This window comes from Pontibacter pamirensis, from assembly GCF_010015475.1.
Taxonomy (GTDB): domain Bacteria; phylum Bacteroidota; class Bacteroidia; order Cytophagales; family Hymenobacteraceae; genus Pontibacter; species Pontibacter pamirensis.
In genome coordinates this window covers 172,794-287,357 of sequence record NZ_SSNI01000001.1, presented here as the reverse complement: position 1 = coordinate 287,357, position 114,564 = coordinate 172,794, and the positions used below count along the sequence as shown (strand labels likewise).

Genomic DNA, 114,564 nt, shown 5'->3' with positions numbered 1-114,564 from the left:
GCTTACCGGCTCAAATGTAGCACCATCGAACGTAATCGGCTCTGCATTACTACGCTTTACAAGCTCCGTGCTGTTGTTCAGGTTCTTCAGCGTTACGCTGGCAGATCTCTCTTTACCGGCACGCAGATAATCTACCTTTACTTTATCGCCAGGGCGGTAACGGGCAATCTGCTCCAGTAACTCAGAAGACTTGGCTACTCTGGCTCCGTTGATGGCAACAATTACGTCTCCACCTTTCAGACCAGCTTCTTTGGCACCACTGCTCTCGGTTACATCATTGATGTATACACCATTCAATGTTTTCAGATTCTGCTCTTTCGCGAAGGAGGCATCAATCTCACGGATAGAGGCACCTAACAAGGCGCGCTGCACTTCACCATACTTCAGCAGGTCGTCTACTACCTTGCTCACGATGGCAGATGGCACTGCAAAAGAATAACCGGCAAAAGAACCTGTTTGTGAGGCAATAGCTGTGTTGATTCCCACCAAGTCACCGTTCAGGTTTACAAGGGCACCACCAGAGTTACCAGGGTTCACGGCAGCATCCGTCTGTATAAAAGACTCAATTGCCATATCGTTACCCCTGCGCAGGATATCGATGTTACGGCCTTTGGCACTCACAATACCAGCTGTAACAGTAGAAGTCAGGTTCATGGGGTTACCAACGGCAAGCACCCATTCTCCAATCTGCAAATCATCAGAGTTGCCGTAACGTACGGTTGGGAGTTTATCTGCGTCAACCTTCAATAAGGCAATGTCAGTAGTAGGGTCAGTACCGACAAGTGTAGCCGTAAGACGGCGCTTGTCATCCATTACTACTTCAATTTTATCGGCCTTATCAATCACGTGGTTATTTGTTACGATGTATCCGTTTGAGGCAATGATAACGCCTGAACCGGAACCCATTTGTGGACCACGCGGTGCGCGCTCACCGAAGCCATCACCAAAGAACTCGCGTAGGAACGGGTCCATCGGGCTGTTGCCACGGGCTGTAGCTCCTCCTCTGCCGCTATACTCTGTCATCACGTGTACCACGGCTGGCGTAGATACCTGTGCTGCTTTTATGAAATTAAGGCCTTCCGGCACAATTGCATTGCTGCTACGCATATCACTGGTATAGCGTACGATAGGATTCTGCTGCTGCTGTTCGATTGAAACGATGCTTCCATCTTCTAACAGCTTGTAGCTACCCACCGCTACACTGCCGCCCAGAACAGCTGAAAGTGCAACGCCAAGAATAAACTGCTTTGTCTTCATGTACTTAATTTTAGTCTTTATATGTATAATTTTTATATTCGCTCTAGTCTATATTGTAGATTGATAACGTTGCTATAGTATACGGTAGTATATGCAAATGTGGTAGTTATCTTATCTACATCTTACAAATAACAAAAAGGAGGCCAAACTTTTGGGCCTCCTTTTCTTTTTAGCAACCTTTTAATTTTTAAGCCGTTTTAGACTTTCCTTTCTCTGTATTTCCGTTATCGGAGGTAGCTGTGGCTTTTCGTTCTACCTCTTTGATTTTGCTACTATTACCGGAATCAGAAGAAATGTTAATCTGTCGCTTCATAGTTTTGTGCTCATCCTTCGGTACGCTTACCAGCAACACGCCATCCTGGAAATTGGCCGTAATCTTATCAGGGTTCACTTTATCAGGCAGATAAAAGGTTCTGCTGAAGGAGCCATACTGAGTTTCCAGCATATGGTAGCGTCGGCCATCTTCCTTTTTCTCCAGTTTTCGCTCACCTGTAATCGTTAGTTTACCTTCCTGAAAATCAATACTGATATCCTCCGCTTTCACACCTGGTAATGCCAGCTCCAGTTCAAAACCTTTCTCTGTTTCGCAGGCATCTACATGTGGTGTAAAGTCAGAAAAATTTCTTGTGTTTACAGACTCATTAAAGAATCTGTCTAACATCGAACTAAACGAATTCGGCATACCTTCCTGCATGCCATTGTATCTGCTCAGTGCCATTTTATACCTCCTTTTTTAGTTTAACATGGTTACAATTATGGTATAGTAAAAACTATACCAGCCATATTATCCTTCTAAATCATGTAAAAATGTCATTTTAAAAGAGTAAAATAAGCTAAGTAACTGACTAATTAGCAGTTAACCTACTATCAGTAAGTAATACTGGCAGTCTTCGTGGTTTTGTTGATGGTGTACTTTAGTTCCAGCCCCACAACCGGAGATATCCGGTTGCGCTTTGTGGTATAGCCTTCTTCTATTAATTGCTCTTCCTCATCATAAACCGGTGACACTAAAGCATAGTAATAGTTCGTCTGCCGCATGAAGTATGGCGTAAGGCGCAGCTTATTTGTTAGCTCGTAAGTTACATTAGCACGCAAACGTGTACGGTCAATGCCTCGCTCTTGAGCTTCTATGTTTTCATCTCTTCCTATACCCGACAGTAGCAGGGCTTCATAGGAAATGCTTGGGGTAATAAATTTACTTCTGAATGGAAAACGCTTTCCCAATTCACCAGTCAAGCGAAAACGGACAGAGGCACCCAGGTTTTCCTGTTTCACATATTCCGCCATCACCTGCTTATTAAAGTACAGGCTCTTGATGCTTCCGTTATGGCGCAGGAATAAGGCACCGAAGGTAGTTTGAGGAAAATCTTCGGCGGCATAACGTAGCATAAGCCCGCCCCGCCAATGGTCAGTAAAGGTGTGCTCATACCCTAGCGCCAGTTCTACCCGCTCAAAAATGCTTAGTGGTCCCGTCTCCTGAAGGTCGTTGTAGCGGGAATCAGTATTGATGCGGTACTGGTTCCGGAAGAACAGCAGGCCTTCTTCGCCAACACCATAATTTACCTGCAGTTCAGGCCAGATAGCGGCAGGAGCCGATACTTTGTCCTGAGCCTGGGTAAAGAGCGGAAGCAAAACCAGCAGCAGGAATGGGTAAAGTTTCTTCATTTATTTTCGTTATAGTGCTTTTCCTTCAGGGCTTCAATCATACCAAGCAGAATCTCACTTTCCCATTCATTAAACAAAATCCTTTCATTCAGCTCCGGATAACTTTGATTGAAGATAGCAAAATAATCCTCATACTCCTTTACTCCCACTTCCTCCCAATAAGCCAGATGGTCCTGGTTTATGAAATAAACGCCTTCGTCTGTCATTCGCACCTGCCTTATCTGAAGCTCATGCGTCTGATAAAACTCCTGAAGGTACGTGTCGATAATGCCGCGGAGGTAGTGCTCCCACATCCAGTTGACGATGCTGTTATAGGCCCTTATGTAGGCATTGTTCTTTTCGAAGTAGCTGACGAATTTAATTTGAAAGATGCTTTTTTCACTCGTTTTAACATCTATCCTGAAATCGCAGCCTACAAAAAACCGGTACCAGATTATCCAGTTCATGTTGAACTTGATGTCTAGGATATCCTCCCTATAAATTCTGGTTAACTGTCCTGGATTGAAATAATTGACCTCATACTCAAAATAGTCAGGAGCAAGCCGGAGTGTCCGCTTTCTGTCGAACATACCTGCTGATAAATTAAAACTTAAGTTTTCAGCGTCCTCCATGGCCATGTCTTTAAGCCTTTAACTCCTGCAGTGCCACATAGGCCATCAGCCCGATACTTGTTTCGAGGGCAGCCTCATCTATGTCGAAAGTAGGGGTATGCACCCCTGACACAATACCGCGTGCATCGTTGCGGGTGCCGAGGCGGTAGAAGCAGGCAGGCACTTCCTGGGAATAGTAGGCAAAGTCCTCTGCTCCCATCCATAAATCTAAATCTACCACATTGTCTGCGCCCAGGTATGATTCGGCGGCGGCGCGGGCTCTCTCCGTTAGCTCAGGGTCGTTCTGCAGGAAAGGGTATCCGTTCTTGATGTCGATGACGCAACTGCCGCCCATGCTCTCGCAGAGGCCTTCGGCCAGTTTCTTAATGCGCTTGTGCGCCTCTTTCCGCCATACCTCATTCATCGTCCGGAAGGTGCCTTCTATTTTCACCTCATCCGGGATAACGTTGGTTGCTCCCTTTGCCTCTACTTTACCAAAGGAAAGCACCGTAGGGACTTTCGGGCTGGCATGGCGGCTCACAATCTGCTGCAGCGCCACAATAAGGTGCGAGGCTATCAGTACGGTATCCACGTTCTGCTCCGGCATGGCCGCGTGGCCGCCTTTGCCTTTCACTGTAATATAAATTTCGTCGGCACTCGCCATATACATGCCGGAGCGGAAGCCTACTTTGCCGGCCGGCAGCATCGGGAACACGTGCTGGCCTATTATCTTTTCAGGATCCGGGTTCTGCAGCACGCCTTCTTTGATCATGATGGAGGCTCCGCCTGGAAACTTTTCCTCGCCCGGCTGGAAAATAAGCTTTACAGTGCCTTCATACTCCTCCCGCAGTTCCTGCAGGATACGGGCCGCGCCCAGAAGTGAGGCCGTGTGCACATCATGTCCACAGGCATGCATCACTCCTTCGTTTTTAGATTTATAAGCTACCTCATTTGCCTCTACGATAGGCAGGGCATCTAAATCTGCGCGCAGGGCAATGGTTCTTTTCTCCGGGTTCTTTCCTTCGATCAGCGCTACCAAACCTGTTTCAGCCATTGAAGTGGGATTTAGTCCATAACTCTCCAGTACCCGCTTTACATAAGCAGCGGTGTTGTGCTCTTCAAACGACAGCTCAGGATTGGCATGTATGTGTCGGCGCACCTGCACGGTGTCGGGGGCATAGGTTTGTGCCAGTTCTTTTACTTTATCTACAGTGCTCATAAATTAATATGCTGATACGGGTATATGCTGTGGTATCAAAAATAAAAAAGCGCTGCGACTATATCAGGCCGCAACGCTTTTAATAAAGTCCATTGTCTTTTGTTCAACGTCTATCGTCTGATTTCTCAATATGACTTGTTAATATTAATCTGTTCCTGCACTATCTGTGCGTTCGGAATAAGATCAGATAGCTGGTTAAGGACTTGTTGCGCTTCTACACGGCTAAAGAAGTCTCCTACCTTCAGGCGGAAATTAGGCTGCTGGTAGGTCAGGTAATCTTTCTCTTCCGGCACCCGTGCAATAATAGATTTCCGCAGGTTCATGACGGTCTGGCGCTCGGAGCCATTGTAAGCTAAAATACGATAGCCTTGTGCATACTTGATGTTTTTGTTCACACTTGCCACCGTATCCATCAGCACAGCCACTTTCTGATTTACGTGGTTGGTGGGCTCTATACGTGCCACAGGCGCAGCTGCATCGTCCACCGGGTACCTGGGCCGGTACTGGCTCAGGTCTTCTGCTACTTTCACTCTTGTAGTTTCCCTGCCCGTATCTCCCTTGGCCCTGGCCGATGGGGAGGAACAGGCAGCGCTGATTACGAAGGCCAGCAAAAGGAAAAGGCTAATTGTTCTGTTCATGGGTAACTATTTTAACGCTGGCAGAACAGCCTAACCTGTCGGCGCCAGCCTTGATAAACGCTTCGGCATCGGCAAATGTTTTAATGCCTCCTGATGCTTTAATCTTTACCTGATTCGGCAGTACGCGGCGCATCAGTTTCACATCTTCCAAAGACGCACCGCGCGAGGCAAAGCCCGTAGAGGTTTTTACGTAATCCGCTTCTGCAGCAACGCAAATCTCACAGGCTTTCTCAATTTCCTCCGGAGATAGCAGGGCTGTTTCGATGATTACTTTCAGCTCCGCTTTCTTCAGGTGGCAAAACTGCGCCAGTTCACCTAGCTCTTTTTCCACGGCTGCATACTTTCCTGATTTGAAGGCAGAGATATTCATCACTACATCAATTTCAGTAGCGCCGTCTTCTATTGCCTGGTGCGTCTCCAGCAGCTTTACTTTTTCGTGGTGGTAGCCCAGCGGAAAACCAATTACTGTCGCCACCTTCACCAGCGCGCCGGGGCCAAGGCTTTCTTTGGCCAGGGCTACATAGCATGGAGCCACACAAACAGCGGCGAAGCCGTAGTTGCGAGCCTCATTACAGAGCTGCACCACCTGGTTGGCAGTTGCCTCAGGGCGCAGCTGGGTATGATCGATATAAGTAGCCAGTTCGTCTGCTTCCATAAAATAAGCTAAAAGAGAAAGGACATAAGTGGAAGAATTCCTTCCCTTATATCCTTTTCTTTTTTGTGTGTATTCTTGTATTAGGCGTTTCTCTATCTTAATTCAAGACAATGATTCACCCTATTTTTCGTCAATCAGCATGCAGCGGTTGTTCAGCAGGTCTTCCTCCACGTTCTTGAACTTCACATCTTTCAGCACACGGCCATCGCTGTACTGCACGCTTACACGGTCGTTACGACCTGCTACCTTCTGTGAGTGCGCAGGCATAATCCTTTCTGGTTCCGGAGCTGGCGGGGCCGTTGTGCGGCCTTGCTGATCCTCCAGCGATGAATGCACTTCCTGCTTCTGCTCCTGCAGCACCGGTGGCTTAGGTGCCATTGGTGGCCTTATAGGCTGCTGCACCTGCTGCGGTGCCTGCACCGGAATATAGGCATGGAACAGGAACTGGATCGTCTGCTCATTCACTTTTCCGATCATGCGCTTAAACAGCTCAAACGACTCGAACTTGTAAATCAACAGCGGGTCTTTTTGTTCGTACACCGCGTTCTGCACACTTTGCTTCAGGTCATCCATCTGGCGCAGGTGCTCTGTCCAGGCCTGGTCGATGGTGCCCAGCGTGATAATTTTCTCCATGGCTCGGATCAGCTCCATACCATGCGACTCGTACGCTTTGGTCAGGTTGGCTACGGCAGCCAGCTGGCGCTTACCATCTGTAAACGGCACCGCTACATTCTCAATCATCGGCCCACGGTTCTGATGGATGTCGGAGATAATTGGATAGGCCTGCTCACCTGTTTTCTTATTCTTCTCCAGATAATGATTCAGTGCCTCGTTATAAAGGCGCTCTGCCAGTTGGTTGGCCGGCGTTGATTTGAAATCATCTTCTGTTATATGGGTATCTATACCAAACACACGGATGTTGTGCAGCTGGAAGTTTTCGTAGTCGTTGATGTTCTTGTAGCTCACCACCACGTCTTCGCTGATATCGTAGATCATGTTCCAGATATCCAGCTCCAGGCGCTCGCCGTACAGAGCGTTGCGGCGGCGCTTGTACACCACTTCACGCTGTGCGTTCATCACGTCATCGTACTCCAGCAGGCGCTTACGCTGCCCGAAGTTGTTTTCCTCCACTTTCTTCTGCGCACGCTCAATCGAGTTCGTGATCATGGAGTGCTGAATCACCTCGCCTTCTTCCAGACCCATACGGTCCATCAGGCGGGCAATCCGGTCCGATCCGAACAAACGCATCAGGTTGTCTTCCAAACTCACGAAGAACTGTGAAGAACCCGGGTCTCCCTGGCGGCCGGCACGACCACGCAACTGACGGTCTACACGGCGGGACTCGTGGCGTTCTGTACCTACAATGGCCAGGCCACCGGCAGCCTTTGATTCCGGTGCCAGCTTAATGTCGGTACCGCGACCAGCCATGTTCGTCGCGATTGTTACCGTACCTGGCTTACCAGCCTCGGCTACAATTTCTGCTTCTTTCTGGTGCATCTTAGCGTTAAGTACCTGGTGCCTGATCTTGCGCATGGTCAGCATGCGGCTCAGGAGCTCCGATATCTCTACCGAAGTTGTACCTACCAGCACCGGACGGCCCTTCTCTGTCAACTCTACAATCTCGTCGGCTACGGCATTATACTTCTCACGGGTAGTTTTAAATACCTTGTCGTGCTCGTCTTTTCTTTGAATCGGACGGTTAGTCGGAATAACCACCACATCCAGCTTATATATATCCCAGAACTCGCCTGCTTCTGTTTCGGCAGTACCAGTCATACCACAAAGCTTGTGGTACATACGGAAGTAGTTCTGCAGTGTAACCGTTGCGTAAGTTTGTGTGGCATCTTCTACCTTCACGTTCTCTTTCGCCTCAATTGCCTGGTGCAAGCCGTCAGAATAGCGTCGGCCTTCCATTACGCGGCCTGTCTGCTCATCCACAATTTTTACTTTGTGGTCTGCTGTTACAATATATTCTGTGTCTTTCTCAAATAGGGTGTACGCCTTCAGCAGCTGGTTGATCGTATGCACGCGCTTCGTTTTATCCTGATAATCTGCTATCAGTTTTTCTTTTGCGTGCAGCTGGTCTTCTTCAGAGAGCGATTTGTCGTTCTCGATGTTCGCGATTTCTGTACCGATGTCCGGCAGAATAAACAAGTGAGGATCTTCGCCTTGTCCGGTTATCAGGTCAATACCTTTCTCCGTCAGTTCAATCTGGTTGTGCTTTTCGTCAATAGTGAAGTACAGCGGCTCATCTGCTTCTGGCATCTGACGTGAGTTATCCTGCAGGTAAAAGTTCTCTGTCTTCTGTAGCACGGCACGGTTACCTGTTTCGCTCAAGTACTTAATCAGCGGCTTGCTCTTTGGCAGACCACGGTACGCACGGAACAGGGAAAGACCGCCGTCCTCTGTTTTTCCTTCCTTAATTAAGCGTTTTGCCTCTGTCAGGTAATTGTTCACAATTTTACGCTGCGCCTCTACCAGCATAGCAATGCGTGGCTTCAGTTGGTAAAACTCGTGCTCATCGCCACGAGGCACCGGACCGGATATAATCAAAGGAGTACGCGCATCGTCAATTAACACGGAGTCCACCTCATCAATCATAGCATAATGGTGCTTGCGTTGTACAAGGTCCTGCGGCTCCCTGGACATATTGTCGCGCAGGTAGTCGAAGCCGAATTCGTTGTTGGTACCGTAGGTGATGTCAGCCTTGTAGGCATTGCGCCGGGCTTCTGAGTTTGGCTGGTGCTTGTCGATGCAGTCGATGGAGATGCCATGAAACTCAAACAAAGGCGCCATCCATTCAGAGTCACGCTTAGCCAGGTAGTCGTTTACCGTTACCACGTGCACACCACGTTTCGCCAGTGCATTCAGATAAGCAGGCAAAGTGGCCACTAAGGTTTTACCCTCACCCGTCGCCATCTCCGCAATCTTACCCTGGTGCAGCACCACGCCACCTATCAGCTGTACATCATAGTGCAGCATGTCCCAGGTCACCTCACTGCCTGCGGCTAACCATCTGTTTGCCCAGATAGCCTTGTCGCCGTCAATCTGCACATTCGGCTTGCGGGCAGCCAGCGTACGGTCCAGGTCGGTAGCAGATACTACCATCTGGCCGTTTTCTTTCCAGCGTCGGGCTGTTTCCTTCACAACAGCAAAACCAGCAGGCAGCACTTCCAATAGCACCACCTCCAGCTCTTTGTTACGCGACTTCTCCAGCTCATCAATCTCAGCGAAGATATTCTCTTTCTGGACAATGTTCAGTTCCGGCTCATCGACAATACGCTTGTGTAGCGCAGCAATCTTATCGTCTGTGGGCTTCAGCCGCTCGTCAATAATGCCCTTGATCTCCTCCGTTCTCTGGCGAAGCTGGTCATCGGTGATATCCGCAAGCTTAAGGTATTCATCGTTTATTTTAGATACGTAAGGTACAACCTCTTTAATATCCCTGTCGGATTTGGTTCCGAATAGTTTCGCAACGGTTTTACCGAAAAAATCAAACATGTGTATGTATCTTCTTTATTTAAATCTTCTGTTCGTAATGTCGTCAAAAATAAGCTGTTTTTCCGACATTCTTGGTGTCTTGTACTAAAACAGTACCAGAATAACAGTTGTATAGCTTTTCTGCCAAATTTACCGCTAAAGCATATAGCTTTCAATATGCTTAAACCAGCAGCATAATAAGCTATGCCATACTAGGTAACGTGTGGCAATGTGGCAGAAGTTCGATTTTGATCGCTACTATTTTCCTGCTGTTGGTTCTTTCTGATGGAGACGTTGAGCGGCTTGAACTATAATTAGTGTATCGTGGAATTAGGTTTGTTTAACTCAAACCTGATTTCTCCGTTCTGTTCTATACCCGTTTCCACCCAACCGACCTTTCTGTAGAATGCTTCTGCCCGGGTACCGGGGTCCGTAGAAAGCCATAGTTTAGATTGCCCGGCAGCAAAGCTCCAGGTTACCATCAGGTTATGCAGTTGCCTGCCAATCCCTTTATTCTCGAAAAGAGGGTCCACAAACAACGCCCAGACATTTGATAGCGAAATGTCTACTATCGCGAAGCCGACCACTTCACCCGCTGCCTCACATACCCAGCCAGCTCCTTTTTCCTGCAGCATCTCACTGTACATAGCAGGAGTAACCAGCGCAGGATCTGACAACCTGTTTTCCAGGACGGCCATTCGCACTCTGGACATGCCTTCGATATCTCCTACTGTTGCGCGGCGAAAAGTAATTCCTACCATATCAGCACAAAGATTACTTGAAACATTTCTCATGAAAGCACCTTCTGAAACTCCACCACGTCCTGCCAGCCAGTGGGTGTTTGCAGCCAGTCTTTCCGGATACCAACTCTTTCGAAACCGGCTATCTGAAAAAGATTGATGCTGGCCAGATTTGTAGCCGTAACAGTGCAGTATACCTGGTGTAGCAGCAGCGTGTTTTGGCAGTAGTCCAGCAATAATTGAAGTGCCTCTGGCGCATGTCCCTTCCCCCTATGCGGAGCAGCCACTACAATACCCACTCCTGCCCGCCTGTGCAAGGGGTCAAAATCGAAAAGATCAACAGCTCCGGCAGCTTGGTCCTCCTGGTTGCAGATAACCAGCCGCAGCTGTTTTACAGTGTAAATGTCGAGGGTGGCATTTTCGAGGTACGCTTGCAGGACAAACCTCGAGTAGGGGGTGAGGGTATTGCCTACATGCCAGACAGACGTGTCGTTTTCGAGGGTATACAGGAAATCCAGATCAGAGGATTCCAAAGCTCTGAGGTATGTTTTTTCTGAACGTAGCAACACGCTGATCCGAATTGGGTTTACAGTTGCTGTTGTGGCTGTGCCTGCTGCAGCGGCACTGAACCTGTGAAGACCTGCTTCGCCGGCCCTACCAAGTTAATATGTTTAAAGGTATCTTCCTCTTGTTTGAAGGTTACCTTTAACTCACCTCCTAAGGTTTTTACCTTCACAGGGTTCTTTAGCCCTTTTAAGCCTGCCACCAAAGCACAGGCGGTTACACCTGTTCCGCACGAAAGTGTTTCGTCTTCCACACCTCGCTCATAGGTGCGCACAAATATTTCATTATCTGAAATCCGCTCAACAAAGTTCACGTTCGTGCCCTCTGCTGCAAAGCGGTCGTTGTAGCGGATGGCGCGGCCTTCTGCATACACGTCCAGGTCCTGCACATTATCTACAAATCGCACATAGTGCGGAGAACCGGTGTTCAGGTAAAAATCTTCTCCAATCTTCTCTGTATCATGCACGTCATTCATCTTGAGCTGGATAAGGTCGCGCTCCACGCTGGCCTGATGCTCTCCATCGGCGGCCAGAAAACAAGCTACGTCTTCTATCACACCCAATTGTCTTGCAAATCGCACGGTGCAGCGCGCGCCATTCCCACACATGGAGCCTAAGCGGCCATCAGCGTTGTAGTACACCATCTCAAAGTCATAGTCCGGATGGTCCTGCAGCAGAATCAAGCCATCTGCCCCAACGCCGGTGCGTCTGTCACAAATTTGCTTTACCAACATCTCATCGTCGGTAGGGAAAGAATGTTTACGATTATCGACCATCACGAAGTCATTCCCCGTGCCCTGGTACTTATAAAAGGTTATTGCCATATCGTTGTAACAAATAAAAAGTCGGCTGCGTGCACTTTTTAAGGTTTGGTGGATATTAAGTACTTTTGCCTCTACCTCCAACCGGCACCAGCCAGAAATTAACGACAAAGATATGTATTCCTTTCTTACAACAGAAAACTGGGATGATTATGAATTAATAGATTCCGGAAATTTTGAGAAACTGGAGCGCTTTGGCCAATATTATGTGGCGCGTCCTGAGCCTCAGGCTATTTGGGACAAGCACCTTCCGGAGCAGGAGTGGCAGCGTATGGCCAATGCCGTGTTCACCCGCGACAAAAACAGCACCGAGAAAGGCCAGTGGCAACTGAAGAAAGGAATGCCTGAGCAGTGGTACATCAACTACAACTATAACGACCTGAAATTGCGTTTCCGTTTAGGGTTATCATCCTTTAAGCATGTGGGCTTGTTTCCGGAGCAGGACAGCAACTGGAAATTTATTTACGATACTACCCGCAAATTAAAAACGCCACAGCCAAAGGTATTAAACATGTTCGCCTATACGGGAGCCGCCACACTGGCTGCCAAAGCCGCCGGCGCCGACGTGACACACCTTGACTCAGTGAAGCAGGTGAACTTCTGGGCCCGTGATAACATGGAAGCCAGCAACCTCGACAACGTGCGCTGGATTGTAGAAGACGCCATGAAATATGCCCGCCGTGAGGTAAAGCGCGGCAACACCTACAATGGCATCATCCTAGACCCACCTTCTTATGGCCGCGGCCCGAACGGCGAAAAGTGGCAACTGGAAAACGAGCTGAACGAGATGGTGAAGCTGTGCCGCGAGCTGCTCGACAAGACAGATTATTTCCTGCTCATCAACCTCTACTCCATCGGCTTCTCCGCTATGATTCTGGATAACCTGATGCGGGGAACATTTGGGGAGCAGGTGCAGAATGAAGAACTGGGGGAGTTGTACCTGCATGATAGCGGCAACAGGAGATTGCCTTTAGGGACTTTATTTAGGTTTACTTCGGCGGGAAAATAGGTGTTAAATTTTTAATATATAATTAATGTCATTTACTTGCCTTCGATAGATTTATAGTCCCACAGGGTTATATCTGGCATATGTTTAGTCTTATAGATACACATAAAAAAGATGAGCAAAATGACAGGATTAGTATTAATGATAATTGGTTTCATCAGCTTTATTGCTGGTTTATTTGTTTATTCTTCTTCAAAGACATCAGCAGAGCCAGTTGCACGTGCCGTTGAATCAGCTGCACCAATCGCAGAGTCTGCTGTTGCGTTAACTGCAGGGCCAGTTGAGCAAATTCCTGATAATGATGAATTAGAAAAAGCAATTAATATGGCTATTGTTGATGGCGTTTTTACACCTAAGGAACAAACTATTATTAAACAAATAGTCGACAATAAGGGGCTGGATTATGATAGTGTTATCAAAGACATTGAAAGCAGAATTTCCCAGTCAGGTGAAACAGCAGAAACAGAAACAATCGACATCAATAAGAAGAATGGTTATGATTTTGAAAAATTTATAGTTAAGAAGTTCAATAAGAAGTATTTCAAAATCAAAGAATGGGCAGGGGATAAATATGTTGAAGGAGTGTATGCTGAAACAACACAACAACCTGACCTAATTTTAGAATTCGAATTAAAAGAGCAAACTTCAGAATTTGCTGTAGAATGCAAATGGAAGAGCAACTTTTATAAAGGAGGAGTTGAGGTTGCCAATCCTGAACAGTTTAAAAGATATCAGAATTTTGAGGCAAAGCGAAATGTACCTGTTTTCATTGCAATAGGAATTGGAGGAAAAGGAGCGAGCCCCGAACAACTCTATATTGTACCTCTGAAGGAGCTTAAATCTAATTTTGTTTCCTTTAAAGCATTAAAAAAGTTTCATAAAGAAGAGGACAAGAACTTCTTTTTTGCCCCTCAAACTCAAACACTCAAATAAAAAGGCTGTCTTCTAATACTCTTAAATTAACAATTATTGCAACCATGAAAAACCGCTTCGCACTCATCGACATGGGCACTAACACTTTTCACCTGCTTATTACAGAAGTAGATAAAAATGGGAACCAACAGGACTTCGTTAAAACGAAGGTGCCGGTTCGTTTGGGGCAGGGCGGTATCAGCAATGGAGCCATTGCGCCGGAAGCCTATGAGCGCGCCATTCGGACACTCAAGGATTTCAGAAAGCAGATCGATGAGTATGAGGTGGAGACGGTAAGGGCGATGGCGACGAGCATGGTGCGAAATGCCTCCAACGGCGATGACTTCATCAAAGACATCTTTAAGTGGACGGATATACAGGTGGAGGTAATTGACGGAGACAAGGAAGCGGAATTCATCTACTATGGTGTGCGATCAGCCGGCGTACTGGATGAGCAGACATCGCTGGTGATGGACATTGGCGGTGGCAGCGTGGAGTTTATCATCTGCAATAAGCAGGAGATTTTCTGGAAACGCAGCTTCGAAATCGGGGCGCAGCGCCTGATGGATCAGTTTTTCAAGCAAGACCCCATTGCACCGGAGAATGCCGAAGCTGAAAAATCATACTTAAAAGAGAAACTACAGCCACTCACTGAGGCGGTGGAACAGTATAAACCAACTGTGTTAGTAGGTTCTTCCGGTACCTTCGACACCCTCTGTGACATTGATGCCCAAAGCAAAGGCGACTTCAGCCGGCAGCAGAACCAACCTGCCGCCTCTGTGCTGCCTATAGGCGACTTTTACCAGATACACCACGACCTGCTCCGCAAAAATCATGAAGAACGCCTTGCTATACCGGGTATGCTGGAGATGCGCGTGGACATGATTGTGCTGGCAAGCATTGCTGTTGCCTTTGTATTGGAAACTTACAACCTGCAGGAAATACGTGTTTCTGCTTATGCGCTGAAGGAGGGTGTTTTGCAGAAGGTGCTGGAGGAAGAACGAGTATAGACCCATGCATGAAGTATAGCCTTTCTCCCTTACAGTACCATTCAGGAGGTAAGGCATTCATTCTATAATTTGTTAATTTGCAGCCTCTATCAGAGAACAATCTTTTATGCATTCATACAGACAACTTTTCGATTTTACACAAGAAGTTTTCCTGCACATGGGCTGCCCGCCCAAAGACGCCAAGCTAGCTGCCGAGGTACTTTTAGAAGCTGATTTACGTGGTGTGGATTCTCATGGCGTAGCCCGCTTAAGTGGCTATGTACGCCTGTGGGAGGCTGGCCGCATCAACCCAAAGCCAAACATGCGCATTGTGCACGAAACACCCAGCACCGCTACTGTAGACGGTGATGGCGGCTTAGGCCTGGTGATTGCCCCAAAGGCCATGGACATCGCCATCGACAAGGCAGCCAAGGTAGGCACCGGCTGGGTATCAGTGAAAAATTCGAACCATTTTGGTATTGCAGGCTATCATGCCATGGAAGCATTATCATCCGACATGATTGGTATTGCCATGACGAATGCTTCGCCACTGGTGGCCCCGACTTTCTCTACTGACCGTATGCTGGGCACAAACCCGATTGCGGTAGCTATACCTACTAAAAACCAGCCCCCGTTTGTAGCAGACTTTGCCACTGCCTCTGCTGCCAATGGCAAACTGGAGATTCTGCAGCGGAAAGAGAAAAAGGCACCCGTAGGCTGGATTCAGACAAAAGCAGGAGACCGGTCTACCAATGCCAATGAACTGAAGGACGGTGGTGCCCTGCTGCCATTGGGTAGCGACAAAGTGCACGGAAGCCATAAAGGCTATGCCCTTGCTTCTATTGTCGATATTTTCTCTGCTGTGCTTTCAGGTGCTAATTATGGCCCGTGGGTGCCTCCATTTGTAAGCTTTCTGCCAGTAGCTGAGAACCTGGTTGGGGAGGGCATCGGTCATTTCCTGGGTGCCATGCGTGTGGATGCTTTCCGTCCGGCCGACGAGTTTAAAGCGCATATGGACAACTGGATTGAAACTTTCCGTAAAGCAAAAGTAAAGAAAGGCCAGAAGGCGGTGCTAATTCCGGGAGACCCGGAGCGTGAGATGACAGAGAAGCGCCTGAAGAAAGGAATTCCGCTGCTGCCACCTGTTGCGCGCGACCTGGAGGAACTGGGCAAGCGCTTCGGCATTAAACTATAAAAGATATGGCAGAAACCTCTACAGCAAGGTTTTTCAAAGGCATTGGCGTAGGCTCCGGAAGCAGAAGTATCCTGATGATGGTGATCGCCTGGGCGCTGAACGTGCTGTGGCTTGGCCTGAACTACTTCTGGCGGTTTGCATCTGTAGAGGTTTTGCTGGCTATCCCTATTCTGCTGCTGCTTTATGCACTAGTAGCATTGCTGGCTTATACCTACTGGGGCGTGCGGGAAGTACGGGAACAGGATGCGCCGTATGCCAATGTGATGGTGGGGGTGATTGTGGCGGTCACGCTGCTTTATTTTAATTATAATTTGCTGGAGTTTGTGTTGGGCGTGTTGAATTAATTTGGTAACTGGTTTTGTCTAAGCTGCCGTAGTGGTGGTTCCTCCAGCGACTCATGAGCGGCCTCTTGCATGGATGTAACTTAGCGCTCCACTCCCGCGAGGGTGCGTTTTCCCGTTCGGCGCTGTGTACATTTCCTGCCTACCGGCTGCCACTAGCGTGGCACCAGAAATCTACAAGGCGCCTCTCAGAAAAACTGGAATCACTTTTCCTTCGAGCTGACAAAATGGGTGTTATATGGAGTGTCCATGTATATATCTCCTTACCCTTCTACACAACCTTACTCATCCGCCAGCACGGAGTGAAGGTGTTTCCAGTCTTTGGGTTGAGCGTCTTTGGAGATTTTTGGTGCCGCTCGCGCGGCAGCGCCCTGGCGCAAAAAACTCCCAGCGCGATGCCCAAAGACGAGGCCTCTCGGCCTTGAGAGCTCAGAGAGAAACAATGCAACTGTAGGTGAGATGCCGCTGGATGAACAGCTACCACGCGAGCTTAGGCAAAATTATTTATATATGACATCAGCTTAACCTCTCTTCAACCAAGATTCTTACAGGATGACAACTGCTTCTACTATAAAATCAAAAAGCGCTGACAGAAACCTGCCAGCGCTTTTTATTCTTAGCTATATGTATCATTAATCAATCTTTTTCCCAGACATGGCCTTCTTGATAGATATCTGCATCACGCGCTCTGCAAAAGGGCTCGTCTGCGCTTCCAGCACGTCCACAGCACCATAAATAGCATCTTTGTCACCACCGGAGGCTAATACATTTTTCAAGTTTTGTACATTCTTACGGGTTAGGGCCACCTCCTCCTCTGTCAGGTGCTCTGCATTTTTATCTACAAAGCGCTCTACCTGGTACAGCATCTGCTCGGCTGTGCTGCGAGCTTCTATCTGCATACGCGCCGATACATCGTCTTTGGCGTGGGTGATGGAGTCCATTAGCATCTGCTCTACCTGCTCATCAGTCAAGCCATATTGTGGCTTCACTTCTACCTCCTGCCGTGTGCCGGAACGAACCTCAATCGCCTCTACCTTCAGGATACCGTCCGCATTCAGGATGAAGTTCACATCCACCTTAGGGAAACCCGCAGGCATGGCCGGTATGCCTTTCAGGTCGAACTCTGCCAACTTGCGGTTTTCCTTCACAATGTCGCGCTCGCCCTGGAAAACGGAGATCTTCATGTTCACCTGTCCGTCCACAGAAGTGGTGTACTGCCGGCCGGCTTTCGTTGGTATTTTGGAGTTTCTGGAAATGATAGGGTCCATTAGTCCGCCCATGGTTTCGATTCCCAGCGTGAGCGGCGTTACGTCCAGCAGCAGGATATCTTTGCGGTTTCCGGCCAGAATATCGGCCTGGATGGCAGCGCCCAGCGCTACTACCTCATCCGGATTATGCGAATTGTTTGCCGGCTTTCCGAAGAACTCTGACACAGCATCGTATACCATCGGCACGCGGGTAGAACCTCCCACCATAATCACGGCGTCAATCTGCTCCGGCTTCAGCTTCGCATCGGCCATTGCCTGGCGGCAGTTCTCCATTGTTCTCGCCACAATCGGCGCTACTAGTCTCTCAAAGGTATGTCGCTCCAGGTGGCACTCTATTTCTCCGTTGATGTTGCTGGTATATACTTCCTGCGAACTTAGCACTTTCTTTGCCTCCTCAGCCTTCAGGCGCAGCTCCTGCGACAGGTTCTTATCCTGGTTGATGGTATCCGCAACAAGCTGATTTTCGCTTATCCAGTGGTTGATGATGGCGCGGTCGAAGTCATCACCACCCAGGTAAGTATCACCATTGGTAGAAAGCACTTCGAATATGCCCTGGTGTAGGCTCAGAATAGAGATATCGAATGTACCGCCACCTAAATCATATACCGCCACCGTCTTCTCCTCATTCGGGTCTATACCGATACCGTAAGCCAGTGCCGCTGCGGTTGGCTCATTCACGATGCGCAGCACCTCCAGCCCTGCCAGCTTACCGGCATCGCGGGTAGCCTGCCGCTGTGAGTCGTTAAAATAGGCAGGTACGGTAATAACGGCACGGTTAACCGGCGTTTTAAGCGAATGCTCTGCCCGTTCGCGCAGCTCTTTTAATATCTCTGCTGATAACTCTATAGGTGAATAGAACTTATCCTTCACCCGGACCTTTACCAAGCCTTCGCTATCATCATCTATAATCTTATACCCAAAGTAGTCTTTATGCTCGCCAAGGTCCCTGTAGGATTTACCAAGCAAGCGCTTTATTGAATAGATGGTATTCGCAGGATCTGTAATGAGGTAATCTTTTGCTTCTGTACCCACCAGCGTTTCGCCGTTTTGCGCGAAATGCACCACCGAGGGCACAATGGTGCCACGGCCCTGGTCGTTGATTGCGATGGGTTTCTTATCTTCAGGATGGATGTAGGCCACCAAGCTGTTGGTCGTTCCTAAATCTATGCCTACTATTACTTCTGCCTGCTGAAGCGCACCAGTAGAAAGGTTTATTGCAACTTTTGCCATAGTATCTGTTATTACGTGAGGTCACCACTATTTAGCGGTGACACATGGGCACAAAGTTACAAATAATTTGGGGAGAGATTTGTTTGTGGGATAAGCGGTATAGGTATAGCTCCTGATTGGGCTACAGGTCGCCATTGATTACTTAATTGCCTGTGGGTGCTCATCCTCTTAGGCACCTCTACTGATAGTGCAGAACCTTGCGCTAAAGATTCCTAATCTTCTTTTTCCACGATGATGAATACGTCTTCGTTCGGGCGCTTCATCAGGTATTTCTCGCGGGCAAACTTCTCCAGCAGCTCCGCATTACTCATCAGTTCCTTGCGGTCCTGCTGTACTTCGTCCATCTTTTCCAGGTAATGCTCCTTTTCCTCCTCTAAATTGCTGAGGGTTTTGCTCATCTGGTACTGCGTAATAAAGTCGTTGGAGTCGAAAAAGAGCATCCAGACTAAAAAAAGGAAAGAGGTGATGAAATAGAAGTTGCGGAAGATTCTGGGAATGCGTCTGTACATAGCGGTAGAGATAAAAGTGCTTATACAAAAATAAGGCTGTGAGTCAGATAACCCACAGCCTTACCATATTTATTTTATGTTCTGTGTTACTAGAACTTTCTTCCCGGGAAGTAAGCTACCTCACCCAGCTCCTCTTCAATGCGAAGCAGTTGGTTGTATTTTGCCATACGGTCTGAGCGCGAAGCTGAACCAGTCTTGATCTGGCCTGTGTTCAGGGCAACAGCAAGGTCAGCAATGGTGTTGTCCTCTGTCTCACCTGAACGGTGGCTCATCACGCTCTTATAGCCATGGCGACGGCCAAGGTTAATCGCATCGATAGTCTCCGTTAGCGTACCAATCTGGTTTACTTTAATCAGGATAGAGTTGGCAACGCCCTGGTCTATACCTTGCTGCAGACGGTCCACGTTTGTTACGAACAGGTCATCGCCTACTAACTGTACTTTGTCACCGATTTTGTCAGTCAACTCTTTCCAGCCTTTCCAGTCATCCTCGGCCATGCTGTCTTCCAGTGAAATGATAGGGTACTTATTCACCCACTCACTCCAGTAGCTCACCATTTCAGAAGAAGAAAGCTTTTCGCCGGTAGACTTCTTAAAGTGGTATTTTCCCGAAGAAGCATCGTAGAACTCAGAGGAGGCAGCATCCATGGCAATCATCATGTCGTCTCCTGGCTTATAACCGGCAGTTTCAATTGCCTGAAGTACTACTTCTATTGCCTCTACGTTAGAAGCGATGTTTGGGGCAAAGCCACCTTCGTCTCCTACGTTTGTAGAAAGTCCTTTTTTCTTCAGTACGTTCTTCAGGTGGTGGAACACCTCAGAGCCCATACGCAGGGCCTCAGAGAAAGACTCAGCACCTATAGGCATAATCATGAACTCCTGGAAGTCGATGGCATTGTCTGCGTGGCTACCGCCATTCAGGATGTTCATCATCGGCACTGGCAATGTGTTGGCGTTTACACCACCCACATAGCGGTAAAGCGGCATGTTCAGCTCCTGTGCAGCTGCACGGGCAATAGCCAGTGACACACCTAAAATAGCGTTGGCACCTAAGTTACCTTTGTTGCCGGAGCCATCCAGTTCGATCATTATCTTGTCAAGCAGGTTCTGCTCATACACCTGGAAACCGATAAGTTCTTCGGCAATTTTCTCGTTCACGTTCTGCACAGCCTGCAGTACGCCTTTGCCCATGTATTTGCTCTTATCGTTGTCGCGCAGTTCTACTGCTTCGTGCACGCCCGTAGATGCCCCTGAAGGCACTGCGGCACGGCCAAATGCACCATATTCTGTCGTTACATCTACTTCAACAGTAGGATTTCCTCTTGAATCGAAGATTTGTCTCGCTTTGATGTCTGTGATTAAGCTCATGTTTTGTTTCTAAAATAGTTTTACTTGATTTTACTTTGTTCTAACAGTTCGATGAAATCATCAAACAGGTATTCTGAGTCGTGTGGTCCTGGAGATGATTCGGGGTGATATTGCACAGAAAAGGCAGGCTTTGATTTCATGCGGATACCTTCAATAGTATTATCGTTAAGGTTGATGTGTGTAACCTCTACTTCCGGATGATTTTGCAATTGCTCGGCATCTACTACGAAGCCATGGTTCTGGCTTGTAATTTCAGAACGGCCTGTGCGCAGGTTCTTCACAGGGTGGTTTAAACCGCGGTGACCGTTATGCATTTTATAGGTAGCTATTCCATTAGCCTGTGCCAGCATCTGGTGTCCCATACAGATACCAAATAGTGGCTTCTGTTTCTCCAGCATCTGCTTCACACTGTTTACTGCTACTGTCGTGGCAGCAGGATCTCCGGGTCCATTGGATATAAAGTAACCATCTGGGTTCCACTGTTCCATTTCTTCGAAGGGTGTATTGTACGGGAACACCTTTACTTCACAGCCACGCGCTACCAGATTTTTGAGGCTATTTTGCTTTACACCAAGGTCAAGCACTGCTACTCTATACTTTACCTCCTCAGGTTTAAAGTGGTAGATTTCAGGTGTACTCACTTTCGAGGATAGCTCAAGGCCAGCCATCGATGGCACCTCTGCCAATTTTTTACGCAACTCATCCATGTCTGTTGTCTCAGAAGAGACAATTGCGTTCATGGCTCCCTTATCGCGGATATGGCGTACCAGCGCTCTGGTGTCTATCTCACAAATGCCCACCACTCCTGCTTGTTCAAAATAGTCCTGCAAAGAGCCTTCGGCAGTTTGTCGGGAAAAGTGACTGGAGAAATCTTTGCAAACCAGGCCGCTGATTTGGATTTTGTCTGACTCTACTTCCTGATGTTGTACGCCATAGTTACCAACATGAGATACAGTGGTCACAACCATCTGCCCATAATAGGAGGGGTCAGTAAAAATTTCCTGGTAACCTGTCATCCCGGTGTTGAAACATAACTCGCCACCTGATGTACCAATACGTCCCAGGCTTTTACCTTTAAAAACGGTGCCATCTTCTAAAAGAAGTATCGCTTCTGTTGAAATTTGCTTCTTCATAATAATGATTTGTTACAAAAATAAAAAAGGGACACGACTTACGTCATGTCCCTTTAAAATATTTACAAAAAAAGCTTACTTAGCATCTTTTGTCTCTTCATTAGAATCAGTAGACTCTGCAGGAGCATCCGTAGCCTTAGTGTCAACAGATGATGCAGGAGTTTCAGTTTCAGCCTGGGCTGCTGCTTCTACAGCCGGAGCTGCTGTTCCAGCATCAGTTGCTGGTGCAGTGGCTGTTGAAGCCTCTGTGTTAGCAGCATCACTGCCCTTCTTACCACCACGGCGACGCGTTCTCTTCGCACCACCAGTAGCAGTTGAAGCTGTTGTCAGCATATCCTCATTATAGTCTACCAGCTCGATAACACACATTTCTGCATTGTCACCCAGTCTGTAGCCAGTTTTCAGGATGCGGGTGTATCCGCCTGGTCTGTTTGCTACTTTTACAGATACTTCATCAAAAAGCTCCTTTACAGATTCTTTGTTCTGCAGGTAAGCAAAACAAGTTCTTCTGGAGTGAGTAGTATCGTTTTTAGATTTAGTTAACAAAGGCTCCACATACTTACGCAGTGCTTTCGCCTTGGCTACTGTAGTAGATACGCGCTTGTGCAGGATAAGGGAAGCTGCCATGTTCGACAGCATTGCCTTACGGTGTGACGCCGTTCTTCCTAAGTGATTGATTTTTTTACCGTGTCTCATTATTGTAATTTGTGCACGTGCATACCGTCGATCAACCTTTGAAGGGATCGGGAATTATGCCGTAGATTATTTAATCTTCTTCTAATTTGTACTTAGAAAGGTCCATTCCGAAAACCAGTCCTTTCTCCTGCACCAGGTTCTCTAACTCAGTCAGAGACTTCTTACCAAAGTTTCTGAACTTCATCATGTCTGAAATGTCCAGCTGCACCAGGTCGCCGAGTGTTTTAATGTCGGCAGCCTTAAGGCAATTGTACGCGCGCACAGATAAATCCATGTCCTGAAGAGAAGTCTTCAAAACTTTGCGCATATGCAGTAATTCTTCGTCTACAGCCTCTTCCTCTTCAGGCTTAGCTGTTTCAAAAGTCATGGTATTATCAGAAAACAGCATGAAATGCTGAATCAGGATGTTGGCAGCACCTTTCAATGCTTCCTCAGGATGAATTGAACCGTCTGTCTGGATGTCAAGAACAAGCTTCTCGTAGTCAGTTTTCTGCTCTACACGCGTGTTCTCCACACTAAACTTAACGTTTTTAATAGGTGTATAGATGGCATCAATCGAGATATGCCCAAACACTTGCTCCGCTGGCTTATTTTCGTCGGCAGGCACGTAACCGCGGCCTTTCTGAACTGTAAGCTCTACTTCGAAATTGATGCTTGGATCCAGGTGGCAAATCACCAGTTCCGGATTAAGCACTTCGAAGCTGGAAGTGAATTTGTTTATATCACCAGCAGTGAAAGTATCCTGACCACTGAGACTCACAGTGATCTTCTCGTCCTGCAATTCGCTGATTTTCTTCATGCGAACCATCTTCAAGTTAAGGATAATGTCAGAGACATCCTCAACCACCCCTTCAACAGACGAAAACTCATGCAATACACCACCTATACGGATGCTCGTGATGGCATATCCTTCTAAAGATGAAAGAAGAATTCTTCGCAGAGCATTTCCGATGGTTACACCGTAACCTTTTTCAAGCGGCTTGAATTCAAATGAACCATGAAAGTCGTCGGCTTTTTCCATCACAACTTTCTCCGGCATTTGAAATGCTAATATTGACATACTTGCAGTGTTAAAGGTTATAAATTGATTATGCTGCTTACTTAGAGTAAAGCTCGACGATGAGCTGCTCCTGAATTTTCTCAGGGATTTGCTCTCTGTCAGGAGTAGCTACGTACTTACCTGACATTTCGCTTGCATTCCACTCTAACCAGCTAAAGGCACGTGCGTTATGCACAGCAAGTGATGTTGTGATAGCCTCAAGAGACTTGGATTTCTCTCTTACCGCTACTAACTCACCTACCTTCAGGCTGTATGAAGGAATGTTCACGATTTCGCCATTAACTAGGATGTGCTTATGCAACACAAGCTGACGCGCAGCTCTCCTGGTTGGAGCTATACCTAAACGGTAAACAGTATTATCTAATCTAGACTCCAGCAACACTAACAGGTTCTCACCGGTGATACCACCTTTTCTGTGAGCTTTCTCAAATAAGTTAGCAAATTGTTTTTCCAGAATACCGTATATGTATTTTGCTTTCTGCTTTTCATTCAGCTGAACAGCGTATTCAGACTGCTTTTTGCGACGGCCACGGCCGTGCATCCCCGGAGGATAAGCTTTCTTTTTTAGTGCTTTGCTTGGGCCGAAAATCTCTTCGTTAAACTTTCTTGAGATTTTACTTTTTGGACCAGTATATCTTGCCATTTCTTAAATTAATTTGAAATTAAACTCTTCTGCGTTTTGGTGGACGACATCCGTTGTGTGGCAGAGGGGTAACATCTTTAATAGAAGTTACTTCTATACCAGTGTTTTGTACCGTACGGATAGCAGATTCTCTACCTGAACCCGGACCTTTTACAAACACCTCAGCCTTTCGCATTCCAAGGTCATAAGCAACTTTGGCGCAATCGCCAGCAGCCATCTGAGCCGCGTACGGAGTGTTCTTTTTAGAACCCTTAAAGCCCATTTTACCAGCAGAAGCCCAAGATATTACCTGACCTACGTTATTGGTTACTGATATAATGATGTTATTGAAAGAAGCCTTAATGTGTACCTGACCCACTGGTTCTACAATAACTACACGCTTTTTAGCTTTATCTTTTCTTTTCTGAGCCATAATCAATTATTATTTAGCAGCTTTCTTTTTGTTAGCAACTGTTTTACGCTTACCTTTTCGGGTACGTGAGTTGTTCTTGGTACGCTGTCCGCGTACTGGTAAACCCTTACGGTGTCTTAACCCACGGTAGCTTCCGATGTCCATCAAACGCTTGATGTGCAATTGCACCTCAGAACGAAGCACACCTTCAGTTTTATGATCAGCTGCAATAATTGATCTGATCTCACCGGCTTCATCTTCTGTCCAGTCTTTTACCTTTTTGTCAAGATCCACCCCGGCTTTTGTAAGGATTCTCTGCGAAAGGTTACGACCGATACCAAAGATATAGGTCAAAGCGATTTCGCCTCTTTTGTTATCCGGAATATCTACTCCTGCAATTCTAGCCATACTATTATTTAATTATCCTTGTCTTTGTTTATATCTTGGATTCTTTTTGTTGATTACATAAAGCTTCCCCTTACGGCGGATAACTTTACAATCAGCACTTCTCTTTTTTACTGATGCTTTAACTTTCATTTTATTTATTTATATCGGTAAACAATTCTGCCTTTTGTAAGGTCGTAAGGCGACATTTCTAATTTCACTCTATCACCGGGCAAAATTTTAATATAATGCATTCTCATTTTACCGGAAATATGAGCAACTACCTGATGACCATTTTCAAGCTCCACTCTAAACATGGCGTTAGACAAAGCTTCAACTATAGTTCCGTCTTGTTCTATGGACGACTGTTTTGCCATTTATGATTTTTTTGCTTCTTCTATATAATCAAATGTTGTTAAAATCTCAGCCTTATCCTTACGCACTACTACGGAATGCTCAAAATGGGCAGAAGGTTTTTTATCTTTTGTTCGAATCGTCCAACCATCGTCTTCCTGCACAATGTGCCGCGTTCCGAGATTAATCATGGGCTCGATAGCAATAACCAAACCATTCTGAAGTTTGATCCCTTGCCCACGACGGCCATAGTTTGGGACCTCAGGAGATTCGTGCAAATCCTGACCGATACCATGCCCGACAAGTTCTCTGACAACACCATAACCATGCGCTTCGGCATGTTCCTGTATCGTGTAACTAATATCGCCTAGCCTGGAACCAACTGTTGCTTTTTCAATACCTTTGTAAAGCGACTCTTTTGTCACTTTCAAGAGGTCTTTCACCTCTTCCGAAACGTTGCCCACAGCGTGAGTGTAAGCACAGTCGCTGTGAAACCCTTTGTAGTAAACACCTGCATCAACAGAAATTATATCTCCATCGTTCAAAGTGTACTTACTAGGAAAGCCATGTACAACAGTAGCGTTAACTGATATACACAGGCTATAAGGGAAACCGTTGTAATTTTTAAAGGACGGTTGACCACCACTATCTTTGATGAACTCTTCAGCCCGTTTATCTAACGTAAGCGTAGAAACACCTTCTTTTATAAGACGAGCAATTTCGCCATGTGCTTTGCTTAAAATCAAAGCACTCTGGCGAATCAGCTCTATTTCTTCTTCTGTTTTATAATTAATCATTTACTAAGATGCCATGGTAGGTATGGTCTCAGTTCTACCGCGAAGCTTTCCTGATTTCATCATACCATCATAGTGACGCATAAGCAGATAGCTTTCTACTTGCTGCAGTGTATCCAGCACAACACCAACCATGATGATGAGAGAGGTACCACCAAAGAACTGAGAAAACTCTCTTGTTACACCCAATAGCATAGCTATAGAAGGGAATATGGCCACCAGCGCAAGGTATATAGCACCCGGAAGCGTGATTCTTGTCAAGATAGTGTCAATGTATTCAGAGGTTGCTCTGCCAGGTTTAACACCCGGAACAAACCCACCACTTCGTTTCAGGTCATCCGCAATCTGGTTTGGGTTAACGCTGATAGCAGTGTAGAAATACGTGAACACTAAAATCAAAAGACCAAATACCAGGTTATACTGCCAGGAGGTAAAATCTGAGAATGTAGCTCCTATATAGTTTGCAGTTTCATTTGAATCAGCCCAGATAGACGCAACCATAGATGGTAAGAACATCAGGGACTGTGCAAAAATGATAGGCATCACACCTGCTGCATTTACTTTTAGCGGAATAAACTGACGTTGACCACTATATAAAGAACTACCCCCTACCTGCTTTGCGTACTGAACCGGAATTCTCCTGATAGCCTGTGTCAGCATTACAACCGACATCACTACGAAGAACAGAACAAACATTTCAAATAAGAACAACAAGGCTCCATTCAGCTGTTTTGATAATGCTTCAGCGAAAATGGCACCCGGAAACCGGGAGATAATACCGATCATAATCAGCATGGAGATACCGTTTCCGATACCTTTATCTGTGATCCTCTCACCTAACCACATACAAAAAATAGTACCTGATGTAAGCACAATCATGGAAGTGATGGTGAAGAGTGTTTGATTAATAACAATCGCCTCAGCATTAAGCGTGGCAACAAAGCCTACCGCCTGGGCTAAAGTGATGATAATGGTAAGTACACGGGTAATCTGGTTAATTTTCTTTCGACCACTTTCCCCCTCCTTCTGCATTTTTTGAAAATACGGAACAGCAATAGTCAATAGCTGCAATACAATCGAAGCTGATATATAAGGCATGATACCTAACGCAAAGATAGATGCATTGCTAAATGCTCCACCCAGGAATGTATCTAACAAACCAAACAGGCCACCAGTGTTGGCCTGTAGCTGATTAGGATCAACGCCAGGTAAAACAACAAAAGAACCAAGTCTAAATATTGCAATGAAGAAAAGGGTATTAAAGATCCTTACCCTAAGGTCTTCAATCGCAAAAATGTTCTTAATAGTTGTTATAAACTTCTTCATACCGATCGATTAGAGCGCTACTGTTTTGCCGCCTGCTTTTTCTATGGATGATGTTGCAGTTCCAGAGAATGCATGGGCATGTACTTCTACAGCTTTATTCAACTCTCCTCTGCCTAATATTTTTACTTTATCGTTTTTCTGAACCAGACCGTTTGCTTTGTAGAAATCAAAGTTGAAGACTGTTTCATTGCCTGATTCAGCCAAAGACTGTAACACATCTATGTTAATGGCTTTATACTCAACACGGTTAATGTTTTTGAAGCCAAACTTAGGCACACGTCTCTGAAGTGGCATCTGACCACCTTCAAATCCAGATTTCTGTGAATAACCAGAACGGGATTTAGCACCTTTATGACCACGTGTAGAAGTTCCACCTCTACCGGATCCAGTACCTCTACCTATTCTTTTTCTGTTCTTTACAGCACCTTCTGCAGGTTTTAAAGAATTTAAGTACATTATTGTAAGTCTTTTACTTCTACTAAACTATGAACCTTTTTTATCATACCAGCAATCTGTGGTGTATTCTCAACAGACACTGATTTGCTTATCTTACCAAGACCAAGTGCTTTAATGGTATCTTTTTGGTCTTTTGGACGGCCAATGATACTTTTGACCTGTGTGATTTGTACTTGAGCCATATCAATTATCCGTTGAATACTTTCTGTAAATTAACACCACGTTGCTGCGCAACAGCCAAAGGATCACGCATTTTAGAAAGGGCGTCGAAAGTTGCCTTCACCACGTTATGTGGGTTAGAAGATCCTTTAGATTTGCAAAGTACGTCTTTTATACCAGCACTCTCCAATACAGCACGCATTGCACCACCGGCAATTACACCAGTACCAGCCGCAGCTGGCTTAATGAGAACAAAACCACCAGAGTATTTACCCTCCATTGGGTGTGGTACTGTGCTATGGTAAATAGGAACTTTAACCAGGTTCTTTTTCGCGTCGTCGATTCCTTTTGCGATAGCGTCAGTTACTTCATTGGCTTTGCCAAGTCCGTATCCTACTACGCCGTTTCCGTCACCTACTACAACGATGGCAGCAAAACTGAATCTTCTACCACCTTTAACAACCTTGGCAACACGATTAATGGCTACTACTTTCTCTTTGAGTTCGATTTCGCTCGCCTTTACGCTTCGTATATTATTCTTCAACATAATTTTTAGAATTTAAGGCCAGCTTCACGAGCGCCTTCTGCCAATGATTTAACTTTACCGTGATACAGGTAGCCAGAACGGTCGAAAACTACTTCAGAGATACCTTTCTCTATAGCTTTCGCTGCAATCTCTTTACCTACTCTACCGGCAGTCTCCACATTTGCTTTTGCATCATCAAGTTTCAGCGAAGAGGCAGCTGCTAGTGTCACACCAGTAGTATCGTCTATTAGCTGTGCGTAAATTCCTTTGTTACTGCGAAACACAGACAATCTCGGCCTTGCAGAAGTACCAGAAATTTTGTTTCTGATACCTCTTTTAATTCTTAGTCTTCTTGTAATCTTATTAGTAGACATGATGATGATTATTTAGACGCTGTCTTACCAGCTTTTCTTCTGATTACTTCACCTACGAAGCGGATACCCTTACCTTTGTATGGTTCAACTTTACGCAGTGATCTGATTTTAGCAGCAACCTGTCCCAGTAATTGCTTGTCGTTACTGTCAAGCGTGATAACCGGAGACTTACCTTTTTCAGTTACAGCTGTTGCTGAAACTCCTTCTGGTAAGCTCAAGAAGATGTTGTGCGAGTATCCAAGGGAAAGTTCAAGAATTGTACCTACCATGGATGCCTTATAACCAACACCAACCAACTCTAGTTTTTCTGTGTAACCTTCGGTTACTCCTATCACCATGTTATTGATAAGTGACCTGTACAAGCCATGCATCGCCTTATGGCGCTTCTGCTCTGTCGGGCGCTCTACAACAATCTCATTGTCCTGCTGCTTCACGATGATATCTTTATCCACCGGAGTAGATAAAGAACCCTTTGGCCCCTTTACCGTAACAACATTGTTATCAGCAACGGATACTTCAATATTTCCTGGCAGGGTGATTGGCAATTTTCCTATACGTGACATTGTCTATCCTCCTAATTAATAAACGTAACATAACACCTCGCCACCGATTTTCAGTGTCTTGGCTTCTTTTTCTGTCATTACGCCTTGAGAAGTAGACAATATTGCAATGCCTAAACCATTCAGTACACGTGGCAGGTTTTCGCTTCCGGCGTATTTACGCAGCCCTGGCTTACTTACCCTATCAATTTTCACAATAGCAGATTGCTTGGTGTTAGGGTTGTACTTCAGAGCTATCTTGATTGTACCTTGTACTGCAGAGTCTTCAAACTTGTAGCTCTGGATGTACCCTTTGTCGTACAATACCTTAGTAATCTCTTTCTTTATATTGCTAGATGGTATTTCAACTATCCTATGGTTCGCTTTGACAGCGTTACGCACTCTAGTTAAATAATCTGCTATTGGATCTGTGTTCATTCTGATTTAATAAAATAACGTATGCTTTATCCAAGCGAGGGGCAAAGATACTAATATCTTTTGATGATTCTTAATATGTTAAGAAAAATTTACCAGCTCGACTTTGTTACACCAGGAATTTTACCCATAACTGCCAACTCTCTGAAAACCACACGGGAGATACCGAATTTTCTCATGTATCCTCTTGGTCGTCCAGATAATTTGCAACGGTTATGAAGCCGCACAGGGGATGCGTTACGAGGCAGCTTGTCTAAAGCCTCATAATCTCCGTTTGCTTTAAGTTCAGCTCTCTTTGTAGCATATTTCGCTACAGCCTTCTGTCTTTTAAGCTCTCTTGCTTTTACTGATTCTTTTGCCATTTTCTTATTTCTTAACGTTGATGAAAGGCATGCCGAATGCTTTCAGCAGTTCGTAGCTTTCTTCGTCTGTGCTAGCAGTCGTTACAAAAGTGATATCCATACCAGTGATGGCTTTCACTTTGTCGATGCTGATCTCAGGGAAGATGATCTGCTCTTTTACACCTAATGTATAGTTACCACGGCCATCGAAGCCTTTGTCGTTCACACCTCTGAAGTCACGTACACGTGGAAGTGCAATCGTCAGCAAACGGTCCAGGAACTCATACATTTTTTCACCTCTAAGCGTTACGCGGGCACCGATTGGCATTCCCTCACGCAATTTGAAGTTCGAAACCGACTTCTTTGCGATTGTTGCAACAGCTCTTTGCCCAGTTATGGTAGTAAGCTCATCCACACCAATATCAACCAGCTTTTTGTCAGACACGGCAGCACCGATACCTTTGTTGATTGAAATTTTTGTGAGTTTTGGTACCTGCATGATGTTCTTATACTGGAACTTCTCTCTTAAGGCAGGCACTACCTCATTCTGATATTTTTCTTTAAATCTTGTAGTAGCCATCTTAGATTACCTCTCCTGTCTTTTTAGAGTAACGCTCTGTTTTACCTTCGCTGTTTTTTCTGGTAGCAGCTTTTGTTGTTTCCCCTGACTTAGGGTCAACAAGCGCTACGTTGCTAGCATGCATCGGAGCTTCTACTTTGCTTATGCCACCCTGTGGGTTCTGTGCACTTGGCTTAGCGTGTTTAGTTACTAAGTTTAAGCCTTCAATAGTTACTCGCTGCTTCTCTAGGTTAACAGCAGTTATGCGGCCAGTCTTGCCGCGTTCATCACCAGCAATCACTTTAACTGTATCGCCAGTTTTTACATGAAGTTTTTTCTTATTCATTTTAATCTGAATTAATGGTTAAAGAACTTCAGGCGCTAACGAAACGATTTTCATGAATTGCTTTTCACGAAGCTCACGTGCAACCGGGCCAAATATACGCGTACCGCGTGGCTCGTTGTTTGCATTTAGAAGAACGGCAGCATTGTCGTCGAAACGAATATATGACCCATCTTTTCTTCTAATTTCCTTCTTTGTTCTTACAATAACTGCTTTAGAAACAGTTCCTTTTTTTATGTTACCAGAAGAAAGAGCTGACTTTACAGTTACTACAATCTTATCTCCAATTGAAGCGTATTTCTTACCGGTACCGCCTAGAACGCGGATGCAAAGAACTTCTTTGGCACCACTGTTGTCAGCTACAGATAGTCTTGATTCCTGCTGTATCATCTTATTTCGCTCTTTCTATTATTTCTACTAAACGCCAGTTCTTGTTCTTGCTAAGCGGACGTGTCTCCTGGATGCGTACAGTGTCTCCAATGTTGCATTCGTTTTTCTCGTCGTGCGCCATGAACTTGTTGGACTTCTTCAGAAACTTCCCGTAAATCGGGTGTTTCATTCTGCTTTCCACCTTTACCGTGATAGACTTGTCCATTTTATTGCTAACAACCGTACCACTTCTTTCTTTTCTTAGATTTCTCTCTTCCATGATTTAATAAGTCTTAAGAGTTAGCTAATTCACGACTGCGTTTCTCCGTGTTCAGACGAGCGATAGTACGCTTGGCTTCACGGATTTTCATGGGGTTCTCTAAAGGAGATATAGCATGTGCAAAACGAAGGTTCTGCATATTGGCGCGCTCAGTGTTTAGCCTTTCGTTCAGCTCTTCTGAAGACAAAGCTTTGATTTCTGAATTTTTCATTTTCTATTATCCAACGTAATCTCTACGTACTACAAATTTTGTTCTTACCGGCAGCTTCTGAGCAGCCAGTCTCAACGACTCTTGAGCTACTTCTAAAGAAACACCATCAGATTCAAACATGATGGTACCTGGTTTCACTACAGCTACCCAATATTCCGGGGAACCCTTACCCTTACCCATTCGAACCTCTGCAGGCTTCTTAGTAATAGGTTTGTCAGGGAAGATGCGAATCCATACCTGGCCTTCACGCTTCATTGCTCTTGTCATTGCGATACGAGCGGCCTCAATCTGGCGGCTTGTAATCCAAGTAGCTTCCAGCGACTTGATTGCGAAAGAACCAAATGAAATAGTACTGCCTCTATGAGCCAGACCTTTCACGCGGCCTTTTTGCATTTTTCTATATTTAGTCCTTTTAGGCTGTAACATTTTCTAAAACGTCTTAATGTTAACAATCAATTATTGACGACGCTTGGTGTTGCGCTTCGGCCCACCGGCACCATCCGTTTTTTTACGGTTGCCACCACGTCTATCACCACCACCAGCATTTCCACCAGGTCCACCTTTGCCGCTTTCTAAGCCTGCATTAGGAGTAAGATCTCTCTTGCCGTAAACTTCGCCTTTGAAGATCCAAACTTTGATACCCAGTTTACCATACACTGTCTGAGCTTCAGACAAAGCATAGTCGATGTCAGCACGAAGCGTATGAAGAGGAGTTCTTCCTTCTTTGTAATGCTCCGTTCTTGCCATTTCAGCTCCGCCTAAACGGCCTGATACCTGCACTTTGATGCCTTCAGCTCCTACACGAAGTGCAGAGGCAATCGCTTGCTTCATGGCACGGCGGAAAGAGATACGTGCCTGCAACTGCTGCGCGATAGATTCGCCTACCAGTTTAGCATCCAATTCAGGGCGCTTAATTTCAAAGATATTAATCTGTATATCTTTGTTTGTAAGTTTCTTAAGCTCCTCTTTAATCTTATCTACTTCTGCTCCGCCTTTACCAATCACAACACCTGGTCTGGCAGTGTTAACAGTAATAGTGATGCGCTTCAGCGTTCTCTCAATAATGATTTTAGAAATACCGCCTTTAGGAATACGTGCTAGTATATATTTTCTGATTTTCTCGTCTTCAATCAGCTTTTCAGCGAAGTCTTTGCCGCCATACCAGTTAGAATCCCAACCTTTGATAATGCCGAGTCGAAAACCTATTGGATTTACTTTCTGTCCCATTTCTTACTTGTTGGCTTTTTTAGATTTCTTTGATTGCTGTTGTTCCAGTTGCTCTTCCGTCATGCTGTCGATAATAACCGTTACATGGTTGGAACGCTTCCTGATGCGGTGTCCACGGCCTTGTGGCGCAGGGCGCAGGCGCTTCAGCATTCTTCCTTCGTCCACGAAGATTTCTCTGATATAAAGATTTGCATCTTCAATACGCTCATCTTCGTTCTTCTGCTGCCAGTTAGATAAAGCAGATAAAAGAAGCTTTTCAAGTTTCTCTGCACCAGAGTTTGCCTCAAACTTCAACAAATTCAGGGCTCTTGCTACGCTTTTGCCGCGTATCAAGCCAGCTACTAATCTCATTTTGCGAGGAGAAGTAGGCACATTATTCAATTTTGCTACTGCTTCCATGATTATCGCTTGCCTTTATCTTTTTTAGCTATATGACCTCTGAAGTTTCTGGTTGGGGCAAACTCACCGAGTTTATGACCTACCATGTTTTCCGTCACATATACCGGAATAAATTTATTACCATTATGTACTGCGAAGGTATGACCTACGAAATCCGGGGAAATCATAGAGCGGCGAGACCAGGTCTTAATAACCGTCTTCTTATTGCCTTCGTTCATTACATTCACTTTTCTTTCGAGCCTATAGTCAATGTAAGGCCCTTTTTTTAATGATCTAGCCATTTATTTCTTCTTTCCTCTATTAACTATAAGCTGTTCTGAATACTTGTTCTTGTTGCGGGTTTTCATACCTTTTGCATACAAGCCCTTACGTGAGCGTGGGTGACCGCCTGAAGACTTACCTTCACCACCACCCATAGGGTGATCGACAGGGTTCATGGCAACACCACGTACGCGAGGTCTCTTTCCTAACCATCTGTTACGCCCTGCTTTACCAAGGTTCACGTTCATGTGGTCGGAGTTAGAAACAGTACCTACAGTTGCTACACAATTTACTAACACCATTCTAAGCTCACCTGAAGGAAGCTTTATCGTTGCATAGCGAGCTTCACGCGCCACTAACTGGGCATATGAGCCAGCACTTCTTGCAAGTACCGCACCTGCACCAGGCTGCAATTCTATGTTGTGAATGATTGTACCTAGAGGAATATCAGTTAGAGGCAGGCAGTTTCCTACTTCCGGAGCTATACCAGGACCTGAAGTAACTACAGTACCAACCTGTATTCCGGCAGGAGCGATGATATAGGTCTTTTCTCCGTCAGCGTAGTGAAGCAGGGCGATACGTGCTGTTCTGTTCGGATCGTACTCGATCGTTTTAACAGTAGCAGGAACGCCATGTTTTGTACGCTTGAAATCGATAACCCGGTATTTCTTCTTATGACCACCGCCAGTATAGCGCATGGTCATTTTACCTGAGTCGTTGCGTCCACCAGATTTTTTGATAGGTGCCAACAAAGATTTTTCGGGAGTAGATGTTGTTATCTCCTCGAAAGAAGGAGCTACTCTAAATCTTTGACCTGGTGTTGTTGGTCTTAACTTTTTTAAAGCCATTTTAACTTAATTATATGCCGCTGTAAAAGTCTATTACTTCACCCTCTTTCAGGGTTACTATCGCTTTCTTGATCAAAGAAGTACGTCCGCTTACGGCGCCAGATTTGGTATACTTTGTTTTCGTTTTACCAAGGGTGCGCATAGTAGCTACTTTCACTACAGTAACTCCGTACATCTTCTCAATCGTTTTTCTGATTTCTACTTTATTGGCGTTTCTATGTACCTCAAAAGCATATTTGCCTACCTCGTTTAAGGCAGCAAACTTTTCAGTAATAATGGGTCTTTTCAGAACGTTCATAATTATTTCGCGCTAAAGAGGTTATCTAACACATTTAAAGAATCTTCCACCAATAACAACTTCTGTGTGTTCAACAGGTCGTAAGTATTGATATCGCTTGCTGTAGAAATCTTCAATTTCGGCAGGTTTCTACCAGAAAGAACAATGTTCTTATCAACAGCAGGTAACACCAATAAAGTTTTACCAGTTGACTGAAGGTTATTCAGGATTCCTTTGAATTCGCTTGTCTTTGGAGCATCTAAAGAGAATGCCTCCACTAAAGCCACCTGGTTATTGCGGGCCAGAAGCGAAAGAGCAGAAAGACGAGCAGTACGCTTTAGCTTTTTGTTCAGTTTGAAGGAGTAATCTCTTGGCTTGGGACCGAACACACGGCCACCACCTACAAAAAGAGGTGACTTAATGCTACCTGCACGGGCACCACCTGTACCTTTTTGCTTCTTTATCTTTTTTGTAGAACCTGCTACTTCGGCGCGCTCTTTTGACTTGTGCGTACCTTGTCTCTGATTTGCCAGGTACTGCTTTACGTCAAGATACATTGCATGCTCGTTTGGCTCTAAACCAAACACAGCCTCAGAAAGTGTTACCTTTCTGCCTGTATCTTCACCTTTTATATTTAATACAGAAAGCTCCATTATTTATTTCTCAATTAACACGTAAGAATTTTTGGCACCTGGTACAGAGCCACTAACAACCAAAAGGTTTTTGTCTGCAATAACACGCAACACAACTAAGTTTTCTATCTTAACTCTGTTTCCGCCTGTTCTACCAGCCATGCGCATACCTTTGAATACTCTTGAAGGCCATGAAGCAGCACCGATTGAACCTGGGTGCCTTGCCCTGTTGTGCTGACCGTGCGTTTGGCCACCAACACCAGCAAAACCGTGGCGCTTTACCACACCCTGGAACCCTTTACCTTTGGATGTTCCTACCACGTCGATGAATTCTCCTTCGATGAACAGGTTAACATCAACAGTCTCTCCCAGTGTATGAGAAGTACCTTCTTCGATAGTAAACTCTGCTACTCTTTTCTTTGGAGTTGTATTGGCTTTCTTGTAGTGTCCGGCTTCTGCCTTCGTTACTCTCTTAAGCTTCTTTTCGCCGTAGGCAAGCTGCACAGCTTCGTAGCCATCCGTCTCGACTGTCTTCACCTGAGTAACTACACATGGGCCTGCTTGAATAAGCGTAACGGGTGTGTATTTACCATCTGCTGTGAAGAGGCTTGTCATTCCGATTTTTTTACCGATAATTCCAGGCATTCAACTAATTTTTTAAAAGATGGATATAGAATATTGTTTCCCCTCAGTTTTCTAAGGGAGTGCAAAGTTAAGAAAATATTTTTTCTTTCAATAACTTTCACCTAAAATATTTATGAATCATGCAGTTATAAAAAAAGAGAACTGATTTCTCAGTTCTCTTTTTTTAATGGCTCCTGTATTTATCAAACTTTGATCTCTACATCAACCCCGCTAGGCAGCTCAAGTTTCATCAAAGCATCTACTGTTTTAGAGCTGGTGGAATAGATATCCACTAAACGCTTGTAAGTGCAAAGTTGGAACTGCTCACGAGATTTCTTGTTCACGTGTGGTGAACGTAGTACAGTGAATTTATCCTTCTCAGTTGGAAGTGGAATTGGTCCGCTTACAATAGCGCCAGTAGCCTTTACAGCTTTCACAATCTTCTCAGAAGATTTGTCTACCAGGTTGTGGTCGTAAGACTTCAGTTTAATTCTTATTTTCTGATTCATTATTTTACTACTATTTAGCTGCAGTTCCTTTTAATTTGGCAATGATGGCATCTGCTAATCCCTGCGGTACCTGCTCGTAATGCGAGAAAGTAAGTGATGCAGTAGCTCTACCAGAAGTAATGGTTCTAAGGTCTGTTACATAACCGAATAGTTCTGAAAGTGGAACATCGGCCTTCACTACTGAAGAAGTACCTTTTGTGTCCATACCTTTCATCAAACCTCTTCTTCTGTTTAAGTCGCCTGTAACAGGACCAGTGTATTCATCCGGTGTCACTACGTCAACTGCCATGATTGGCTCAAGAAGCTTAGGAGCGCACTGCTTACCTGCTTCTTTGAATCCCTGACGGGCAGCCAGTTCGAATGACAAGGCATCAGAGTCAACATCGTGGAATGAACCGTGGAACAGACGCACTTTCATTGAGTCGATTGGGAAGCCAGCCAGGATACCGTTCTTCATGGCTTCTTCGAAACCTTTCTGAACAGCCGGGATAAATTCACGCGGGATAACACCACCTACGATAGCGTTCTCGAACTCTAGGCCCTGCTGACCATCTTCACGTGGCCCCATGTTGAACACGATGTCGGCAAACTTACCACGACCACCAGACTGCTTCTTGAATACCTCACGGTGCTCAATTGTCTTTGTGATAGTCTCTTTGTAAGCTACCTGAGGCGCACCCTGGTTCAATTCAACCTTGAATTCACGCTTCATACGGTCGATGATGATCTCGAGGTGAAGTTCACCCATACCTCTTAGGATGGTCTGACCAGTTTCCTCGTCCGTATTCACCTGCAATGTTGGGTCTTCCTCTACAAGCTTGGCAATCGCCATACCCATTTTATCAGAGTCAGCCTGTGTTTTAGGCTCGATTGCGTAACCAATTACCGGCTCAGGGAAGTCCATCGACTCGAGAACGATCTTCGCGTTTTGCTCGCAAAGAGTATCGCCTGTTTTTATGTCTTTGAAACCTACAACGGCGGCAATATCACCGGCAGCCAGTCTATCTATCTGGTTCTGCTTGTTGGCGTGCATCTGGAAGATACGCGAAATACGTTCTTTGTTGCCAGAGCGCGTGTTAAAGATATAAGAACCTGACTCCAGCACACCTGAATAGGCACGTACAAAGCACAGACGTCCTACATAAGGGTCAGTCGCAATTTTAAATGCCAGACCTGCAAAAGGCTCTTCCTCTTTCGGCTTACGAGCTACCTCTTCGCCTGTGTCAGGGTTAATACCTTTGATGCTTTCCTTGTCCATTGGTGACGGGCAAAGTGCCATAACATAGTCAAGCATTGTTTGTACGCCTTTGTTTTTGAATGAAGAACCACAAAGCATCGGCACAATTGCCATGTCTATAGTAGCAGCACGAAGCGCAGCAATGATTTCATCTTCCGTGATGGACTCCGGATCTTCGAAGTATTTCTCCATCAATTTCTCATCGTAGTCAGCTACTGCCTCCAGAAGTTTCTCTCTGTATTCAGCTGCTTCTTCTACCATGTCGTCCGGAATCGGAACTTCAGTGAAAGTCATTCCTTTGTCTTCCTCGTTCCAGATGATACCTCGGTTGTTTACCAGGTCTACTACGCCAGTGAAGTTATCTTCAGCACCGATAGGCAACTGAAGAGCTACAGCGTTTGAGCCCAGCATTTCCTTCACCTGCTTACAAACAGCAAGGAAGTCAGCACCAGAACGGTCCATTTTGTTCACGAAACCGATACGGGCAACTTTGTAGTTGTCTGCAAGGCGCCAGTTTGTCTCAGACTGTGGCTCAACACCATCAACGGCGCTAAAAAGGAACACTAGGCCATCCAGTACGCGAAGGGAACGGTTTACCTCTACGGTAAAGTCCACGTGACCCGGAGTGTCAATGATGTTGATATGATATTCTTGCCCTCTATAAGGCCATTTTACTGTTGTTGCAGCAGAGGTAATGGTAATACCACGCTCCTGCTCCTGCTCCATCCAGTCCATTGTTGCAGCGCCATCATGCACCTCCCCAATTTTATGGCTTACACCGGCATAGTATAGAATTCGTTCGGTCGTAGTGGTCTTACCGGCGTCAATGTGCGCGGCAATACCAATATTCCGTGTGTATAATAAATCTCTCGTTGCCATTCTTAGAATCTAAAGTGTGAGAACGCTTTGTTTGCTTCTGCCATTCTGTGCATGTCGTCTTTCTTCTTCACGGCAGCACCTTCACCTTTAGCAGCAGCAATAATCTCTCCTGCTAATCTGTCTTTCATCGTCTTCTCACCTCTTTTGCGAGAAAGGGAAATCATCCATTTGATTCCCAGAGATACTCTGCGGTCCGGTCGGACCTCAGTCGGCACTTGGAACGTAGCACCCCCTACCCTGCGGCTTTTTACTTCGACACTCGGCATGATGTTGTTCAATGCCTTCTTCCAAGTTTCAAGACCGTTTTCTTTTGTTCTTTGCTCTACTATTTCTACAGCATCGTAGAAGATTCCGTAGGCAACACTTTTCTTACCGTCAACCATCATATAGTTCACGAAGCGTGTTACCAGGGTCTCTTTGTACTTAGGATCAGGAAGGAGAATTCTACTTTTCGGCTTTGCTTTTCTCATTGTATTTGTACTCTATAAATTATTTTTTCTTTCCACCCTTGCCTGCGGCAGCTGCTGGCTGTCCTGGCTTAGGTCGTTTTGCACCATACTTAGAACGGGACTGAAGACGCCCGCTTACGCCTGCTGTATCCAGTGCGCCACGCACGATATGGTAACGCACCCCCGGAAGGTCTTTCACTCTACCTCCTCTGATAAGCACAATCGAGTGCTCCTGAAGGTTGTGGCCTTCACCTGGGATATAGGCGTTGACTTCTTTACCGTTTGTTAATCTTACCCTGGCCACTTTTCGCATGGCAGAGTTTGGCTTCTTAGGCGTTGTGGTATATACTCTTGTACATACGCCACGACGCTGTGGGCATGAATCTAGGGCAGGAGATTTAGATTTAGATGTTAACTTTTCTCTTCCCTTTCTTACTAATTGCTGTATAGTAGGCATTTACAATCTGTTAATTTTAGATTTCTTCTAATCAAAATTTCGGACTGCAAAGGTATATAAATCCACTTGCAATTTCAAAATTTTAATTCATTAATTATTAGCACCTTAGGCTTCTCCAACCGTTCCGCCGAAGTTCATCGGGAAAGAGGGCGCTTCCTGTGCGTGCTTTATCTCGCCGAAGCTGTCTTCAAACTTTTTGACGTTATCAGCCAGAGCAGCCAATAATCTCTTGGCATGCTCCGGCGTAATAACGACTCTTGCTTTGACTTTTGCTTTTGGCAGACCTGGCATCAATCTTATAAAATCAATCACGAATTCGCTGCTCGAGTGGGCTATCATGGCTAGATTGGCGTATTCGCCTTCCGCTACCTCCTCTGACAGTTCAATGTTTATCTGATTTTGCTTTTGCAGATCTTCCGCCATGGCTTAATTATCTTTTCTGTAATTCTTGCTGTCTCTTAGTAGTCGCCTTTTTAGACTCTACCAACGCTTCGTACTCCTCCTGGCTTCCTACAATTAGTTTCTGATATTCTCTCAGACCTGTACCTGCAGGAATCAGGTGACCCACGATTACGTTTTCTTTCAGACCCAGTAACTCATCGGCCTTACCTTTGATAGCAGCCTCGCTCAGTACCTTCGTCGTTTCCTGGAAGGATGCAGCTGAGATAAAGCTTTGCGTACCTAATGAAGCCTGTGTGATACCTTGCAGCGTTGGTCTTGACACTGATGGAGATGCATCACGCACCGTTACCAGCTTCATGTCCCTGCGCTTCAGGCTGGAGTTCTCATCACGCAGCCTTCTGGCTGTCACAATTTGTCCTGGCTTCAGGTTAGGTGAATCACCTGACTCCTCTACCACTTTCATGTCAATGATGCGGTCGTTTTCTTCCATGAAGGTAATCTTATCCACCACCTGGTTCTCCAGGAAGCTTGTATCACCTGCATCTACCACAATCACTTTCTGCATCATCTGGCGTACAACCACCTCAATGTGCTTATCGTTGATTTTCACACCCTGCAGACGATATACTTCCTGAATTTCATTTACAAGGTATTCCTGTACGGCACCCGGTCCCTGAATATTCAATATATCTGAAGGCGTAATAGCACCATCTGACAATGGCATACCCGCACGTACAAAGTCGTTGTCCTGCACGAGGATGTGCTTGGAAAGCGGCACCATGTATTTCTTCTTCACGCCGTCTTTAGACTCGATGTAGATTTCACGGTTACCACGCTTCACGGTACCATAGGTTACCACACCATCAATCTCAGACACTACGGCCGGGTTAGATGGGTTACGAGCCTCAAATAGCTCCGTCACGCGTGGCAGACCACCTGTAATATCACGCGTTTTACCAATTGCACGAGGAATCTTCACCAGGATCTGCCCTGCTTTGATTTTCTCGCCATTCTCCACCGTTAAGTGAGCTCCTACCGGAATGTTATAGCCTTTCGGCTCGCCGTTCTTCGGATTCACGATAATGGCAGGGTTCTGCGTCTTATCTTTTGTATCGATAATTACTTTCTCACGGTAACCTGTCTGCTCATCCGACTCCTCACGGTAAGTAATACCCTCGATCACGGATTCGTAAGCAGTTTCACCGTCGAACTCAGAAAGAATCACCGCGTTATATGGATCCCAGTTACATATCTGAGCACCTTTCTCTATTATCTGACCATCGTTCACGTGCAGGAATGAACCGTAAGGCACGTGGTTACTGATCAACAGTTTGCCTGTGTTCGGGTCAACGACTTTTACCTCGCCTGATCGACCCATCACTACTTTTACTGGCTCCCCTTCGTTGTTCACTGTATCCAGTGAGCGAACATCTTCATACTCAATCTTACCGCCAAATTTCGCCAGGATAGTTGCATCTACCGCAATGTTAGACGCAGTACCACCCACATGGAAGGTACGGAGTGTCAGCTGTGTACCCGGCTCACCGATGGACTGTGCAGCAATAACACCTACAGCCTCACCTTTCTGCACCATAAAGCCTGTTGCCAGGTTACGTCCGTAGCACTTGGCGCAGATACCACGCTTCGACTCACAGGTCAGTACGGAACGGATTTCCACAGCCTCAATCGCAGTTACCTCAATAGCACGCGCAATTTCCTCTGTGATTTCCGAACCTGACTCTGCTATCAGGTCATTGGTGATTGGGTCATATACATCATGCACCATCACTCGGCCCAGGATACGTTCTGAAAGTGTCTCTACGATATCTTCGTTGTCTTTCAGTGCACTCACTTCCAGACCTCTCAATGTACCGCAGTCTTCTTCGTTCACGATTACGTCCTGCGACACGTCTACCAGACGTCGCGTCAGGTAACCGGCATCGGCCGTTTTAAGGGCTGTATCCGCAAGACCTTTACGAGCACCGTGTGTAGAGATAAAGTACTCGATTACATCCAGACCTTCCTTAAAGTTAGAAAGGATAGGGTTTTCGATAATCTCACCTACGGAACCTTGAAGTGACTTCTGAGGCTTGGCCATCAGACCTCTCATACCACCTAACTGACGAATCTGCTCTCTTGAACCACGGGCTCCGGAGTGCATCATCATAAAGATGGAATTAAAGCCTTGGTCATCATTCTCCAGACGAACCATCAACGTTTCCGTGATCTGGTTATTGATACGTGTCCAGATATCAATTACCTGGTTGTAACGCTCATTGTCTGTGATTAGACCCATGGAGTAGTTCTGCCATACAGCAGCCACATCCTTTTTAGCCTGCGCTACCAGAATGTCTTTTTCCTTTGGTATCTGAATATCTCCCAGACCCATAGAAAGACCGCCTTTATAAGCAGACTGGAATCCGAGAGTTTTGATATCGTCCAGGAACTGCGCAGTACGCGCCATACCCGTTTCTTTGAACACACGGGAGATAATCTGCTGCAGTTTTTTCTTTGTCAGCAGTTCATCGATGTATCCTACTTCCTCAGGTACAAACTGGTTGAAGATAACACGGCCGGCTACGGTTTCAATTGACTTTGTTACCAGTTCGCCTTGCTCGTCTCTTATTTTTGTTCTAACTTTTATGTATGCCTGCTTTGAAAGAAGACCTTCGTTGATGGCAATAATCACTTCCTCCGCAGAGTAGAAGCTCATACCTTCTCCTTTGATCATTTCTGTTTCAGTCGTACGCTTTCCTTTCGATACATAGTATAATCCGAGTACCATGTCCTGAGAAGGTACTGCAATTGGAGCACCGTTAGCAGGGTTTAGGATGTTATGCGAAGCCAGCATCAGCATGGAGGCTTCCAGTACAGCAGCAGGTCCTAGTGGAACGTGCACCGCCATCTGGTCACCGTCAAAGTCAGCGTTAAATGCTGTACACACCAGTGGGTGCAGCTGTATCGCTTTTCCTTCGATCAGTTTCGGCTGGAATGCCTGGATACCTAATCTGTGGAGCGTAGGAGCACGATTAAGGAGTACTGGGTGGCCTTTCAGCACATTCTCCAGAATATCCCAAACAACAGGGTCCTTGCGGTCTACAATCTTCTTCGCAGACTTCACCGTTTTCACGATGCCTCTTTCGATTAGCTTGCGGATGATGAACGGCTTGAAGAGTTCAGCTGCCATGTTCTTAGGCAGACCGCACTCATGCAGCTTCAGTTCAGGACCAACTACAATCACCGAACGTCCGGAATAATCCACACGCTTACCAAGCAAGTTCTGACGGAAACGTCCCTGCTTACCTTTCAGCATGTCAGAAAGAGATTTTAAAGCACGGTTACCTTCTGCACGAACAGCGTTCACTTTACGTGAGTTGTCAAACAGGGAGTCAACGGCTTCCTGCAGCATTCGCTTCTCGTTACGAAGGATTACTTCAGGGGCTTTAATCTCTATCAGGCGCTTCAGACGGTTATTACGGATAATCACACGTCTGTAAAGGTCGTTCAGGTCAGAGGTAGCGAAACGGCCACCATCCAACGGAACAAGCGGACGAAGTTCTGGCGGAATAACAGGCACCATGCGGATGATCATCCACTCTGGTCTGTTCTCGATGCGGGTAGCAGCATCACGGAAAGCCTCTACAACACGCAGTCGCTTTAACGCATCTGCCTTACGCTGCTGAGAAGTTTCGTGTGCGGCAGAGTGACGCAACTCATAAGACATATCGTCCAGGTTGGTACGCTCCAGTAGCATTTGCAGCGCCTCAGCACCCATCCGCGCGATGAACTTGTTTGGGTCGTTGTTATCCAACGCCTGGTTCTCACGCGGAAGCTTGTCAATCATATCCAGGTACTCATCCTCTGTCAGAAAGTCCAGTGTGTTCACACCGTCTTCTGCCAGAATACCTGGTTGGATTACTGCATATCTTTCGTAATAGATTATCTGGTCAAGCTTCTTTGTTGGTAAGCCCAGCAGATATCCGATTTTGTTCGGAAGCGATTTGAAGTACCAGATATGCGCCACCGGAACTACCAGTTCGATGTGGCCCATGCGCTCACGGCGCACTTTCTTCTCGGTCACCTCTACACCGCAACGGTCGCAGATGATGCCTTTATACCTGATTCTCTTATACTTTCCGCAGTGGCATTCCCAATCCTTTACAGGTCCGAATATTCTTTCGCAGAATAAACCACCCATTTCAGGCTTATAGGTTCTATAGTTTATGGTCTCAGGCTTTGTTACTTCCCCGTTCGAACGCTCCAGGATGGATTCTGGTGAAGCCAAACTTATCGTTACTTTAGAGAAATCCTGAGAAAGCTTTTTGTTTTTCGCAAATGCCATATTATATTATAATAATGTCGATACAATGAATTGGCTTTACAGCTAAAATCGGTCCAAATACAAGCTAAGCGCTTCGGCCGTAGCCTTAGCGCTTAGTGTATGGTTTATTATTCTAACGTAATCTCCAGTGCCAGACCTCTTAGCTCGTGAATCAGTACGTTGAATGACTCAGGGATATTTGGTTTCGGCAACACATCGCCTTTTACGATTGCTTCATAAGCTTTCGCACGGCCAATCACGTCATCTGATTTCACTGTAAGTATTTCCTGCAGCACGTTTGAAGCACCGAATGCCTCCAACGCCCACACCTCCATCTCACCGAAACGCTGACCACCGAACTGGGCTTTACCACCCAATGGCTGCTGTGTAATAAGTGAGTATGGTCCGATAGAACGAGCGTGCATCTTGTCATCCACCAAGTGACCCAGTTTCAGCATGTAAATCACACCTACTGTTACTGGCTGGTCGAAACGGTCACCGCTCAAGCCATCAAACAGGTAAGAACGTCCAAAATGTGGAAGTCCAGCCTCAGCCAGCTCAGCAGAAACCTGCTCTTCCGTGGCACCGTCGAAAATTGGTGTAGCGTATTTTCTACCCAGCTTCAGACCTGCCCATCCAAGCACCGTCTCGTAAATCTGACCGATGTTCATCCTAGAAGGTACACCCAGTGGGTTCAGCACGATGTCCATTGGAGTACCGTCTTCTAAGAACGGCATATCCTCCTCACGAACGATTCTTGCTACCACACCTTTGTTACCGTGACGTCCCGCCATCTTATCACCCACTTTCAGCTTACGCTTCTTAGCGATGTACACTTTAGCTAGCTGCACGATACCTGCTGGTAACTCATCTCCTACCTCCAACGTGAAACGCTCACGCTTGAAGTGTGCAGAAGTGATGTTTCTGCGCTTGTTGTAGTTCTTAACAAGCTCCACCAGCATAGTGTTCACTTTTTCGTCAGCTGTCCAGTTCTCTAGGATCAGGTCCTTGAACATGTTCACTTCTTCCGGAACAGCATAGTTGCTTTCGTCCTTGTAAGGGTTTTTCTCAGGGAACAATGCTTCAGTGATGTTCTTTCTGGTGAACTTCACTCCTTTTGAAAGGATATCATCACCGAACTTGTGCTTGATTCCCTGTGACGTTTTCCCTTCCAGTAAACCAACAAGCTTGTCAGCCATCACATTCTTGATGCTGATCAGGTCTCTGCTGTATTTTACCTTCAGTTCTTCAACCTCTTTCTTAGACTTGGCACGCAGGTTCTTGTCTTTCTTCGGACGAGAGAAAAGCTTTGTCTCAATCACCACACCATTCAATGATGGCGGTGCTTTAAGCGACGCATCTTTCACATCACCGGCTTTATCACCGAAGATGGCACGAAGCAGCTTCTCCTCTGGCGTAGGGTCTGTCTCTCCTTTCGGCGTGATTTTACCAATCAGGATATCTCCTTCCGTTACTTCCGCACCGATGCGGATGATACCGTTTTCATCCAAGTTTCTTACTGCTTCTTCGCTTACATTCGGGATTTCAGAAGTTAATTCTTCCTCACCCCGCTTTGTCTCGCGAACTTCCAGCTCAAACTCTTCAATATGGATAGACGTGAATATATCATCACGCACTACCTTTTCAGAGATTACGATAGCATCTTCAAAGTTATAACCCTGCCATGGCATGAACGCCACCTGCATGTTACGTCCGATGGCCAGCTCGCCGTTGTTAGTGGCATAGCCTTCGCAAAGCGGCTCCCCTTTGGTAACGCGATCTCCTTTTCTCACAATCGGAGAGAGGTTGATGCACGTATCCTGGTTAGTTCTTCTAAACTTCACCATTTTGTAGGTTACGTACTCCGCGTCAAAGGAAACAAGTTTCTCATCTTCGCTCAGGTCGTACTTCACCACAATCTTAGAGGAGTCAACAAAGTCAATTACACCGTCGCCTTCTGCAATCACCAAAGCTCTGGAGTCGATAGCTGCTCTTCTTTCCAGACCAGTACCTACAATCGGAGCCTCTGCTTTCAGCAGTGGCACAGCCTGACGTTGCATGTTCGAACCCATCAGGGCACGGTTGGCATCATCATGCTCCAAGAACGGTATCATAGAAGCCGCTACCGATACAATTTGGTTCGGCGCAACGTCCATATAGGTATATGTTTCCGGTGATTCCACAGGGAAGTCACCCTCAAAACGTCCTTTTACAGTCGGGTTCACAAAGTTACCGCCCTCATCAATTACGGCGTTAGCCTGCGCGATGTGGTGGGTGTCTTCTTCCTCGGCAGTAAGATACTCTACAGAGCCATCCACTACTACTTTACCTTCAATCACCTTTCTGTAAGGTGTTTCGATAAAGCCCATGTGGTTCACGCGGGCGTGCACACAAAGCGACGAAATCAGACCAATATTCGGACCTTCCGGTGTTTCAATGGTACAGAGACGGCCGTAGTGCGTGTAGTGAACGTCACGTACCTCGAAACCGGCACGCTCTCTTGACAGACCGCCTGGCCCCAGTGCTGATACACGACGCTTGTGCGTCACTTCAGCCAGCGGGTTCGTCTGGTCCATGAACTGAGACAGCTGGTTAGTTCCGAAGAACGAGTTGATTACAGAAGACAATGTACGCGCGTTGATAAGGTCAACCGGCTTAAAGTCTTCGTTGTCGCGCACGTTCATACGCTCTTTGATAGTACGGGCCATACGGGCCAGACCAACACCGAACTGTGCGTAAAGCTGCTCTCCTACCGTTCTTACACGGCGGTTGCTCAGGTGGTCAATATCATCCACTACAGCTTTAGAGTTGATCAGCCCGATCAGGTACTTCACGATAAGCACGATGTCTTCATTCGTCAGTACTTTTGCTTCCCAGTTAGAGTCAAGACCAAGCTTCTTGTTGATTCTGTAACGGCCAACCTCGCCCAGGTCATAACGCTTATCTGAGAAGAACAGCTTCTGAATAATGTCACGCGCCGTCTCAACGTCTGGAGCCTCTGTGTTCCGCAGCTGGCGGTAGATTTGCTCTACTGCTTCCTGCTCAGAGTTAGAGTTGTCTTTCTGAAGCGTATTATATATAATCGCGTAGTCCGCGATGTTCACATTCTCGCGGTGCAGAATAATTGATTTTACACCTGAATCTACAATGATATCGATATCCTCCGGAGTGAGTTCAGAGTCGCGCTCCAGGATCACTTCGTTACGGTCGATGGATACTACCTCACCTGTGTCCTCGTCTACGAAGTCTTCAGTCCATGTTCTCAGAACACGTGCAGCAAGTCTTCTTCCGATAGAGTTTTTCAGAGAGTTCTTATCTGCCGGGATTTCCTCAGAAAGGCCGAACAGATCCAGGATATCCTTGTCAGTACCGTAACCAATGGCACGCAGCAGCGTTGTAACCGGGAATTTCTTCTTACGGTCGATGTAGGCATACATCACGTTGTTCACGTCAGTGGCAAACTCTACCCACGATCCTTTGAAAGGAATAATTCTGGCAGAGTATAGCTTTGTACCATTTGTATGCTTACTTTGTGCAAAGAACACACCTGGTGATCTGTGAAGCTGCGATACAATAACACGCTCTGCACCATTGATTACGAAAGAACCTTTCTCGGTCATGTATGGGATGTTACCCAAGAACACTTCCTGCTCGATTGTTTCGAAATCTTCGTTATCCTCATCATTACAGATCAGGCGAAGCTTTGCTTTAAGTGGTACAGAATACGTTAGCCCTCTGTCGATACTTTCATCAACAGAGTATTTAGGAGGATCTATATGATAGTCGATAAACTCCAGTACGAAGTTTTCTCTTGAATCTGATATGGGAAAGTTCTCGGCAAAAACCTTGAACAGCCCTTCCTGAGCCCTATTCTCCGCTGGTGTCTCCAACTGAAAGAAGTCCTGAAATGACTGAAGCTGAACATCTAAGAAGTCAGGATAGTCAATGACCGGATTAATAGAGGCGAAATTTATTCGCTCTGTCGTTCTATTGTTAGCCAAAGCTTTTGGAATTTAGTTAATAAAAAAGTAACACACACAGAGTCCAAAACAACTGTGGGTAAAAAAAGGGTTCCAAAACTTGAACCCATCTACAAACAGGAAAAGACCTGACGCATTTGTCAGGTCTACCTGTTATCGGTATGTTGATATAGTGGGATTATTTAACCTCCACTTCAGCACCAGCTTCTTCCAAAGATTTCTTCAGTGATTCCGCTTCGTCTTTTGCAACACCTTCTTTAAGTGCTTTAGGAGCGCCATCAACTAATTCTTTAGCCTCTTTCAGACCAAGACCAGTTAACTCTTTTACCAGTTTTACAACTGCTAATTTAGAGGCACCTGCTGCCTTCAGGATTACATCAAAAGAAGTCTTTTCTTCTGCTGCGGCTCCTGCTTCAGCGCCACCACCACCTGCTACCATAGTTGGGGCTGCAGCAGCTGGCTCGATGCCGTACTCATCCTTCAGAATAGTAGCTAGTTCACTAACTTCCTTAACAGTTAAGTTTACTAACTGCTCAGCGAATGCTTTCAAATCTGCCATTTTTATTGAAATTAAAAGTTACTTATTGATTACGTTTTTAAAATTATTCTTTTTCCGATAAAGTTTTCAGGATACCGGCCAACTTACCACCACTGCTCTGAAGCGCTGAAACAACGTTTTTAGCAGGTGACTGTAGTAAACTGATAACATCACCGATGAGTTCATCCTTAGACTTGATCTTTGTCAGTGCATCCAGTTGCTCATCACCAATATAAAGGCCTGCATCAACGTAAGCACCTTTCAGAAGTGGAAGCGGATTGCCTTTCTTTCTGAAGTCCTTGATGAGTTTTGCAGGGGCATTGCCTGACTCCGTAGAGAACAGGATACCGGAAGCGCCTTTCAAAACACCTTCAAGTGCAGTTGTATCAGCCTCTAAAGTATCTAGAGCCTTTTGGATTAATGTATTCTTGTATACTTTGTACTCCAGACCGCGGTCAAAGCACATTCTCCTGAACTGGTTGATGCTGGCTACGCTCATGGTAGAAGCATCTGTAATATAGAAGTAGTTCGTGTTGGCGAACTTCTCGGTCAGTTCATTTACGATTATCTCTTTTTCTTCCCTGGTCATTTTTCTTAGATTGCTGAGTTCTTGTCAACGGTTACAGCCGGGCTCATCGTGCTGGACAAAGTAATACTCCTGATGTATGTACCCTTTGCAGAGGCTGGCTTCAATCGGTTAAGTGTCTGAAGCACCTCATGTGCGTTTGCGGCAAGCTGCTCTGCAGAGAAAGAGGACTTTCCTACGCTAGTGTGGATAATTCCGAACTTGTCTACTTTGAAGTCGATTTTACCGGCTTTCACTTCTTTTACTGCTTTCGCAACATCCTGCGTTACAGTTCCTGATTTCGGGTTTGGCATCAGGTTACGGGGTCCAAGTATTCTACCTAAACGACCTACTTTTGCCATAACCGCAGGCATGGTGATGATAACGTCCACATCCGTCCAGCCTTTTTCGATTTTCTGGATGAAATCATCCAAACCTACGAAGTCTGCACCGGCGTCTCTTGCTTCCTGCTCTTTGTCAGGGGTAACAAGGGCAAGCACTTTTACATCTTTACCTGTACCGTGTGGCAACGTAACGATACCACGTACCATTTGATCTGCCTTACGAGGGTCAACTCCCAAGCGTACATCTATGTCAACAGAGGCGTCGAACTTTGTGAAGGTAATCTCCTTTACTACTGAAGCGGCATCTCCTAAAGAATACTCTTTTGTCAGGTCAGCTTTTTCTAAAGCAGCTTTCCTCTTTTTTGAAATCTTTGCCATTTTTCTTTAACTCGTTATTCGCTCCACGGAGCATTACCAGAAACTGTGATACCCATGCTTCGTGCAGTACCAGCTACTTGTTTCATAGCGGACTCTACTTTAAAAGCATTTAAATCAGGCATTTTTGTTTCTGCAATTTCTCTGATCTGATCCCATGTTACAGAACCTACTTTGTTTCTGTTCGGCTCTTTTGAACCGCCCTTAAGCTTAGCAGCATCTAACAACAATACAGGAGCAGGAGGCGTTTTAATAACGAAGTCAAAAGACTTATCTGCATAGATTGTAATCAGTACTGGTAACACTTGTCCAGGCTTATCCTGTGTTCTGGCGTTAAACTGCTTGCAGAACTCCATGATGTTAAGACCTTTAGAACCAAGCGCAGGTCCAATCGGTGGCGAAGGATTCGCTGCACCTCCCTTTACCTGAAGTTTCAGGTAACCTTTAATTTCTTTTGCCATTATATAATTTTACTACGATTCTTTTTCTACCTGCATGTAATTTAGCTCTACCGGGGTGTTTCTTCCAAAGATTTTCACCATCACGTTTAGCTTCTTACGCTCTTCAAACACTTCTTCCACTGTACCGGAGAAGCCGCTGAAAGGACCATCCATTACTTTTACAATTTCTCCAACTATAAAAGGTGTGTCCAGTACTTCCGTCTGCTCTTCTGCTTCGTCTACAGTTCCCAGTATTCTGTTAACCTCAGACTGTCGCAACGGAACAGCTTTTTTTGTTGCCGAGCCATCGTTCGCACCTAAAAAGCCAATAACGCCTGGGGTGCTGATAATGATGTGCTCTGCTTCACCATGAGAGAGGTCGGCGTGAATCAGCACATAGCCTGGAAAGAAGCTACGCTCCCTGATTCTTTTCTTACCGTTTCGCATCTCGTATACTTTCTCCGCCGGTATTAACACCTGGGGAACGTATTCTTCGAGGCCTTGTCTCATTATTTCATGTTCCAGGTAAGCTTTCGCTTTTTTCTCCTGGCCACTTACCGCGCGCACTACATACCACTTTAAATCAGCCATATTCCTAATTTAAAATTGGTTGTAGAACCACGTCAGGCCTGAATCAAAAACAAAGTCCATCGCGCCCACTACGAGAGCAAAAATCAAGGAACCTATCAACACCAATACAGAACTTCTTTGTAATTCTGAATAAGTTGGCCAAGAGACTTTGTCTCTCATTTCCTCAACTGTCTCGTTTATGTAGGTTGTTACTTTGCTCATCGCTTCGCTATACTGAAATTGAAAATTGCACGGGTGGAGAGACTCGAACTCCCAGCCAATGGTTTTGGAGACCACTACTCTACCAATTGAGCTACACCCGTAAAAAAATGCACACCACTTTTTATCAAATGGAGTGCAAATTTATGTAATTTATTTATGAAATCAAACCCGTTCTTAAGAAACTTTCCAAGAACGGGTTTGAAACATATTATTAGTCAAGGATTTCAGTTACCTGTCCGGCACCTACTGTTCTACCACCCTCACGTATAGCGAAACGTAGACCTTTCTCCATGGCTACCTTGTTGATCAACGACACCGTGATGGTGATGTTGTCACCTGGCATAACCATTTCTACTCCTTCAGGAAGCTTAATTTCACCAGTAACGTCTGTTGTTCTCAGGTAGAACTGTGGACGGTATCTGTTAAAGAATGGCGTGTGACGGCCACCTTCTTCTTTTGAAAGAACGTAAACCTCAGCTTTGAACTCCTGGTGCGGCTTAACAGAACCTGGCTTGCAGATAACCATACCACGACGGATATCAGATTTCTCTATACCACGAAGCAACAGACCTACGTTGTCACCAGCTTCACCTCTGTCAAGGATTTTACGGAACATCTCAACACCAGTCACTACTGATTTCATGTTCTCAGCACCCATACCCAGGATGTCAACCTGCTCACCAGAGTTAACTACACCACGCTCGATACGGCCTGTAGCAACAGTACCACGACCCGTGATAGAGAACACATCTTCTACTGGCATCAGGAATGGAAGGTCAGTCAGACGAGCTGGAATTGGAATCCAGGAGTCAACAGCCTCCATAAGTTCTTCGATAGTAGCAACCCACTTCGCATCGCCGTTCAGGCCACCAAGAGCAGAACCTTGAATTACAGGGATGTTATCGCCATCGAAATCGTAGAAAGAAAGCAGTTCACGGATTTCCATCTCCACAAGCTCAAGAAGCTCAGGGTCATCCACCATGTCCACTTTGTTCATGAATACTACAAGCTGAGGTACACCTACCTGACGGGCAAGAAGGATGTGCTCACGTGTTTGTGGCATTGGGCCATCAGTAGCAGCAACCACAAGGATAGCGCCGTCCATCTGGGCAGCACCAGTAACCATGTTCTTCACGTAGTCAGCGTGACCTGGGCAGTCAACGTGTGCATAGTGACGGTTTACAGTTGCGTATTCTACGTGTGATGTATTGATAGTAATACCTCTTTCTTTTTCTTCAGGAGCGTTGTCAATTGAAGAGAAGTCACGTAGTTTAGCAAGACCTTTGTTTGCCAGCACAGTTGTGATAGCAGCAGTCAAAGTTGTTTTGCCGTGGTCAACGTGACCAATAGTACCGATATTTACGTGCGGTTTGGAACGGTCAAATGTTTCTTTAGCCATTGTATGATATTAAATTAAGGTTAAAACGTTTAAGTTTATGTCGCGCTTTTTAATTACACGTAACGGACTTTGAGCCAACGATGGGAATTGAACCCACGACCTCTTCCTTACCAAGGAAGCACTCTACCCCTGAGCTACGTCGGCTTCTAAGTTCACTTTGATAGTACAACCCTATTTACAGTAAAAAGGAAGCTCATCTGCATGAATTTCCTTCTCCAGTTAATCCGTAAATTAATAAGTCGTAATCTCTTTAACTTAAATGAGCGGGAGACGAGGGTCGAACTCGCGGCCTATAGCTTGGAAGGCTATCGCTCTACCAACTGAGCTACTCCCGCTTCTTTTCCAATTTTGAATAACTGAATGTTTAAATGATTGAATAAAATAACAAGAATTTAATTCAGCCATTCTGTTATTCAACCATTCAAATTAATAAGTGGGGAGAGCAGGATTCGAACCTGCGAAGTATCACTACAACGGAGTTACAGTCCGTCCCATTTGGCCGCTCTGGAATCTCCCCGACTTCACTAATTCACAAAAATCAGCAAAACTTTCCCTTAGATCAGCCTCTTTACGATGCCTTGCTTGTTCTAAGGAGATGCAAAATTAAGCGCTTTTTCCTTGAAGTCAAATAATATTCAAAATAAATGTGAATTATTTTTCTGCTTTTAGCGACCGTACAGTTGCAGAAGGCGCTCATCCTTCTCATTCTGGCGTATCTGCTGCAGCAGTTCCTGTACTTCGGGTTTCTCCGACATGACCATAAGTGCCTGATAAGCAGCAGCGCGCACATAATATTGGTCACTATTCTGTGCAAGATTTGCCAGCAGCGTAATTACCTCTGGGGTGTTGGTCTGGCTGTTGCCCGCAAGGTAAGCGCTAAAGCTTTGTAATAAATAATAGAGTTCCGAGCCGCTTGCCTGGTTTATCTGCCTCATAAACCAATCGTACTTTTCCGGTCCGCCCTGCATAGCATAATAAGAGGCAAGCGCCAACACAATATCTTCGTTCTGTTCCTCCTCAAACGCTGCCAACCGCTGTTTTGTGTCTGCTGCACCGGTGCCCGCATAGGCTAGTATACCAGCGGCGGCGGCCAGGTAAGAGCTGTCCTGCATCGCCTGCTCAAATACCGGGGTATACTTTCCGCCGTTCCAACCGGCAAGAGCCAGTATGGCTTCTGCCCGCACGGCCCCTTCCTTATCCTGCAGCGCCATCTGCCGGATAGTGTTTTCCACCGCGCCTGCCTGTCCTTCTTTCGGGCTGCTCAGTCTGTTGATAGCAGCACTCCGTACGCGCCAGTAATCATCGTTGAGGGCAGTCTGGTACATTTGTAGTACTTCCGGCTTCTGCAGGCTATCATCCAAGGTCATCATTGCTTCCAGCTTTGGCCCCAGTTGCTGCGTGTTCTTAAACTGGTACACCAACTCCTCTTGTGATTTCTCATGCTCTACTACTCCCAGGAGCTGCTGCTCTGCATCAAACAGTACGAGTTGCGGCTCCGTTGGCACATTGAAGGTAAAGGTTTGCTTGGCCTTGTCTACTACAATAGGGTAAACTGTTTTTTTGCCTCCAGCCCATACAGCCACCTGCAGTGGCAACCTGTACACCGGCGCATAAACGGTGTCCTGGGTTTGCGTTACCTGCAGGCGCAGCTGCCCGTTCTGGTAACTATCCTCCACCTTTAGCTCCGGGTGGCCAGCCTGCATAAACCACTGGTCAAAGAACCACATCAGGTCCCTGCCCGTCACATCCTCAAAGGCCATGCGCAGCTCAGCCACCTCCACATCAGAGTATTTGTTCTGCGTGAGGTACCGGTTCAGCGATGCCCACCAGGCCTCATCTCCCACCAGGTTGCGCAGCATGTGCAGCACCCGGCCTCCCTTAGCATAGGAGTGGCTGTCGAACATGTCCTCCCTGTCTTTGTAGTAATAGCGGATAATAGGCTCCCGCTTTGTCTCTGCCTCGTTCAGGTACTGGCTTAGCTCATCCATCTGCAGGTAAGCGGCTTCGTCCTTTCCATATTTGTGTTCGGCCCACAGGTACTCTGAGTAATTGGCAAAAGCTTCGTTCAGCGGCAGGTTGGCCCATGACTCCGTCGTGACGTAATCGCCAAACCACTGGTGAAACAGCTCGTGTGCAATAATACCGTCCCAGTTTTTGTCCAGCAGCTCCCGCTCATTCAGTTGCAGCGCCTCCATAAAGATAGAAGCCGATGTGTTTTCCATCGCCCCCGACACAAAATCCCGCACCACTATCTGGGAGTACTTTTCCCAGGGGTACTCCACCCCCAGCTTTGTAGAGAAGAATTCCATCATCTCCGGCGTGTTCCCGAAAATTTGTTTGGCAGTGCCTTTATACTCCGGCTCTACATAATAATTCACTTCTTTATTGCGCCACTTGTCTTTCACCACAGCAAACTCGCCTACCGCCATCATCGCTAAATACGGTGCGTGTGGCAGATCCTGCTTCCAGTAATCTGTCCTGGTGCCGTCGGCGTTCTGGCGGGAGTACACAAATTCTCCGTTGGAGAGCGTCATGTACTTCGGGTCCACCGTCATATAGATTTCCTGGGTGGAGCGCTCGTTCGGGGAGTCAATTGTTGGGTACCAGGCGGAGTTCGCTTCTGTTTCACCCTGCGTCCAAATTTGCATTGGCTTGTTGGGCTCGGCTCCAAGCGGGTTAATAAAATACAGTCCTTTGTCTGATGTAATAGCATCGCTGCCGCCAGCTTCCAGTTCGTTTGGCTTGGCTGTGTAATTTATCTCCACCACATACTCCTCTGTGCGGGTATAGGTCTTGTTCAGGTTAATGGCCAGTTTCTGCCCGTCATAGCTGTACTTGAGTGGGCTGCCGTCGTCGCCTTTCATCAGGCTCACGCTGTGTATGTCCATGCCTTTGGCGTCCAGCACCAGCGTGTCCTGCGGGTAAAAGTACGGCTTCAGCCTGAGTTCGGCGGTGCCGTTCAGGTACTGCTTTTCCCAATCAAAGCGCACGCGCAGTTTTGTGTGCAGCAGGTCGTGCTCCTTTGTGCGCGACGGGTTGAAAGCATGTTTCTGGGGTGCCCACACGGGCACGGTATTGGCAGTAATGGTATCAGCAGGCACAGCCACTGCCTCAGCAGTGGCTCCGTTTCCTGTAGTTGTATCTGTAACAGCTTTGTTGGCACTGCAGCCGCCTGTAAAAGCCATAGCGGCAGCCAGGCCCACAATGCTTAAAAACCTATGATTCATGGTAGAATGTTTTAATTTTGAGGACAAGTTCTAAAATTACTCTGAGAAATCAATTAACTTTAAAGTCAAAACCATACGAACAAAGATGCTCCAGGTAAAAACCGGTAACGACAAAACATGGCAGGTTGATATTAAAAATGACACCGTAACCTTGAATGGTGCCCCTTTTAACTGGGACATCTCCCCTATCGGCCCTAACACCTACCATATCATAAAAGACGCCCGTTCGTATACGGCAGAACTGGTTTCGGCGAACTACGAGGAGAAAACTTTTACCTTTAAAATTAACGGCATCACGCAAACCGTTAGCGTAAAAGACCGCTTCGACCTGCTGCTAGACAAGCTGGGGATGAGCGACGCTAATAGTAAAAAGGTGAATGACGTAAAAGCGCCTATGCCAGGTCTTATTATTGAGATAAAGGTGAGGCCGGGACAGGAGGTGAAGAAAGGAGACCCTATTATGATTCTGGAGGCCATGAAGATGGAAAACATCCTGAAGTCTCCGGGAGATGGCGTAGTGAAGGAAGTGAGGGTAGAGGAAAAGCAGAACGTGGAGAAGAACCAGGTGCTGCTCCTTTTTTAAATGTTAACACAACAGGAAGAGCGGCTGCCACGGTAGTCGCTTTGTCATGTAAAAGCCTGTTTGAACTTTGTTTTGCGCGCTCCTTTACTACGCAAAATAAAGTTCAAACAGGCCCAAAACCAGATTCTAAAACTCATACAGATAAATACCGTGAAGTATAAACGAATTTTGCTAAAGCTCAGTGGCGAGGCGCTCATGGGCGAACAACAGTACGGCATTGACTCTAACAGACTACTGCAGTATGCCCAGGAGATTAAAGAAGTTTCCAGGCTTGGCGTGGAAGTAGCCGTAGTGATTGGCGGTGGCAATATTTTCAGAGGTGTACAGGCCGAGCAGGTAGGCTTAGACAGGGTGCAGGGTGATTATATGGGTATGCTGGCCACTGTTATCAACAGCATGGCGCTGCAGAGTGCCCTTGAAAAACTAGGTGTTTATACACGCTTGCTTTCTGGCATCAACATTCAGCAGGTATGTGAGCCATACATTCGCCGCCGCGCGGTGCGCCACTTAGAAAAGGGCCGTGTGGTGATTTTTGGGGCTGGTACCGGCAACCCTTACTTCACAACAGACTCAGCCGCTGCCTTGCGTGCCATCGAAATTGAGGCGGATGTGGTGCTGAAAGGCACACGTGTAAACGGTATTTACTCTGCCGACCCTGAGAAGGATCCGGATGCTATCTTCTACAAGAACGTTTCTTTTAAGGATGTTTTTGAGAAAGGCCTGAACGTGATGGATATGACAGCCTTTACGCTCTGCAAAGAAAATAACCTGCCTATTATCGTGTTCGACATGAACACAGGTGGCAACCTGAAGCGCCTGGTAGACGGGGAAGAAATAGGCACGCTGGTTACGATGGATGATATTGCGGAATCCCTGAGAGAGACGGCAGAGCAGCTACAGAAGAATGATTCGAAGCAGCATCCTGATAAAAAATAAAAATTCTTATTTTTGCCCTAAATATTTCAGAACTACATTAAGTTAATTAGATATGACGGAAGAAATTCAGTTTTACCTCAGCGAAGCAGAGGAGTCTATGGACAAGGCTGTTCAGCACACTAACTCTGAGTTAACTAAAATACGTGCTGGTAAGGCGTCACCTGCTATGGTAGAAGACCTACGTGTAGATTATTACGGCACCCCCACTCCTGTTTCTCAGGTAGCCAATGTAACTGCCCCCGATGCACGCACCCTGCTGATTAAGCCTTGGGAAAAGAACATGTTGGGCGAGATCAACAAAGCCATCAAAAACAGCGACTTAAACCTGAACCCACAGCAGGAGGCTGATGCTATCCGTCTGAATATCCCCGCCCTGACAGAGGAGCGCCGCCGTGACCTGGTAAAGCAAGTAAAGAACGAGACGGAGAATGGAAAGATCAGCATCCGCAACATCCGCAAAGATGTGAACGACTCGCTGAGAAAGCTGCAGAAAGAAGGCACTTCTGAGGATGCTGTGCGCGACGCCGAAGCGAAAGTTCAAAAGCTGACCGATGCACATATCGTGAAGGTTGATGAACTGCTATCTAAGAAAGAAGCAGAAATCATGACAATTTAATCCCTCGCGTTAGCTATAAGACATAAAAATGAAAAGCCTCTCCGGTTTCCCGGAGAGGCTTTTCATTTTTGCACTACCAGGACAGGTCGCCCCGGCACCGACAAGACGGCACTTGCAGGCCATCCTGCCTTTCCTGTTGCTCTTATAAGTTTACCGGCTCAAAGGCAGTAAAAGCGCTTTCAGGCACTTCCTCCAGCACCTTTATATCCGTAATCTTAGCCTGGCCCCGGTCTCCGGACAGTTTTAGCCGGCCGTACGACTGGTAGTCCTGCCACGGCATCACAAACGCTGGCACCGAATCGCTGGCGTTTCGGAAATAAGCCCACTGCGCTACCAGGTTAGTGTTTTTATCTACATATACTTTATATTTATTCTCGGGCGTAACACCTATATTTTCGTATGTCAGTTGCAGCACATCGGCCTGTTGCCCCACCTGTGTCGTGTCTTCCCCCAGGTATTTCAGGGTAACCCCGGAATCCTTCAGTTTGAAGGGCATCACCAGCCAGTAAGAGTCGTTTATCCAGGCCTCTTTGCCCTGTTGCAGGTACTTTGCCAGCGAGTCTGGCTGCGTTACTTCTGCTCCATCTTTAAAAACCCTGCCCTCTCCTGTATTGATGTTCACCAGAATCTTGGTATCGTCTTTTACATGCTCTACACGCACATTGCCCGTATGCTTGTCCCAGAGGAGCTTGCGGTTCCCGAAGAAGTTCCAGGAAATATACCGCGTGTTGTCCCAGCTTTCACGGCCACCCTGTGCTGCCATCACCGAATCGGCTATCACTATTGCCTCCGGATCAGATGCAGCCATGTTAAAGCCATCCATCGGCGGGTTTTCCTGCCCTGCAGGCTGGCACATCTGGAACAGCATCAGAAACGCAAGCATACCTGCTTTAAAGTAAACCGGTAGTTTTTTCATAAGAATAAAATTGTTTATCAATCAGCCTTGGTTGGACTAAACTTGTATGGCAATCTAAGCATAAGTATGTTATTATAAAACACGAATGCCACCACTTTTAATTGAGTTAAATTGAAGATTAATCGACGATAGCTAAACTTAAAAAGCCTTTTTGACGATATCGTCAAAAAGGCTTTTTAAATTAATTGGTTTTACCTCGCATGCTTCTTAGTTAGCACTGGGGCTTAAACCAACGTTATCTAAGCTGTCCAAACCATTGAGGGCATCCAACTCGTCTGTATTTTCTTCCATCAGCTGCTTTAACCCTTCCTCGATTGGCGCGCTTTCCAGCAGGGCGAAGTATACAAAATCATCATCTGCGGCCTCCGAAAGTGGTGCCATATTAGCTGTAATCACCTTCCAGCCGGCATGTGCTAATTCGTTCAAGCTTGTTTCAAAAGCTTCTGCCGAACTTACCTGTAGTACTTTATATCTTTTCATTGAGTAGATATACGTATAAAAGTGTCAGTTTGATAAGAATAAGAGCAGGGAGTTATCCTTCTAACATTGCCCGCATCCCTCCTGGCAGGCCTGCTGCTCTTTCCGCTTACCACCCGCTAGCTCTGATTTGCCAAAGTATAAGCAAAGCAAAAGCCCTGCATTGAGAAATTCAATGCAGGGCTTTCTGAAATATTTTATACTGTGGCTTTTGTTCTTGTAAAGCTACTGATACAGCTTGTGCACCTGTATATATTCCGCAACCGATTCGGGTACCAGATACCGGATGCTCTTTTCTTCTTTGATGCTTTTGCGTATAAACGTAGCCGAAATATCAAGAATAGGCGCTTTAACAAAGCGCACGTTTGGCATCTCAGGCAGCTCAGTGGTCACAGAACCTGACCGCGGGTACACGTACACCTGGTGGTATTCCAGGATGCGGTCTGCGTTCTTCCACTTCGGGAAAAGCGGCAGGTTGTCCTCCCCCATAATCAGCACAAACTCATAGCTGGGGTACTTTTCCTGCAGGTATGTGAGTGTGTCGATAGTATAGCTCGGTTTGGGCATGCTGAACTCGATGTTTGAAACTCCCAGGTTTGGGTTACCCTCTATCGCCAGCGTCACCATTTGCAGCCGGTCGAACTCGTGCAGCAGCGTGTTACTCGGCTTAAATGGGCTCTGTGGCGACACTACCAGCCACACCGTATCTAAATCGGTGTTGGTGGCCATGTAGTTGGCAAGTATAAGGTGGCCGATGTGTATGGGGTTAAAAGAGCCAAACAGGAGCCCTACCTTCATACAATAGCAGGTTCAGCGCTCAGGAATTGGTTTACCAGCTTTTCAGCTTCGGTGCAGGCTTTGTTTAGATCATCGTTTACGATTATCCTGTCAAACTGATCCTCAAAGCCCATTTCGAACTTTGCTTTAAAAACCCTGCTGCTGATGCTGGAGGTAGAATCTGTGTTTCGGGCAGTAAGACGCTTTGCCAGTTCCTCGATAGAAGGGGGCTTCACGAAAATGGCAAGTGCACGCTCTTTGTAAAAGTTTTTTATGCTTAAGCCTCCTTTCACATCCACGTCCAGTATCACATGCTTACCACTCTTCCAGATGCGCTCTATCTCAGATTTTAGCGTGCCGTAAAAAGCACCTTCGTATACTTCTTCCCACTCTACAAATTCATCATTGCCAATTTTCATCTTGAAGTCTTCCGGCGTAATGAAGTAATAATCTTTCCCGTTCTCTTCGGAGCGGCCACGTTTATCACGGGTGCAGGCTGATATGGAAAAGCTCAATTGTGGATTAATACTAAGCAGGTGCTTTACAATAGTGGTTTTGCCGGCACCGGAAGGTGCCGAAAAGATGATGATCTTACCTTGCATTAGGGGTTATAACGTTTTTTGAATCTTCGCTTTGATAGAGAGTGCCAGGCTTTCCGGCACAATCACGCGCTTGAGGTGGCCGCAAACCAGACCTTTGAGGAGTTTTTGTTTCTGATGGCTTTCGAAGCAGGAAACGCAGTCTTCGATGTGGTGCTTGAAATATTGCTGATCTTCTGAAGTGGCTTCTCCGTCAATAACGAGGTCCAACAACTTAGATACTTTCTCACACTCGGTCTCTTTGCCCTCTACCGGTGCATTCTGATAAACTTCTGTAATTTTCGATTCCATCTTCACTCAAGCTCTTTAAATTTCGTTACTATTATAACCCATTGATTTGGCGTATTTCTCCAACTTCTCTTTTAAAGAGTTCCGGGCGCGATGCAATCGTGAGCGGACAGTACCGATTGGTATATCCAGTATCTTGGCCATCTCCTCGTAGGTGAACCCTTCCAGGTCGCAAAGAATGATGACCGTTCTGAAATCGACAGGCAAGGCATTTAGGGCACTTGCCACCTCATCTCCGATTAGATCCTGCACACTTTCGGTGCGCATATCGGTAGTGGTTGCCACACCACTCTCACCTTCCACGTCTTCAGAATTATAATAGCCTTCTACCTCGCTGTAGTCTACTTTGGCAGGCTGTTTGCTCTTCTTCCGGAACTCATTAATGAACGAGTTCTTCAGGATTCGGAACAGCCATGCTTTTGCATTAGTTCCTTGTTCGAAGTAGTCAAAAAAGCGGTATGCCTTTAAGTAGGTCTCCTGTACCAGGTCGTTGGCGTCGTCTTCGTCTAAGGTGAGCCTGTAGGCAAAGTTGTACAGAGGGTCAAGCACGGGCAACAGCTCTGCTTCGAACCGCGCGTCCTTCTCCTCTTTACTTAGTTGTTTACCTGTTCTCTCGCTCATCTACTTGGATTTTGTAATAAATATAATCCTCTCTCGCGTATTTATACGCAAATATAGAAATTTTAATTACATACCCCTGTTATCGCCTCAGGGTTGCAAGGCCGGGCTATAGCTATACGTGCTTTTTAGCTACAGGAAATATTTCTAACGCTGCATTTGCCAGGAAACATTCCCGCAGCATAAGTTCCTCAGACTTTGTCTCACCCCGAATGGTTAGTTCACAACCCGATGTGTGTGTGTGTGCAGCGGTGCCGGGGGTGCTGAAGAAAAGTGAATCTACTTTACTGTTAGCACAGGAAATAACTTCTACAAAAGTTCATTAGGTGCTTGGGCCTAATCAAAGCAAATTCTGAATTATGATATACTTTATATTATTTTTACAGCTTTAAATGAAGTAAGTTTCGTTTTATGCCGGGAGTAAGCGCCATTATCATTTGTAAAAACGAGGAGCAGCAGATAGCAGGCGCTATAGAATCGCTTCTTTGGGCCGATGAGGTACTGATAGTTGACTCTTACAGCACTGACAACACCCTGGACATAGCCCGGCGGTACCCTGTGAAAATCCTGCAGCGGCCATTCGATAATTATTCGGCCCAGCGTACTTGGGCCACAGACCAGGCCAGCCAGCCGTGGGTGCTGATGCTGGATGCTGATGAGCGAATACCGGAAGACCTGCAGCAGGAGATGCAGCAGCTTCTGAACAGCAATCCGAATCAACCCGCCTACAAGATTTTCCGCAAAAACTATTTTATGGGAGAGCGGGTGCGCTTCAGTGGCTGGCAGAACGACGGGGTGGTGCGCCTGTTCGATAAAAGCCAGTGCCGCTACTCCGACAAGCAGGTGCACGAAGAGTTGGTAGTACCTGGCGAAGTAGGCAGGCTGAAGCACAAAATGCTGCATTATACCTACAAAAGCTTGCCACATTACCTAGACAAATGGAACAGCTACAGCTGGTTTGCGGCAAAAGACAGGTTAAAGCGCACGAAAAAAATAACGATGTACCATCTGGCCGTAAAGCCGTTTATCTGGTTTTTCATCCAGTACATTCTGAAGCTCGGCATACTGGACGGTAAAGTGGGATATACTATCTGCAGCCTGGCTGCCACCAGCGTATACATGCGCTACCTCAAGATTTGGCGGATGCAGGAAGAGAATTTTACCATAGACTAAGCTATGCGGGTACTGCATCTGGCATCTGAGAAAACCTGGCGCGGCGGTGAGCAGCAAACGGCGTACCTGATAGAGGAACTGCAAAAGCTTTCTATAGAGTGCCATGTTGCCTGCAGAAAAGGCTCCAGCTTTGAGCAGTACTGCCTACAGCACCAGATTCCGCACATTACCTTGTCCTTTTCAAAAGTTTTGCCGCTCGCTACAGCCTACGGTATAAAGAACTACACAAACAAGCACCGCATCGATATTATACACATGCACACCAGCAACGCCCATACCATGGGTGTACTGGCGCATTTGCTCGGTGCCCGGGCTACACTTATCCTCAGCAGGCGCGTCGAATTCGCAATTGGCAAGAATGCCTTTTCGCAGTTTAAGTATAACTACAGCGGCATTAAGCGCATTCTGTGTGTGTCAGCCAGGGTATGCCAGGTTATGGCTGCCAGTGTTAGAGATGCCGGTAAATGCACTGTGTTATACGATGGCATCAGCCTGGAAAGGTTTGCACAGCATACAAAGGAAAATGCCAGCTTCCTGAGGCGGCACTACAGCATCGCTCCGGACGATGCCCTTATCGGCAACATCTCCGCCATCGACAAAGACAAAGACTACTATACTTTTCTGGATACTGCCAAGGCGTTAAAAGAAGCTAACGTTAAAGCAAAATACATTGCCATAGGCAAAGGGCCGCTCGAGCACGAGATAAAAGCCTATACAAAAAAACTTGGACTGGAGCAGGACGTTATTTTCACCGGCTTTATAAATAATGTACCCGAGGTGCTCCCTGAGTTGGACCTGCTCCTTTTTACATCACTCAAGGAAGGCTTGGGAACAACCATTCTGGATGCCTTTGCCTGCCGGGTACCGGTGGTAGCCACCAGCACAGGTGGCATACCGGAGATTGTGGAAGACGGCAAAACCGGCTTTCTAACACCCGTCAAACGCCCTGACCTGATGGCGGAGAAAGTGTTATGTATATTAAAAGACTCGGATTTACGGCATCACCTTGTGCAGCAGGCTGCCGAAAGGGTGTTAATGTTCACAAAAGAGCAGACTGCCCTGAAGACACTTGACGTTTACAAAGAAGTTTTATCACTTCACTAAAACTTTAAAACTATTTTGGGCGTTCACCTTTTGCCCGAACATACGTAAGCAGAAATAGACCCTAAACCTCTGAAATGGCGCATTCACCTGCTGTAGCCGCAACAGGGGGTAAATGATATGTGTCCCTGATGTACTTCATCCGCATTTTTATTACGCTATTCTTTTGCCTGCTCTTGGTTGCCCATACCACGTTGGCTCAACAATATAATTTCCGTAGCTGGACGCTGGAGCAGGGCTTGCCACAGTCGCAGATAACGGCTCTTCAGCAGGATCACCAGGGATACTTGTGGGTGGCAACACGCGGGGGGCTCAGCCGCTTCGATGGCATTAACTTCCGAACCTACACCAAACAAGATGGCTTGAGCAGCCACAACATCACAAAGCTTTTCCACGACAGCCAGCAGCAGCTTTGGGTGGGGACTTCAGACGCCGGGCTGGTGCTGTACAATGGCTCCCGTTTTAAGCGGGTTGGCGCAGCGCAGGGACTACAGGCAAGCCAGATAAATGATATATCCGAAGACTCTCTGGGCCACCTCTGGCTAGCTACAAACACAGGTGTCTACTACCGTACCGGGGACAAGCTTCAAAAGTACAACTTGCTGCCGGAGAACGCTTATACCACCATCAGCCATGCAAAAGACGGCACGCTGTGGGCTGGCTCCAAAGATAGCGGGCTTTATGAAGTTCAAAACAAAAAACTAACCCACTATACCTCCGAAAACAGCAAACTTCCGGGCAATGCTATAACAGCACTTTCTATAGTTAGAAACGGCGTCATGTGGATTGGGACAGATAAAGGACTTGCCAAGGCAACAAATCATACCTTAACCAGCCCCTCCTTACCAAGCATTGTTTCTGCCGCTGCTGTTACCAGTATTACCCACGATAACCAGGGGAACCTGTGGATAGGCTTACTCCGCAGCGGACTGCTTCAGTATAAAGACAACAGATTCATACATATTACCCGCCGCAATGGCCTCCGCACTCCCCGCATTACGGCCCTGGCAAGCGATACAGAAGGCACCATCTGGATTGGCACGAACGGATATGGCTTGCAGCAGTACAAGTCGCCCTGGTTTGTGCACTTCTTTGACTTTGAGAATATGTCGGAACCCCGCGTTACAGCCATTGCCCGCGACAGCAGTGGACGCATGTGGCTGGGCACTGATGAGGGCGAGATGGGCAGCATGCACAAACTAAACCCTGCCTGGCATTCTGAGCTACCCTGGCCTAAAGGCACAACCATCTACAGCATTTACCCTAAAAGCAGCAAAGAAACCTGGGTATGCAGCAGTAACGGTGTGTGGCTCATCAGGCCTGACACCGCTTTGCACTACACCACCGCTCAGGGTCTGCCCTCCGCCGAGGTTTTCCAGGGCATCTCCGACACTGCTGGCAACATGCTTTTTGCAACAGCCACCGGGCTAGCACATTTCCGCAATGGCTCTTTTACCGCTATTCCGACCCCAGGTGGCACTGAGACAAAAGCAAATTTTGTTTTCCGCGACAGCAAAAACAGGATATGGGCAGGCACTCAGGACGGCATCTATATTCTGAAGGACGGGAAACTGGTGTCGCCCCCGGAACTGGAGGAAGCACAGTTGACAGAGGTAGGGTCGATTGTTGAAGACAGAAAGGGCAACTTATATTTTGCAGGCTTTAACCAGGGTATCCTGATGCTGCATGATAAAGGCACGAAACTGTTTACAAGCAGGGACGGTTTACCCAATGAGGCGATTAAAAGCTTATTTATCGATAAGAAAGACAACTTATGGGTGGCTACAAGCCGCGACATCTTAAAAATGAACCTGAAGCAGCTGCGGCAAAACGGCAAGCTGACTTACAGAAGCTACGCCAGCCAGAATGGATTCAGAGGTCTGGAAGTATGCGAGAACGCAATGGCGCAGTCATCGGACGGCACCATCTGGTTTGGCACCACCAAAGGCCTGACACAATATCTGCCTGCATTAGACCACCGCAATACAGAATACCCGAAGGCCATGGTGACAGATGTTATGCTTTATTCTAAGCCCACTGATTGGCAGGCCCTAGGCTACAGCACCGACAGCGCCACCGGACTGCCACAAGACCTGCGGCTTCCGCACACACAGAATTACCTGTCTTTCGACTTTCATGCCATCTGCCTGTCAGGACCTGAGCAGGTAAGGTATAAATACCGGTTGGTTGGCTTTGATGAGCAGTGGTCGCCGCCTGTGGACCAATCTTTTACCACCTATGCCAATCTTTCGCCGGGTACCTACACGTTTGAGTTGCTGGCCCGCAACAACGACGGCGTCTGGGCAGCGGACCCTGCCACTTATACCTTCTCTATTGTGCCTCCCATCTGGCGGCGCGAATGGTTTATTGCGGTGTTGCTGTTAGTGTTTGCGATTACCGTACTGAGTGTTGTGCGCCTGCGCGAGCGGAGCCTGGTGCAGATGAACTCGCTGCTGGAACTGCGCGTACACCACCGCACCCGCCTGCTCGAGCGCAAGAACCGGGAAAAGGAGATGCTGCTGCAGGAAATCCACCATCGGGTAAAAAACAACCTGCAGATTGTTATAAGTATGCTCAACCTGCAGGCACGCCATGTGCGGGACCCGCAGGCAGTGGATGTGATGCAGGCTATCCGGAGCCGTGTGCGCTCGATGTCTATTCTGCATGAGCGCCTTTACCAGCATTCCGATTTAGACCGTATAGACCTGGAGGAGTATTTTGAGGAGATCTGCGAAAGCCTCTATGCCGCTTACGGAGTGAGCACAAAGCGCATTCCCCTCACTATAGATATGCCGCAGATAAAGGTAAACATTGACTCGGCTATTACGTTGGGGTTAATCGTAAACGAACTTGTCTCCAATACGTTAAAATATGCCTTCCCGGATGGTCGCCATGGATGGCTTCGCATTGAACTCACAAAACATGACGAGATACAGTATACTTTAACGGTAAGCGACAACGGACAGGGCCTGCCAGAGGACTTTGACCCACTGATGAGCCCGTCATTCGGCCTGAAACTGGTTACATCGCTTAGCAGGAAACTGGATGGGAATATTAAGTTTAAAAATAAAAATGGCACTCAGTCTATATTATATTTTGTTTTGGCGACGTAATTTGCTTTTTTCACGTAGAAACCTAATGTTATGACAAAACCCAGAATACTCATTTCAGAAGATGAGGTCATTATTGCAGAAGATATTGCAGCGAGCCTGGAGGAGTTAGGTTACGAGACGTGCGCAATAGACTCAGGCGAAGACACAATTGACATGATTCGCGAGACCCAACCGGACCTCGTGTTGCTGGACATTAATCTGCGCGGAGGTGCCGACGGCGTAGATATAGGCTCACGCATTAAAGAAGAATTCAACATTCCTTTTATATACCTCACTGCTTATGCTGACCATGCCACGATAGACAGAGCGAAGAAAACAGAGCCAGACGGGTTTCTGGTAAAACCCTTTGACGAGAAAAGCCTGCGTTCGGCTATAGAAATAGCGCTGTACAAGCATGACAACAGCCATAAGGAAACGAACGGGGCACTGCTAAACCATAAAGAGCAGGAAATAGCCACCGACTATATCTTTGTAAAAGTGAAGCACCGCATTATTAAGGTGCATTACAGCGATATACTATGGGTAGAGGCTTATGATAACTACTCTTTTATTGTAACGGCAGAACAGAAGTACCTCGTGAGTTCTACCCTAAAGGATATGGAGCAGAAACTGCCATCACAGAATTTTGTGCGTGTTCACCGTTCTTACATCGCCAACCTTGACAAAATTGAAGCCCTTGAAGAAAACTCGGTGGTATTTGCCAAAGGCGATGTTCCCATCGGAAAGTCTTACAAGAAAACGCTCATGTCACGGTTTAACATTATATGACAAGACGCCTACACTAAAAAATTCGCAACATACAACAGGGATAAAAGCAACAGTCTCTGTCCCTCTAAAAACTGCTGGGACTAAAATCAAGCAAGCTGTCCATGTAGGCATTCTGAAAAAACGAAAGGCCGGTGCATTGCTACACCGGCCTTTTATCATCTATCTACTTTCAATCAGTCTTAGTATCTGTAGTACTCCGGCTTAAACGGACCTTCTACCTCTACGCCAATATAACGCGCCTGCTCCGGACGAAGTTCATCCAGTTCGGCACCGATTTTACCCAGGTGCAGGCGGGCAACTTTCTCATCCAGGTGCTTTGGCAAAGTATATACTTCGTTTTTATAAGCATCTGTGTTTGTCCAAAGTTCAAGCTGTGCCAGTGTCTGGTTAGAGAATGAGTTAGACATTACAAAGGATGGGTGACCGGTAGCGCAGCCAAGGTTTACAAGGCGGCCTTCTGCCAGCACAATCACATCTTTGCCGTCGATGTTATAAAGGTCAACCTGCGGCTTAATAACGTCTTTGGTGTTACCATAGGCTTTGTTTAACCATGCCATATCAATCTCGTTATCGAAGTGGCCGATGTTACAAACAATGGCCTTGTCCTTCAAAGCGCGGAACTCCTGCTCTCTGATAATGTCTTTGTTACCTGTAGCGGTTACCACAATATCAGCCTCTTTGATGGCATTCTCCATTTTCTTAACAGCGTAGCCATCCATAGCGGCCTGCAGGGCGCAGATTGGGTCAATTTCAGTAACGATTACACGGGCACCGGCACCTCTGAGTGAGGCAGCAGAACCTTTCCCAACGTCACCGTAACCAGCCACTACAGCGACTTTACCAGCCATCATCACATCTGTGGCACGGCGAATCGCATCTACCAAAGACTCCTTACAGCCATACTTGTTGTCAAACTTAGACTTTGTAACAGAATCATTCACGTTAATAGCAGGCATGGTCAGGGTGCCGTTCTTCATGCGCTCGTACAGGCGGTGTACACCTGTCGTAGTTTCTTCAGAAAGGCCTTTAATACCAGCAGCCAGTTCAGGATAGTTATCCAGCACCATGTTGGTCAAGTCACCGCCATCGTCTAGAATCATGTTCAGTGGCTTGCGGTCTTCGCCAAAGAAAAGGGTTTGCTCGATGCACCAGTCAAACTCTTCCGCTGTCATACCTTTCCAGGCATACACAGAAATACCAGCAGCGGCAATCGCGGCAGCGGCATGGTCCTGGGTAGAGAAGATGTTGCAGGAAGACCAGGTTACCTCGGCACCTAACTCCACCAATGTCTCTATCAGCACGGCCGTCTGGATTGTCATGTGCAGGCAACCTGCAATGCGTGCTCCGTTCAATGGTTTGCTTGGGCCATACTCTTCACGGATGGCCATCAAGCCTGGCATTTCAGCCTCCGCCAGTCTTATCTCCTTGCGGCCCCAGTCAGCCAGCGATATATCCTTAACCTTGTACTTAAGCTGTGTATCTATCATTGTTCTCTATTATTTTCAGTATTAAAACACAAAAATACGTAATTAGTTGCGCATCATCAACTTTTGTTAGTATACAGCTTGTTTGGCAGGGTAGCCTATAACAGAACAGGGCCTGCAACATAAGCAGACCCTGTATTTGTAGCTGATTAACAACAAGTTGCTAACTAGTCGTTCACTATAATCTCAGCCCCTAGTTCATTGGTGTTACCTGCAGGTGGTGTCAGGAAGCCTTTCGCGAAAATGGTATAGATACCACTATTACTCAGCTCTACATCCGGAACAGTAAGTACCACATCCATTGTACCGGCCTGGCGTACTTCTAAAGTATATGTTCCAGCTGCTACAGGTGTAAAGGCGGTAGCAGATTCAAAGCTTCTGTTGCTGAACAGTACCGGGCCGCCCTGTACAGCTACATCCACAGCAGGCGCATCAGGCGACAGGTGCACAAAACGAACATGGGCCATGTTTGCTGCTGGCGCAGTCAGATCATCTACCAGCACGAGTGGCTCTATGTTAGCGAGCGTGTTGATAGCAAAAATAGTGTAGGCCGTGTTCGGATCCAGATCCAAATTAGCGTTTATGACAGTGGTAGAGGTACCTGCCGCATTCACTTTTATGTTCTGCGTGCCTGATGGTACATTTAAATAGTCTGTATTATTAGGGTAAGTAAGCGCGGCAGTGTTTACTTTGGTATCGTTAATGAGTAAATCCACGCCCGGAGCATCAGGCGACGCATGCACCACCATCACGTTTGCATCGTTCAGTACAACATCATCGTCATCATCGTCGCAACTTACTAAGGCTACAGCAGGTAGCACAGTCAGTAATAATAATTTCATCCACTTTTTCATAACAGTTTTTTTTGTTTGTAAAATGATTTAAGAATACAAATACAACCTGAAGGTTTGAATTTTGTTTAATAAATTTAAAAAAACATTAAACAAAATTGTACGTATGCCGCCTCTCCGCTAAAAACATTACCTTTGCAATAAGGCACTAAACATACTGTTCCAGAGAAAAGCAGCGAAATGCGCACCTTCACGCAGCAGGAAAGACAATTTATTCAGGAGCACCAGCACGAGGAACCTGCTGCTATTATGCTGCAGGCAAGCCGCTATCCGCACCTGCCGGTGCAGGAACTGGTAAAGCAGATACAGGCCCGCCAGAAGGCAGCACAGAAGCTTCCTGTATGGGTTAATCATGTGGAGGTGGTATTTCCGGTGGCGGTTTCGGTAGAACAGAGTTCCTCTGAAACAGCTGCTCAGTTCAAAGCGTCACTGGTAACAGGAGCGCTTTTAGTGGATCTGACGGGCGGATTTGGTGTGGATAGCTTCTACTTTGCCAGGCGCTTCACTCAAGTGGTTCACGTGGAACAAAATGCAGAACTTCAGGAAATTGCGCAGCATAACTTTAATCTATTGCAGGCGCCAAACATCCAAAGTTTTAATACCACAGCAGAAAATTTTCTGGAAGATTTTGGAGGAAAGGCTGATGTCATTTACCTGGACCCTGCCCGCCGTGGCGGCACAAACGAAAAACTGCACCTGCTGCAGGATTGCACTCCGGACGTGCTGCACCTGCTCCCTGTTCTTTTTGCTAAAGCAAAAGCTGTACTGCTAAAAGCTTCTCCCATGCTGGACATAGACCTGGCGATAGAGCAACTGCAGCACGTTACGAAAGCGTGGGTAGTAGCCGTGCAGAATGAGGTGAAGGAGGTGCTTTATTTGCTGAAACAGAAAGCACCCCAGCCGGACCAGGTTGAAAGAACCGCTGTGAACCTGCTGACAGTCGGTGAGGCACAACAGCTGACGTTTACGAAAGCAAATGAAGACGCTGCTCAAGTATCTTACTCAGATCCCGAAAGTTTTGTATACGAGCCAAATGCCGCCATACTTAAAGCCGGTGCTTATCGCTACCTCGGTCAGCACCTCCATTTGAAAAAGCTGCACCCCAACAGCCATTTGTATACCTCTCATACCCTTATCCCTGATTTCCCGGGACGTAGTTTCAGGTGCGTTGGTGTGAGCCGCTACAATAAGAAAGAACTCCTGCGCCAGCTGCCTGGCAAGCAGGCGAACATCACGGTACGGAATTTTCCGGAGTCAGTAGCCGATATACGCCGGAAGACATGCCTGAAGGAAGGTGGCCACGCCTACCTCTTCTTCACAACAGACATGCACCAGAAGCCTGTCGTACTTATCTGCCAGAAAGCATAAAACCCATTTTCGCTAACTAACAAGCGCTTTCCGTACTCGTAAAACAACAGGTGGGTCCTTTTCACGGGGCCTGATGTTCTATTAAACCGATACAGCTATGGAAAACGATAAAGAAAAGGCCCCACAGCAAGATCGTATGGAGCAGGACGTGAAAAACACCTCGCGTACCATGCAGCCCGGCAAAGCGCAGGATAGCGACAACACAGGCATGCCCAAAGGCAAAGGCCGTGGCTGGCACGGCGACTCCGAGGGGCATGCAAAAGCAGGTAGCCAGAGCCACAAGAAAAGCGGCGACTAGAAGAAGTAAGCATGAACTTACACGGGTACGCCTAAACATGCATAGCAGGCATCCGTAGAATAAAGAAGGTTTGTATCGAACAGGTTAATTCAAGGCGAAGGCTGGCAAAGCGATCGCGCCGGTTCTGAGGAGCCGGCAAAAAAATCAAAGCAATAACGTTAAATTTTAAAATTGAATACTATGAGCACAGATAAAGAAAACAAGAAAAACCAAACTGAACAGACAGGTAAAAACAAAGACATATCAAATGACCTTGAAAAAGACGCTGTAGGAAAAACAGGTTCTCAGAATCCAACGCCTCAGGCCCGTACAGACCAGGAGCAGGACAAAGAACAAAAGAAACAGAAGTAACCAGACAAGCTATTGATATGAAACAGCCACAGCTATTGTTGTGGCTGTTTTTTTGTGCCTGCCTTATAGCCCTTCATTCTGTGCACCTACCGCAAGAGTAAAACTGCCGTTCTCCCTGTGAGAATCATTATCGGGGATATATAAAAGTACAATAACTTAGTTTTAGCTACTGCATGTACATTCATCCTGCATGAACTTCATATTACACCACAAACAACGTGTAACGAATAACGAATTTACCGCTTCTTACTCACCCATTTGTTCCCCTTTACCCAAAAGCGCCAGGGCAAGCTGGCATCTTCTCCGGCATAGTCGATGCCGATGCGTGGGCCAGCGGCTATTTCTTCAGAAGGAAAGCGGATGTCTTTGTCTTCGAGCCAGATGGTATTGCCGGTCAGATCGGCGCCATATAGCTTTTTGTTGATACCCATGGCGATGCTCAGCACGCCTGGCCCGGCGGTCAGGTTGGGCTTAATAGCTGCCATATTCCGGCGCAGCAGCATTTCCTCTACTCCTATCTCCGGCTCGATGGCCCGCACCAGCACTGCATCGGCTTTGTCTTTTTTGTTTGTAATGATGTTGAACAGGTGATAGATGCCGTATACCAGGTATACATAAGCCACACCGCCTTCGTGGTACATGATCTCGGTGCGCTGCGTGCGGCGGCTGAGATGAGCATGGCAGGCTTGGTCATTTTCTCCGGAATAAGCCTCCGTCTCCACAATCATGCCGCCGGTCATGATGCCATCTACATTAGTATAAAGATGTTTGCCGATCAGCTCCTGCGCCAGTTCCACTACATCAGGGCGGGTATAGAAAGATTTCTTGAGCTTCAAGTTTGTTGTGCGTTAATCGTTGTGCATAATATGTGTACCGTTGATACGGCGCATTAACCTGTGGGTTGAAAAGGCCATATCCCTCCCCCATTTATAATTCATCATTTAGAACTTATAATTCTTAAAAAAGCTCTACCTTTGCGCTCAGATTGGTGGCTCTTACTACTGCCGTGGTAAAAGCCTTAAAAGGGAAACAGGTGCAAAACCTGTGCTGTTCCCGCAACTGTCATCTTCACAAAAAGGGTTAACCTATACCAACGGCCACTGTGCGGCATCTGCAGCATGGGAAGGCGGGTTAACTGAAGAGAGCCAGGAGACCTGCCAGTCCGACTGATTTGTCGTATGCTTTCGGGTAAAAAGCTGCACGGCCTTCGCTATATGCGCTTGCTGTTTCTGCCTTTATACCTTATCGCATGCTTCGGGATTTAAGCAACCGGGTACGTGGTATTATTTTCTTTTCGTAAATTTTTTGCGCTGGCTGCCTGCTCGCTGAGCCTGGCTGTAACAGCTGTGGCACAGCAGGACTCCACAGCGCACCAACTGCGCACAGTGGAGGTTTTCGGGAAACCTGCGGAAGTATATGCCGCCGGCAGCCGCGTGAGCGCTATAGATAGCAGCTACCTGAGCACCTATGCCTCCAGTTCGCTGGCAGATGCGCTGCAGGCCCGCACGCCTATCTACTTTAAAACCTATGGCGTCAGTGGGCTTTCCTCTGTCGCTTTCCGGGGAACCAGTGCCTCGCAGACGGCAGTGCTCTGGAATGGGTTTAACATTGCCCCTGCCACCTTAGGCCTAACTGATTTCTCTACTTTGCCGGTCAGTGGTGTGGGCGAGGTAGCGGTACAGTATGGCTCCGCGGCGGCTAGTTACGGTAGCGGAGCCATCGGAGGAGCCGTGTTGTTGAATTCTCCTGAATACAAGGGCAAAGGCTTTGGGGCTGACCTGCAGCAGGAGGCAGGGAGCTTTGGGCGGTATTTCAGCAGTGGCAGCCTACACTACAGTGGTGCTAAACTAGCGGTAGGCGCCAGTGCCTACCTGCGCCAGGCAGAGAACGATTTTACTTTCCGGGACCTCTCCCGCTCCCGCACTCCGGAAGTAAAGCAGGATAACGCCGCACAGCAACTGCACGGCTTCACACAGGACCTCACATACCATCTATCATCGAAAACACATGTGGCGCTGCACACCTGGTACACTTATGCCGACCGGGAGCTACAACCTGCCATGGGGGCAGCCTTCAATAATGCAAAGCAGCTAGATAAAAACCTGCGCCTGATGACAGCCCTTGGTCACAGCAGCCGTTGGGGTAAGACGGATGTAAAAGCAGCCTATTTCAAAGATTACCTGCACTATACCGATAACTCCACCAATTCTGTGGCCGATGTGCAAACATACCAGTTGCAGGCGGAGCAGACTTATACGCAAGGTGAGAACTGGAGCCTGCGCGGGGGCATTAATTTGCAGCACTTTGTGGCAGAGAACGACGGCTATGCGGGGCAGCAGGATGAGAACAGGGCTTCTGTGTTCGCGCTCTTCCGGTACAACCCTGTGGAGCCGCTTGCCCTGAGCCTCAACTTCCGGCAGGCTTTTGTGGAGAATTACAACCCACTGCCCACTCCTGCCCTTGGTTTTAACTGGAACTTCTACAATAGCAACAGGCACCAACTTTCCCTGAAAGGGAACGCCTCAGGCAGCTACCGCGTGCCCACTCTCAACGACCGCTTCTGGATTGGCGCCGGCAACCCTGACCTGAAACCGGAGCAGGGCTGGAGCTACGAAGGTGGCCTGCGCCACCTGCTGGTGCTGGGCAACACGCTGCTGCTGGAAACAGAGGCAACCGCTTACCATATGCTCATTGACGATTGGATACAGTGGGCTCCGGATTATACCGGCAACTGGCGGCCAACTAACTTGCAGAAAGTACGCTCGCAGGGCATCGAACTCAGCAGCACCGCTACCGCTACAGTAGGTGAGGTAAAACTAAGCGGTACCGCCGGCTATACTTATACCTCTTCGGAGCAGGTAGAAGTATATGAAGGCAGAGGTGACAAAGGCAAGCAACTGATGTACGTGCCGCTGCACAAAGCCATCTTTTCGACAGAGGTAAGCTACCGTGGCTGGTCTATGTTGGGCAATTTAAATTATACCGGCCTGCGCTACACCAGCAATTCTGAAACAACCAGCTTAGACGATTTCCTGCTGCTGCAACTGGCCCTTAACAAAAAACTGCAGCTCCGGCAGAACACGCTCATCCTGACGCTCCGCTCTGATAACGTGACTAACGCAACGTACCAGACCATGATCTCACGGGCCATGCCGCCCCGCGGCTATACCTTCAGCTTACGCTTTATTATTCCATAAACTATATATTTCAAATAAACCAAATGAGGAATTTCAACTTTTCCCGCAGCCTTTTTGTAGCTGCCTCTTTACTGACCAGCACCTTTGCTTTTACCAGTTGCGACAACGACAGCGACGCACCAAGCGGTGCTTATGCAGAAGATGGTGTATTTGTGATAAATGAGGGAGGTTTTAACAAGTCGACTGCCTCTGTCTCTTATTATAACAGCAATACAGAGCAAGTGCAGCAGCAGATTTTCCAGAACGAGAACAACCGCCTGCTGGGTGATGTAATTCAGGACATGGAGATATACAATGACCGCGCTTTTCTGGTAGTGAATAACAGTAACAAAGTGGAGGTGGTGAATGCTGCCACTTTCAAAAGTGCCGGAACAATAGAAGGCCTGAGCCAACCCCGTTACTTTGTAGCCCTCAATAACGAAAAAGGCTATGTAACGGAGTGGCTACCGGCAAACCCTGATTGGTCCTACAATAATGGTCGTGTGTCTGTTATCAATCTCGAAGACTATACCGTGATTCAAACTATAGACGTGGGGGTGAAGCCAGAGCAATTGCTGATAGCTGAAGGTAAGTTATATGTAACCAACAGTGGGGGCAACACACTTACTGTTATCAATACTGCCAACGATGTTGTGGAGCAAAACATACCCATCACTTTTGGGCCTAACAGCCTTGTACTTGGCCGTGATAATGCTCTGTGGGTACTTAGCGCAGGTAACAAGGACTGGAAATTACCTGAATCTGAATTTACTGCCGGTGCTCTTACTAAAGTAAATCCATCGAATAGCACCATTACCAGTACAGTTTCATTCCCGCTAACAACGGCTTCGGCTAGTAAACTGGTAATTAACGGCGATCGAAACAAATTGTACTTCAGCTATAACAGCGGTGTGCACCAGTTTGATATCCCGACAAATACTTTCAATACCACACCGCTCATTGACCGCAGCTTCTACGGCCTGGGCGTAGATCCAGATAACGGCTATATCTATGGCGGTGACTCTAATAGTTTTGACGGTGACGGTACTGTTCATGTATATCGGCCAGATGGCACCAAAGTAAGTGAGTTCCAGGCAGGAATAGGCCCGAACGGCTTTGTCTTCAATTAAGCCTGCCTACATACAAATTAAAAGCGTCTGCCCCGAAAGGGAGCAGACGCTTTTAATTTAAAACTAATGAAGATACACTTACTGCACATCACCTCGATCTATGCCATCTCCTGGACCATCATAGGCACCATCACCATAGCCTTCTTCCTCATTAACATCATGATTTTCATGGTCGGCGTGATCATAATGCTCCTCCATGCTGGCATTGGCAGTATCATAGCGTGAAATGTTTTCACCTTCCTCCCCTACTAATGATCCCTCTTCTACAATATCGCCGCGCCCAACGTTTGTTTCGCCAGGCTCAGTGCCTTTGTCGCAGGCGGCCAGACCAAAAGTGGCGATGGCCGTTGTAGCTAAAGTGAGTATGGTCGTTTTTATCTTTTTCGTATTCATATAACTCTTTCCTTTCCAGTTAAAATTAAAATCCGGTTGTCTTGCTAACAACCGGCCCTATCATGTACGTCTGTCAGGAGCTTATTGTTAAATTCCGACACCGCCGGGGCATTCACTTCGTACACCAAGTAAAGCTTTTAACAAAAAAACGATATGAAAGAGAACAAGCATAAGACTCCGATGCAGGAGACAACAAAGGATGATTCGTCGGATGTGGAAAGAGTAAAACAGGGCAAGCCGACTCCTCCGCCACAAACCGAAACAGAGCAGGAAATCGCCAGAAGCAACAAGGGGAAAGAAGAGGAGGAAGCGGAAAAAGGCCACTCCTGATTTTTTAATGTGGTGTCCTATGCGGTAAATTGCGCTGGTAAAAATTATATATGAAAAAACAGCTCCTGACACCGCAGCTCAAACGCCAGCTGATGCTGATAGCCATTATCAGCCTGCTTTTGGCTTCTGCTTTAGAGATTTATGTCTTTGGGTTCACCTCTGACTTTATTTTCCGGTGGCTGCGCAGCTTCTTTGTGTTCTTCGTGATGGTTTCGGTTACGAAGCTGGCCATTGTACCAGCCGTAAACAATGGCGTGAACAGGGTAACTAAGTGGTAACAAGAACCGGCACTATACAAAAAAGCCTGCAGATAATACCTGCAGGCTTTTGCTTTTAGGGTTTAAAGCACTGATAGAGAGTTTACATCTCTACCGTCATGAGTGCGTCGATGTTTACCACAAGCGTGGCAGCAACAGGGTTATTGTCTGTAACAGCGTTTAAGCGGAACGTAACAGGGCTGCCCATGCGTAACAGTTCAGTTAGCTTCTCTTCTACTGTCTTATCGGGCAACACAATGGTGCTTTCCTGCTCCTGCTCCGCCATTTCCTTCAGGTTTGAGCCGGTAATGCCGCTAAGCATGGTAAAATCATTGCTGCCGGATGGGGCAAATTCTATCGTACCAGAAACAAAAGGCGCTTCACTTCCCGCAAAGTCTTTCACCTTATAACTTATCTTTCTGATGACGAAGGCATCTATATCATTGGCATACTTCTGCACCTGCTCTGTGTTGGTGTGTACATCTTTCTGTACAGAAAACTGCACAGCGGCGTCAGCAGGTTGATCAATACGGAGCTCAAATGTCTGCAGCACCTCTACATTCTGCTCAAAAAGCGAGCAAGCAGCTGCCAGAGCCAGCAGGACAACTGTTACTATCATTTGTAAGTTTTTCCAGGAATTCATGATAAGGGTGGTTGTGGTGGTTTAATAAGTTTGAACCGGGGCAATGGACCAGTATCACTTTTAAAGCATTCTTTTGAATACAACAAATATACACTATTTTATATTATATAAAATTTTTAATAAAACATAGTTATTTACCTATATATCAACACAAATATGCCATTTCTCAACATGTTTTACACACGTTGAACCCCTAAAACATTCCAGCTGTTGCAAGGGCAGCAAACGTATTAGAATTGCACTTTAATATGTAGTTTTGCCTTTGGGTTTACGCCCCGCACTTTACCATTCAAACACCGAATCAATTTTGGAAAAGCCTACTATACTGCTCATTACGCCCCCGCTTACACAACTCAATACTCCTTATCCTGCTACAGCCTACTTAAAGGGCTTTTTAACGGGACGCGGATACCAGGTGACGCAGGCTGATATGGGCATTGAGCTTGTGTTACGAATGTTCACCAGAAAGGGGCTGCAGCAGATATTCGGAGCCATAGAGGCAGGTGACTATGAACTTTCTGATAACACCCGGCGGATGCTGCGCCTCAAGCGCGAGTATTTTCAGACGATAGAGCCAGTTATCCACTTTTTGCAGAACAAGGATAACACACTGGCGCAGCAGATTTCATTCAGTCGTTTTCTGCCGGAGGCATCGCGCTTCGACCAGGTGGTGGAGGACATTGACTGGGCCTTCGGCAGCATGGGGATTACGGACAGGGCTCGCTACCTGGCCACCCTATACCTGGAGGACCTCGGCGACCTGATAAAGGAAACCGTATGCCCTTACTTTGCCTTTAGTCGCTACGCCGATAGCCTTGCGATGTCGGCTACGCACTTTGACCCGCTAGAGGAGGCGCTCCAGGAAACGCCGAACCTGGTAGATGATATACTGCTGCAGCTGCTGGAAGAGCGGCTGCAGGCAATACAGCCTGACATTGTGGGCTTCTCCATTCCGTTCCCCGGTAACCTGTATGGCGGCCTCCGGATGGCGCAGTATATCAAACAGAAGTATCCACATATTAAAACCGCCATGGGAGGCGGCTACCCCAACACAGAGCTGCGCAGCCTGCAGGAATCGCGCCTGTTCCAGTACATTGACTTTGTGACGCTGGATGATGGCGAAGGACCGTGGCTGAAACTGCTGGAGCACCTGCAGGGGCAGCGCCCGCAGGACCAGTTGCAGCGCACCTTCCTGCTACAGGAAGGTGAGGTGCAGTACATGAACAACTGCACCGATCCCAACGTGCCGCACACTGAAACCGGCACTCCCGATTACAGTGACCTGCGCCTGCCCGATTACCTCTCCGTGATAGACGTCATTAACCCGATGCACCGCCTCTGGAGCGACGGCCGCTGGAACAAATTGACCATTGCCCACGGCTGCTACTGGAAGCGCTGCTCTTTCTGTGATATTACCTTAGACTACATCAACCGTTACGAAGTGGCGCCGGCCACCTTGCTGGTAGATCGCATAGAGCAGATCATAGCGCAAACAGGGCAAACCGGCTTCCATTTTGTAGACGAGGCGGCCCCTCCTGCCCCACTCCGCGATATGGCCATTGAGCTGATTCGGCGGGGTGTGAAGATCTCGTGGTGGGGAAACATCCGCTTCGAAAAAACTTTCTCGCCGGACCTTTGCCGCCTGCTGGCTGCCTCCGGCTGTATTGCCGTGTCGGGCGGCCTGGAAGTAGCCTCTGATAGGCTGCTGCAACTGATGGAAAAAGGAGTAAGCATCGATCAGGTGGCCCGAGTAACAGATGCCTTTACGCAGGCAGGCATTATGGTGCACGCGTACCTCATGTATGGCTTCCCGACGCAGACGGCCCAGGAAACCATTGACTCGCTGGAGGTAGTGCGGCAGCTTTTTGTGAACAACGTGATACAATCCGGTTACTGGCACCGCTTCAGTATGACGGCGCATAGCCCGGTGGGTAAGAGTCCGGAAAAGTATGGTGTGGTGAAAGTCGGACCTAAGGAAGGGCCTTTCGCAAACAACGACCTCTGGCACGACGACCCGATCGGCACCGATCATGAGCTGTTCGGGCAGGGACTGGCAAAGGCCATTTATAACTACATGCACGGCATTGGCTTAGAGCAACCGCTTTCCTTCTGGTTTGATTATAAGGTTCCACGTGTTAAGCTCCGATCTGACCTGATTTATAAAGCCATTCAGCAGGAGCCAAAGCCTGACGCCGAGCGCCGCAACGCCCGTGTGCTGTGGCTGGGTAACCAACCGGAGATAGAGTTTACCATGATTGCCAAAAAAGGCCAGACCATTGAGCGCTGTATGCTGACCTTCTACGAAAAAGGAGAGGACTTCCAGGTGAAGACAACTGCCAACATCGGGCAGTGGGTATTTGACGTGCTGCAAAAAGTAAACCCGGACAACACAGAAGCGGTGCTTCTAAAGCAACTGGAAGAAAGCTTTCCGGCAGACGCCCACCTTTCCTTTGCCGAGTTTCTCAATTCACCAAGCTGGGTTGAACTACGCGAAAAAGGACTGCTGCTTCTGTAGTAAACTTTACTGGTTGCTATTTTACACCTTTCACCTTCATCTTCAACCCGTAAACCGAATCCATAGCTGTTATGAAAAGCGTTTTGCGGTCTTTGCCGCCAAAAGTGATATTGGCTGTCCAATCTTCATCAATAGGAATTTGAGCAATCTGCTCACCTTCTTTGTTGAAAACAGTCACGCCTTTTCCGGTGAGGTAAATATTTCCTTCGTTGTCGATAGTCATGCCGTCCGATCCCATGGGCGCAAAAAGATTTCTGTTGGATAGGGTACCGTTTTCCCCGATATCGTAGACGTAAGTTTTGCCTGCTCCTATGTCAGCCACATACAGCTTCTTTCCGTCTGGCGTGCCTATGATTCCGTTTGGTTGCTGAAGGGTCTCGTCTACTCGGCGAATCTGACTACGGTCAGGGCTTAGGTAGTACAGGTGCTGGCCATCCTGCTGCATTTCTGGGTCGCGTGTCCAGTAGTTCCGCTTGTACAGCGGATCGGTGATGAACATACCACCCTCAGGCGTGATCCACATGTCGTTTGGCCCGTTAAGTAACTTTCCTTCATAATCAGAAATAAGTACAGTGGGTTCCCCGGATTTATCGAAGGACCAAAGCTGGTTGTTCTCATCTGCAGCAGCAATTAAGTTGCCCTTACTATCAAAGTACAGCCCATTGGCGCGGCCAGTTTTATCAGAGAACGTAGTGATATCACCAGTACTTGCCGACCAGCGAAGGATCTTGTCGTTTGGCTGATCGGTGAAGAATACATTCCCTTCAGCGTCCACTGCCGGACCTTCCGTAAAGGTATAGCCATCGCCAAGCTTTTCAAGCTGTGCTCCTTTGGCTACAATGGACGTTTTGTCTGTGATTTGCGCTGAAACCAGCACCGGCAGAAACAGGATGAGTGCGGCGCTCAGGCATGCGATGTTAACTATGTGCTGCTTCATATAGGGTATATAACGTATGAATATGATTTTACTGTATTGTTGCGACAGCCTGTATAGTTTATCTGCCTTGACCTAAGCTACTCTTTTTTCAGCTAATAGTTGTACGGTTGTACTTGTATTCCTCTACGGATTGCCGTTTCCACCGGCGAATAGTCACCATCCGGGCGATGAAGGCTAAACTCTTTTGCTGTTAAAAGGGGTGGTTGTGCCATAAAGCGTGGGGTCGTGCCACAGTGAGGCTGAGCCGCATGTACCAGAAAAGGATGGCAGAGATAAACGGTTCCGGCCTTTCCTGTAGCTAATACTTCTTGTCTGTTAGCAGTAACATTCAGCTTCTGTGCCAGTTCTGTAACCGATATACCCGCATCTCCTGCCGGTGCTAACAACTGCGCCACATCAAGGTGAGAGCCTATACGAACTCTTGTGGGTGCATCTTTCTCTCCTACATCAGAGAAAAGGAATAACATGAGCAGAGCCCTTCCTTTTGAATTCACATTAACCCGCCATTCAAGAAAGTTACCGGGCTCTTCTCCCGGAAAGCTGGCATCTACATGCCACCCAGTGTCACCTGGTTCATCAGGACCGGGAAAGCGAACAGGGAATGTTCCAAGGCTATTGCGGGGCAGCCATCTTCCTTCCCCGACCAATTGATTGAAAGCAACATGAAGCAAAGGAGTATTCACCGCTTTTCTGAAAGGTTCCTGCGCATAATCACCAAGGCGGATAACAGGTTGTGTCCAGGTAGATGGATCACCAGGGCTGCAACCCGTATCTTTCCACAGCAGGCGGCGGCCTTGCTCAGCTAACTCAGGAGAGAAAGCATTATCCAAAATGACATAACCTTCATCTATGAACTGCCTTATGTGCGCCGCATTCAGTGCTGCTGTCATTTTCTTTAAAAGTTAGTAATAGCTTCTTCCAGTCTTCTGACTCAAATAAAAGTCGTCTTCTGAGCAAAACATTAGAAATTCTTTGGGCTAGTAGTTCCCCGTAAACCATTAGTTCTTGAATATTAAGACTACTTTGAATATGTTGATTACATCTTGCTGAATAAAGGCCTAAATTTTCTATGCTACTATAATTTTGGGGATTTTGATTTTTAGATAATAGATGTCCCCATTCATATTATATATAGTCGCAATCCCAATCTGCTGGTCTATTCCAACACAAGGGCAACTCTGTTCCTTCTATATGGAAGAATGGTCGTTTATTTTGAGCCTCAAAAAGTAAGGAAATAATTTCTTTTACAGTTGTTCTATTTTGTGCATTAAATCTTACTCCTATAAAATCATGTTTTAAATGATTTATTAAAGTGCCAACTAATCTATCATTAACTAAATCCTTCGTATAGGCGTCAGCACTTCGTTGGATATTACGTCGATGGTCAATTAACTTCATTGTCGATGCTTAGATCATTTCTTCTATTCAGTTTATACACAATGGCTTGTCATAAGACCGCTAAGCCACTCTAAAAGATTTGCTAGATGGTAGCTGTTTAATTATGTTATCAAAATCTTAAGCAATCATAAATACCATCAGTATGTAAGCTATCTACAATATAAGAAACTTAGTGAAACAACTTAAGATAGCCTGCTAGAACTAAACCTCCCGCTGCATATATAAATCGCGCTGCACGTCCTGGCCAAGTATAAACTCCAGTTCGCCTACTTCCCTGAAGCCATATTTTAAATAAAACCGCTTGGCCCTTTCGTTGTGCTCCCACACCGTTAGCCACACCACATCATGGTTTTGCTGCAGGGCTTTTTCTAAACTCAGTTGCATGAGTTGGTCACCCAAGCCGCGGCCTGTCCAGGCGCTGGTGATGTAGAGGCGGTTAATCTGAAGCGGGCGCTCCGCCTGAATGGCTTCTGGAGCCGGACCCTTGTTGAGTTTCAGGTATGCTATGGCCTCTCCTGCCACCTCAACAAGTATGAAATCTGTTGTGGGGTCGGCTAACTCAGCGGCCTGTAGTTCGGGACTGTACATGGTAGGCCGAAAAGCGCTCATGTCTTCAGGCTTGTTGTGGGCGGCAAAGGATTCCTCAAATGTGCGCCAGCCTAAGTCAGCCAGTAAAGCGGCATCCTCATGGGTTCCGGCACGAAACGTAAAAATATTTGAATCAGAAAAAGGCATGTGTTCTTTTTAGTTGTGAAGATAACGCTCTTTAGGAAACGATAAACCGATAAGATTAAGCATCCGGCAACTCATCCTTAAAATAAGAAGCGGAACGATATTCCCTAAAGGTGCATCGTTCCGCTTTCTTACTAACTAAAATAAAATCTACTGCTACTCCCGCTTTGTTTTCAACAGGTTCTTTAGCTCTGTTAACTCATCTCTGTACTTGGCTGCCTGTAAAAAGTCGAGGTCTTTGGCGGCGGCTTCCATTTGCTTTTCTGTTTTTTTGATGAGTTTTTCGAGTTCGTCGCGCTTCATCATCTGTATTACAGGTTCAGCAGCAAGAGACACTCCTTCTGCCCCGGCATACATTTTCACATCCCTTCCTTTCCCGTCGGCTGCGGCTCTCTGCTCGAAGACCTCGTCATTCGATTTGAGTATGGTGCGTGGCGTAATGCCATGTTCTTCGTTGTAAGCCATCTGCGTGGCACGGCGGCGGTTTGTCTCGTCAATCGCACGCTGCATAGAGCCCGTCATGCGGTCGGCATACATGATCACTTTGCCTTTCTCGTTACGGGCGGCCCTTCCCATCGTCTGTATCAGCGAGCGCTGGTCGCGCAGGAAGCCTTCTTTGTCGGCATCCAGTATCGCCACCAGACTTACTTCCGGCAGGTCGAGCCCCTCACGCAGCAGGTTTACACCCACCAGCACATCTATCACGCCCAGGCGCAGTTCCCGCAGAATCTCGACCCGGTCCAGCGTCTTCACCTCCGAGTGCAGGTACTTTGCTTTTATGTTAAGGCGCTCCAGGTATTTGGTCAACTCTTCGGACATGCGCTTGGTCAGGGTAGTAACCAGCACGCGTGCCCCTTCTTTTACGCGCTCGTCTATCTCATCCAGCAAATCATCTACCTGGTTGGTGCTTGGCCGCACCTCTATCACAGGGTCCAGCAGGCCAGTTGGCCGGATAATCTGCTCCACAATCACGCCTTCTGATTTCTGTATCTCATAGTCGCCGGGTGTGGCACTCACGAACACTACCTGGTGCATCATACTTTCAAATTCGTTGAAGGTGAGCGGGCGGTTATCCATGGCGGCAGGCAAACGGAAGCCATATTCTACCAAGGCTACTTTGCGCGAGCGGTCGCCGCCCCACATGGCGCGCACCTGCGGCACTGTTACGTGGCTCTCGTCAATCACCATCATAAAGTCGTCAGGGAAGTAGTCGAGCAAGCAGAAGGGCCGTGCACCCGGGGCGCGGCGGTCGAAGTAGCGGGAGTAGTTCTCGATGCCCGAGCAGTAGCCCAACTCACGGATCATCTCCAGGTCAAACTCGGTGCGCTCTTTGATGCGCTTGGCTTCTGCCGGCCTATCTTCCTTCAGGAAGTACTCGTGCTGCGCCACCATGTCAAACTGAATTTCGTTGATGGCCTGGTGCAGCGTGTCTTTGCCGGTTACGAAGAGGTTGGCCGGGTACAGCGAAATCGCCTTCTCATCCGACAGCTTTTTGCCGGATTGCGGATCGATGCGGTGGATCGCCTCCAGTTCGTCTCCGAAGAAATAAAGGCGGTAAGCGAAGTCTGCATAGGCCGGGAAGATATCCACGGTATCGCCTTTCACCCGGAATGTTCCACGTGTGAACTCCGCTTCGGTGCGGCTGTACAGAATCTGCACAAAAGTATATAAAAGGTTGTTGCGGCTGTAGCGCTGGCCGGGGGCAAGGTACAGCACATTCTTCCCGAACTCCTCCGGGTTACCGATACCGTAGATACAGGACACCGACGCCACCACCACAATATCGCGGCGGCCCGAGAGCAGCGCGGAGGTAGTATGCAGCCGCAGCTTTTCTATTTCTTCGTTTATCGCTAAATCTTTTTCTATGAACACATCCGAAGAAGCAATGTATGCCTCCGGCTGGTAATAGTCGTAGTATGAGATAAAGTATTCTACCGCATTGTTAGGAAAAAACTGCTTGAACTCCCCGTAAAGCTGGGCTGCCAGTGTTTTGTTGTGGCACAGCACCAGCGTAGGTTTGTTCACATTCTGCATCACGTTAGCCATGGTAAAGGTCTTACCGGTACCGGTGGCACCTAAAAGCACCTGCACCGGCTCTCCATTCGTGATGCCTTGGGTAAGTTGTTGTATGGCTTTCGGCTGGTCGCCGGTTGGTTTAAATTCTGATGTTAGCTGAAAATCCATTCGTCTTTTTTACGGATATGATAGATATACTACAACACAAAGAGCAGGCAGTAAGTTTACGCTTTTGCTATAGTCATAGCCAATTGCATACGCAGTAACAGGAAGCGCAAAAACAGCAAAGCCTGCTCCGGTAAGGGCAGGCTTTGCTGTTATATACACAAGAGCAAAAGCTTAGTCGTCGTTCCTAACCTCATACTGCCAGATTTCGCTGGACCGCGTGGTTCCGTTACGGCCTAAACCAATATACCCAACGTCGCCTATAGAAAATGCAACAGCACTCTCTCTGCTGGCGGCACGGGTAGCACCACTCAACGCGCGCCATGTATCGGTAGCAGGGTTATATTCCCATGCATCGTTTTGCGCTGCAGCATTCGTTGGGTTAGACTGAAAATTATCTGTTGCTACTCTCGTAACATTTGTTCCTCCCAGCAGATAAGCCCTATTGTTTGATACAAAAACAGTGGCATTGGTTCGCGGCGAAGGAAAGTCTGTACCCGCTGTGCCTGAGCGTTCAGATGAAGTCAGGCTTCGCAGGTTGCGCCAGGTGTCTGTGGCGGGGCTATATTCCATTATGTCAGCTTCCAGAATACCGTTGTTGAGGCCTCCGCCAATATAGCCCTTGCCGTCTACAACAAAAGCATACCCGTTTACGCGCCTTGCGCCGGATAATTCCGTTTTTTCTGTCCAAACAGCGGTCGCTGGGTCATACTGCCAGAAATCTTTGCGGTAGCTACCGTCATAGCCGGCAGCCAAATAGCCTTTGTTTTCTAGCGTCATGGCAACAGCGCCAAAGCGGGCAGTACCCGGGAAATCGGCAATTTGTGTCCAGGTATTCGTAGCCGGGTCAAACTCCCAGAAGTCACTCAGATTGTCTGTGCCGTCGTAGCCGGTGCCAATGTAGCCTTTGCCGTTTGCAGCAAAACCCACTGCGCCGCTTCGGGCCACACCAGGGAAATCAGCCATTCTGACCCACGCATCACTTTCCGGGTTGTACTGCCAGAAATCATTCAAGCGATTTGTACCATCAGAGCCTGTGCCTACATATGCCCTTCCGTCGATGGTGAAGGCAACGGCACCGGTGCGCGCTGTTCCGGCAAAGTTAGACTCTCGTGTCCAGTTACCAGGCAGAACGTCTTCGCTGTCGCCGCAGGATGCAAACATGCACATGGTTAACATGAGAAATATGCTCGTTAACAGGCGCATGTTTTTATAAATGATTGTCATAGCCCAGTAATTCTTATTTAATTGTAGTATAGTAAAGTCTTAATTTAACACTCTGCGGCCCGCCCACAACCAACCTGCTCACGCTCTGTATGTAAGCAGCAACCGGAGGTGCCAGAAACAACGCATTACCTCTCGTGTTTTCCGTTTTTAGCTGCTGAATAATATAGGGGGTAAGGTCAAACTCATACCGGTTGTTGGTTTCCTGGTAAGTTGCCGTCAGCCCTGGACTGTTGGGATTGAGCGGGTTAAGCAGGAGTGGGCTAAACGGCACATTTGCCCTGTTTGCACTGTACAGCGACAGCATAGCAGGAGCAGGATAGGGATATTGTGTCGTATTGCTCAGCGGCTCCACCACCAGTACTGCACGGTTAATCAGGTCAGGCATCAACTGGCTTCTCAGATCGTTCAGGTAGGGGAATTCCAGTTTTACCATGAGACCAGCACCAGCCTGCGTTACGCTTATATTGCCTGTTTGTGCCGCCGGTACCGCTCCACCACTGCGCGTTACGCCTTCCAACGCAGTACCTTCTAAGTCTGTTTCTATTTGATTGTACTGCAAGTTGGCATTGGAAACAGTAAAGTCTTTCGTTTTCGCAGTCAGCGTACCGTCTACTGTTTCAGAATAATACAGGCGTACCCTTGCACCACCCAACGCATAGCCTAACACGGCGCTTCCCTCCGTGCTTGCTACTTTGAAGCCCTTAAAGTAGTTCAGGAAATTAGTGGCATCTCCCAGCCTGCTGTCGCCTGCTTTCTTCAGGTCAAGCCACTCCTGGCCCAACTCATCGGACAGCGGAATAGCGAGGGTGTCTTTGCTTACCGGCCGTGGTGTAAATGTAAAAGAACTAAAAGGCTCTGGTGCGGCATCAGTTCTGCTGATGTTATAAAGCGCGTTATCAGCATATAAGACAGAGGCAGGCTCTTCATTAAAGAAATAAGGGCTGAGCCTTCTTGCCTGTATGTCGCTCGTAAGCCTGTAAAACGCCAGGGTCTGTGCCTGTGTGGTATCCCCATAGTAGTAGCCGCTTAAAGGCACAATCAGTTGAAGAGAATCATAGGTGGCATTTTCAGCAACGTTCCATACGCTGCCCAGGCCAAGCTGGAACAATGAATTTGCCTCTAGTGTGCCGCTGTAAGGCGCAGAAAACTGGCCTACCAGCATCGTGTTTTGTCCTGATGTTGCTACCGAGTCAAGGTATACCGTCGAAACGTTTACTGTCAGAGTATCTGTGAATATGCCGGCAATGTTGTCATCCACCAGTCCCACGCCCAATTCATTGGGATCTTCGCAGGAGGCAAGCGCCAGGCAGCAGCAAAGGAACAGCGTTATTTTGTTTCGCAGGATTGCGCTTCTACTTAAAAATTGCATAGGTTAATACTGTTGTAAACAGATTTTTCTTCTAATTTGATAATAAGACAATGCGGCGGGCACTGAAATCCTATTTATTTCAGGCTCAGTTAGTAGCTGCTGACTAGCAAATAAAATACCTTAAGAAAACCGCCACAAAACGTTTTTATTAAGAATTTACTTTTCCCGGCCTCAAATATAACACTATATTTTCGCTATCAGAAAGATAATGTCCTATACTAAACTTCCTTTGGCACAAGATATTGCACAGGTACGGCCTTAAAGTTGAGGCTCATTGCTATATATTTCACCTGTCATTCCCAGCCTTAAACAGCACGCCTTCGCAGAACCACCGTTGCTGCCCTCCTACTGTTAACGGAAGCAGAAAGGCCTGCCAAAAAATGACAGGCCTCCTGCTTTAATCAACCATTTTTAATCAACAAACAATAGGTACTAACAATAAGACTGAAGGTAAATCTTTTATAAATCAACTGGCCTGTCCGCATACGCGCACCACCCTGACTGCCGGGTATATCACATAAATAGCAGGGCAAATCTGGGTCGGCTCCTCATCCAGTTCCAGAGACAGCTTCAACTGGAGCCCTTCCTGCCGGTATTCCTCCGGCAGGTTTCGGGTAGTTACATACCCTCCGTGCAGTTGCCCAATGTAATGGTTGCTCTGGCTCCCGGCTAAGGTGGCGTCATCCTTCAGTTTCAGGATATACCATCCGTTCTGGCAGTTGTCGGGACCTATTACCTCTGCCTGCATGCAGGTAGGAGCCGGATCACTCTCCGAGCAGCTCACCACCAGCATCGACAGGCAGAGGTAAAGAATCACGATACAGAGGAAGCTTTTCATGGTTTTGTTTTGACTAAGGCATCTTTTACTGCTACCAGGCGTGGCACCCTTTTGGGGCACCACAACCTAACAGGCAGTTTTTTCATAGCTTATTAAGTATAGAGCGGAGTGTTTCATAGCTAATAGAGGTTAGAGCGGGTAAATAAAAATCTATGTTCGAGGGTGCGTTTCTGAACTAAACAAGCAGTGTTAAGAACAAGAGCCCCAGGAGCACATACCAGCCGTACATATTCTGTTGCAATACAATGCTTAGTGCAGTAAAAACATCGCGGATGGCATTCATGTTAGTAGCAGCTATGTTGTAGTTGTTAAGTGTTCATCTGGATGACCCGGCTTTTGCCGAAAGGGTTGCATGGCTATAAAAATTACCTGCTTTTTTTCCCGGCATTCAATTCATAGTTCACGGCCATGTTCAGGCCCACCGCGTAAGGTCTGCCCTGTGGTAATGGGGCATTCTCCGGCTCCGCCAGAAGCGTTTTGAAGTAACTCCTGAACTCGGGCCCCACAGTAACCGACATGTTACCGCCCAAACGCTTGCCTACTCCCCCGGATACATTGCCGGACCACTGCAGCCTTCGGAAAGGAGAATCGTCCTTCAGGTCATAAGCCACGTCCTCCACCTCAGCAGAAGATGCCAGTATAGTCGTCTGCACGAGTATGTTGGCAGCAACGCCTGCTCCTCCATACCAGAACCAGTTTTTGCCCATGTTACCCTCATACTGCAGCCCTACGGGCACTGTAAGGAAACGGTGGCGTTGATTCACCTTGTACTCTGGTGTTTTGGCTACATACAAAGAATCTGCAGCGAAGTTAGAACTGATAGAAGGCACGAACACAGTAGAAGGCCCGCTGGAATGGAAGCCTCTCGCGTAGGTGTTCCCCATATACTCCTGCACCATATAACTGGACCTGGAACGCGTTGTGTTTTGCAGAAATCCAAGCCCTGTGAGCAGTTTCAGCTTTTTGCCTAACTTAAAGCCTGTCTTTGCTTCGAATCCAAAAGAAAATCCGGGATCCGCATTCTCAGCATACTCCTCGCGCGCTTCTTCCATATAGAGGGAAGAGATGGAAGCGGAAGATGAACTACTTGGCATCAGGCTCATCTGGTCACTGGCAGCACTCATGTCCTGACCTGCAGATCCGATATTCTGGTTGAAGTAGCCGGGGGCATAAGCCATTCCCAGCGACCAGCGGCTACTCTCTTTACTCTTCTCTTTTTCTGAATCTTTCTTACTGGCTGCCGCTTCATTGTAGGCAAGCAACTTGGCTTTCTGCTCTTCCTCCATCCGCTTTGCCTGAGCCATCACCTGCTCATTCAGCTTTCTGAAATCGTCGGTAGCCTTAAACTCGGCCCCTTTGGCAGCAAACGGCTGTTGCAACAAAGCAGGGCTGTTGCCAGCCTGCTGTTCAGTAGCTGACAGCGCGGCTATTGTTTGCCTCAGAGACCTGCTCAGGATGAGTGAGTTCTCTTTCTCTACTGTTTCTACAACTGCGTCCGGTGTTTTAGGTTCTGCTACAGTTAAAGTACCTGCAGCCATCTCTACTACTGAATCTCTTCCTGCATCAGACTGAGGCAATGCAGTCGCGGCTGATGTGCCTGTATTTGTACGCGATGTGGTGTTGGAAGCAGCTGCAATGGCAGCCAGGGTGGAAGGAGCCGGTGCTACAGGATTCATTTCTGTTGAGCTATGAGCAGGCGCCTCTCGTTCTGCCTGTTCAGGTGGTGTTGCAGTAGCTGCTACTGCGCCTGCCATTTCCGCTTCTTCAGAAGGGGTGCTGAGAGTAGCTGCCGGCCCAGGGTTTGTGGCAGGTGCCACGGTGGCCAGCGGCTGTTCCGTGCCAGCGGGGCTGCTGAAATACCAGGCACCCAGACCGCCTGCCAACAGCAGGAGCGTGATGCAGGCTGCGGCCAGTTGCCGGTAGAATGCCGCGTGCTGTTTATACGCACCATTTTCATGCACCGTAAGCTCATGGTCTATACGGTCCCAAAGGTGCTGAGACGGCGACGTCTCAGCATCGTACATACGGCTCTGAAACTCTTCTTCGAGTTTACCGCGCTTATCGTTAGCTGCTGATGACATTCTTATAGTTCTTTTCCTGGCGGGAGATCATACCCTGCAGTATGGCTCTCGCACGTGAATACTGTGACTTAGAGGTTCCCTCTGAAATATCCAGCATCTCCCCTATTTCTTTATGGTTATAACCTTCTATGGCATAGAGGTTAAACACCATACGGTAGCGGGGAGCAAGGCTTTGGATCATGCTGAGCAGTTCATCCAGAGAGTAGCCTGTTAGGCTGGAGCTCTCGGAGGCCAGGTTATTTACCTCCTCCGCCTCATGCGACACCGTGAGCAGTTGTTTGCCGCGCAGGTGCTTCAGCGCTGTGTTCACCATGATTTTCCTGATCCAGAACTCCAACGGGCAGTCCCGCTTAAAGTTCCCGATGTTGGAAAACACTTTCACAAACGCCTCTTGCATAATATCTTCAGCCTCAAACGTGGTAGGGGCATACCGCAGGCAAACCACCATCATTTTCTTTGAATAAAGATCATACAGAAGCCGTTGCATCTCGCGTTTGCCCGCGATGCACCCCTCTATGAGTTTATCCTCATCTGACTTAGGTTTTGTAAATAGCTTCAAAAACTGCCTGTTTATTTTTTGCCCTACACACTCACATGATTCCCGTGGAGACGGAATGGTTGCAAGCACCTGAAAATATTTTTTTAGTTTCAGAATACTTGTCTATAACGCCCATAAAAACGCCCCAGAACCTTTGTAAAGATAGAAAAATAATTGATTTACCGTTACAACACCAAAGGGATATTGTTTAAGTAATTCTAATTTTTATCACACGAGATACCACTCCTGTTATTCGTGCTTCAGAGACTGTATTTGAAGAAAATGAAAAAGCCTCCCGGGCAGGAGGCTTTTCTTTCGGAGTATAGTATGAGTTAGTATTAATATTAACGCGTCATAGTATTTCAGTTACCAGTGTAACAGGAAAAAAATTTTGTTCTGATGCTTCTGACTTTTATAGGGTGTGCATGTGCAGTAGTTTGTAGCAAAACACCAATAGCAGTGAAAACAGCAGCAGCCAGGCATAACTCACAATCTTTAGCGCAAAAGCAGAGGTTGGGGTATCACTGTTCATGTCTTCATAAGCTCGAAATTGCGCATACTGCCGCACCTCTTTTGTCAACAGCTGATACGAAACCCTAAACCCTGCCGCTACAATAACCACATCGTCCAGGTAACCGAAAACGGGAGTCAGGTCCGGCACCAGGTCTACAGGGCTTATTGCATAGCCAATGGCTAAGGCCAACAGCATCCGTACATACCATTCTACACGGCTATCGCGGTAAGCTAGGTATAAGGCGTAGATTTCTGTATTTACTGCGTGTGTTTTCTGCTTTAGGGTGTCTAATTGTGTCATCTGTCCTGTATTGTTCTATGGCATTCTACGAGAACAGTACAGCACAAAGTTGCATCATATCAGCATACTAAAGAGAAGGCAAATAGCACTATTTCATGCTATCTGTTCCAGATAGCCCAGGCAGCATCTGCCTGTCGGTACAGCATATCGAGGCCATTACACGTCTGAGCGCCAGCTGCGGCACCTTCTTTCAGAAAAAGTGTTTGCTCAGGATTATAAACTAAATCATATAGGTAGTGCTGCTCCGTCAGCGCCTCGTAGGGCAGGTCAGGCAAAGTATTTATATGTGGGTGCATACCCAATGGGGTGGTGTTGATAATAAGGTTATGGGATTGGAGCAAAGTCGGTGTCAGCTGCTCGTATCCCAACTCCTGCTTTGCCGGGTTCGGGTTGCGTGAAACAGACCGGAAAGGAATCTGCAGCGCGTCCAGGGCAGCCCATACCGCTTTGGCGGCACCGCCTGTGCCCAATACCAATGCCTGCTTCCGAACGGCTTGTGGATAAAATGCCTCTAATGTACTTTTAAACCCGATATAGTCGGTGTTAAAGCCTTTGGTTTTGCCCCCGCTTATGCTGATGGTGTTTACCGCGCCTATTTTCGCAGCCACCTCATCCAGTTCATCCAGCAGCGGAATCACGTCTTGCTTGTAAGGCACTGTTATATTCAGCCCTGCCAATTCTGGCTCCTGTTGGAGCAGTAAGTTCAGGGCTTGTGCCTCCGGCAGTTCATATAGCTCATACTGCGCATCCTGTATCCCCTCCCGCTCAAATTTTTGGGTGAAGTACTTTTTAGAGAAGGAATGGCCAAGCTTTTTGCCGATAAGTCCGAATTTGCGCATGCTGTTTATACTTAATATTATACTCTTGCAGTATCGTCGTCAGTAAAGCGGTCGATGAGGTATACGAGCAGGAAACCGAAAATCGCCAGCACAATGGCATACCCCAGGTAAGATTCCTGCCCTGCTAGGGACTCGTAGGTGCCGGGCAGCACGTTCTCCTGTAGCAGCGGCTTTACTACGCCGTGGCGGTCAGTGTATGTTTCCAGTGTCTCCTTCCATGGCCACACCTTATTTAAAGAGCCCACCATAAAACCCGTCAGCAGGGCTATCGTGGCGCTGTGGTAGTTTTTGAGTGCCCAGTTCAGCACATGAGAGAAAGACAGGATGCCTACCAGGCAACCTAATCCAAACACAGCGATGATGCTCAACCGCAACTCCTTCACCGCATTCAGGATGAACTCATACTTTGCTAGCAGCACCAGCAGAAAGGAACCGGAAATGCCGGGCAGAATCATGGCACAAATGGCGATGGCTCCGGACAGGAAAATAAACCAGTAGGCCTCCGGCGTTTGCGTAGGCGTTGCCACAGTGATATAATAAGCAATAGCTGCCCCTACCAAGCCAACCAAAATCACTCCAGGGGTCCAGCGGGCAATCTTTTTACCCACCACCAAAGCCGAGGCCACTATCAGGCCAAAGAAGAACGACCACAGCATCTCGGGGTAATTCTCCAGCAAAAACAGGATAACGCGTGAGAGCGAAACAACAGAAAAGCCGATACCTGCCAGCAGCACCACCAGGAAACTCCCGTTGATGTGCCGCCAGAAGTCTGCCAGTTGGAAGCGCAGCAGCAGTTTTACAGCCTCACCGTCTATAGAACGGATGGACCCAAGCAGTTCCTCATAAATGCCCGTGATAAAGGCGATGGTACCGCCTGATACCCCAGGCACTACGTCAGCGGCGCCCATGCCTGCTCCTTTTGTAAAAAGCAAAAGGTATTCTCTTAAGTTTCGTCTTTGCATAAGTGTGATGATAGCTCTAAGTGACGGCTAAAAACAAAATTGCCCGTGCGGCCATACCGACGGGCAATTTATATACTAATTTATATAGTTCTGAGCTTCACTTTATCTTTTTAGCAAGGTTTTTCCATGTCCAGGAAATGGTTGAAGGTGTCGCCACGCAGGCCTAAGCGGATTGTTTCCAGCGGGATGACTTCACTTGGCGCAATGTTACCAAGATTTACGTTAGCACCCAGTAATTTAATAAACCATACCTGCTGTGCCTTCTGCGGCGCTTCCCACAGGATTTTCTCAAAAGGGATCTTGGTCAGGATTTCTTCTACCAGGCCGCTTCGCACCTCACCGGTAGAACGGAACAAGCCGACGTTACCGCCTTCACGGGCTTCGCCAATTACCTTCCAGGCACCGGCATCCAGTTCCGCCTGCATCAGCCTGATCCACATATACGGTGGAATAATCTTCTGGTCATCTTTGGAACCCACCTCTGAGAGTACGATTACCTGTTCGGATAGTGTCCGGATATACGAGCACTTCTCGTCGTGGTCCATTTCGAGCGAGCCATCCGACACTTCTGCGTACGTCATCTCGTATTTATCGAGCAAACGGCGGTAGTCCTCAAACTGGTTGCGCACGATAAAGGCCTCAAACAGCGTGCCCCCAAAGTATACCGGTATACCGGCGGCTCTGTACACATCCAGCTTTTTCTGCAGGTTGGGCACCACATACGAGGTGGCCCAGCCCAACTTCACAATGTCTACATACTCTGCGGCTACCTCCAGGAAGTCTTCTACCTCCCGGATACTTAACCCTTTGTCCATGGCCATGGTATAGCCGCGCTCGCGTGGCTTTGGCGCACGCTCTGGAATGCTGTTCAGCGAATAATTCATCTACTTCTATTTGCGATACTGATCAATTAATCGGGATAATGCGCGTTGCGACTCCAGTTCAGGGAAGAACTCGAAGAGCAGCTTATGCTTATCGAAGTCCAAAATTAACGCATTTTCCAGATAATTATAAGCTTCGCGGTATTTTCCTGCCGAAAGCATGTAGGCACAGGCCCTATAATACAGTTCAGCCTCTTTAGGCTGTATTTCTATCGCATTTAAAATTATATCGGTAGCCTCCTCGAAGTTGCCCTGCTCGTAAAGGATGATGGACCAGTTCAGGTAGATGTCTTTGTCGTCGGGCCTGATCTCAGCGGCACGCGCATAACTCTCCAGAGCCGACACCACATGGCCTACATGATACTCCGCGGCGGCAAGCGCTACCCAGTAATCGGCGCTGTCGTCATACATCTCCACCGCCTTTTTGAAGAAGTGCACCGCTTCATACCACTTGCCCTGCGCATCCAGTATCATCCCGATGCCAAACCAGGCCTCATCCATTTCTGGGTCTAAATCCACGGATTTCTGATAGTAGCGGCGCGACAGGTCCCACTGCTGCAGCTTTTCGTAGCACTCGCCAATATTGCAGTATGCCTCTGCCGTGGGCGAACCGTGTTCCACCATCGCATTAAACGCGTCAATGGCCTTGGGGAAATCACCCAGGAACACGAGTGCATTGGCCATGTTGTTGTAGGCCGTGATAAAGTCGGGTGTAATAATGGTAGCGTAATCATAGGCAGCGATAGCCTTGTCGTAGGCGCCCATTTTGTTATAAACGTTCCCCAGGTTAAACCAGGCAACAGACGAGTACGGCTCATTGTCCACAAACTGCTGAAAAAAGGGCACATTCTCGCTGATGGTGTTTGTAGCATCAAGGCAATACAGTATTTCCTGCATCGCCGCCTCATTCTCCTGGTTCAGCTCTATACACTTCTTATAGTACTTAACAGCCGAACTGAACTTACTCCAGGTCTGGTAGGCAAGGCCGATGTTAAAGTAGATATCATCCCGATCATCCTCGGCATAGGCCAGCGCTTTCTTGAAGTAATCAATCGCCTCCCTGAACTCCCCGCGCTGCGTGAAAATAATGCCGCGTGTTAGCTGCACATCTGCGTTCTCCGGGTCTACCTCCGCTACCTGGTTAATCAGAACGAGCGCATCTTCAAAGCTGCCTGCCATGGCCAGTAACTGCGCTTTATCAATCTGAAGTTCGGTAGAAAAGGGGTACTGTGCAATGGCAGAATCACAGGCTGCCAGCGCCTTCTTATATTCAAAGCTGGCGGTATAATGATCTATAATGTATTCAAAATCAGTCAGGTCGAAAAATACAGTCTCGTTGCTGCCGAGCATCCGCTCGAAGCGCTTTATTAGTTCCAGTTCCTCGTTATGTTCTTCGAAATTTTCTTTCATCTCCAATATCCAACAAGCTGCTAAAATCAGCCTATGTCTTACTACATTTTAACGGTGCAAATAGTTTATTTACCGGGGTTGCCGTCTACTTCTGAAGCAGACAGCTGTAGCTGCTCGCATACCCAAACTATTGATTCTGAAAGCGGTCTGAATGCAAGGTTTATCGCCTTGCGAATTTTGTGGTTACTGAATTCATGGCTCTTTGCTGCTACCCGGGCCGTATCTTTCGTTATGAGCGGTCGGCCACCGGTAAGCCACGTGCGGACATGCTCAAAGCGCCACACCACCTCCGCCAGTGCCGGCGGCACTTTGGTGGAAGGGGCTTTTTTGCCGAAGCCGCGCGCTGCCTGCTCAAAAAATTCTTTGTAGCTCAGAAGCCCCGCATTCAATATAAACCTTTCTCCTGAAATATCCGAGAAGGCAAGCCGCAACATGGCTGTTACCACATCCCGCACATCCACAAAGTTAGCACTGCCACCCGTGTAAAAAGCTCGCTCCTGGTATACATACTTAAAGAGCTGTGTGCTGCTGCGGCTCCAGTCTGCAGGGCCAAGTATAATTGAAGGGTTCACAATAACGGCACTCAGGCCTTCGGCTATGCCCCGCCATACTTCCAGTTCGCCCCAGTATTTAGAGCTGGCGTAGGCGGAGTGTTCCTCTGCCGGATCCCATTTGTTGTTCTCAGTAAGCAGCGTAGCACCCTTTGACCGCCCAACCGAGGCGATTGAGCTTACGTGGCACAGCTTTACGCCTGGGTGCTCCAGGCACACATCCACTATGTTGGCCGTGCCTTCTATGTTCACCTGTTTTAGCAGTTCCTCGTCCTGGGGTGCGTACGACACCACGCCTGCGCTATGGAAAACGTGAGTCACATCCTGCAGCGCCTTCCGCAGAAACAGCGGGTCCAGCACATCGCCCTCCAGCCACTGCACCTGCTCCGAGCCGGGCACAGCAGGCACCTGCCCCCGGTAGAGCGCCTTTACCTTATGCCCCTGCTCTAAAAGCGCCGGGATTAAGAAAGTGCCAATCAGGCCGCTGCCGCCAGTTACAAATACCATGTCTGTGAGAAAAGATAAGAAAGGAGGGTTATTACAATTGACTGTTGCGAATGGGAAGCGCCAGCGCCTTGCTCAGGTATTTACTGTTAAATACTTTCTGTAGGCTGTTGGTATGCTTCAAACCATGTGCGTCAGAGCCCAAGAAATCTACCAGGCCGCCATCAATCAGACGCTCGGCATACTCCTTTGCACCAGGCGAGTAATAACCCGTGAGCGAATTAAGGTTGGGCTGAAACAGCACGCCATTCTCCCGCAAGGCTACCAGCGCATCATACTTCCCATAAAAGTAAGTATAGCGTTCCGGGTGGGCCAGCACCGGCTTATACCCCCTGGAGCGCATGTTAAAGATTGCCTCCCGCAGGTTGAGCGGCTCGTTCAGGAAGGATGTTTCAAACAGCAGGTAGTTATCGCCAAAGGTCAGCAGTTCCTCCCCGTGCTCCAGCTTGTGCAGCAGTCCTTCGTCCAGGTAATACTCGGCGGCACAATCCAGTTCCATCTCAATACCCGCTTCTGCTACAGCCTGCTTCAGCAACGCAAGCTTTTCACGTATAATCTCCGGTGTGTTCTTATAGAAGTCGCTCATGATGTGGGGCGTCATGATTAGCTTGCGGTACCCGAGCGACTGCATCACCTGCACCAACTCCAGGGATCGCTCCATATTCTCTGACCCGTCGTCTATGCCCGGCAGGATGTGAGAATGCATGTCAACGCCTAAAGCGCTGAATGACTCTTCCCTCGGAGCACTTTCCCCAAAAATGTTCTTCAAAAACTGTATCATCTCCTAAATCCTGGCTCTTTCAGCTATGGGCTCCCGTGTTATAATATACTTCAAAATAACAGAAATAAAGGCCGCTGTCAAAATAAACTCTGGAACGCCCTGTCCTGCACAAATCCATACCACTAAATATATATACTAATTATCTTATAACTAGCATCCACCGTCTCATAAACGAACGAAGTAAATCAAGTCATACAACTCCTTTACAGGGCACTCACTTCCTTTACCATGTATGAGAGAGGCTTTCATTAACAAATTCACAATACAAGACCTGTGCCATCACCAATTATTAAAACAAGCATACCTAAAACAAATTCATTTTACGAAAACAGAAAATTTGAACTCAAATAGCGTTAATTTATATAGCTTTGTAAACAACGACTATTGATTACCCGTTATACGGCTACTGATATACCTGCAACTCTAAACTATAAATGGAATTAAAGACAACTGAAAACCAGCGTATGATTGCGGAGATGGTCCGTGATTTTGGTGCAAAGCATATTAAACCGAAGATGATGGAGTGGGACGAAAGCCAGGAGTTCCCGGTGGAGGTCTTCAAAAAATTAGGTGAGTTAGGCTTGATGGGCGTGTTGGTGCCTAATGAATATGGCGGGTCAGGATTTGGCTATACAGAATATGTAACAGCCATCGCAGAGCTGTCCAGGATAGATGGATCTATCGGGCTTTCTATGGCAGCGCATAACTCCCTGTGCACCGGCCATATTCTGCAGTTCGGCAACGAGGCACAGAAGCAGCAGTACCTCCCGAAGCTGGCTTCAGCGGAGTGGATTGGGGCTTGGGGCTTAACAGAACCAAACACTGGCTCTGATGCAGGTAATATGCGCACTGTAGCTGTACAGGATGGCGACCATTGGGTAATCAATGGTGCCAAGAACTTTATTACACACGGCAAGTCAGGCAATGTGGCGGTGGTGATTGTACGCACAGGAGAGGTTGGCGACTCGCATGGTATGACTGCCTTCATCATCGAAAAAGGCACCCCTGGTTTTAGCGCCGGCCGCAAAGAAAATAAACTCGGCATGCGAGCATCTGAAACAACAGAGCTTATTTTTGAGGACTGCCGCGTACATAAAGATCAGGTGCTGGGCGAGGTTGGCGATGGCTTTATACAGGCCATGAAAGTGCTGGACGGTGGCCGTATTTCTATTGCTGCCCTCTCTTTAGGGATAGCACAGGGTGCCTTCGATGCGGCGCTGGCGTACTCGCAGGAGCGTAACCAGTTTAATAAGCCTATTTCCAGTTTCCAGGGTATCGCCTTTAAGCTGGCTGATATGGCTACTGAAATAGAGGCTGCCTCTCTACTGACCTACCAGGCAGCTGATATGAAGAACCGTGGCCTGAATGTGAACAAGGAATCTGCCATGGCCAAGCTGTATGCCTCCGAGGTTTCGGTGCGTGTGGCCAACGAAGCCGTTCAGATTTTTGGCGGTTATGGCTTCACAAAAGACTACCCTGCCGAGAAATATTATCGCGATGCGAAGCTTTGCACCATCGGCGAGGGAACAAGTGAGATACAAAAACTTGTTATCTCAAGAGCAGTGCTTAAATAATAAACTTGCGGAGAGGTGTTTATTTAGCCGTTTTCCGGCCTTTTTAAATAAAAAGAGTGGATGGCGGTAAAAATATTTAGCCAATCTGTTGATTTTTAGGTACAAGCTTAGTTAAATTTGCAACCCTAATTCAAAGAGAAAAGAGAGAAATATGATTATTATCAACGTAAAAGATAACGAGTCTGTAGACCGTGCATTGAAGAGATTCAAAAAGAAGTTTGAAAGAACTGGTGTTTTGAAAGAACTGAGATCAAGAGCTTACTTTGAAAAACCATCAGTAGCAAGAAGAAAGCAGAAAGAAAGAGCCGTATACAAGCAGCAGATATTCGCCGATCAAAACTACTAGTCTTTCTAACAAGATACTTTATTTTTCCATAAATTAGTATACCTGATTCACAACATCAGGTATACTAATTTATGGATTTATTTTTCAAGTACCTCCAGTACGAGAAGCGGTACAGCCCGCACACCCTTACCTCCTACCACACTGATTTAGGTCAGTTTGCCCAGTACCTACAGCAAGTGTACGAAATCACGGATGCTGCCGAGGCGGACCACACCATTATCCGGTCCTGGCTACTGACCCTGGTGCAGCACAACATACAACCCCGCTCCATTAACCGGAAGATTGCCTGCCTGCGCTCTTATTACCGCTTTTTACTTGCACAACAGCGCATAGCCATAAACCCGATGCTGCGCATAAAAGCACCTAAAGCGTCTAAAAAACTACCTGCCTTTGTGCTCGAGGAGCCCTTCAACACCCTGCTCGACAACTTTACTTTCGAAGAAAACTTTGAAGGACAGCGCGATCGCCTGATTCTGGAGTTTCTGTATGGCACCGGTATACGCTTGGCAGAGCTTCTTGGGGTGGAACATGCTGATATTGACCACAGGGCGAAGGTGGTGCGTGTATTAGGCAAGGGAAATAAAGAACGTATCGTGCCCCTCAACGACTCCCTTCTGAATAGTATCGCCGCTTATGAAGTCCAGAAGAAGCGGTATTTTGCGGATAACAATTCCGTAAAATTGCTCGTTACTAATAAGGCACGTCCCCTTTATCCCAAATTCGTTTATCGCGTTGTTAAAAAGTATATCAGTTTGATCACAACCTCCGAACATAACAGCCCACATGTGTTGCGCCATTCATTCGCGACACACCTGCTGAACAAGGGGGCGGACCTGAACGCAATAAAGGATTTACTGGGGCATGCTAGCCTGGCGGCAACGCAGGTATATACCCATAACTCAATTGAGAAGCTTAAATCAGTATTCGAGAAAGCCCATCCAAAAGCATAAGTTTAACTATTAATAAAAAGACTATGAAGCTACAAATGCACTCCATCAACTTCGATCCTAATCAGCAACTGAATTCTTTTATTCAGCAGAGGGTGAATAAACTGGAAACATTCTACGACAGAATAATAGACGGGGAGGTTTTCATGAAGGATAATGGCAGCCAGGGCGGCACGGATAATAAAGAAGTAGAGATCCGTTTATTTGTACCGGGCTCAACGCTTTTTTCACAGGAAAACGCAGCTTCGTTTGAGGCTGCCGCCGATGCCGCTGTTGACGCAATGCGCCGCCAACTGAAGCGGCACAAGCAAAAGCAAGCAACACACTAGGGAAGCTCTGCTTCTTAATTATGAATGACGAATTATAGAATTAGAACATACATAAACCAGAACGGCCTGCTCACTTAGCAGGCCGTTCTGGTTTATGTATGTTCTCTTGTACTTTATCCTCCGTCTAAAGGCTACAGGCCAAATTCTGCCTTGATCTGCTCCACGTAGTCGAGCTTCTCCCAGGTAAAGGTCTCGAACTCTTTCGTTTCTTTCTGGCCGTTTCTGCCTACTTCTACCTGCTTTACAGATGGTGTTCTGCCCATGTGGCCGTAAGCCGCCGTTTCAGAGAAGATGGGGTTTTGTAGTCCGAAGCGCTGCACAATGGCGTAAGGGCGCATGTCGAAGAGCTTGTTTACTTTCTCTGCAATTTCGCCATCGCTCATGGTGTCGCCATTCGCGTCTTTCACATTGGTAGAGCCATAGGTGGTTACGTACAAACCAACCGGCTTTGCCACACCGATGGCATAGGCTACCTGCACCAGCGCCTGATCAGCTACACCGGCCGCCACCAGGTTCTTAGCAATATGACGGGCCGCATAAGCGGCAGAGCGATCTACTTTAGAAGAGTCTTTGCCGGAGAAGGCACCACCACCGTGTGCTCCCTTGCCACCATAGGTATCCACGATGATTTTACGGCCCGTTAAACCGGTGTCACCGTGCGGTCCGCCTATCACGAATTTACCAGTTGGGTTAATGTGGTAGGTAATGTTGCTGTTGAACAGTTCCTGGATACGCTCCGGCAGTCGCTTCAGCACGCGTGGTATCAGAATGCTATCCACATCTTCCTTAATCTGCTGCACCATCTCCGCCTCTGCCTTATTTTTGGCATCGTTGCTCTCATCGGCAGCCTCTACAAACTCATCATGCTGTGTAGAGATAACAATGGTGTCTATCTTCTCCGGCACGTGGTTATCGCTGTAGCGAATTGTTACCTGCGACTTTGCGTCTGGGCGCAGGTACGTCATTTCTTTGGCTTCTTTGCGGATAGCGGCAAGCTCCTGCAGCAACAGGTGCGAAACGCTGAGCGCCAGCGGCATATAGTTGTCTGTCTCGTTTGTGGCATAACCGAACATCATACCCTGGTCACCTGCCCCCTGATCTTCCGGGTTTGAACGCTCTACCCCCTGGTTGATGTCAGCGGATTGCTCGTGGATGGCTGAAATCACACCACAGGCCTCGGCATCAAATTTATATTCAGATTTGGTGTAGCCGATGCGTCTTATCACCTCACGCGCCACTTTCTGCACATCTACGTAGGCTTCGGTTTTCACCTCTCCGCTCAGCACTACCAAACCAGTAGTTACCAGTGTTTCGCAGGCTACCTTCGACTGGGGGTCCTGCTTCAGGAATTCATCTAATAATGCATCTGAAATCTGGTCAGCCACTTTATCTGGGTGGCCTTCTGACACGGACTCAGAGGTAAACAAGTAAGGCATTTTCTAAGGGTTTAGGTACAAAGTATAAACCAGCTAGCCTATCAGGCAGCGGCTACAAAGCTAAAACAATTCTGCAACAGTTAAAATATGTAGGCAAAAGAGAAAAGCTGTAACAGGAAATATGGTGCTGCTTTAGCACTCACTTATAATAGTCCTATATTCCATCAATTTAACCACACGTTGCCCCTAAAAGTTGTTACTGCTGCCTCTGTTGCAACAACCTTTTAAAAATATGCCCCGTTTGAAGAGCATAACAAAACACCCGAAATTATATATATGAAACGTATACTAGCAGTACTTACCTTATTCACCTTTCTGACAGGAGAGGCTTATAGTCAGGACAACTCCCCTTATAAAACAAGCTTCAAAGTAGATGCCCCCATTATTGCGGCAGGTATGGGACTCAGTTATTATGGCCTTACCCTGATGCAGGACAAAGAAGGCCTGACGCAGGAGGAGATTAACACGCAAACAAAAAACGATGTAAACAGGTTTGACCGCTTCTCGGCCGGCTGGGACTCTGAAACAGCTAAAACGCACAGCGACTTTCCCTTTTACGGTTCTTTTGTAGCGCCACTGGCACTCCTGCTGAATGACGATGTGAAGAGCAATGCCGGGCAGGTGTTTGTGCTTTATGTGGAAACGATGGCCGTAACAGGGGCACTCTTCACCATGACCAATGGCAACGTGTCTCGTAATCGCCCCCTTACGTACAGTCCCGATGTATCTGACGCAGAGAAAATGAGAGCCAACTCTCAGAATTCATTTTATGCGGGCCACACAACTGCCTCTGCCGCTGCGTCATTTTTCGCCGCCAAAGTCTTTCATGATTTCAACCCTGATTCTCCGGCAAGACCATATGTGTGGGCCGCCGCCGCGGCCGTACCCGCCACAGTGGGTTACCTGAGGCTGAGAGCAGGAAAGCACTTCCTGAGTGATAACCTTCTAGGGTATGGGCTTGGGGCTGCTGCAGGTATCCTGGTGCCACAGCTTCACAAAAAATCAAACAAAAGAGACATAAGCCTGATTCCGGTAAGCGGGCGCGATTACAGCGGCGCGCTTTTAACCTATACTTTTTAAGGAGACTTATGATAAAGAAGCTCCTGCTTTTGTGGCTTGCGCTGTATGGCTTTGGGGAACAAATTGCCTGGAGCCAGACCAGCAACTCGCCTTACCATGTAAATTGGCTGCGTGACGGTGCTATAACAGCAGGTGCCATTGGTGCATCCGTAGTAGGAAGCCTGTTGATCACAAACAAAGACAGGTTAACAGAGGCAGACCTTGTTGGCTTAAGTAGAGACGATGTAAACCGCTTCGACCGCTTTGCAGTGGGCAACTACAGCGCCAATGCCGAACACACCAGCGACTACTTCTTTTATGGGTCCTTTGCTACTCCCCTCCTGCTGCTGCTAAATGATAATGTAATGCAGGATGCACCACAGGTATTCATGCTGTATGGGCAGGCAATGTCTATCACAGGAGGTATGTACAGCCTCTCTGCCGGACTGATAGACAGGAAGCGGCCAAGTGTTTATGCAACTGACGCCCCGTTGGAAGCCCGCTTACACAAGTATGGCGAAAACTCATTTTATGGCGGCCACACCGCCGCCACCGCTACGGCCACTTTCTTCGTCGCCAAGGTTTTCCATGACCTGAACCCGGACTCTCCGGCTCGCCCTTATATATGGGCTACCGCCGCAGCCGTACCAGTCACTGTGGGTTATCTGAGGCTAAGGGCTGGCAAACATTTTCTGAGCGACAACATTGTGGGCTACGTCATTGGAGCAGGCATCGGCATACTGGTACCAGAGTTGCACAAGCGAGGCTCGCGGGTTGCTTTACTGCCTGTAAACACGACTGAACAAGATGGTGTGGCAGTGGTTTACACCTTTTGAGTAGATGACACAGGTATAGATATAAAACAAGAAGAGGCGCTAAAGAATAGCGCCTCTTCTTGTTTGGAATACTCTTTTATATTCTATCCTTTGCTTCTTTCTTCAGATTCTCCTCAAAGAGTTTGTAAATACGTTTATACTCATCAGTCCAACTGGATGGTTCTGTGAAACTGTGGCTCTCTATCGGGTATACGGCCAGTTCCCAGTTGTCTTTCCCCAGTTCGATCAGGCGCTGCGACAGGCGCACAATATCCTGGAAATGCACGTTGGTATCTACCATGCCATGGCACATCAGCAGGGCACCCTTTAGGCCTTCCGCATAGTAAATGGGGGAGCTCTTTGCATAAGCAAGACTATCCGACTGAGGCGTGTTCAGGATATTGGAGGTATAGCCGTGGTTGTAGTGCGCCCAGTCTGTAACCGAGCGCAGCGCAGCACCAGCAGCAAATACATCAGGCTCTGTAAACATGGCCATCAGAGTGATGAAACCTCCATAGGAGCCACCGTAGATACCAATGCGGCTCGGGTCTACGTTGTACTTCTCTACTAAAAGCTTTGCTCCGTCTACGTGGTCGCTCAGGTCTTTGCCGCCCATAAACTGATAGATGCCGGTGCGTACGTCACGGCCATAGCCTGCGCTGCCCCTGTAGTCGATGTCCAGCACGGTATAGCCTTGGTCAACCAGGAAGTTATGGAACATGTACTCCCGGAAATAGCTGCTCCACCATTTGTGCGCGTTTTGCAGATAGCCGGCGCCATGTACAAATACCACGGCAGGTCCGTTATTCTGTGGGTTCTCCGGGCGGTAAAGGCGGGCATATACATCGGTGTTATCCTTTGCTTTAAAAGAAATAATCTCCGGCTCACGCCAATCATAAGACTTAAATTCTTCTGTAAGCGACTGCGTTACCTGCTTTGGCTTCGCATTTTTCCTATTATCCAGCACATACAACTCCCACGGCTGATTACTGGTTGAAGAGCGAATGGCCAGGTGCTTCTCATCCGGCGATAGTGTGACTTCCTGGGCACCGGGCATAGTGGTCAGTTGCACCATATCCCCTCCCTGCAAGGGCATGCGGTAGAAATGCTGCTCGCCCGGGTGCACCAGGTTGGCGGTAAAGTACCAGTTCTTTTTATTATCTGACATTCGCAGATCTGATACCTCGAACTTGCCGCTCGTAAGGGCCTGCTTTTTGCCGCTGTTCACATCTACTGTATACAGGTGCGAATAGCCACTTTCCTCCGACTGAAACCATACGCGCTTGTTATCTGGCATCCAGCCAATATCGCCGGGGCCATAGCCAATGCCAGGGCCATTTATCCAGGCCTCATCGCGCTGGCGGTCCAGCACTGTCAGCTTACCCGTGGCAGGGTCTAACTTCAGAATCCAGCGGTCTTTGTTGTCCTGTGAGCGGGCGACTACCACTGCCTGGCTGCCGTTGTCAGACCAGAAAGGGCCATAGATAACGGTGGCACGTTCTGCTGCTTTATTCGTTTTGCTGTCAGTGGTATCTTTCAATGCACTAATTTTCTCCTTTAAATAAGCAGGCTGCTCTGTTATGCCCACTACATCTTTCATAGAGACGGCAAAAGCGGTATCTCGCTGCGTGTCGTACACAAAGAATTCATAGGTTGCCTGGGCATCGCCTACTTTTGTGCGGGTGTTAATGTCTTCTGTATAGCCGGAGGAGGTAACGTAATCCGGCACAATGGCTACCTGAGCATTTTTCGGGCGGTTTACCAGTTGGTAGGTGACAAAGCGCTCATCGGGGCTCAGATTGATGCTGCTGACAGACTTTTCCTCTATGTAAATCTCTTTCGGGCGGGACGGCGCGTCCAGCTTCTGTTGCTTTTCCTGCGCCTCTTTCTCAGCCTCGCGGTCCCGCACAATCTGCAGCAGCGACAACTGTTGGCTCTTAAGCCAATCCCGCTGGGGATCTTTTCCCTCTTCTGCTGCCTTTCGTCCTTTTTTGAAGTCGGTTAGCTGCACGGTTTGCCCGTTGGCTGCATGCCAGGCAAAGAGGTTATTATCCTTAATGTAAACTACCTTTTGCTCGTTATGGCTGAACGAGGGGCTGTTCTCCCGCTCTACAGTGTTTGTTATCTGCTGCGGCTTCCCGGATTTTATATCATACATAAAGATGTCGCCGTTCTTCTCGTACACCTTCTTTGTTTCCGCGCGGTTATACTCTCCGTAAGGTGAAGGCAGGCTCCTGCGCTCCTGCGGGCTTACCTTCCGTATGTCTTTGCCGTCAGCAGATACACTGTACAGCGAGTCAGATTTGTTCCCATCAGGGTTCCAGTTGAAATAAATCTTTTTGCCGTTTTCTGACCAGAAGATGTTGCTCGGAGAGGTACCCATCCACTTCGGGTCCCGCATTATTTTCTCCACGCTGAGTTCCATCTTCCCGTCCTGCGCCTGCATGGCTCCGCCACACAGCATCAGGTAGGCCACCAGGGCTACGGCTCGTTTTCTGAATAACATGAATATTTTTTTGTAGGGTTTATTTTAGTAGGTTGAGTAGTTAGCTCTATTGCGAATAAAATTAAGAAACCAAAACTCATGAAGCAAAACCGCCACCTGATGCATTTAGTTTCAGGTGGCGGTTCCGGCATCTCTTACGATTTCTTTTTCTTCCCGAAATTCATATCCGGGTGCTGCTCGTCGTGCGCTGTGATTTCCTGGTAAAATTTGGCCAGGGTCAGTAACTCCGCTTCGCCAAAAAGCCTCCCTATAAACGTGATGGTGGTGGGCATGCCATTTTCTTGGAAGCCGTTTGGCACCACCACACACGGATGCCCTGTCAGGTTGGTCACCACTAAGTTGTTGCTGGCAAAGGAAGGGCTCAGGTATACGTCCACATCCTTGAGTTTCTCCTGCATCTGCTGCACCAATAGGGCACGCACGCGCTGCGCCTGCAGGTACTCTACGGCTGGCACAAAACGGGCGGCCCTAAACGTATTCGGCCAGGCATTTTTATGCTGCGCCACCAGCAGACTGTCGCGGCCACTGCGGGTAAGTTCATCAAAGGCTGCTGCTCCTTCCACAGAAATCGTCAGCGTCAGTTCTCTTGCCGGCAGGTCCGGCAGCTCAAGTGGCACCAGTTCTATACCTGCCTGGCGCAACGCGGCTAGCGTCGCCTCATCGTTTTCCTTGAAGCCGTAGTTGCGCTCAAAGTCTTTCTTTAGGTAACCTACGCGCAGCTTCTTAGCATCTATAACCGGGTTGTAGTTGAAAGGCGCATCATACACCGACTGGTCTTTTCCGTCAGGGCCGTAAATGGCGTTAAATACAATGGCGGCATCTTCTGCAGAACGGGTAATCGGCCCTATTTTATCCATAGACCAGCTCAGCGCCATGGCACCATGGCGACTTACCCGGCCAAAAGTAGGGCGCAGGCCAGTAGTACCGCAGGCGGTGGACGGAGAAACAATAGAGCCTAAAGTCTCCGTACCGATGGCAAATGGCAGCAAGCCTCCAGCCACAGCCGCAGCAGACCCAGCAGAAGAACCACTCGATCCTTTGCTGATATCCCAGGGCGAGCGGGTTTTGCCGCCGTACCATACATCGCCCATGGCCAGCGCGCCTAAGGTTGTTTTCGCTACCAACACACCTCCAGCATCCTGCAGGCGCTGCACCACGGTGGCGTCTTCGTCTATCACCTGGTCTTTGTAAGGCATGGCGCCCCAGGTAGTTTTATACTTCTTTGTCGACAGCAGATCTTTTACGCCAAATGGTATACCATGCAACAAGCCCCTGTACTTTCCGTCTTTTATTTCCTTGTCTGCCTGCCGTGCCTGTTGCATGGCCAGTTCTTCTGTGAGCGTGGTGACACATTCCAGCGTTGGCCCATACTTCTTCAGACGGGCGATGTAAAACTTTGTCAGCTCCTCGGAGCTAATCTGCTGCGTACGCACCAGTTCTGCCAGCTGTGGAATAGAGTAAAAAGCCAATTCCTCCCGCTTCCTTGGCAGCTTCACGTTGGCTGGGCGTGCTACATCAAAAGCCACCTTCTGCTTTTCGAAGGTATACCCCACCGGAATGGGATTGAACACCAGCGCCGGGGCCACATCATTGGTAAGCGGCACCTTGCGTATCGCCTCATAACTCTCCTTGAACTCCTCCACCTCCGACAGTGTGGAGTCGAGCTGGGCATTTGTAAAATGGAGGCCTATCAGCTTTTGTGCATCCTGCAGCACATCTACAGTAATCTTATCTTCTGCCAGCTTGGTTACAAACGCGCCTGAAACAAAGCAGGCGGCTCCCAATACGGCAACTGCGGTCTTCTTCATTAATGATTTTTTTTCTACTGAGGTACAAAGATAAAGGGGTGGACATAAATGCCCACCCCTTTAATTACTTAATGCCATTAGCCTATATTAATATCCAGGGTTTGGCACGAGAGATGGATTAATATCCAGCTCTCGCTGCGGAATTGGAAGAACTGTATAGTTTCCTCCAAATACTGCTCTGGCAGCTCCTTCGCCAGTTGTTATTAATGGCATCTCATTTCTTAACAAGTCCATTCTGCGGAAGCCTTCAAAAGCTAACTCTAGCCTTCTCTCGTATAGTATGGCATCTACCAGTTCTTCAACAGATGAGAAAGAAGCCACTGTATATGGAGGCAGGCCTGCACGTGCACGTAATTCATTTATCAAATCAATTGCTTCACTAGCCTCAGCCACTGTGGTAGCCTGACGCGCTATTGCTTCAGCTAAAGTTAGTACAACCTCTGTTACACGAATAACAGGTGCATTGTCTGAGTTGTTAGCAGCATCTGGATACTTATTCGTGAAAGGATAAGTAACACCATCAGCAGCTACACCCGGCTCTGTTAAGGCAGTATATCGCCTGTCTATAATAACACCGTCTACGGCCAACAATTCAAACGCGTCTATCAGGTCTGCAGAATAAGGCGCATCGCCACGTCCACCTTCAGCAGATGGGCTATAGTAAGATGCCAGACCACCGCTACCGGTTCGCCCGTTATCTATTGCTGAGTTCAAAATGGAGAAAATATTCTCCTGTGTAATTCCTGAAGTATAAAAGCTGTAGTCTGAAGCTAGATCATATGCCGGTGCATCCAGCACTTTCCTTGCATACTCTTCTGCCTGTGCCCAATTCTCTCTGTACAGGTAAAGCCGTGATAGTAGTGCCTGTGCGGCTGCAACAGTAGCCCTGCCACGGCCTTCTTCATCACCATCAAACTCTGCAAAAGTATTGAGGTTAGGAATCGCTTCCATCAAATCCTCTTCGATCTGAGCATGCACTTCGTTTAAAGTAGCTCTTTCAGGGTATGTTATCTCTCCTGTAAATGGCTCCAGCACCAATGGCACGGAAAGGTTGGTTCCCTGTTCTACCTGATATGGCTGAGAAAAGAAATTAGATAATTGGAAGTACAACAGCGCTCTTAAAAATTTAGCCTCTGCTATAACCTGTGCTCTTTCTTCTTCGGTAAAAGATGGATCTACAACTGTAGGAACATTAGCAATTAAGCTATTTGCTCTTGTTATCGCCCTGTAATGTACCTGCCACAAATCCCTCACTGTACCATTGGTACCTACTGTAGAGAAACTTTTGATTTCCTGCAGGGTAGGGAAAGAGCCTACGAAGTTTACGTTATCCGCCTGAAAGTCTCCTATTACCTGAGATAAGCCTCCGAAAACCTCGAAGTTCTGCATGGTACTATAGATACCATAAAGCACACTATACGTAGTAGCCTCAGAAGAATAAGCATCTGTTTGAGTTAAGTCCTGCTCTGGCCTCAGCTCATTCAGTCTATCCTCACAGGAAAAAGTTCCCAGTGCCAGGGTAAGTCCTAAGACACTTAATATATGTTTTTTATTCATTTCTGTAAATTTAAATGCTCGTTAGAAAGTAAGGTTAACACCAGCAGTTATTGTTCTTGGCTGTGGTAGAGCAAAGAAAGACTCACCTACAGCCTGATTGTTTCCACCACTCGCAGATACTTCCGGGTCCGGACCTCTGAAGTCATCAGATGTTAACGTCCATAAGTTCTGACCTAACAGGTACACACGTGCAGTTGAGAAAACTCTTGTCTTGCTTAGAATAGCAGCCGGAACATTGTAACCGAATGAAACTGTCTTCAATCTCAGGTAAGAACCGTCCTGTAACTGAGAAGTAGAAAGCCTGTTGAAGAAAGGCGCAGTCGGACTAGACAAGGCCGGGAAGAAAGCATCCGTATTCTCAGGAGTCCAGTAATCTAATAAGTCTGTGCTCTTGTTAAATGCACCGGCTGGGTTTTCAGTAAAGCGTAAACCATCAATAAGCACTTTATTACCATAAGAGAAGTTAAAGAAGGCATTCAGGTCAAATGCTTTGTAACGGAATGTATTTGTGAAACCTCCAGTATAATCTGGTATTGCACTTCCAACTATCACAGCATCCGAAGAAGCGTAAGTTGTGGTTATTTCCCCGTCCTTTGTAAGCCACTGTGCATTTCCTGTTTCAGGATTTATACCAGCGTATCTCACCAGGTAAAAAGTGTTCAGATCTTCACCAACAATGGCTCGTTGTGCTGCACTTCCAGTCAAGAAGTCTCTGCCTTCAGCATCTTTGTTCGCAGGCAACGAAAGAATTTCATTGTCCAGGAAACCTATGTTCAGGTTAGTAGTCCACTGGAAATCTTCCGTAGCGATGTTTCTGCTGGTAATCATCAGGTCAACACCGCGGTTTCTCATTTCACCTACGTTTCTGGTAGCGCTGGCAAAGCCTGTCGTATACGGGTATGGCTGATTTGCAAGCAAGCTCACTGTCTCCTTGTTATAATAGCTTACTTCCAGGTCAAGGCGGTCGAATACAGTAGCATTTAATGTTACATCAAATTGTGCAGTCTCTTCCCAACGCAATTGTGGGTTTGGCACAGTTGTAGGAATTAAACCTGCCTGACCGTTATAGTCAGCACCGCCGCCGCCTGCAAATAAACCGATGTAAGCGAAGTTGCCGATCTGGTCGTTACCAGCGGTTCCGTAACTTGATGTCAGCTTCAAAAAGTTCAGAAAGTTTGCGTTTTGTAGAAAGCTCTCCTCTGTCAGCACCCATCCTGCGGACGCGGCATAGAATGTACCGTATTTATAGTCTGCACCAAATCTGGAGGAACCGTCTCTACGGAGTGTAGCCTCAAACAAGTACTTGCTGTTATAGTCGTAGTTAACACGTCCAAAGTAAGACTCCAGAGCCCATTCTGTACCTGAAGCAGATGTAGAGATAGGAGTACTTGCTGATGCAACGTTTGGAAGATCATCACTGGCAAAACCAGAGCCTTCAACCAGAATATCATCAAACCGTGATGTCTCATAGCTGTGTCCTAATAATAAACCAAATGTGTGGCCACTCTCAGCAAGAAACTTGTTGTAGTGTAGCGTATTAGTTACCAACCATTTGTTATCGGATATATTAGAGCGATAACCGTAACCTCCTGGTCTCAGCAGATCCGGATTGCGGAACTTTGCATCCGTTTCAAGTAAGTCTATACCCCAGTCAGTTTTCAACTTTAAATCCTCAAGGATAGTGATTTGCGCATAAGCGTTACCAGTGCTCCTCATCAGGTTAAAGTCGTTCTTTGTAAGCGCTTCCTGTGCAATAGAGTTAACAATGAAGCCTGTGTTCTGGAACTGGCCATCTGCACCATATGGTGTCATAAAAGGGCTCTGTAGGTAAGCACCTGTCAGAGGCGCAGCAGTGCTGTTTTCCAGACCAACACGTCTCATATCAGAGTTTGAGAGGCTGTAATTAACACCTACTTCAACATTTTCAGTGACATCGTGCTTCAGGTTTATCCTTCCAGATAATTTCTCTAACTCGTTACCTATGGTAAAGCCGGATTCATCTGAGTAAGTACCACCGATATAGAATGTTGTCTTTTCGTTACCGCCTCTAGCCGAAACGTTATAAGAATTTACTCTGCCTGTCTGAACTACACCATCCACCCAATCATAAGTATTAGTTAAGTCGTAGGTAGCAGGCGTGAAATTTGGATTTTGTGCTGCGCCATAAGTGTTTCTGAAAGTGGCATATTCTTCCGCACTCATGTACTTCAACAGCTTAGTTGGCTCTGAAATACCTGTGAAGTAGTCGAAGCTAACAACTGTTTTCTGGTTCTTTGATCCTGATTTAGTATTGATAAGCACAACACCATTGGCACCTCTGGAACCATAGATAGCTACGGCTGCAGCGTCCTTCAATACACTCATTGATTCAATATCATTCGGGTTGATATTGAGCAGGGGGTTCAGACCTGCAGCTCCACCTTGATTAAAAGAGTAGCTATCATCGTTGTTAAGCGGCACACCATCTACTACATATAACGGGTCGCCACCAGCTGTTATGGAAGCCGCACCTCTGATACGGACAGACGAAGCAGCACCCAGTACACCAGATGAGTTCGTCATCTGAACACCAGCAGCCTGGCCTTGCAGCAACTGCTGTGGACTAGTTAATGGCGTGTTTCTAAAAGACTCCGCATCAACTGTAGCAACAGATTGTGTACTTAGCTTTTCAGTTGTAACACCATAACCCACAACAACCAATTCGCTTAGCTGCTTGTCATCTACTGACAGGCCAACATTGATTGTGCTTGCGTTTCCTATGGCACGTTCAACATTAGCATAGCCAATGTACCTGAAAACCAACGCATTTCCTCCCTGCGGCACACTTACTGCATAAGCTCCGTCAGCACCAGTTGTAGCACCAACAGTGGTGCCTTTCACAATTACAGAAACTCCAGGCAATCCTGCACCGGTAGCTTGGTCGGTTACTCGCCCCGACACAGTTGTGCTCTGTGCATGCACCTGCTGTAGCAAGGCAAACACCAAAGCAAAACTTAGTAGTAGTACTCTCTTCATACTAATGTTTTAAGGTTAGATAAAAATTGTTTGTTAGAAATTGTTTGTAACTCCCAAGTTAAACCAAAATATTCTAATGCAAAAACAATTCTACATGCATAATAAAAAAAACAAGAAAATATCTTAAAACAATCCTATAATTAACAGCTTTTAGGCAATTCAATATAGCAAATATTTAATCACATAATCCTATTAATGAGCACAATACACCGTTGTCTGCTGCTATACACATCGTTTTGTGCACCATTATGAAAAGCTGATATACATGAAGAAGAAGGAAAAAACTGTGAATTAATTACAATTTTACTTCTTGCACGACTATAATTTTAACATTAATTTAGTATAAATACATCTTGTGTTATAAAAAG

118 protein-coding genes, 4 tRNA genes and 1 riboswitch (1 of these 123 cut by a window edge) are annotated in these 114,564 nt (G+C 47.2%); of the genes, 26 read left to right on the top strand and 96 right to left on the bottom strand.

Annotation, left to right across the window (positions count from 1 at the left end; genetic code table 11):
- The 11 genes from E1919_RS02085 to dapF form a co-directional block, all read right to left on the bottom strand.
- Nucleotides 1–1,257, bottom strand: the 5' portion of a protein-coding gene (locus E1919_RS02085) for a Do family serine endopeptidase (RefSeq protein ID WP_162051669.1). 240 nt of this gene lie to the left of the window's left edge; 1,257 of the gene's 1,497 nt are visible here — the first part of the coding sequence; it begins with the start codon at nt 1,255–1,257; the stop codon falls past the left edge of the window.
- A gap of 187 nt (nt 1,258–1,444) precedes the next feature.
- Nucleotides 1,445–1,975, bottom strand: a complete 531-nt coding sequence (locus E1919_RS02080) for an Hsp20/alpha crystallin family protein (RefSeq protein WP_162051668.1) — start codon at nt 1,973–1,975, stop codon at nt 1,445–1,447.
- A gap of 149 nt (nt 1,976–2,124) precedes the next feature.
- Nucleotides 2,125–2,922, bottom strand: coding sequence for a porin family protein (locus E1919_RS02075; RefSeq protein ID WP_162051667.1), 798 nt, complete (start codon nt 2,920–2,922; stop codon nt 2,125–2,127).
- The gene (locus tag E1919_RS02070) at nt 2,919–3,533 is read right to left on the bottom strand and encodes a hypothetical protein (protein WP_162051666.1); all 615 of its coding nucleotides are present in this window, start codon (nt 3,531–3,533) and stop codon (nt 2,919–2,921) included. The genes E1919_RS02075 and E1919_RS02070 overlap by 4 nt, the downstream gene beginning before the upstream one ends.
- Nucleotides 3,534–3,543: 10 nt before the next feature.
- Nucleotides 3,544–4,731, bottom strand: a complete 1,188-nt coding sequence (locus tag E1919_RS02065) for a M20 metallopeptidase family protein (RefSeq protein ID WP_162051665.1) — start codon at nt 4,729–4,731, stop codon at nt 3,544–3,546.
- A 125-nt stretch (nt 4,732–4,856) separates the two neighbouring features.
- On the bottom strand, nt 4,857–5,369 hold the full coding sequence (locus E1919_RS02060; protein ID WP_162051664.1) for a sporulation protein: 513 nt from the start codon (nt 5,367–5,369) through the stop codon (nt 4,857–4,859).
- The gene (gene deoC / locus E1919_RS02055) at nt 5,353–6,024 is read right to left on the bottom strand and encodes a deoxyribose-phosphate aldolase (RefSeq protein WP_162051663.1); all 672 of its coding nucleotides are present in this window, start codon (nt 6,022–6,024) and stop codon (nt 5,353–5,355) included. The genes E1919_RS02060 and deoC overlap by 17 nt, the downstream gene beginning before the upstream one ends.
- Before the next feature lie 120 nt (nt 6,025–6,144).
- Entirely contained in the window at nt 6,145–9,525 is a 3,381-nt protein-coding gene (gene secA, locus E1919_RS02050; protein ID WP_162051662.1) for a preprotein translocase subunit SecA, read from the bottom strand.
- A gap of 293 nt (nt 9,526–9,818) precedes the next feature.
- A complete protein-coding gene (locus E1919_RS02045) occupies nt 9,819–10,298 on the bottom strand; it encodes a GNAT family N-acetyltransferase (RefSeq protein WP_237143950.1) in 480 nt (159 codons plus the stop codon).
- Nucleotides 10,295–10,777, bottom strand: coding sequence for a GNAT family N-acetyltransferase (locus E1919_RS02040; protein WP_237143949.1), 483 nt, complete (start codon nt 10,775–10,777; stop codon nt 10,295–10,297). The genes E1919_RS02045 and E1919_RS02040 overlap by 4 nt, the downstream gene beginning before the upstream one ends.
- A gap of 53 nt (nt 10,778–10,830) precedes the next feature.
- Entirely contained in the window at nt 10,831–11,631 is an 801-nt protein-coding gene (gene dapF, locus E1919_RS02035; protein WP_162051659.1) for a diaminopimelate epimerase, read from the bottom strand.
- A 112-nt stretch (nt 11,632–11,743) separates the two neighbouring features.
- Between dapF and E1919_RS02030 the strand changes: the two genes are divergently transcribed.
- The 5 genes from E1919_RS02030 (at nt 11,744) to E1919_RS02010 (ending at nt 16,074) form a co-directional block, all read left to right on the top strand.
- Nucleotides 11,744–12,637, top strand: coding sequence for a class I SAM-dependent methyltransferase (locus E1919_RS02030; RefSeq protein WP_162051658.1), 894 nt, complete (start codon nt 11,744–11,746; stop codon nt 12,635–12,637).
- 120 nt (nt 12,638–12,757) lie between these two features.
- The gene (locus E1919_RS02025) at nt 12,758–13,567 is read left to right on the top strand and encodes a hypothetical protein (RefSeq protein ID WP_162051657.1); all 810 of its coding nucleotides are present in this window, start codon (nt 12,758–12,760) and stop codon (nt 13,565–13,567) included.
- Nucleotides 13,568–13,611: 44 nt separating this feature from the next.
- A complete protein-coding gene (locus E1919_RS02020) occupies nt 13,612–14,556 on the top strand; it encodes a Ppx/GppA phosphatase family protein (protein WP_162051656.1) in 945 nt (314 codons plus the stop codon).
- A 106-nt stretch (nt 14,557–14,662) separates the two neighbouring features.
- Nucleotides 14,663–15,730, top strand: coding sequence for an Ldh family oxidoreductase (locus E1919_RS02015; RefSeq protein ID WP_162051655.1), 1,068 nt, complete (start codon nt 14,663–14,665; stop codon nt 15,728–15,730).
- 5 nt (nt 15,731–15,735) lie between these two features.
- Nucleotides 15,736–16,074 carry a hypothetical protein gene (locus E1919_RS02010; RefSeq protein WP_162051654.1) on the top strand — a complete coding sequence of 113 codons (339 nt, stop codon included), beginning with the start codon at nt 15,736–15,738 and terminating at the stop codon, nt 16,072–16,074.
- Between the two features lie 629 nt (nt 16,075–16,703).
- Here the strand turns inward: E1919_RS02010 and dnaK are convergent.
- From dnaK to E1919_RS01750, 52 genes are all read right to left on the bottom strand, one after another.
- Nucleotides 16,704–18,569, bottom strand: coding sequence for a molecular chaperone DnaK (dnaK, locus tag E1919_RS02005; RefSeq protein ID WP_162051653.1), 1,866 nt, complete (start codon nt 18,567–18,569; stop codon nt 16,704–16,706).
- A gap of 212 nt (nt 18,570–18,781) precedes the next feature.
- On the bottom strand, nt 18,782–19,078 hold the full coding sequence (locus tag E1919_RS02000; protein WP_162051652.1) for an FtsB family cell division protein: 297 nt from the start codon (nt 19,076–19,078) through the stop codon (nt 18,782–18,784).
- An 89-nt stretch (nt 19,079–19,167) separates the two neighbouring features.
- Nucleotides 19,168–20,445 carry a phosphopyruvate hydratase gene (gene eno / locus E1919_RS01995; RefSeq protein ID WP_162051651.1) on the bottom strand — a complete coding sequence of 426 codons (1,278 nt, stop codon included), beginning with the start codon at nt 20,443–20,445 and terminating at the stop codon, nt 19,168–19,170.
- Between the two features lie 20 nt (nt 20,446–20,465).
- Nucleotides 20,466–21,578 (bottom strand): glutamine-hydrolyzing carbamoyl-phosphate synthase small subunit, encoded by a 1,113-nt coding sequence (gene carA, locus E1919_RS01990; protein ID WP_162051650.1) that lies wholly within the window; start codon nt 21,576–21,578, stop codon nt 20,466–20,468.
- A gap of 75 nt (nt 21,579–21,653) precedes the next feature.
- Complete coding sequence (gene rplQ, locus E1919_RS01985) at nt 21,654–22,274, bottom strand: 50S ribosomal protein L17 (protein ID WP_162051649.1); 621 nt, start codon at nt 22,272–22,274, stop codon at nt 21,654–21,656.
- A gap of 70 nt (nt 22,275–22,344) precedes the next feature.
- A complete protein-coding gene (locus E1919_RS01980; protein WP_162051648.1) occupies nt 22,345–23,334 on the bottom strand; it encodes a DNA-directed RNA polymerase subunit alpha in 990 nt (329 codons plus the stop codon).
- A 37-nt stretch (nt 23,335–23,371) separates the two neighbouring features.
- Nucleotides 23,372–23,977, bottom strand: a complete 606-nt coding sequence (gene rpsD / locus E1919_RS01975) for a 30S ribosomal protein S4 (RefSeq protein ID WP_162051647.1) — start codon at nt 23,975–23,977, stop codon at nt 23,372–23,374.
- 19 nt (nt 23,978–23,996) lie between these two features.
- Nucleotides 23,997–24,389 (bottom strand): 30S ribosomal protein S11, encoded by a 393-nt coding sequence (gene rpsK, locus E1919_RS01970; RefSeq protein WP_115565612.1) that lies wholly within the window; start codon nt 24,387–24,389, stop codon nt 23,997–23,999.
- Nucleotides 24,390–24,398: 9 nt separating this feature from the next.
- Nucleotides 24,399–24,776: a 30S ribosomal protein S13 gene (gene rpsM / locus E1919_RS01965; RefSeq protein WP_162051646.1), complete on the bottom strand. Its 378-nt coding sequence runs from the start codon at nt 24,774–24,776 to the stop codon at nt 24,399–24,401.
- A 12-nt stretch (nt 24,777–24,788) separates the two neighbouring features.
- On the bottom strand, nt 24,789–24,905 hold the full coding sequence (ykgO, locus tag E1919_RS01960) for a type B 50S ribosomal protein L36 (RefSeq protein ID WP_034256541.1): 117 nt from the start codon (nt 24,903–24,905) through the stop codon (nt 24,789–24,791).
- Nucleotides 24,906–24,910: 5 nt separating this feature from the next.
- Complete coding sequence (gene infA, locus E1919_RS01955; protein ID WP_162051645.1) at nt 24,911–25,129, bottom strand: translation initiation factor IF-1; 219 nt, start codon at nt 25,127–25,129, stop codon at nt 24,911–24,913.
- Complete coding sequence (gene map, locus E1919_RS01950) at nt 25,130–25,903, bottom strand: type I methionyl aminopeptidase (protein ID WP_162051644.1); 774 nt, start codon at nt 25,901–25,903, stop codon at nt 25,130–25,132.
- 3 nt (nt 25,904–25,906) lie between these two features.
- Nucleotides 25,907–27,226 carry a preprotein translocase subunit SecY gene (gene secY / locus E1919_RS01945; RefSeq protein WP_162051643.1) on the bottom strand — a complete coding sequence of 440 codons (1,320 nt, stop codon included), beginning with the start codon at nt 27,224–27,226 and terminating at the stop codon, nt 25,907–25,909.
- A gap of 9 nt (nt 27,227–27,235) precedes the next feature.
- Entirely contained in the window at nt 27,236–27,682 is a 447-nt protein-coding gene (gene rplO, locus E1919_RS01940) for a 50S ribosomal protein L15 (protein WP_162051642.1), read from the bottom strand.
- Nucleotides 27,682–27,864, bottom strand: a complete 183-nt coding sequence (gene rpmD / locus E1919_RS01935; RefSeq protein WP_162051641.1) for a 50S ribosomal protein L30 — start codon at nt 27,862–27,864, stop codon at nt 27,682–27,684. Before rpmD ends, rplO begins: the two co-directional genes overlap by 1 nt.
- Nucleotides 27,865–27,869: 5 nt before the next feature.
- Nucleotides 27,870–28,388, bottom strand: a complete 519-nt coding sequence (rpsE, locus tag E1919_RS01930) for a 30S ribosomal protein S5 (protein ID WP_115565619.1) — start codon at nt 28,386–28,388, stop codon at nt 27,870–27,872.
- Between the two features lie 5 nt (nt 28,389–28,393).
- On the bottom strand, nt 28,394–28,741 hold the full coding sequence (rplR, locus tag E1919_RS01925; RefSeq protein WP_162051640.1) for a 50S ribosomal protein L18: 348 nt from the start codon (nt 28,739–28,741) through the stop codon (nt 28,394–28,396).
- A gap of 8 nt (nt 28,742–28,749) precedes the next feature.
- The gene (rplF, locus tag E1919_RS01920; RefSeq protein ID WP_162051639.1) at nt 28,750–29,304 is read right to left on the bottom strand and encodes a 50S ribosomal protein L6; all 555 of its coding nucleotides are present in this window, start codon (nt 29,302–29,304) and stop codon (nt 28,750–28,752) included.
- A 15-nt stretch (nt 29,305–29,319) separates the two neighbouring features.
- Nucleotides 29,320–29,718, bottom strand: a complete 399-nt coding sequence (gene rpsH / locus E1919_RS01915) for a 30S ribosomal protein S8 (protein WP_162051638.1) — start codon at nt 29,716–29,718, stop codon at nt 29,320–29,322.
- Nucleotides 29,719–29,807: 89 nt separating this feature from the next.
- Complete coding sequence (rpsN, locus tag E1919_RS01910; protein WP_115565623.1) at nt 29,808–30,077, bottom strand: 30S ribosomal protein S14; 270 nt, start codon at nt 30,075–30,077, stop codon at nt 29,808–29,810.
- Nucleotides 30,078–30,081: 4 nt separating this feature from the next.
- Nucleotides 30,082–30,636 carry a 50S ribosomal protein L5 gene (gene rplE, locus E1919_RS01905; RefSeq protein WP_162051637.1) on the bottom strand — a complete coding sequence of 185 codons (555 nt, stop codon included), beginning with the start codon at nt 30,634–30,636 and terminating at the stop codon, nt 30,082–30,084.
- A 1-nt stretch (nt 30,637) separates the two neighbouring features.
- Nucleotides 30,638–30,961, bottom strand: coding sequence for a 50S ribosomal protein L24 (rplX, locus tag E1919_RS01900; RefSeq protein ID WP_115565625.1), 324 nt, complete (start codon nt 30,959–30,961; stop codon nt 30,638–30,640).
- Nucleotides 30,962–30,979: 18 nt separating this feature from the next.
- The gene (rplN, locus tag E1919_RS01895; RefSeq protein ID WP_115565626.1) at nt 30,980–31,348 is read right to left on the bottom strand and encodes a 50S ribosomal protein L14; all 369 of its coding nucleotides are present in this window, start codon (nt 31,346–31,348) and stop codon (nt 30,980–30,982) included.
- Between the two features lies 1 nt (nt 31,349).
- The gene (gene rpsQ, locus E1919_RS01890) at nt 31,350–31,607 is read right to left on the bottom strand and encodes a 30S ribosomal protein S17 (RefSeq protein WP_162051636.1); all 258 of its coding nucleotides are present in this window, start codon (nt 31,605–31,607) and stop codon (nt 31,350–31,352) included.
- 13 nt (nt 31,608–31,620) lie between these two features.
- Entirely contained in the window at nt 31,621–31,818 is a 198-nt protein-coding gene (gene rpmC, locus E1919_RS01885; RefSeq protein WP_162051635.1) for a 50S ribosomal protein L29, read from the bottom strand.
- A 6-nt stretch (nt 31,819–31,824) separates the two neighbouring features.
- Nucleotides 31,825–32,244 carry a 50S ribosomal protein L16 gene (rplP, locus tag E1919_RS01880; protein WP_115565629.1) on the bottom strand — a complete coding sequence of 140 codons (420 nt, stop codon included), beginning with the start codon at nt 32,242–32,244 and terminating at the stop codon, nt 31,825–31,827.
- 30 nt (nt 32,245–32,274) lie between these two features.
- Nucleotides 32,275–33,045 (bottom strand): 30S ribosomal protein S3, encoded by a 771-nt coding sequence (rpsC, locus tag E1919_RS01875; RefSeq protein ID WP_162051634.1) that lies wholly within the window; start codon nt 33,043–33,045, stop codon nt 32,275–32,277.
- A 3-nt stretch (nt 33,046–33,048) separates the two neighbouring features.
- Complete coding sequence (rplV, locus tag E1919_RS01870) at nt 33,049–33,444, bottom strand: 50S ribosomal protein L22 (protein WP_162051633.1); 396 nt, start codon at nt 33,442–33,444, stop codon at nt 33,049–33,051.
- Nucleotides 33,445–33,446: 2 nt separating this feature from the next.
- Complete coding sequence (gene rpsS, locus E1919_RS01865) at nt 33,447–33,725, bottom strand: 30S ribosomal protein S19 (protein WP_115565632.1); 279 nt, start codon at nt 33,723–33,725, stop codon at nt 33,447–33,449.
- Entirely contained in the window at nt 33,726–34,553 is an 828-nt protein-coding gene (gene rplB, locus E1919_RS01860) for a 50S ribosomal protein L2 (protein WP_162051632.1), read from the bottom strand.
- 10 nt (nt 34,554–34,563) lie between these two features.
- Nucleotides 34,564–34,851 carry a 50S ribosomal protein L23 gene (gene rplW / locus E1919_RS01855; RefSeq protein ID WP_115565634.1) on the bottom strand — a complete coding sequence of 96 codons (288 nt, stop codon included), beginning with the start codon at nt 34,849–34,851 and terminating at the stop codon, nt 34,564–34,566.
- 2 nt (nt 34,852–34,853) lie between these two features.
- On the bottom strand, nt 34,854–35,483 hold the full coding sequence (gene rplD, locus E1919_RS01850; RefSeq protein ID WP_162051631.1) for a 50S ribosomal protein L4: 630 nt from the start codon (nt 35,481–35,483) through the stop codon (nt 34,854–34,856).
- Between the two features lie 3 nt (nt 35,484–35,486).
- On the bottom strand, nt 35,487–36,107 hold the full coding sequence (gene rplC, locus E1919_RS01845; protein WP_162051630.1) for a 50S ribosomal protein L3: 621 nt from the start codon (nt 36,105–36,107) through the stop codon (nt 35,487–35,489).
- Nucleotides 36,108–36,289: 182 nt separating this feature from the next.
- Nucleotides 36,290–36,595 (bottom strand): 30S ribosomal protein S10, encoded by a 306-nt coding sequence (gene rpsJ / locus E1919_RS01840; protein WP_007654312.1) that lies wholly within the window; start codon nt 36,593–36,595, stop codon nt 36,290–36,292.
- Between the two features lie 10 nt (nt 36,596–36,605).
- Nucleotides 36,606–38,711 carry an elongation factor G gene (gene fusA / locus E1919_RS01835; RefSeq protein ID WP_162051629.1) on the bottom strand — a complete coding sequence of 702 codons (2,106 nt, stop codon included), beginning with the start codon at nt 38,709–38,711 and terminating at the stop codon, nt 36,606–36,608.
- A 2-nt stretch (nt 38,712–38,713) separates the two neighbouring features.
- Nucleotides 38,714–39,181 carry a 30S ribosomal protein S7 gene (gene rpsG, locus E1919_RS01830; protein WP_115565638.1) on the bottom strand — a complete coding sequence of 156 codons (468 nt, stop codon included), beginning with the start codon at nt 39,179–39,181 and terminating at the stop codon, nt 38,714–38,716.
- 19 nt (nt 39,182–39,200) lie between these two features.
- Entirely contained in the window at nt 39,201–39,617 is a 417-nt protein-coding gene (rpsL, locus tag E1919_RS01825) for a 30S ribosomal protein S12 (protein WP_115565639.1), read from the bottom strand.
- A 105-nt stretch (nt 39,618–39,722) separates the two neighbouring features.
- Nucleotides 39,723–40,040: a DUF3467 domain-containing protein gene (locus E1919_RS01820; RefSeq protein WP_115565640.1), complete on the bottom strand. Its 318-nt coding sequence runs from the start codon at nt 40,038–40,040 to the stop codon at nt 39,723–39,725.
- A gap of 7 nt (nt 40,041–40,047) precedes the next feature.
- Nucleotides 40,048–44,361: a DNA-directed RNA polymerase subunit beta' gene (rpoC, locus tag E1919_RS01815; protein WP_162051628.1), complete on the bottom strand. Its 4,314-nt coding sequence runs from the start codon at nt 44,359–44,361 to the stop codon at nt 40,048–40,050.
- A 107-nt stretch (nt 44,362–44,468) separates the two neighbouring features.
- Nucleotides 44,469–48,341 (bottom strand): DNA-directed RNA polymerase subunit beta, encoded by a 3,873-nt coding sequence (gene rpoB, locus E1919_RS01810; RefSeq protein ID WP_162051627.1) that lies wholly within the window; start codon nt 48,339–48,341, stop codon nt 44,469–44,471.
- Between the two features lie 157 nt (nt 48,342–48,498).
- A complete protein-coding gene (rplL, locus tag E1919_RS01805) occupies nt 48,499–48,879 on the bottom strand; it encodes a 50S ribosomal protein L7/L12 (protein WP_115565643.1) in 381 nt (126 codons plus the stop codon).
- 43 nt (nt 48,880–48,922) lie between these two features.
- Nucleotides 48,923–49,447, bottom strand: a complete 525-nt coding sequence (rplJ, locus tag E1919_RS01800; protein ID WP_162051626.1) for a 50S ribosomal protein L10 — start codon at nt 49,445–49,447, stop codon at nt 48,923–48,925.
- Nucleotides 49,448–49,452: 5 nt separating this feature from the next.
- Nucleotides 49,453–50,145, bottom strand: a complete 693-nt coding sequence (gene rplA / locus E1919_RS01795; protein WP_162051625.1) for a 50S ribosomal protein L1 — start codon at nt 50,143–50,145, stop codon at nt 49,453–49,455.
- 14 nt (nt 50,146–50,159) lie between these two features.
- Nucleotides 50,160–50,603, bottom strand: a complete 444-nt coding sequence (gene rplK, locus E1919_RS01790; protein WP_115565646.1) for a 50S ribosomal protein L11 — start codon at nt 50,601–50,603, stop codon at nt 50,160–50,162.
- A gap of 12 nt (nt 50,604–50,615) precedes the next feature.
- On the bottom strand, nt 50,616–51,173 hold the full coding sequence (gene nusG, locus E1919_RS01785; protein WP_115565647.1) for a transcription termination/antitermination protein NusG: 558 nt from the start codon (nt 51,171–51,173) through the stop codon (nt 50,616–50,618).
- Nucleotides 51,174–51,182: 9 nt separating this feature from the next.
- Complete coding sequence (gene secE / locus E1919_RS01780) at nt 51,183–51,374, bottom strand: preprotein translocase subunit SecE (RefSeq protein WP_115565648.1); 192 nt, start codon at nt 51,372–51,374, stop codon at nt 51,183–51,185.
- Between the two features lie 28 nt (nt 51,375–51,402).
- Nucleotides 51,403–51,475: transfer RNA gene (locus E1919_RS01775), tRNA-Trp, on the bottom strand.
- Between the two features lie 110 nt (nt 51,476–51,585).
- Nucleotides 51,586–52,773 (bottom strand): elongation factor Tu, encoded by a 1,188-nt coding sequence (gene tuf / locus E1919_RS01770; protein WP_115565649.1) that lies wholly within the window; start codon nt 52,771–52,773, stop codon nt 51,586–51,588.
- Between the two features lie 72 nt (nt 52,774–52,845).
- Nucleotides 52,846–52,917, bottom strand: a tRNA-Thr gene (locus E1919_RS01765).
- Nucleotides 52,918–53,035: 118 nt separating this feature from the next.
- Nucleotides 53,036–53,108: transfer RNA gene (locus E1919_RS01760), tRNA-Gly, on the bottom strand.
- A 99-nt stretch (nt 53,109–53,207) separates the two neighbouring features.
- A tRNA-Tyr gene (locus E1919_RS01755) sits at nt 53,208–53,290 on the bottom strand.
- Nucleotides 53,291–53,438: 148 nt separating this feature from the next.
- The gene (locus E1919_RS01750; protein ID WP_162051624.1) at nt 53,439–56,000 is read right to left on the bottom strand and encodes a M1 family metallopeptidase; all 2,562 of its coding nucleotides are present in this window, start codon (nt 55,998–56,000) and stop codon (nt 53,439–53,441) included.
- An 85-nt stretch (nt 56,001–56,085) separates the two neighbouring features.
- On the opposite strand from E1919_RS01750, the gene E1919_RS01745 reads away from it, so the two are divergent.
- The 3 genes from E1919_RS01745 to frr all read left to right on the top strand — a co-directional run bounded on the left by E1919_RS01745 (nt 56,086) and on the right by frr (nt 58,135).
- Nucleotides 56,086–56,583: an acyl-CoA carboxylase biotin carboxyl carrier protein subunit gene (locus E1919_RS01745; RefSeq protein WP_162051623.1), complete on the top strand. Its 498-nt coding sequence runs from the start codon at nt 56,086–56,088 to the stop codon at nt 56,581–56,583.
- Between the two features lie 150 nt (nt 56,584–56,733).
- Nucleotides 56,734–57,519 (top strand): UMP kinase, encoded by a 786-nt coding sequence (pyrH, locus tag E1919_RS01740; protein WP_162051622.1) that lies wholly within the window; start codon nt 56,734–56,736, stop codon nt 57,517–57,519.
- Nucleotides 57,520–57,571: 52 nt separating this feature from the next.
- Nucleotides 57,572–58,135: a ribosome recycling factor gene (gene frr, locus E1919_RS01735; protein WP_162051621.1), complete on the top strand. Its 564-nt coding sequence runs from the start codon at nt 57,572–57,574 to the stop codon at nt 58,133–58,135.
- A 142-nt stretch (nt 58,136–58,277) separates the two neighbouring features.
- Here frr and E1919_RS01730 read toward each other — a convergent pair whose 3' ends face one another.
- The 6 genes from E1919_RS01730 to E1919_RS01705 all read right to left on the bottom strand — a co-directional run bounded on the left by E1919_RS01730 (nt 58,278) and on the right by E1919_RS01705 (nt 61,813).
- Entirely contained in the window at nt 58,278–59,051 is a 774-nt protein-coding gene (locus E1919_RS01730; protein WP_237143948.1) for a hypothetical protein, read from the bottom strand.
- A 207-nt stretch (nt 59,052–59,258) separates the two neighbouring features.
- Nucleotides 59,259–59,531 carry a hypothetical protein gene (locus E1919_RS01725; protein ID WP_162051620.1) on the bottom strand — a complete coding sequence of 91 codons (273 nt, stop codon included), beginning with the start codon at nt 59,529–59,531 and terminating at the stop codon, nt 59,259–59,261.
- A gap of 222 nt (nt 59,532–59,753) precedes the next feature.
- Nucleotides 59,754–60,326 carry a nicotinate (nicotinamide) nucleotide adenylyltransferase gene (nadD, locus tag E1919_RS01720; protein ID WP_162051619.1) on the bottom strand — a complete coding sequence of 191 codons (573 nt, stop codon included), beginning with the start codon at nt 60,324–60,326 and terminating at the stop codon, nt 59,754–59,756.
- On the bottom strand, nt 60,323–60,907 hold the full coding sequence (gmk, locus tag E1919_RS01715) for a guanylate kinase (protein ID WP_162051618.1): 585 nt from the start codon (nt 60,905–60,907) through the stop codon (nt 60,323–60,325). The genes nadD and gmk overlap by 4 nt, the downstream gene beginning before the upstream one ends.
- A gap of 6 nt (nt 60,908–60,913) precedes the next feature.
- Entirely contained in the window at nt 60,914–61,195 is a 282-nt protein-coding gene (locus tag E1919_RS01710) for a zf-HC2 domain-containing protein (protein ID WP_162051617.1), read from the bottom strand.
- Between the two features lie 15 nt (nt 61,196–61,210).
- Nucleotides 61,211–61,813 carry a sigma-70 family RNA polymerase sigma factor gene (locus E1919_RS01705; RefSeq protein WP_162051616.1) on the bottom strand — a complete coding sequence of 201 codons (603 nt, stop codon included), beginning with the start codon at nt 61,811–61,813 and terminating at the stop codon, nt 61,211–61,213.
- A 408-nt stretch (nt 61,814–62,221) separates the two neighbouring features.
- On the opposite strand from E1919_RS01705, the gene E1919_RS01700 reads away from it, so the two are divergent.
- The 4 genes from E1919_RS01700 (at nt 62,222) to E1919_RS01685 (ending at nt 67,965) form a co-directional block, all read left to right on the top strand.
- Nucleotides 62,222–62,983, top strand: coding sequence for a glycosyltransferase family 2 protein (locus tag E1919_RS01700; protein WP_162051615.1), 762 nt, complete (start codon nt 62,222–62,224; stop codon nt 62,981–62,983).
- A gap of 3 nt (nt 62,984–62,986) precedes the next feature.
- Nucleotides 62,987–64,087 (top strand): glycosyltransferase family 4 protein, encoded by a 1,101-nt coding sequence (locus E1919_RS01695; protein WP_162051614.1) that lies wholly within the window; start codon nt 62,987–62,989, stop codon nt 64,085–64,087.
- A 191-nt stretch (nt 64,088–64,278) separates the two neighbouring features.
- Nucleotides 64,279–67,197, top strand: coding sequence for a two-component regulator propeller domain-containing protein (locus E1919_RS01690; RefSeq protein WP_162051613.1), 2,919 nt, complete (start codon nt 64,279–64,281; stop codon nt 67,195–67,197).
- 30 nt (nt 67,198–67,227) lie between these two features.
- Nucleotides 67,228–67,965, top strand: a complete 738-nt coding sequence (locus E1919_RS01685; protein ID WP_162051612.1) for a LytR/AlgR family response regulator transcription factor — start codon at nt 67,228–67,230, stop codon at nt 67,963–67,965.
- A gap of 179 nt (nt 67,966–68,144) precedes the next feature.
- On the opposite strand, the gene ahcY is transcribed toward E1919_RS01685, so the two are convergent.
- A complete protein-coding gene (ahcY, locus tag E1919_RS01680; RefSeq protein ID WP_162051611.1) occupies nt 68,145–69,452 on the bottom strand; it encodes an adenosylhomocysteinase in 1,308 nt (435 codons plus the stop codon).
- A gap of 164 nt (nt 69,453–69,616) precedes the next feature.
- Nucleotides 69,617–70,291 carry a DUF4397 domain-containing protein gene (locus tag E1919_RS01675; RefSeq protein WP_237143947.1) on the bottom strand — a complete coding sequence of 225 codons (675 nt, stop codon included), beginning with the start codon at nt 70,289–70,291 and terminating at the stop codon, nt 69,617–69,619.
- Between the two features lie 189 nt (nt 70,292–70,480).
- Between E1919_RS01675 and E1919_RS01670 the strand changes: the two genes are divergently transcribed.
- The 3 genes from E1919_RS01670 (at nt 70,481) to E1919_RS01660 (ending at nt 72,317) form a co-directional block, all read left to right on the top strand.
- On the top strand, nt 70,481–71,668 hold the full coding sequence (locus tag E1919_RS01670; protein WP_162051609.1) for a THUMP-like domain-containing protein: 1,188 nt from the start codon (nt 70,481–70,483) through the stop codon (nt 71,666–71,668).
- A gap of 97 nt (nt 71,669–71,765) precedes the next feature.
- Nucleotides 71,766–71,966: a hypothetical protein gene (locus E1919_RS01665; protein WP_162051608.1), complete on the top strand. Its 201-nt coding sequence runs from the start codon at nt 71,766–71,768 to the stop codon at nt 71,964–71,966.
- 180 nt (nt 71,967–72,146) lie between these two features.
- Nucleotides 72,147–72,317 carry a hypothetical protein gene (locus tag E1919_RS01660; protein WP_162051607.1) on the top strand — a complete coding sequence of 57 codons (171 nt, stop codon included), beginning with the start codon at nt 72,147–72,149 and terminating at the stop codon, nt 72,315–72,317.
- Nucleotides 72,318–72,553: 236 nt separating this feature from the next.
- On the opposite strand, the gene E1919_RS01655 is transcribed toward E1919_RS01660, so the two are convergent.
- Entirely contained in the window at nt 72,554–73,153 is a 600-nt protein-coding gene (locus E1919_RS01655) for a DNA-3-methyladenine glycosylase (protein WP_162051606.1), read from the bottom strand.
- 133 nt (nt 73,154–73,286) lie between these two features.
- Nucleotides 73,287–73,493: riboswitch (cobalamin riboswitch) on the top strand.
- Nucleotides 73,494–73,594: 101 nt separating this feature from the next.
- Here E1919_RS01655 and E1919_RS01650 point away from each other — a divergent pair.
- Together E1919_RS01650 and E1919_RS01645 are read left to right on the top strand one after the other, a co-directional pair.
- Nucleotides 73,595–75,514 carry a TonB-dependent receptor plug domain-containing protein gene (locus E1919_RS01650; RefSeq protein WP_162051605.1) on the top strand — a complete coding sequence of 640 codons (1,920 nt, stop codon included), beginning with the start codon at nt 73,595–73,597 and terminating at the stop codon, nt 75,512–75,514.
- A 23-nt stretch (nt 75,515–75,537) separates the two neighbouring features.
- Complete coding sequence (locus E1919_RS01645; RefSeq protein ID WP_162051604.1) at nt 75,538–76,623, top strand: DUF5074 domain-containing protein; 1,086 nt, start codon at nt 75,538–75,540, stop codon at nt 76,621–76,623.
- 78 nt (nt 76,624–76,701) lie between these two features.
- Here E1919_RS01645 and E1919_RS01640 read toward each other — a convergent pair whose 3' ends face one another.
- Entirely contained in the window at nt 76,702–77,016 is a 315-nt protein-coding gene (locus E1919_RS01640) for a hypothetical protein (protein ID WP_162051603.1), read from the bottom strand.
- A gap of 153 nt (nt 77,017–77,169) precedes the next feature.
- On the opposite strand from E1919_RS01640, the gene E1919_RS01635 reads away from it, so the two are divergent.
- Nucleotides 77,170–77,346, top strand: a complete 177-nt coding sequence (locus tag E1919_RS01635; protein ID WP_162051602.1) for a hypothetical protein — start codon at nt 77,170–77,172, stop codon at nt 77,344–77,346.
- A gap of 50 nt (nt 77,347–77,396) precedes the next feature.
- A complete protein-coding gene (locus E1919_RS01630; RefSeq protein WP_162051601.1) occupies nt 77,397–77,624 on the top strand; it encodes a DUF2798 domain-containing protein in 228 nt (75 codons plus the stop codon).
- A gap of 82 nt (nt 77,625–77,706) precedes the next feature.
- On the opposite strand, the gene E1919_RS01625 is transcribed toward E1919_RS01630, so the two are convergent.
- Nucleotides 77,707–78,222 (bottom strand): hypothetical protein, encoded by a 516-nt coding sequence (locus E1919_RS01625; protein WP_162051600.1) that lies wholly within the window; start codon nt 78,220–78,222, stop codon nt 77,707–77,709.
- A 331-nt stretch (nt 78,223–78,553) separates the two neighbouring features.
- On the opposite strand from E1919_RS01625, the gene E1919_RS01620 reads away from it, so the two are divergent.
- Nucleotides 78,554–80,761, top strand: coding sequence for a B12-binding domain-containing radical SAM protein (locus tag E1919_RS01620; protein ID WP_162051599.1), 2,208 nt, complete (start codon nt 78,554–78,556; stop codon nt 80,759–80,761).
- 16 nt (nt 80,762–80,777) lie between these two features.
- On the opposite strand, the gene E1919_RS01615 is transcribed toward E1919_RS01620, so the two are convergent.
- The 17 genes from E1919_RS01615 to E1919_RS01535 all read right to left on the bottom strand — a co-directional run bounded on the left by E1919_RS01615 (nt 80,778) and on the right by E1919_RS01535 (nt 98,792).
- Complete coding sequence (locus E1919_RS01615) at nt 80,778–81,698, bottom strand: SMP-30/gluconolactonase/LRE family protein (RefSeq protein ID WP_162051598.1); 921 nt, start codon at nt 81,696–81,698, stop codon at nt 80,778–80,780.
- Nucleotides 81,699–81,790: 92 nt separating this feature from the next.
- Nucleotides 81,791–82,588 (bottom strand): phytanoyl-CoA dioxygenase family protein, encoded by a 798-nt coding sequence (locus E1919_RS01610; protein WP_162051597.1) that lies wholly within the window; start codon nt 82,586–82,588, stop codon nt 81,791–81,793.
- Nucleotides 82,589–82,823: 235 nt separating this feature from the next.
- On the bottom strand, nt 82,824–83,096 hold the full coding sequence (locus E1919_RS01605; protein ID WP_162051596.1) for a hypothetical protein: 273 nt from the start codon (nt 83,094–83,096) through the stop codon (nt 82,824–82,826).
- A gap of 201 nt (nt 83,097–83,297) precedes the next feature.
- Nucleotides 83,298–83,831, bottom strand: coding sequence for a GNAT family N-acetyltransferase (locus E1919_RS01600; protein WP_162051595.1), 534 nt, complete (start codon nt 83,829–83,831; stop codon nt 83,298–83,300).
- Between the two features lie 153 nt (nt 83,832–83,984).
- The gene (gene uvrB / locus E1919_RS01595) at nt 83,985–86,012 is read right to left on the bottom strand and encodes an excinuclease ABC subunit UvrB (protein WP_162051594.1); all 2,028 of its coding nucleotides are present in this window, start codon (nt 86,010–86,012) and stop codon (nt 83,985–83,987) included.
- Nucleotides 86,013–86,183: 171 nt separating this feature from the next.
- Nucleotides 86,184–87,179, bottom strand: a complete 996-nt coding sequence (locus tag E1919_RS01590) for a Kelch repeat-containing protein (RefSeq protein ID WP_237143946.1) — start codon at nt 87,177–87,179, stop codon at nt 86,184–86,186.
- A gap of 70 nt (nt 87,180–87,249) precedes the next feature.
- Nucleotides 87,250–88,605, bottom strand: a complete 1,356-nt coding sequence (locus E1919_RS01585; RefSeq protein ID WP_162051592.1) for a DUF4270 family protein — start codon at nt 88,603–88,605, stop codon at nt 87,250–87,252.
- 466 nt (nt 88,606–89,071) lie between these two features.
- Nucleotides 89,072–89,443, bottom strand: coding sequence for a hypothetical protein (locus tag E1919_RS01580; RefSeq protein WP_162051591.1), 372 nt, complete (start codon nt 89,441–89,443; stop codon nt 89,072–89,074).
- Between the two features lie 365 nt (nt 89,444–89,808).
- Nucleotides 89,809–91,524, bottom strand: coding sequence for a hypothetical protein (locus tag E1919_RS01575; protein ID WP_162051590.1), 1,716 nt, complete (start codon nt 91,522–91,524; stop codon nt 89,809–89,811).
- Nucleotides 91,508–92,083, bottom strand: coding sequence for an RNA polymerase sigma factor (locus tag E1919_RS01570; protein WP_162051589.1), 576 nt, complete (start codon nt 92,081–92,083; stop codon nt 91,508–91,510). Before E1919_RS01570 ends, E1919_RS01575 begins: the two co-directional genes overlap by 17 nt.
- Before the next feature lie 391 nt (nt 92,084–92,474).
- Nucleotides 92,475–92,876, bottom strand: coding sequence for a YkvA family protein (locus tag E1919_RS01565; protein ID WP_162051588.1), 402 nt, complete (start codon nt 92,874–92,876; stop codon nt 92,475–92,477).
- Nucleotides 92,877–92,974: 98 nt separating this feature from the next.
- Entirely contained in the window at nt 92,975–93,715 is a 741-nt protein-coding gene (locus E1919_RS01560) for a shikimate dehydrogenase family protein (protein WP_162051587.1), read from the bottom strand.
- Between the two features lie 17 nt (nt 93,716–93,732).
- Complete coding sequence (locus E1919_RS01555) at nt 93,733–94,677, bottom strand: polyprenyl-phosphate transporter (RefSeq protein WP_237143945.1); 945 nt, start codon at nt 94,675–94,677, stop codon at nt 93,733–93,735.
- Between the two features lie 110 nt (nt 94,678–94,787).
- Nucleotides 94,788–95,561, bottom strand: a complete 774-nt coding sequence (locus E1919_RS01550) for a phosphosulfolactate synthase (protein WP_162051586.1) — start codon at nt 95,559–95,561, stop codon at nt 94,788–94,790.
- 6 nt (nt 95,562–95,567) lie between these two features.
- On the bottom strand, nt 95,568–96,968 hold the full coding sequence (locus E1919_RS01545) for a tetratricopeptide repeat protein (protein ID WP_162051585.1): 1,401 nt from the start codon (nt 96,966–96,968) through the stop codon (nt 95,568–95,570).
- A 65-nt stretch (nt 96,969–97,033) separates the two neighbouring features.
- Complete coding sequence (locus E1919_RS01540) at nt 97,034–98,026, bottom strand: NAD-dependent epimerase/dehydratase family protein (RefSeq protein WP_162051584.1); 993 nt, start codon at nt 98,024–98,026, stop codon at nt 97,034–97,036.
- Nucleotides 98,027–98,057: 31 nt separating this feature from the next.
- Nucleotides 98,058–98,792, bottom strand: a complete 735-nt coding sequence (locus E1919_RS01535; protein ID WP_317168179.1) for a tyrosine-protein phosphatase — start codon at nt 98,790–98,792, stop codon at nt 98,058–98,060.
- A gap of 446 nt (nt 98,793–99,238) precedes the next feature.
- On the opposite strand from E1919_RS01535, the gene E1919_RS01530 reads away from it, so the two are divergent.
- The 4 genes from E1919_RS01530 to hpf all read left to right on the top strand — a co-directional run bounded on the left by E1919_RS01530 (nt 99,239) and on the right by hpf (nt 102,000).
- Nucleotides 99,239–100,378, top strand: a complete 1,140-nt coding sequence (locus tag E1919_RS01530; RefSeq protein WP_162051582.1) for an acyl-CoA dehydrogenase — start codon at nt 99,239–99,241, stop codon at nt 100,376–100,378.
- 151 nt (nt 100,379–100,529) lie between these two features.
- Nucleotides 100,530–100,724, top strand: coding sequence for a 30S ribosomal protein S21 (rpsU, locus tag E1919_RS01525; RefSeq protein WP_162051581.1), 195 nt, complete (start codon nt 100,530–100,532; stop codon nt 100,722–100,724).
- A gap of 71 nt (nt 100,725–100,795) precedes the next feature.
- A complete protein-coding gene (locus E1919_RS01520; protein WP_162051580.1) occupies nt 100,796–101,674 on the top strand; it encodes a tyrosine-type recombinase/integrase in 879 nt (292 codons plus the stop codon).
- 23 nt (nt 101,675–101,697) lie between these two features.
- Entirely contained in the window at nt 101,698–102,000 is a 303-nt protein-coding gene (hpf, locus tag E1919_RS01515; protein WP_162051579.1) for a ribosome hibernation-promoting factor, HPF/YfiA family, read from the top strand.
- A 131-nt stretch (nt 102,001–102,131) separates the two neighbouring features.
- Here hpf and metK read toward each other — a convergent pair whose 3' ends face one another.
- Nucleotides 102,132–103,436 carry a methionine adenosyltransferase gene (gene metK, locus E1919_RS01510; protein ID WP_162051578.1) on the bottom strand — a complete coding sequence of 435 codons (1,305 nt, stop codon included), beginning with the start codon at nt 103,434–103,436 and terminating at the stop codon, nt 102,132–102,134.
- Between the two features lie 276 nt (nt 103,437–103,712).
- Here metK and E1919_RS01505 point away from each other — a divergent pair, with 276 nt between their 5' ends.
- Nucleotides 103,713–104,516 carry a phosphatase PAP2 family protein gene (locus E1919_RS01505; RefSeq protein WP_162051577.1) on the top strand — a complete coding sequence of 268 codons (804 nt, stop codon included), beginning with the start codon at nt 103,713–103,715 and terminating at the stop codon, nt 104,514–104,516.
- Nucleotides 104,517–104,524: 8 nt separating this feature from the next.
- A complete protein-coding gene (locus E1919_RS01500; protein ID WP_162051576.1) occupies nt 104,525–105,331 on the top strand; it encodes a phosphatase PAP2 family protein in 807 nt (268 codons plus the stop codon).
- 76 nt (nt 105,332–105,407) lie between these two features.
- Here E1919_RS01500 and E1919_RS01495 read toward each other — a convergent pair whose 3' ends face one another.
- The 4 genes from E1919_RS01495 to E1919_RS01480 all read right to left on the bottom strand — a co-directional run bounded on the left by E1919_RS01495 (nt 105,408) and on the right by E1919_RS01480 (nt 114,196).
- Entirely contained in the window at nt 105,408–107,816 is a 2,409-nt protein-coding gene (locus E1919_RS01495; RefSeq protein WP_162051575.1) for a prolyl oligopeptidase family serine peptidase, read from the bottom strand.
- A gap of 134 nt (nt 107,817–107,950) precedes the next feature.
- Complete coding sequence (locus tag E1919_RS01490) at nt 107,951–109,624, bottom strand: amidase (protein ID WP_162051574.1); 1,674 nt, start codon at nt 109,622–109,624, stop codon at nt 107,951–107,953.
- Between the two features lie 87 nt (nt 109,625–109,711).
- Nucleotides 109,712–111,181 (bottom strand): RagB/SusD family nutrient uptake outer membrane protein, encoded by a 1,470-nt coding sequence (locus E1919_RS01485; RefSeq protein WP_162051573.1) that lies wholly within the window; start codon nt 111,179–111,181, stop codon nt 109,712–109,714.
- Nucleotides 111,182–111,202: 21 nt separating this feature from the next.
- Nucleotides 111,203–114,196: a SusC/RagA family TonB-linked outer membrane protein gene (locus E1919_RS01480; RefSeq protein ID WP_162051572.1), complete on the bottom strand. Its 2,994-nt coding sequence runs from the start codon at nt 114,194–114,196 to the stop codon at nt 111,203–111,205.
- Nucleotides 114,197–114,564: the final 368 nt, after the last annotated feature.

Excerpts from the sequence above, each read along its gene's own strand:
- E1919_RS02080 (WP_162051668.1), bottom strand. The coding sequence starts at position 1,975 with ATGGCACTGAGCAGATACAATGGCATGCAGGAAGGTATGCCGAATTCG.
- E1919_RS02075 (WP_162051667.1), bottom strand. The coding sequence starts at position 2,922 with ATGAAGAAACTTTACCCATTCCTGCTGCTGGTTTTGCTTCCGCTCTTT.
- E1919_RS02070 (WP_162051666.1), bottom strand. The coding sequence starts at position 3,533 with ATGGAGGACGCTGAAAACTTAAGTTTTAATTTATCAGCAGGTATGTTC.
- E1919_RS02065 (WP_162051665.1), bottom strand. The coding sequence starts at position 4,731 with ATGAGCACTGTAGATAAAGTAAAAGAACTGGCACAAACCTATGCCCCC.
- E1919_RS02060 (WP_162051664.1), bottom strand. The coding sequence starts at position 5,369 with ATGAACAGAACAATTAGCCTTTTCCTTTTGCTGGCCTTCGTAATCAGC.
- deoC (WP_162051663.1), bottom strand. The coding sequence starts at position 6,024 with ATGGAAGCAGACGAACTGGCTACTTATATCGATCATACCCAGCTGCGC.
- secA (WP_162051662.1), bottom strand. The coding sequence starts at position 9,525 with ATGTTTGATTTTTTCGGTAAAACCGTTGCGAAACTATTCGGAACCAAA.
- E1919_RS02045 (WP_237143950.1), bottom strand. The coding sequence starts at position 10,298 with ATGAGAAATGTTTCAAGTAATCTTTGTGCTGATATGGTAGGAATTACT.
- dapF (WP_162051659.1), bottom strand. The coding sequence starts at position 11,631 with ATGGCAATAACCTTTTATAAGTACCAGGGCACGGGGAATGACTTCGTG.
- E1919_RS02030 (WP_162051658.1), top strand. The coding sequence starts at position 11,744 with ATGTATTCCTTTCTTACAACAGAAAACTGGGATGATTATGAATTAATA.
- E1919_RS02025 (WP_162051657.1), top strand. The coding sequence starts at position 12,758 with ATGACAGGATTAGTATTAATGATAATTGGTTTCATCAGCTTTATTGCT.
- E1919_RS02020 (WP_162051656.1), top strand. The coding sequence starts at position 13,612 with ATGAAAAACCGCTTCGCACTCATCGACATGGGCACTAACACTTTTCAC.
- E1919_RS02015 (WP_162051655.1), top strand. The coding sequence starts at position 14,663 with ATGCATTCATACAGACAACTTTTCGATTTTACACAAGAAGTTTTCCTG.
- E1919_RS02010 (WP_162051654.1), top strand. The coding sequence starts at position 15,736 with ATGGCAGAAACCTCTACAGCAAGGTTTTTCAAAGGCATTGGCGTAGGC.
- dnaK (WP_162051653.1), bottom strand. The coding sequence starts at position 18,569 with ATGGCAAAAGTTGCAATAAACCTTTCTACTGGTGCGCTTCAGCAGGCA.
- E1919_RS02000 (WP_162051652.1), bottom strand. The coding sequence starts at position 19,078 with ATGTACAGACGCATTCCCAGAATCTTCCGCAACTTCTATTTCATCACC.
- eno (WP_162051651.1), bottom strand. The coding sequence starts at position 20,445 with ATGAGCTTAATCACAGACATCAAAGCGAGACAAATCTTCGATTCAAGA.
- carA (WP_162051650.1), bottom strand. The coding sequence starts at position 21,578 with ATGAAGAAGCAAATTTCAACAGAAGCGATACTTCTTTTAGAAGATGGC.
- rplQ (WP_162051649.1), bottom strand. The coding sequence starts at position 22,274 with ATGAGACACGGTAAAAAAATCAATCACTTAGGAAGAACGGCGTCACAC.
- E1919_RS01980 (WP_162051648.1), bottom strand. The coding sequence starts at position 23,334 with ATGTCAATATTAGCATTTCAAATGCCGGAGAAAGTTGTGATGGAAAAA.
- rpsD (WP_162051647.1), bottom strand. The coding sequence starts at position 23,977 with ATGGCAAGATATACTGGTCCAAAAAGTAAAATCTCAAGAAAGTTTAAC.
- rpsK (WP_115565612.1), bottom strand. The coding sequence starts at position 24,389 with ATGGCTCAGAAAAGAAAAGATAAAGCTAAAAAGCGTGTAGTTATTGTA.
- rpsM (WP_162051646.1), bottom strand. The coding sequence starts at position 24,776 with ATGGCTAGAATTGCAGGAGTAGATATTCCGGATAACAAAAGAGGCGAA.
- ykgO (WP_034256541.1), bottom strand. The coding sequence starts at position 24,905 with ATGAAAGTTAAAGCATCAGTAAAAAAGAGAAGTGCTGATTGTAAAGTT.
- infA (WP_162051645.1), bottom strand. The coding sequence starts at position 25,129 with ATGGCAAAACAGTCGTCCATAGAACAAGACGGAACTATAGTTGAAGCT.
- map (WP_162051644.1), bottom strand. The coding sequence starts at position 25,903 with ATGATTAATTATAAAACAGAAGAAGAAATAGAGCTGATTCGCCAGAGT.
- secY (WP_162051643.1), bottom strand. The coding sequence starts at position 27,226 with ATGAAGAAGTTTATAACAACTATTAAGAACATTTTTGCGATTGAAGAC.
- rplO (WP_162051642.1), bottom strand. The coding sequence starts at position 27,682 with ATGTACTTAAATTCTTTAAAACCTGCAGAAGGTGCTGTAAAGAACAGA.
- rpmD (WP_162051641.1), bottom strand. The coding sequence starts at position 27,864 with ATGGCTCAAGTACAAATCACACAGGTCAAAAGTATCATTGGCCGTCCA.
- rpsE (WP_115565619.1), bottom strand. The coding sequence starts at position 28,388 with ATGTTGAAGAATAATATACGAAGCGTAAAGGCGAGCGAAATCGAACTC.
- rplR (WP_162051640.1), bottom strand. The coding sequence starts at position 28,741 with ATGTCTACTAATAAGATTACAAGAAGACTAAGAATTAAAAGAGGTATC.
- rplF (WP_162051639.1), bottom strand. The coding sequence starts at position 29,304 with ATGTCACGTATAGGAAAATTGCCAATCACCCTGCCAGGAAATATTGAA.
- rpsH (WP_162051638.1), bottom strand. The coding sequence starts at position 29,718 with ATGAACACAGATCCAATAGCAGATTATTTAACTAGAGTGCGTAACGCT.
- rpsN (WP_115565623.1), bottom strand. The coding sequence starts at position 30,077 with ATGGCAAAAGAATCAGTAAAAGCAAGAGAGCTTAAAAGACAGAAGGCT.
- rplE (WP_162051637.1), bottom strand. The coding sequence starts at position 30,636 with ATGGCTACTACAAGATTTAAAGAAAAATATCAGAATGAGGTAGTGCCT.
- rplX (WP_115565625.1), bottom strand. The coding sequence starts at position 30,961 with ATGAATAAGAAAAAACTTCATGTAAAAACTGGCGATACAGTTAAAGTG.
- rplN (WP_115565626.1), bottom strand. The coding sequence starts at position 31,348 with ATGATACAGCAGGAATCAAGACTATCTGTAGCTGACAACAGTGGTGCC.
- rpsQ (WP_162051636.1), bottom strand. The coding sequence starts at position 31,607 with ATGGAAGAGAGAAATCTAAGAAAAGAAAGAAGTGGTACGGTTGTTAGC.
- rpmC (WP_162051635.1), bottom strand. The coding sequence starts at position 31,818 with ATGAAAAATTCAGAAATCAAAGCTTTGTCTTCAGAAGAGCTGAACGAA.
- rplP (WP_115565629.1), bottom strand. The coding sequence starts at position 32,244 with ATGTTACAGCCTAAAAGGACTAAATATAGAAAAATGCAAAAAGGCCGC.
- rpsC (WP_162051634.1), bottom strand. The coding sequence starts at position 33,045 with ATGGGACAGAAAGTAAATCCAATAGGTTTTCGACTCGGCATTATCAAA.
- rplV (WP_162051633.1), bottom strand. The coding sequence starts at position 33,444 with ATGGAAGCAGTAGCAAAATTGAATAATGTGCCTACTTCTCCTCGCAAA.
- rpsS (WP_115565632.1), bottom strand. The coding sequence starts at position 33,725 with ATGGCTAGATCATTAAAAAAAGGGCCTTACATTGACTATAGGCTCGAA.
- rplB (WP_162051632.1), bottom strand. The coding sequence starts at position 34,553 with ATGGCTTTAAAAAAGTTAAGACCAACAACACCAGGTCAAAGATTTAGA.
- rplW (WP_115565634.1), bottom strand. The coding sequence starts at position 34,851 with ATGAACGTTCTGAAAAGACCCATTATTACTGAAAAGTTTGCTGCCTTA.
- rplD (WP_162051631.1), bottom strand. The coding sequence starts at position 35,483 with ATGGAGCTTTCTGTATTAAATATAAAAGGTGAAGATACAGGCAGAAAG.
- rplC (WP_162051630.1), bottom strand. The coding sequence starts at position 36,107 with ATGCCTGGAATTATCGGTAAAAAAATCGGAATGACAAGCCTCTTCACA.
- rpsJ (WP_007654312.1), bottom strand. The coding sequence starts at position 36,595 with ATGAATCAGAAAATAAGAATTAAACTGAAGTCTTACGACCACAACCTG.
- fusA (WP_162051629.1), bottom strand. The coding sequence starts at position 38,711 with ATGGCAACGAGAGATTTATTATACACACGGAATATTGGTATTGCCGCG.
- rpsG (WP_115565638.1), bottom strand. The coding sequence starts at position 39,181 with ATGAGAAAAGCAAAGCCGAAAAGTAGAATTCTCCTTCCTGATCCTAAG.
- rpsL (WP_115565639.1), bottom strand. The coding sequence starts at position 39,617 with ATGCCTACTATACAGCAATTAGTAAGAAAGGGAAGAGAAAAGTTAACA.
- E1919_RS01820 (WP_115565640.1), bottom strand. The coding sequence starts at position 40,040 with ATGGCGGAAGATCTGCAAAAGCAAAATCAGATAAACATTGAACTGTCA.
- rpoC (WP_162051628.1), bottom strand. The coding sequence starts at position 44,361 with ATGGCATTTGCGAAAAACAAAAAGCTTTCTCAGGATTTCTCTAAAGTA.
- rplL (WP_115565643.1), bottom strand. The coding sequence starts at position 48,879 with ATGGCAGATTTGAAAGCATTCGCTGAGCAGTTAGTAAACTTAACTGTT.
- rplJ (WP_162051626.1), bottom strand. The coding sequence starts at position 49,447 with ATGACCAGGGAAGAAAAAGAGATAATCGTAAATGAACTGACCGAGAAG.
- rplA (WP_162051625.1), bottom strand. The coding sequence starts at position 50,145 with ATGGCAAAGATTTCAAAAAAGAGGAAAGCTGCTTTAGAAAAAGCTGAC.
- rplK (WP_115565646.1), bottom strand. The coding sequence starts at position 50,603 with ATGGCAAAAGAAATTAAAGGTTACCTGAAACTTCAGGTAAAGGGAGGT.
- nusG (WP_115565647.1), bottom strand. The coding sequence starts at position 51,173 with ATGGCTGATTTAAAGTGGTATGTAGTGCGCGCGGTAAGTGGCCAGGAG.
- secE (WP_115565648.1), bottom strand. The coding sequence starts at position 51,374 with ATGAGCAAAGTAACAACCTACATAAACGAGACAGTTGAGGAAATGAGA.
- tuf (WP_115565649.1), bottom strand. The coding sequence starts at position 52,773 with ATGGCTAAAGAAACATTTGACCGTTCCAAACCGCACGTAAATATCGGT.
- E1919_RS01750 (WP_162051624.1), bottom strand. The coding sequence starts at position 56,000 with ATGAATCATAGGTTTTTAAGCATTGTGGGCCTGGCTGCCGCTATGGCT.
- E1919_RS01745 (WP_162051623.1), top strand. The coding sequence starts at position 56,086 with ATGCTCCAGGTAAAAACCGGTAACGACAAAACATGGCAGGTTGATATT.
- frr (WP_162051621.1), top strand. The coding sequence starts at position 57,572 with ATGACGGAAGAAATTCAGTTTTACCTCAGCGAAGCAGAGGAGTCTATG.
- E1919_RS01730 (WP_237143948.1), bottom strand. The coding sequence starts at position 59,051 with ATGAAAAAACTACCGGTTTACTTTAAAGCAGGTATGCTTGCGTTTCTG.
- E1919_RS01725 (WP_162051620.1), bottom strand. The coding sequence starts at position 59,531 with ATGAAAAGATATAAAGTACTACAGGTAAGTTCGGCAGAAGCTTTTGAA.
- nadD (WP_162051619.1), bottom strand. The coding sequence starts at position 60,326 with ATGAAGGTAGGGCTCCTGTTTGGCTCTTTTAACCCCATACACATCGGC.
- gmk (WP_162051618.1), bottom strand. The coding sequence starts at position 60,907 with ATGCAAGGTAAGATCATCATCTTTTCGGCACCTTCCGGTGCCGGCAAA.
- E1919_RS01710 (WP_162051617.1), bottom strand. The coding sequence starts at position 61,195 with ATGGAATCGAAAATTACAGAAGTTTATCAGAATGCACCGGTAGAGGGC.
- E1919_RS01705 (WP_162051616.1), bottom strand. The coding sequence starts at position 61,813 with ATGAGCGAGAGAACAGGTAAACAACTAAGTAAAGAGGAGAAGGACGCG.
- E1919_RS01700 (WP_162051615.1), top strand. The coding sequence starts at position 62,222 with ATGCCGGGAGTAAGCGCCATTATCATTTGTAAAAACGAGGAGCAGCAG.
- E1919_RS01695 (WP_162051614.1), top strand. The coding sequence starts at position 62,987 with ATGCGGGTACTGCATCTGGCATCTGAGAAAACCTGGCGCGGCGGTGAG.
- E1919_RS01685 (WP_162051612.1), top strand. The coding sequence starts at position 67,228 with ATGACAAAACCCAGAATACTCATTTCAGAAGATGAGGTCATTATTGCA.
- ahcY (WP_162051611.1), bottom strand. The coding sequence starts at position 69,452 with ATGATAGATACACAGCTTAAGTACAAGGTTAAGGATATATCGCTGGCT.
- E1919_RS01675 (WP_237143947.1), bottom strand. The coding sequence starts at position 70,291 with ATGAAATTATTATTACTGACTGTGCTACCTGCTGTAGCCTTAGTAAGT.
- E1919_RS01670 (WP_162051609.1), top strand. The coding sequence starts at position 70,481 with ATGCGCACCTTCACGCAGCAGGAAAGACAATTTATTCAGGAGCACCAG.
- E1919_RS01665 (WP_162051608.1), top strand. The coding sequence starts at position 71,766 with ATGGAAAACGATAAAGAAAAGGCCCCACAGCAAGATCGTATGGAGCAG.
- E1919_RS01660 (WP_162051607.1), top strand. The coding sequence starts at position 72,147 with ATGAGCACAGATAAAGAAAACAAGAAAAACCAAACTGAACAGACAGGT.
- E1919_RS01645 (WP_162051604.1), top strand. The coding sequence starts at position 75,538 with ATGAGGAATTTCAACTTTTCCCGCAGCCTTTTTGTAGCTGCCTCTTTA.
- E1919_RS01640 (WP_162051603.1), bottom strand. The coding sequence starts at position 77,016 with ATGAATACGAAAAAGATAAAAACGACCATACTCACTTTAGCTACAACG.
- E1919_RS01635 (WP_162051602.1), top strand. The coding sequence starts at position 77,170 with ATGAAAGAGAACAAGCATAAGACTCCGATGCAGGAGACAACAAAGGAT.
- E1919_RS01630 (WP_162051601.1), top strand. The coding sequence starts at position 77,397 with ATGAAAAAACAGCTCCTGACACCGCAGCTCAAACGCCAGCTGATGCTG.
- E1919_RS01625 (WP_162051600.1), bottom strand. The coding sequence starts at position 78,222 with ATGATAGTAACAGTTGTCCTGCTGGCTCTGGCAGCTGCTTGCTCGCTT.
- E1919_RS01615 (WP_162051598.1), bottom strand. The coding sequence starts at position 81,698 with ATGAAGCAGCACATAGTTAACATCGCATGCCTGAGCGCCGCACTCATC.
- E1919_RS01610 (WP_162051597.1), bottom strand. The coding sequence starts at position 82,588 with ATGACAGCAGCACTGAATGCGGCGCACATAAGGCAGTTCATAGATGAA.
- E1919_RS01605 (WP_162051596.1), bottom strand. The coding sequence starts at position 83,096 with ATGAAGTTAATTGACCATCGACGTAATATCCAACGAAGTGCTGACGCC.
- E1919_RS01600 (WP_162051595.1), bottom strand. The coding sequence starts at position 83,831 with ATGCCTTTTTCTGATTCAAATATTTTTACGTTTCGTGCCGGAACCCAT.
- uvrB (WP_162051594.1), bottom strand. The coding sequence starts at position 86,012 with ATGGATTTTCAGCTAACATCAGAATTTAAACCAACCGGCGACCAGCCG.
- E1919_RS01590 (WP_237143946.1), bottom strand. The coding sequence starts at position 87,179 with ATGTGCATGTTTGCATCCTGCGGCGACAGCGAAGACGTTCTGCCTGGT.
- E1919_RS01585 (WP_162051592.1), bottom strand. The coding sequence starts at position 88,605 with ATGCAATTTTTAAGTAGAAGCGCAATCCTGCGAAACAAAATAACGCTG.
- E1919_RS01580 (WP_162051591.1), bottom strand. The coding sequence starts at position 89,443 with ATGAAAAGCTTCCTCTGTATCGTGATTCTTTACCTCTGCCTGTCGATG.
- E1919_RS01575 (WP_162051590.1), bottom strand. The coding sequence starts at position 91,524 with ATGTCATCAGCAGCTAACGATAAGCGCGGTAAACTCGAAGAAGAGTTT.
- E1919_RS01565 (WP_162051588.1), bottom strand. The coding sequence starts at position 92,876 with ATGACACAATTAGACACCCTAAAGCAGAAAACACACGCAGTAAATACA.
- E1919_RS01560 (WP_162051587.1), bottom strand. The coding sequence starts at position 93,715 with ATGCGCAAATTCGGACTTATCGGCAAAAAGCTTGGCCATTCCTTCTCT.
- E1919_RS01555 (WP_237143945.1), bottom strand. The coding sequence starts at position 94,677 with ATGCAAAGACGAAACTTAAGAGAATACCTTTTGCTTTTTACAAAAGGA.
- E1919_RS01550 (WP_162051586.1), bottom strand. The coding sequence starts at position 95,561 with ATGAATTATTCGCTGAACAGCATTCCAGAGCGTGCGCCAAAGCCACGC.
- E1919_RS01545 (WP_162051585.1), bottom strand. The coding sequence starts at position 96,968 with ATGAAAGAAAATTTCGAAGAACATAACGAGGAACTGGAACTAATAAAG.
- E1919_RS01540 (WP_162051584.1), bottom strand. The coding sequence starts at position 98,026 with ATGGTATTTGTAACTGGCGGCAGCGGCCTGATTGGCACTTTCTTAATC.
- E1919_RS01530 (WP_162051582.1), top strand. The coding sequence starts at position 99,239 with ATGGAATTAAAGACAACTGAAAACCAGCGTATGATTGCGGAGATGGTC.
- rpsU (WP_162051581.1), top strand. The coding sequence starts at position 100,530 with ATGATTATTATCAACGTAAAAGATAACGAGTCTGTAGACCGTGCATTG.
- E1919_RS01520 (WP_162051580.1), top strand. The coding sequence starts at position 100,796 with ATGGATTTATTTTTCAAGTACCTCCAGTACGAGAAGCGGTACAGCCCG.
- hpf (WP_162051579.1), top strand. The coding sequence starts at position 101,698 with ATGAAGCTACAAATGCACTCCATCAACTTCGATCCTAATCAGCAACTG.
- metK (WP_162051578.1), bottom strand. The coding sequence starts at position 103,436 with ATGCCTTACTTGTTTACCTCTGAGTCCGTGTCAGAAGGCCACCCAGAT.
- E1919_RS01505 (WP_162051577.1), top strand. The coding sequence starts at position 103,713 with ATGAAACGTATACTAGCAGTACTTACCTTATTCACCTTTCTGACAGGA.
- E1919_RS01500 (WP_162051576.1), top strand. The coding sequence starts at position 104,525 with ATGATAAAGAAGCTCCTGCTTTTGTGGCTTGCGCTGTATGGCTTTGGG.
- E1919_RS01495 (WP_162051575.1), bottom strand. The coding sequence starts at position 107,816 with ATGTTATTCAGAAAACGAGCCGTAGCCCTGGTGGCCTACCTGATGCTG.
- E1919_RS01490 (WP_162051574.1), bottom strand. The coding sequence starts at position 109,624 with ATGAAGAAGACCGCAGTTGCCGTATTGGGAGCCGCCTGCTTTGTTTCA.
- E1919_RS01485 (WP_162051573.1), bottom strand. The coding sequence starts at position 111,181 with ATGAATAAAAAACATATATTAAGTGTCTTAGGACTTACCCTGGCACTG.
- E1919_RS01480 (WP_162051572.1), bottom strand. The coding sequence starts at position 114,196 with ATGAAGAGAGTACTACTACTAAGTTTTGCTTTGGTGTTTGCCTTGCTA.